At 63.3% G+C, this 112,597-nt stretch carries 107 protein-coding genes, 1 tRNA gene and 3 pseudogenes (2 of these 111 running past the window's edge); 42 read left to right on the top strand and 69 right to left on the bottom strand.

The annotated features are described in order from the left end of the window. Together ispE and AWY79_RS15880 are read right to left on the bottom strand one after the other, a co-directional pair. Positions 1-441, bottom strand: partial view of a 4-(cytidine 5'-diphospho)-2-C-methyl-D-erythritol kinase gene (gene ispE, locus AWY79_RS15885; RefSeq protein WP_066806083.1) — the 5' portion only. 426 nt of this gene lie to the left of the window's left edge; the window shows 441 of its 867 coding nt (coding positions 1-441); the start codon lies at positions 439-441; its stop codon lies beyond the left edge, outside the window. Between the two features lie 52 nt (positions 442-493). Then, positions 494-1,915 carry a Do family serine endopeptidase gene (locus tag AWY79_RS15880; protein WP_066806081.1) on the bottom strand — a complete coding sequence of 474 codons (1,422 nt, stop codon included), beginning with the start codon at positions 1,913-1,915 and terminating at the stop codon, positions 494-496. Between the two features lie 243 nt (positions 1,916-2,158). Between AWY79_RS15880 and AWY79_RS15875 the strand changes: the two genes are divergently transcribed. Next, a tRNA-Arg gene (locus AWY79_RS15875) sits at positions 2,159-2,235 on the top strand. 40 nt (positions 2,236-2,275) lie between these two features. Here AWY79_RS15875 and AWY79_RS15870 read toward each other — a convergent pair. Next, positions 2,276-3,607 carry a tyrosine-type recombinase/integrase gene (locus AWY79_RS15870; protein WP_066806079.1) on the bottom strand — a complete coding sequence of 444 codons (1,332 nt, stop codon included), beginning with the start codon at positions 3,605-3,607 and terminating at the stop codon, positions 2,276-2,278. 258 nt (positions 3,608-3,865) lie between these two features. Here AWY79_RS15870 and AWY79_RS19040 point away from each other — a divergent pair, with 258 nt between their 5' ends. The 5 genes from AWY79_RS19040 to AWY79_RS15850 all read left to right on the top strand — a co-directional run bounded on the left by AWY79_RS19040 (position 3,866) and on the right by AWY79_RS15850 (position 6,876). Beyond that, on the top strand, positions 3,866-4,003 hold the full coding sequence (locus tag AWY79_RS19040) for a hypothetical protein (protein ID WP_158509904.1): 138 nt from the start codon (positions 3,866-3,868) through the stop codon (positions 4,001-4,003). A gap of 344 nt (positions 4,004-4,347) precedes the next feature. Next, positions 4,348-4,620, top strand: a complete 273-nt coding sequence (locus tag AWY79_RS15865; RefSeq protein WP_066806076.1) for a hypothetical protein — start codon at positions 4,348-4,350, stop codon at positions 4,618-4,620. A 409-nt stretch (positions 4,621-5,029) separates the two neighbouring features. Beyond that, positions 5,030-5,446: a hypothetical protein gene (locus AWY79_RS15860; protein WP_066806074.1), complete on the top strand. Its 417-nt coding sequence runs from the start codon at positions 5,030-5,032 to the stop codon at positions 5,444-5,446. Between the two features lie 147 nt (positions 5,447-5,593). Further along, positions 5,594-5,857 carry a hypothetical protein gene (locus tag AWY79_RS15855; RefSeq protein ID WP_066806072.1) on the top strand — a complete coding sequence of 88 codons (264 nt, stop codon included), beginning with the start codon at positions 5,594-5,596 and terminating at the stop codon, positions 5,855-5,857. Positions 5,858-5,868: 11 nt separating this feature from the next. Then, positions 5,869-6,876: a hypothetical protein gene (locus AWY79_RS15850; protein WP_066806070.1), complete on the top strand. Its 1,008-nt coding sequence runs from the start codon at positions 5,869-5,871 to the stop codon at positions 6,874-6,876. Positions 6,877-7,416: 540 nt separating this feature from the next. On the opposite strand, the gene AWY79_RS18875 is transcribed toward AWY79_RS15850, so the two are convergent. Next, positions 7,417-8,106: a hypothetical protein gene (locus tag AWY79_RS18875; protein WP_133987143.1), complete on the bottom strand. Its 690-nt coding sequence runs from the start codon at positions 8,104-8,106 to the stop codon at positions 7,417-7,419. A 113-nt stretch (positions 8,107-8,219) separates the two neighbouring features. Between AWY79_RS18875 and AWY79_RS15845 the strand changes: the two genes are divergently transcribed. The 7 genes from AWY79_RS15845 to AWY79_RS15820 all read left to right on the top strand — a co-directional run bounded on the left by AWY79_RS15845 (position 8,220) and on the right by AWY79_RS15820 (position 12,606). Then, positions 8,220-9,665, top strand: coding sequence for a KAP family P-loop NTPase fold protein (locus tag AWY79_RS15845; RefSeq protein WP_158509903.1), 1,446 nt, complete (start codon positions 8,220-8,222; stop codon positions 9,663-9,665). Between the two features lie 178 nt (positions 9,666-9,843). Continuing rightward, complete coding sequence (locus AWY79_RS15840) at positions 9,844-10,416, top strand: recombinase family protein (protein ID WP_066806066.1); 573 nt, start codon at positions 9,844-9,846, stop codon at positions 10,414-10,416. A gap of 80 nt (positions 10,417-10,496) precedes the next feature. Then, a complete protein-coding gene (locus tag AWY79_RS15835) occupies positions 10,497-10,928 on the top strand; it encodes a hypothetical protein (protein WP_066806064.1) in 432 nt (143 codons plus the stop codon). Then, complete coding sequence (locus tag AWY79_RS15830; protein WP_066806063.1) at positions 10,925-11,176, top strand: hypothetical protein; 252 nt, start codon at positions 10,925-10,927, stop codon at positions 11,174-11,176. Before AWY79_RS15835 ends, AWY79_RS15830 begins: the two co-directional genes overlap by 4 nt. A gap of 142 nt (positions 11,177-11,318) precedes the next feature. Continuing rightward, positions 11,319-11,555 (top strand): hypothetical protein, encoded by a 237-nt coding sequence (locus AWY79_RS15825; RefSeq protein ID WP_066806062.1) that lies wholly within the window; start codon positions 11,319-11,321, stop codon positions 11,553-11,555. Between the two features lie 2 nt (positions 11,556-11,557). After that, entirely contained in the window at positions 11,558-12,298 is a 741-nt protein-coding gene (locus AWY79_RS18445; RefSeq protein ID WP_078063816.1) for an HNH endonuclease, read from the top strand. 5 nt (positions 12,299-12,303) lie between these two features. Continuing rightward, positions 12,304-12,606, top strand: coding sequence for a KilA-N domain-containing protein (locus tag AWY79_RS15820; protein ID WP_066806061.1), 303 nt, complete (start codon positions 12,304-12,306; stop codon positions 12,604-12,606). 165 nt (positions 12,607-12,771) lie between these two features. Here the strand turns inward: AWY79_RS15820 and AWY79_RS15815 are convergent, their stop codons facing one another. The 6 genes from AWY79_RS15815 to AWY79_RS15785 form a co-directional block, all read right to left on the bottom strand. Continuing rightward, complete coding sequence (locus tag AWY79_RS15815) at positions 12,772-13,590, bottom strand: DNA/RNA non-specific endonuclease (protein WP_233490943.1); 819 nt, start codon at positions 13,588-13,590, stop codon at positions 12,772-12,774. Between the two features lie 1,126 nt (positions 13,591-14,716). Beyond that, on the bottom strand, positions 14,717-16,135 hold the full coding sequence (locus AWY79_RS15800) for a hypothetical protein (protein ID WP_066806055.1): 1,419 nt from the start codon (positions 16,133-16,135) through the stop codon (positions 14,717-14,719). Next, a complete protein-coding gene (locus AWY79_RS18440) occupies positions 16,107-16,313 on the bottom strand; it encodes a helix-turn-helix transcriptional regulator (RefSeq protein ID WP_158509902.1) in 207 nt (68 codons plus the stop codon). The genes AWY79_RS15800 and AWY79_RS18440 overlap by 29 nt, the downstream gene beginning before the upstream one ends. A gap of 51 nt (positions 16,314-16,364) precedes the next feature. Next, entirely contained in the window at positions 16,365-16,904 is a 540-nt protein-coding gene (locus AWY79_RS15795; protein ID WP_066806053.1) for a MerR family transcriptional regulator, read from the bottom strand. Between the two features lie 369 nt (positions 16,905-17,273). Beyond that, positions 17,274-18,152 (bottom strand): type I methionyl aminopeptidase, encoded by an 879-nt coding sequence (gene map, locus AWY79_RS15790; RefSeq protein WP_066806051.1) that lies wholly within the window; start codon positions 18,150-18,152, stop codon positions 17,274-17,276. Positions 18,153-18,333: 181 nt separating this feature from the next. Then, entirely contained in the window at positions 18,334-19,179 is an 846-nt protein-coding gene (locus AWY79_RS15785) for a DUF169 domain-containing protein (RefSeq protein ID WP_066806048.1), read from the bottom strand. A gap of 136 nt (positions 19,180-19,315) precedes the next feature. Here AWY79_RS15785 and AWY79_RS15780 point away from each other — a divergent pair, with 136 nt between their 5' ends. After that, positions 19,316-20,200 carry a LysR family transcriptional regulator gene (locus AWY79_RS15780; RefSeq protein WP_066806046.1) on the top strand — a complete coding sequence of 295 codons (885 nt, stop codon included), beginning with the start codon at positions 19,316-19,318 and terminating at the stop codon, positions 20,198-20,200. A gap of 144 nt (positions 20,201-20,344) precedes the next feature. Here the strand turns inward: AWY79_RS15780 and AWY79_RS15775 are convergent, their stop codons facing one another. After that, positions 20,345-21,478, bottom strand: coding sequence for a DUF362 domain-containing protein (locus AWY79_RS15775; RefSeq protein WP_066806044.1), 1,134 nt, complete (start codon positions 21,476-21,478; stop codon positions 20,345-20,347). Positions 21,479-21,864: 386 nt separating this feature from the next. Here AWY79_RS15775 and AWY79_RS15770 point away from each other — a divergent pair, with 386 nt between their 5' ends. Next, entirely contained in the window at positions 21,865-23,622 is a 1,758-nt protein-coding gene (locus AWY79_RS15770) for a bacteriohemerythrin (RefSeq protein WP_233490942.1), read from the top strand. A 65-nt stretch (positions 23,623-23,687) separates the two neighbouring features. On the opposite strand, the gene AWY79_RS15765 is transcribed toward AWY79_RS15770, so the two are convergent. The 7 genes from AWY79_RS15765 to AWY79_RS15735 form a co-directional block, all read right to left on the bottom strand. Beyond that, on the bottom strand, positions 23,688-25,946 hold the full coding sequence (locus AWY79_RS15765) for a PAS domain S-box protein (RefSeq protein WP_066806039.1): 2,259 nt from the start codon (positions 25,944-25,946) through the stop codon (positions 23,688-23,690). 94 nt (positions 25,947-26,040) lie between these two features. Further along, positions 26,041-27,699, bottom strand: coding sequence for a DEAD/DEAH box helicase (locus tag AWY79_RS15760; RefSeq protein WP_066806038.1), 1,659 nt, complete (start codon positions 27,697-27,699; stop codon positions 26,041-26,043). Between the two features lie 197 nt (positions 27,700-27,896). Further along, positions 27,897-28,115 (bottom strand): translation initiation factor IF-1, encoded by a 219-nt coding sequence (gene infA, locus AWY79_RS15755; protein WP_066806036.1) that lies wholly within the window; start codon positions 28,113-28,115, stop codon positions 27,897-27,899. A 94-nt stretch (positions 28,116-28,209) separates the two neighbouring features. Beyond that, positions 28,210-28,473 carry an RNA recognition motif domain-containing protein gene (locus AWY79_RS15750; protein WP_066806034.1) on the bottom strand — a complete coding sequence of 88 codons (264 nt, stop codon included), beginning with the start codon at positions 28,471-28,473 and terminating at the stop codon, positions 28,210-28,212. Between the two features lie 238 nt (positions 28,474-28,711). Next, positions 28,712-29,011: a hypothetical protein gene (locus tag AWY79_RS15745; protein WP_066806032.1), complete on the bottom strand. Its 300-nt coding sequence runs from the start codon at positions 29,009-29,011 to the stop codon at positions 28,712-28,714. A gap of 3 nt (positions 29,012-29,014) precedes the next feature. Beyond that, on the bottom strand, positions 29,015-30,556 hold the full coding sequence (locus AWY79_RS15740; protein WP_066806031.1) for a sialidase family protein: 1,542 nt from the start codon (positions 30,554-30,556) through the stop codon (positions 29,015-29,017). A gap of 12 nt (positions 30,557-30,568) precedes the next feature. Further along, entirely contained in the window at positions 30,569-31,858 is a 1,290-nt protein-coding gene (locus AWY79_RS15735; protein ID WP_066806029.1) for a phenylacetate--CoA ligase family protein, read from the bottom strand. Between the two features lie 133 nt (positions 31,859-31,991). On the opposite strand from AWY79_RS15735, the gene AWY79_RS15730 reads away from it, so the two are divergent. Beyond that, a complete protein-coding gene (locus AWY79_RS15730; RefSeq protein ID WP_066806027.1) occupies positions 31,992-32,774 on the top strand; it encodes a prepilin peptidase in 783 nt (260 codons plus the stop codon). Positions 32,775-32,869: 95 nt separating this feature from the next. On the opposite strand, the gene AWY79_RS15725 is transcribed toward AWY79_RS15730, so the two are convergent. The 14 genes and pseudogenes from AWY79_RS15725 to AWY79_RS15660 form a co-directional block, all read right to left on the bottom strand. After that, entirely contained in the window at positions 32,870-33,610 is a 741-nt protein-coding gene (locus AWY79_RS15725) for a BON domain-containing protein (protein ID WP_233490941.1), read from the bottom strand. 292 nt (positions 33,611-33,902) lie between these two features. Then, positions 33,903-35,489: an ArnT family glycosyltransferase gene (locus tag AWY79_RS15720; RefSeq protein WP_066806020.1), complete on the bottom strand. Its 1,587-nt coding sequence runs from the start codon at positions 35,487-35,489 to the stop codon at positions 33,903-33,905. 512 nt (positions 35,490-36,001) lie between these two features. Further along, on the bottom strand, positions 36,002-36,763 hold the full coding sequence (trpA, locus tag AWY79_RS15715) for a tryptophan synthase subunit alpha (RefSeq protein ID WP_066806018.1): 762 nt from the start codon (positions 36,761-36,763) through the stop codon (positions 36,002-36,004). Positions 36,764-36,870: 107 nt separating this feature from the next. Next, entirely contained in the window at positions 36,871-38,034 is a 1,164-nt protein-coding gene (trpB, locus tag AWY79_RS15710; protein ID WP_066806017.1) for a tryptophan synthase subunit beta, read from the bottom strand. A 9-nt stretch (positions 38,035-38,043) separates the two neighbouring features. After that, on the bottom strand, positions 38,044-38,670 hold the full coding sequence (locus AWY79_RS15705; RefSeq protein WP_078063814.1) for a phosphoribosylanthranilate isomerase: 627 nt from the start codon (positions 38,668-38,670) through the stop codon (positions 38,044-38,046). 3 nt (positions 38,671-38,673) lie between these two features. Continuing rightward, entirely contained in the window at positions 38,674-39,441 is a 768-nt protein-coding gene (locus AWY79_RS15700; RefSeq protein WP_066806015.1) for an indole-3-glycerol phosphate synthase TrpC, read from the bottom strand. Continuing rightward, positions 39,431-40,442 (bottom strand): annotated as a pseudogene (trpD, locus tag AWY79_RS15695) (anthranilate phosphoribosyltransferase). Before trpD ends, AWY79_RS15700 begins: the two are co-directional and overlap by 11 nt. 4 nt (positions 40,443-40,446) lie before the next feature. Next, positions 40,447-41,019, bottom strand: coding sequence for an anthranilate synthase component II (locus AWY79_RS15690; RefSeq protein WP_066807312.1), 573 nt, complete (start codon positions 41,017-41,019; stop codon positions 40,447-40,449). Beyond that, on the bottom strand, positions 41,000-42,469 hold the full coding sequence (locus tag AWY79_RS15685) for an anthranilate synthase component I family protein (protein ID WP_066806014.1): 1,470 nt from the start codon (positions 42,467-42,469) through the stop codon (positions 41,000-41,002). Before AWY79_RS15685 ends, AWY79_RS15690 begins: the two co-directional genes overlap by 20 nt. A gap of 245 nt (positions 42,470-42,714) precedes the next feature. Continuing rightward, positions 42,715-43,485, bottom strand: coding sequence for a prephenate dehydrogenase/arogenate dehydrogenase family protein (locus AWY79_RS15680; protein ID WP_066806012.1), 771 nt, complete (start codon positions 43,483-43,485; stop codon positions 42,715-42,717). 15 nt (positions 43,486-43,500) lie between these two features. After that, complete coding sequence (aroA, locus tag AWY79_RS15675) at positions 43,501-44,841, bottom strand: 3-phosphoshikimate 1-carboxyvinyltransferase (protein WP_066806010.1); 1,341 nt, start codon at positions 44,839-44,841, stop codon at positions 43,501-43,503. Beyond that, positions 44,838-45,950 (bottom strand): prephenate dehydratase, encoded by a 1,113-nt coding sequence (gene pheA, locus AWY79_RS15670; protein ID WP_066806008.1) that lies wholly within the window; start codon positions 45,948-45,950, stop codon positions 44,838-44,840. The genes aroA and pheA overlap by 4 nt, the downstream gene beginning before the upstream one ends. Before the next feature lie 22 nt (positions 45,951-45,972). Beyond that, positions 45,973-46,956 carry a 3-dehydroquinate synthase II family protein gene (locus AWY79_RS15665; protein WP_066806006.1) on the bottom strand — a complete coding sequence of 328 codons (984 nt, stop codon included), beginning with the start codon at positions 46,954-46,956 and terminating at the stop codon, positions 45,973-45,975. A 9-nt stretch (positions 46,957-46,965) separates the two neighbouring features. Beyond that, positions 46,966-47,763 carry a 2-amino-3,7-dideoxy-D-threo-hept-6-ulosonate synthase gene (locus AWY79_RS15660; protein ID WP_066806005.1) on the bottom strand — a complete coding sequence of 266 codons (798 nt, stop codon included), beginning with the start codon at positions 47,761-47,763 and terminating at the stop codon, positions 46,966-46,968. A 550-nt stretch (positions 47,764-48,313) separates the two neighbouring features. On the opposite strand from AWY79_RS15660, the gene AWY79_RS15655 reads away from it, so the two are divergent. The 3 genes from AWY79_RS15655 to AWY79_RS15645 all read left to right on the top strand — a co-directional run bounded on the left by AWY79_RS15655 (position 48,314) and on the right by AWY79_RS15645 (position 51,414). Beyond that, positions 48,314-49,672, top strand: a complete 1,359-nt coding sequence (locus AWY79_RS15655) for an ammonium transporter (protein WP_066806003.1) — start codon at positions 48,314-48,316, stop codon at positions 49,670-49,672. 40 nt (positions 49,673-49,712) lie between these two features. Beyond that, complete coding sequence (locus tag AWY79_RS15650; protein ID WP_066806001.1) at positions 49,713-50,045, top strand: P-II family nitrogen regulator; 333 nt, start codon at positions 49,713-49,715, stop codon at positions 50,043-50,045. A 136-nt stretch (positions 50,046-50,181) separates the two neighbouring features. Continuing rightward, the gene (locus AWY79_RS15645) at positions 50,182-51,414 is read left to right on the top strand and encodes an EAL domain-containing protein (RefSeq protein WP_233490939.1); all 1,233 of its coding nucleotides are present in this window, start codon (positions 50,182-50,184) and stop codon (positions 51,412-51,414) included. An 81-nt stretch (positions 51,415-51,495) separates the two neighbouring features. Here the strand turns inward: AWY79_RS15645 and AWY79_RS15640 are convergent, their stop codons facing one another. The 4 genes from AWY79_RS15640 to panC form a co-directional block, all read right to left on the bottom strand. After that, positions 51,496-53,124, bottom strand: coding sequence for a glutamate synthase-related protein (locus tag AWY79_RS15640; protein ID WP_066805996.1), 1,629 nt, complete (start codon positions 53,122-53,124; stop codon positions 51,496-51,498). Positions 53,125-53,380: 256 nt separating this feature from the next. After that, complete coding sequence (gene metK / locus AWY79_RS15635) at positions 53,381-54,550, bottom strand: methionine adenosyltransferase (protein WP_066805993.1); 1,170 nt, start codon at positions 54,548-54,550, stop codon at positions 53,381-53,383. Positions 54,551-54,584: 34 nt separating this feature from the next. Next, positions 54,585-54,962 carry an aspartate 1-decarboxylase gene (gene panD / locus AWY79_RS15630; protein ID WP_066805991.1) on the bottom strand — a complete coding sequence of 126 codons (378 nt, stop codon included), beginning with the start codon at positions 54,960-54,962 and terminating at the stop codon, positions 54,585-54,587. Between the two features lie 5 nt (positions 54,963-54,967). After that, positions 54,968-55,816, bottom strand: coding sequence for a pantoate--beta-alanine ligase (gene panC, locus AWY79_RS15625; RefSeq protein WP_066805990.1), 849 nt, complete (start codon positions 55,814-55,816; stop codon positions 54,968-54,970). 203 nt (positions 55,817-56,019) lie between these two features. Here panC and AWY79_RS15620 point away from each other — a divergent pair, with 203 nt between their 5' ends. Further along, a complete protein-coding gene (locus AWY79_RS15620; RefSeq protein WP_066805989.1) occupies positions 56,020-58,443 on the top strand; it encodes a tetratricopeptide repeat-containing diguanylate cyclase in 2,424 nt (807 codons plus the stop codon). A 66-nt stretch (positions 58,444-58,509) separates the two neighbouring features. Here AWY79_RS15620 and AWY79_RS15615 read toward each other — a convergent pair whose 3' ends face one another. Then, entirely contained in the window at positions 58,510-60,321 is a 1,812-nt protein-coding gene (locus AWY79_RS15615) for a bacteriohemerythrin (protein WP_066805988.1), read from the bottom strand. A gap of 166 nt (positions 60,322-60,487) precedes the next feature. Continuing rightward, complete coding sequence (locus AWY79_RS15610; protein ID WP_066805987.1) at positions 60,488-60,982, bottom strand: cyclic nucleotide-binding domain-containing protein; 495 nt, start codon at positions 60,980-60,982, stop codon at positions 60,488-60,490. Positions 60,983-61,427: 445 nt separating this feature from the next. Between AWY79_RS15610 and AWY79_RS15605 the strand changes: the two genes are divergently transcribed. Beyond that, complete coding sequence (locus AWY79_RS15605) at positions 61,428-63,224, top strand: methyl-accepting chemotaxis protein (RefSeq protein ID WP_148651035.1); 1,797 nt, start codon at positions 61,428-61,430, stop codon at positions 63,222-63,224. A 36-nt stretch (positions 63,225-63,260) separates the two neighbouring features. Here the strand turns inward: AWY79_RS15605 and AWY79_RS15600 are convergent, their stop codons facing one another. Then, complete coding sequence (locus tag AWY79_RS15600; RefSeq protein ID WP_066805985.1) at positions 63,261-64,514, bottom strand: M48 family metallopeptidase; 1,254 nt, start codon at positions 64,512-64,514, stop codon at positions 63,261-63,263. A 203-nt stretch (positions 64,515-64,717) separates the two neighbouring features. On the opposite strand from AWY79_RS15600, the gene AWY79_RS15595 reads away from it, so the two are divergent. Next, entirely contained in the window at positions 64,718-65,581 is an 864-nt protein-coding gene (locus AWY79_RS15595; protein ID WP_066805983.1) for a tetratricopeptide repeat protein, read from the top strand. Here the strand turns inward: AWY79_RS15595 and AWY79_RS15590 are convergent. Beyond that, entirely contained in the window at positions 65,578-66,159 is a 582-nt protein-coding gene (locus tag AWY79_RS15590) for a hypothetical protein (protein WP_066805981.1), read from the bottom strand. The genes AWY79_RS15595 and AWY79_RS15590 overlap by 4 nt on opposite strands. 131 nt (positions 66,160-66,290) lie before the next feature. Continuing rightward, complete coding sequence (locus AWY79_RS15585) at positions 66,291-66,713, bottom strand: SMP-30/gluconolactonase/LRE family protein (RefSeq protein ID WP_158509901.1); 423 nt, start codon at positions 66,711-66,713, stop codon at positions 66,291-66,293. A gap of 123 nt (positions 66,714-66,836) precedes the next feature. Between AWY79_RS15585 and AWY79_RS15580 the strand changes: the two genes are divergently transcribed. Beyond that, positions 66,837-67,727 carry a LysR substrate-binding domain-containing protein gene (locus tag AWY79_RS15580; protein ID WP_066805977.1) on the top strand — a complete coding sequence of 297 codons (891 nt, stop codon included), beginning with the start codon at positions 66,837-66,839 and terminating at the stop codon, positions 67,725-67,727. Between the two features lie 188 nt (positions 67,728-67,915). Here AWY79_RS15580 and AWY79_RS15575 read toward each other — a convergent pair whose 3' ends face one another. The 4 genes from AWY79_RS15575 to AWY79_RS15560 all read right to left on the bottom strand — a co-directional run bounded on the left by AWY79_RS15575 (position 67,916) and on the right by AWY79_RS15560 (position 71,137). Then, complete coding sequence (locus tag AWY79_RS15575) at positions 67,916-68,368, bottom strand: hypothetical protein (RefSeq protein WP_066805975.1); 453 nt, start codon at positions 68,366-68,368, stop codon at positions 67,916-67,918. A 164-nt stretch (positions 68,369-68,532) separates the two neighbouring features. Beyond that, positions 68,533-70,185, bottom strand: coding sequence for a chaperonin GroEL (groL, locus tag AWY79_RS15570; protein WP_066805973.1), 1,653 nt, complete (start codon positions 70,183-70,185; stop codon positions 68,533-68,535). 58 nt (positions 70,186-70,243) lie between these two features. Continuing rightward, a complete protein-coding gene (gene groES, locus AWY79_RS15565; protein WP_066805971.1) occupies positions 70,244-70,531 on the bottom strand; it encodes a co-chaperone GroES in 288 nt (95 codons plus the stop codon). Between the two features lie 171 nt (positions 70,532-70,702). Further along, positions 70,703-71,137, bottom strand: coding sequence for a bacteriohemerythrin (locus AWY79_RS15560; protein ID WP_066805969.1), 435 nt, complete (start codon positions 71,135-71,137; stop codon positions 70,703-70,705). A gap of 99 nt (positions 71,138-71,236) precedes the next feature. On the opposite strand from AWY79_RS15560, the pseudogene AWY79_RS19455 reads away from it, so the two are divergent. From AWY79_RS19455 to AWY79_RS15550, 3 genes and pseudogenes are all read left to right on the top strand, one after another. Beyond that, a pseudogene (locus tag AWY79_RS19455) lies at positions 71,237-72,148 on the top strand (lysophospholipid acyltransferase family protein); the annotation flags it as partial. A gap of 262 nt (positions 72,149-72,410) precedes the next feature. After that, the gene (locus tag AWY79_RS19450; RefSeq protein ID WP_233491059.1) at positions 72,411-73,316 is read left to right on the top strand and encodes a GNAT family N-acetyltransferase; all 906 of its coding nucleotides are present in this window, start codon (positions 72,411-72,413) and stop codon (positions 73,314-73,316) included. Further along, a complete protein-coding gene (locus AWY79_RS15550; protein ID WP_066805967.1) occupies positions 73,271-73,993 on the top strand; it encodes a DsbA family protein in 723 nt (240 codons plus the stop codon). The genes AWY79_RS19450 and AWY79_RS15550 overlap by 46 nt, the downstream gene beginning before the upstream one ends. 117 nt (positions 73,994-74,110) lie before the next feature. Here AWY79_RS15550 and AWY79_RS15545 read toward each other — a convergent pair whose 3' ends face one another. From AWY79_RS15545 to AWY79_RS15525, 5 genes are all read right to left on the bottom strand, one after another. Continuing rightward, the gene (locus AWY79_RS15545) at positions 74,111-74,854 is read right to left on the bottom strand and encodes a hypothetical protein (RefSeq protein WP_066805965.1); all 744 of its coding nucleotides are present in this window, start codon (positions 74,852-74,854) and stop codon (positions 74,111-74,113) included. A gap of 86 nt (positions 74,855-74,940) precedes the next feature. Then, complete coding sequence (locus AWY79_RS15540; protein WP_066805963.1) at positions 74,941-75,525, bottom strand: LOG family protein; 585 nt, start codon at positions 75,523-75,525, stop codon at positions 74,941-74,943. Next, positions 75,522-76,562 carry a threonine aldolase family protein gene (locus AWY79_RS15535; RefSeq protein WP_066805962.1) on the bottom strand — a complete coding sequence of 347 codons (1,041 nt, stop codon included), beginning with the start codon at positions 76,560-76,562 and terminating at the stop codon, positions 75,522-75,524. Before AWY79_RS15535 ends, AWY79_RS15540 begins: the two co-directional genes overlap by 4 nt. Position 76,563: 1 nt before the next feature. Next, positions 76,564-77,145, bottom strand: coding sequence for a GDSL-type esterase/lipase family protein (locus AWY79_RS15530; RefSeq protein ID WP_066805960.1), 582 nt, complete (start codon positions 77,143-77,145; stop codon positions 76,564-76,566). Between the two features lie 7 nt (positions 77,146-77,152). Beyond that, entirely contained in the window at positions 77,153-77,602 is a 450-nt protein-coding gene (locus AWY79_RS15525) for a pyridoxamine 5'-phosphate oxidase family protein (RefSeq protein WP_066805958.1), read from the bottom strand. A 49-nt stretch (positions 77,603-77,651) separates the two neighbouring features. Between AWY79_RS15525 and AWY79_RS15520 the strand changes: the two genes are divergently transcribed. Further along, a complete protein-coding gene (locus tag AWY79_RS15520; protein WP_066805956.1) occupies positions 77,652-79,055 on the top strand; it encodes a TIGR04283 family arsenosugar biosynthesis glycosyltransferase in 1,404 nt (467 codons plus the stop codon). Here AWY79_RS15520 and AWY79_RS15515 read toward each other — a convergent pair. Continuing rightward, the gene (locus AWY79_RS15515; RefSeq protein ID WP_066805954.1) at positions 79,027-80,679 is read right to left on the bottom strand and encodes a PocR ligand-binding domain-containing protein; all 1,653 of its coding nucleotides are present in this window, start codon (positions 80,677-80,679) and stop codon (positions 79,027-79,029) included. The two genes, AWY79_RS15520 and AWY79_RS15515, sit on opposite strands and share 29 nt — an antisense overlap. Positions 80,680-80,859: 180 nt before the next feature. On the opposite strand from AWY79_RS15515, the gene nhaA reads away from it, so the two are divergent. After that, positions 80,860-82,233 carry a Na+/H+ antiporter NhaA gene (nhaA, locus tag AWY79_RS15510; RefSeq protein WP_066805952.1) on the top strand — a complete coding sequence of 458 codons (1,374 nt, stop codon included), beginning with the start codon at positions 80,860-80,862 and terminating at the stop codon, positions 82,231-82,233. Between the two features lie 256 nt (positions 82,234-82,489). Here the strand turns inward: nhaA and AWY79_RS19445 are convergent. From AWY79_RS19445 to rpmH, 8 genes and pseudogenes are all read right to left on the bottom strand, one after another. Further along, positions 82,490-83,788, bottom strand: a pseudogene (locus AWY79_RS19445) (choice-of-anchor I family protein); the annotation flags it as partial. Between the two features lie 141 nt (positions 83,789-83,929). After that, a complete protein-coding gene (locus AWY79_RS15505; protein WP_066805950.1) occupies positions 83,930-84,226 on the bottom strand; it encodes a hypothetical protein in 297 nt (98 codons plus the stop codon). Between the two features lies 1 nt (position 84,227). After that, a complete protein-coding gene (gene mnmE / locus AWY79_RS15500) occupies positions 84,228-85,619 on the bottom strand; it encodes a tRNA uridine-5-carboxymethylaminomethyl(34) synthesis GTPase MnmE (RefSeq protein WP_066805948.1) in 1,392 nt (463 codons plus the stop codon). 113 nt (positions 85,620-85,732) lie between these two features. Next, a complete protein-coding gene (locus AWY79_RS15495) occupies positions 85,733-86,839 on the bottom strand; it encodes a Jag family protein (RefSeq protein ID WP_066805946.1) in 1,107 nt (368 codons plus the stop codon). Between the two features lie 46 nt (positions 86,840-86,885). Beyond that, complete coding sequence (gene yidC / locus AWY79_RS15490) at positions 86,886-88,553, bottom strand: membrane protein insertase YidC (protein ID WP_066805944.1); 1,668 nt, start codon at positions 88,551-88,553, stop codon at positions 86,886-86,888. Further along, complete coding sequence (gene yidD, locus AWY79_RS18435) at positions 88,523-88,801, bottom strand: membrane protein insertion efficiency factor YidD (RefSeq protein ID WP_208322050.1); 279 nt, start codon at positions 88,799-88,801, stop codon at positions 88,523-88,525. The genes yidC and yidD overlap by 31 nt, the downstream gene beginning before the upstream one ends. Before the next feature lie 10 nt (positions 88,802-88,811). Further along, positions 88,812-89,183: a ribonuclease P protein component gene (gene rnpA, locus AWY79_RS18430; protein WP_078063810.1), complete on the bottom strand. Its 372-nt coding sequence runs from the start codon at positions 89,181-89,183 to the stop codon at positions 88,812-88,814. Continuing rightward, positions 89,171-89,305, bottom strand: a complete 135-nt coding sequence (gene rpmH / locus AWY79_RS18425; RefSeq protein WP_071546398.1) for a 50S ribosomal protein L34 — start codon at positions 89,303-89,305, stop codon at positions 89,171-89,173. Before rpmH ends, rnpA begins: the two co-directional genes overlap by 13 nt. Positions 89,306-89,524: 219 nt before the next feature. On the opposite strand from rpmH, the gene AWY79_RS15480 reads away from it, so the two are divergent. Further along, entirely contained in the window at positions 89,525-90,178 is a 654-nt protein-coding gene (locus AWY79_RS15480) for a lactate utilization protein (protein ID WP_066805940.1), read from the top strand. Positions 90,179-90,353: 175 nt separating this feature from the next. Next, complete coding sequence (locus AWY79_RS15475; protein ID WP_066805938.1) at positions 90,354-91,100, top strand: UPF0280 family protein; 747 nt, start codon at positions 90,354-90,356, stop codon at positions 91,098-91,100. Here the strand turns inward: AWY79_RS15475 and AWY79_RS15470 are convergent. From AWY79_RS15470 to AWY79_RS15460, 3 genes are all read right to left on the bottom strand, one after another. Further along, a complete protein-coding gene (locus tag AWY79_RS15470) occupies positions 91,097-91,660 on the bottom strand; it encodes a GNAT family N-acetyltransferase (protein WP_158509900.1) in 564 nt (187 codons plus the stop codon). The genes AWY79_RS15475 and AWY79_RS15470 overlap by 4 nt on opposite strands. Before the next feature lie 5 nt (positions 91,661-91,665). Beyond that, positions 91,666-92,319, bottom strand: coding sequence for a Crp/Fnr family transcriptional regulator (locus AWY79_RS15465; RefSeq protein ID WP_066805936.1), 654 nt, complete (start codon positions 92,317-92,319; stop codon positions 91,666-91,668). 74 nt (positions 92,320-92,393) lie between these two features. Then, positions 92,394-94,352, bottom strand: coding sequence for a diguanylate cyclase (locus tag AWY79_RS15460; RefSeq protein ID WP_066805934.1), 1,959 nt, complete (start codon positions 94,350-94,352; stop codon positions 92,394-92,396). Between the two features lie 633 nt (positions 94,353-94,985). Between AWY79_RS15460 and AWY79_RS15455 the strand changes: the two genes are divergently transcribed. The 3 genes from AWY79_RS15455 to AWY79_RS15445 all read left to right on the top strand — a co-directional run bounded on the left by AWY79_RS15455 (position 94,986) and on the right by AWY79_RS15445 (position 98,818). Then, positions 94,986-95,972 (top strand): hydrogenase small subunit, encoded by a 987-nt coding sequence (locus AWY79_RS15455; RefSeq protein WP_066805932.1) that lies wholly within the window; start codon positions 94,986-94,988, stop codon positions 95,970-95,972. A 67-nt stretch (positions 95,973-96,039) separates the two neighbouring features. Further along, the gene (locus AWY79_RS15450) at positions 96,040-97,758 is read left to right on the top strand and encodes a nickel-dependent hydrogenase large subunit (RefSeq protein WP_066805930.1); all 1,719 of its coding nucleotides are present in this window, start codon (positions 96,040-96,042) and stop codon (positions 97,756-97,758) included. A 565-nt stretch (positions 97,759-98,323) separates the two neighbouring features. After that, positions 98,324-98,818: an RNA-binding protein gene (locus tag AWY79_RS15445; RefSeq protein WP_233491057.1), complete on the top strand. Its 495-nt coding sequence runs from the start codon at positions 98,324-98,326 to the stop codon at positions 98,816-98,818. A 366-nt stretch (positions 98,819-99,184) separates the two neighbouring features. On the opposite strand, the gene AWY79_RS15440 is transcribed toward AWY79_RS15445, so the two are convergent. From AWY79_RS15440 to icd, 4 genes are all read right to left on the bottom strand, one after another. Continuing rightward, positions 99,185-99,442: a HypC/HybG/HupF family hydrogenase formation chaperone gene (locus AWY79_RS15440; RefSeq protein ID WP_066805926.1), complete on the bottom strand. Its 258-nt coding sequence runs from the start codon at positions 99,440-99,442 to the stop codon at positions 99,185-99,187. Continuing rightward, entirely contained in the window at positions 99,411-99,965 is a 555-nt protein-coding gene (locus AWY79_RS15435) for a HyaD/HybD family hydrogenase maturation endopeptidase (protein WP_066805924.1), read from the bottom strand. The genes AWY79_RS15440 and AWY79_RS15435 overlap by 32 nt, the downstream gene beginning before the upstream one ends. A gap of 86 nt (positions 99,966-100,051) precedes the next feature. Further along, complete coding sequence (locus AWY79_RS15430) at positions 100,052-100,381, bottom strand: hypothetical protein (RefSeq protein ID WP_066805922.1); 330 nt, start codon at positions 100,379-100,381, stop codon at positions 100,052-100,054. 174 nt (positions 100,382-100,555) lie between these two features. Beyond that, a complete protein-coding gene (gene icd, locus AWY79_RS15425) occupies positions 100,556-101,698 on the bottom strand; it encodes an NADP-dependent isocitrate dehydrogenase (protein ID WP_199533825.1) in 1,143 nt (380 codons plus the stop codon). A 156-nt stretch (positions 101,699-101,854) separates the two neighbouring features. On the opposite strand from icd, the gene AWY79_RS15420 reads away from it, so the two are divergent. From AWY79_RS15420 to AWY79_RS15410, 3 genes are all read left to right on the top strand, one after another. Further along, positions 101,855-102,586 carry an SIR2 family NAD-dependent protein deacylase gene (locus AWY79_RS15420; protein WP_199533824.1) on the top strand — a complete coding sequence of 244 codons (732 nt, stop codon included), beginning with the start codon at positions 101,855-101,857 and terminating at the stop codon, positions 102,584-102,586. Positions 102,587-102,885: 299 nt separating this feature from the next. After that, positions 102,886-104,232, top strand: coding sequence for a TrpB-like pyridoxal phosphate-dependent enzyme (locus AWY79_RS15415; protein ID WP_066805912.1), 1,347 nt, complete (start codon positions 102,886-102,888; stop codon positions 104,230-104,232). A gap of 128 nt (positions 104,233-104,360) precedes the next feature. Next, on the top strand, positions 104,361-104,822 hold the full coding sequence (locus AWY79_RS15410; RefSeq protein WP_066805910.1) for an META domain-containing protein: 462 nt from the start codon (positions 104,361-104,363) through the stop codon (positions 104,820-104,822). Positions 104,823-104,876: 54 nt separating this feature from the next. On the opposite strand, the gene AWY79_RS15405 is transcribed toward AWY79_RS15410, so the two are convergent. Then, entirely contained in the window at positions 104,877-105,965 is a 1,089-nt protein-coding gene (locus AWY79_RS15405; RefSeq protein WP_066805909.1) for a glycoside hydrolase family 3 protein, read from the bottom strand. 113 nt (positions 105,966-106,078) lie between these two features. Between AWY79_RS15405 and AWY79_RS15400 the strand changes: the two genes are divergently transcribed. The 5 genes from AWY79_RS15400 to AWY79_RS15380 all read left to right on the top strand — a co-directional run bounded on the left by AWY79_RS15400 (position 106,079) and on the right by AWY79_RS15380 (position 109,691). Beyond that, positions 106,079-107,098 carry a rhomboid family intramembrane serine protease gene (locus AWY79_RS15400; RefSeq protein WP_066805907.1) on the top strand — a complete coding sequence of 340 codons (1,020 nt, stop codon included), beginning with the start codon at positions 106,079-106,081 and terminating at the stop codon, positions 107,096-107,098. Positions 107,099-107,168: 70 nt separating this feature from the next. Next, positions 107,169-107,972 carry a metal ABC transporter ATP-binding protein gene (locus tag AWY79_RS15395; protein WP_066805905.1) on the top strand — a complete coding sequence of 268 codons (804 nt, stop codon included), beginning with the start codon at positions 107,169-107,171 and terminating at the stop codon, positions 107,970-107,972. Beyond that, positions 107,973-108,776: a metal ABC transporter permease gene (locus AWY79_RS15390; protein WP_066805903.1), complete on the top strand. Its 804-nt coding sequence runs from the start codon at positions 107,973-107,975 to the stop codon at positions 108,774-108,776. 96 nt (positions 108,777-108,872) lie between these two features. Then, on the top strand, positions 108,873-109,085 hold the full coding sequence (locus AWY79_RS15385) for a DNA-binding protein (RefSeq protein ID WP_078063808.1): 213 nt from the start codon (positions 108,873-108,875) through the stop codon (positions 109,083-109,085). Between the two features lie 18 nt (positions 109,086-109,103). Then, positions 109,104-109,691 (top strand): hypothetical protein, encoded by a 588-nt coding sequence (locus AWY79_RS15380; protein ID WP_066805901.1) that lies wholly within the window; start codon positions 109,104-109,106, stop codon positions 109,689-109,691. Positions 109,692-109,749: 58 nt separating this feature from the next. Here AWY79_RS15380 and AWY79_RS15375 read toward each other — a convergent pair whose 3' ends face one another. Next, entirely contained in the window at positions 109,750-110,061 is a 312-nt protein-coding gene (locus AWY79_RS15375) for a zinc-ribbon domain-containing protein (RefSeq protein WP_078063897.1), read from the bottom strand. A 146-nt stretch (positions 110,062-110,207) separates the two neighbouring features. Between AWY79_RS15375 and AWY79_RS15370 the strand changes: the two genes are divergently transcribed. Continuing rightward, positions 110,208-111,746 carry a hypothetical protein gene (locus AWY79_RS15370; protein ID WP_066805899.1) on the top strand — a complete coding sequence of 513 codons (1,539 nt, stop codon included), beginning with the start codon at positions 110,208-110,210 and terminating at the stop codon, positions 111,744-111,746. Positions 111,747-111,989: 243 nt separating this feature from the next. Here AWY79_RS15370 and purU read toward each other — a convergent pair whose 3' ends face one another. Then, positions 111,990-112,597 carry the 3' portion of a formyltetrahydrofolate deformylase gene (gene purU / locus AWY79_RS15365; protein ID WP_066805897.1) on the bottom strand. 274 nt of this gene lie beyond the right edge of the window, so the window shows 608 of its 882 coding nt (coding positions 275-882); the start codon falls outside the window, past its right edge — the gene reads right to left on this strand; it ends in the stop codon at positions 111,990-111,992.

Raw genomic sequence — 112,597 nt, 5'->3', positions numbered from 1 at the left:
GCCGTCCTGGAGAAAAAAGGGAACGTCCGCGCCGAGTCCGGCTGCCAGCGCGTTCAGGGCGTCTTCGTCGAGGGCCTTGTCGCCCGCCTCGCGGTTGAGGAAGCGGAGCAGGGCCGCCGCGTCGGAGCTGCCCCCGCCGAGCCCCCCGCCCATGGGGATGCGCTTGGTCAGGGTGATGCGCAGGCCGGGGCGAAAACCGGTGGCCTCGCCAAAGGCCAGCCACGCCTTGCGGATCAGGTTGGAGTCGGTCTCCAGCTCGGGGTTGCCCGGACATTGCAGTTCGAACCCGCCGTCCGGGGCGGGCTCGATCTCCAGCAGGTCGCACGGCTCGGCCACGGGGTGGAACAAGGTCTCCAGCTCGTGGTAGCCGTCGTCCCGCAGGCCGACGATGCGCAGGTGCAGGTTGATCTTGGCCGGGGCAATGAGGGTGGCGCGTTCCATGGTTGTCCAAAGAAAAAGGGGGGCTCCTTGCGGAGTCCCCCCGTTGTGGTTGCTACTTGTCGTCCAGGGGCAGGGCCACGAAGCTGTTCTGTCCCTGGCGCTTGACCAGGAGCATGACCGCGCCGCGTTCCTTGTCGCGCTTGATCACCCCTTCCAGGTCGGCCACGGAGTTTACGTCCTTCTGGTTGGCCTGCAGGATGACGTCGCCCTGGCGGATGCCTTCCTCGCCGGCGGGGGCGTTGGGGTCGACGTTGACCACGAGCAGCCCCAGGGGCTTGTCCATGCCCAGCGCCTTGGCCTCCTGGCCGGTCAGCGGCTTGAGGGCCATGCCGAGCACGGTCGCGGCCTGGGCCTGGTCCTTCTGCTGGGGCGTCATGGCGGCCAGCGCCTTTTCACTGCGCGCGCCCAGGGTGACGGTCCGCGTCACCTTCTCGCCGTTGCGCCAGAGCACGAGGCGGGCCTTGTCGCCGGGAGCGAGTCCCGCGATCTTCTTGAGCAGGTCCGCGTTGTCCTGGACCTTCTGGCTGTTGACCTCGAGGATCACGTCGCCCTGCTTGACGCCGGCCTTGTCGGCGGGGGCGTCCTTGCCGACCATGGCCACGAGCGCGCCCGTGGGTTCGGGCAGGCCCAGCGCCTTGGCCTGGGTCTCGCTGACCTGCTGGATGGTCACGCCGAGCCAGCCGCGCTGCGGGGTCTTGCCCTCCTTGAGCAGGGCGATGACCTTGGCGGCCTGGGTCGAGGGGATGGCGAAGCCGATGTTCTCGGCGGCCGCGTTGATGGCGGTGTTGATGCCGATGACCTCGCCCTTCATGTTCAGCAGCGGGCCGCCGGAGTTGCCGGGGTTGATGGACGCGTCGGTCTGCAGGAAGTTGTCGAACGGCCCGGCGCCGATGATCCGGTGCTTGGCCGAGATGATGCCCGCGGTGACCGTGTTGTCCAGGCCGAACGGGTTGCCGATGGCCAGCACCCACTCGCCCACCTGGATGGCGTCGGAGTCGCCGAACTTCAGGATCGGCAGGGGATGGTCGGCCTTGATGCGGATGACGGCCAGGTCGGTTTCCTGGTCCGCGCCCACGACCTCGGCGGGGTATTCCTTCTTGTCGTCCTGAAAACGCACGGTCACCTTGTCCGCGCCGTTGATGACGTGGTTGTTGGTGACGATGACGCCGTCGGGAGAGATGACGAAGCCGGAACCCTGGCCGAGCTGCTTGCGGGGCTGCTGCCCCTGCTGCGGGCCGAAGAACTGGTCGAACCGCTCGAAGAATTCACGGAACGGATGCCCCTCGGGGATCTGCTGCCGGAACTGCTCCATGGAGCCGGCCTGAGCGGTTTTTTCCGTGGAGATGAACACCACGGCCTTGCCCGCCTGAGCGGCCAGCTCCGTGAACACGGGCAGCCCGTTCGCCTGTGCAACCATCGGCATACACAGGGCGAGGGTCAGGACAAGGGTGAGAAGTTGAGCCTTTCGAATCATATTGCCTCCATACTGGATGCGGAAAACAGGATAGCGGTTTTCACCGCGCGTCCCCGTATAGTAGGCCTTTTTTTGTCATTGTAAATAGTGTGCCCGAAATTGCACCGCCGCCTCTGCGCACCGCGCGGAAATCCGCCCCGGCAAAGCCCGGCCCGCCGCAGGGAGGCCTCCGCGAAACGACGAAACACTTGCCTTTTCGCCCCCGGTCGGCTAGGAACTTCTCCCCGGCACCTGCCGGAACGTGCCCCCATAGCTCAGGTGGATAGAGCACAGGATTCCTAATCCTGGTGCCGCGTGTTCGAATCGCGCTGGGGGCACCAAAGAAATCAAGGGCTTAGTCGTTAAGGCTAGGCCCTTTTTCTATGCCTGGTTACTGCTTTGGTCACGAATCTGTAATTGAAGGTCAAGCCAATCGGTATATTCCGTCATGGCTTGGGTGAGGTCGGAATCACTCGGCACGAGGTAATGAACGTCCATGCCTTCAAGGCTGTGACCGAGGATCGTATCTCTCAGTTCCTTCGAAACTCCAGCCCTGAGCATGTTCGTTTTCACGGTCCGCCGAAAGTCATGGAAAGTCAGGCCGTTTTCTACTTTTCTGCCGTACGGGATTTCGGCGCGTTTGCAGGCAGCGCCAAGGGATTTCTTGAATCCGGATGGGCTGAGCAACGGCTCGCCCTTGTACATAAAAACATAGTCATGTGAGATGGACCGAACCACCTTCGCAAGCACCGTTTCAACGTGGCGATTGATTGGTATGGACTTTGGGGACTTTTCTTTTACGTCCTCGCTGCCAAGGCGGATGAACCCGGCTTCACGGTCGATCTGAGACCACCGAAGCTCTCGGACTTCGGCGGCCCTCATGCCGGTCATCATTCCGACCACGATTATGGGGCGTAGGTGGGGGGAGGCGTGGGCGAGTAGGGCCTTGTATTCAGCAAACGAAACGATACGCTTTCTCGCGTTGCTCCCCTTCTTGAGGGCCCGCTTGAGGCGGCGGAATGGTTTGAGAGCCTGTCCGTCGAGCTTGTCGTTGTCGAAGCCCTTTGTAACCATCGTCTTGGTGACTGAGATTTCATAATCGACGGTTGCGGGAGCCCGACCAAGATCAAGACGTTTGCCCTGGTACTCTTCGAGGTCGACCTGTTTGAGGTCTGCTATGATCGTTTCACCAAACACATCACAAAAGTTGCCGGTGGCGGTGCACACCCGGTCATATGAGGCGAGTCCCTTGACTGATTTGAGCTTGATGTACCAGCCACGCAATTCGTTGAAGGTAAGGTTTGATTCCGGGAGGATGTCAAAGAGGCGGTTTTCCCGCTTCAGTGAACTGTGTTTTCCGTCCGCGTCTCTGGCCTCTTGGATGGAGTAGCCAACCGGCTTTCTGATCTGCCTATACTTGTTCTTACCTTCCGCAGTCTTCTCATTGGTGGGGATGCTTGTGCTCACCCAATACTGAATCTTGCGACTTCGCTTCAGCTTATCGAGGTCTTCGCCACACCCCTTGCAGTGTTTGTTCTTCACAGACTGCATGACTCGGCAGAATGGGCAACGTGCGAGAATAGCCATGTGCCAACCTAACCCCTTGGCGGCAAAAAGGCAAAATCCATGCTGAAATTTGAGGTTTTGTCCGCTCAGTATAAGATGGTGAGAAGGCTGTTCCAGACTTCTCAGCGCCCGGCCCAGGGCGTTCATTATCCCCTTCCGTCTAAACCATAATCCATCACAGGAGGCCCACATGATGTGTGCATCTTTGGAGCGGTACAGGCCGGTCAAGTCGCCTTGGCATGCTCGTTTCCGTGAATGGCAAATCCCCTACCACGTCGTAGGTCGATTTTGCGGCGTATCCCCTGGTCGCATTGCACAGATTGTAAATGGCTTCACGGGGACCCCAGATCATATTGAGGCTAAATTTCGGGAGTTGGAAAAGTTAGTTGAGCAGGAGGTAATACAATGAAAACAATCAAAACAGTCAGTGGCTACATCCTTGAACCAGAAGCCCCAAGCGAAGAACTAGTCCTCGAAAAATTCATTGAGGGTCTTCCTCGTGGACTCGTGGAACCCGTCAGCTGCATGTTGAAAGGTGATTAGAAAGCCAATCAATCACGCCCTTGTCATGATAACCCCAATACGGCTTATGCATGGGGATTACAAGAAGCCTGTCGTTCTTATCAATTAGGGGCTCGAGTCCATCATATATACTCTTAGCAGATATTGTGGAAAGTACCGCATATGAGGATTCCGATAAGCGCCTCCAGTCACCAAAGGACTTTATTTTTTCAAGCACCTTCGCGTGGTTCTGCCCCGGCGAGTTTAGATCGTAGGTCACTAGATAAACAGGCATAAAAACTCCTTTTAGTATCAAGTCTGCGGAAGATACATTTCAGTATCACATCACGGCATAAAATAAAACAATTAGATAAAGGCGATATGGTATGAGCAAGAAGCCCATGACAGAAGTAGCAATGCATGCCGTCAAAGGCGGTATGCCCATGAAGGACGCAGCCGAGGCCGCCGGAGTCCACCGGACAACCTTATGGCGAGCGCTTCAGAAGGCCAAAACCGCCACAGAACAGCTTGAGCGTGTTCGGGGCGACAGGAAAAGGGAAGCGCTCGAAATGCTCCTCTCGAAGCAAATGGAGCTGATTTACAACGCATTGGAAAGACTCCCCCAGAAGAGCTGGACAAGCAAGGCGCGTCGTTCCTGAAAGACCTCGCAAGGACTGGAACCGTCAACCTCGGCATCCTGATTGATAAGATCGCCAAGGGAGAAGAGGCGGGCGAGAGCGGTATCACAGTCAATATTGTGCTGCCTGAAGAACAGGCCAAACCCACCAAAGCCAATGACCAGCCCGTCGAGGACCAAGTCTCGCAGGACGGGCCAAGCGTCGAAGTTAAAATCTAACCGCCTTTTACCCAGCTCCGCGCATTTTCGCGCAGGAGTCCCAGCCTCTCAGAAAAACACCTCGTCAGAGCCACCGATCGAACACCTCCACCGGCCCCTTTTGCTGCGGCTTGGGGAGAGTCGGCTAGGTTTAGATACGTGGATCGGGCGGGGACACTTCCGAGACACCCCACCCAGCACACAGACCCCCACCCCCACCCATAGGAGAAACAATGAGCAAGACCAAGCTAGACCCCGGCAGGACCATTGAGCTTGCCGCCAGTGGATTGAACAACGCGGAGATCGCCAGAGTGCAAGGCGTTCACAAGGCAACCGTGGGCCGCTTCCTCGACAAGCACCAAGAGGAGCTGGCCGCAGCCGAGTACTTCAAGCAAAACCACGCGAGTTTCCTCACGGCCCTGCAATCGAGTGCGGCTTCCCTTCGCTTCGATATCCTCGCCGAACTCCGCAAGCGCGGCGTTGAGGGCATGACCGCCCATGAACTCAAGAGCCTGTATCACTCCCTCTCGGTCTGCCAGGGCGTGGACTTCGACAAGGAGCGCCTACTCACTGGGCAGTCTACAGCCAACGTCTACCACCTCTTTGACCAAGCCAACGAACAGGCCAACCGAGCCCTTGGCATCAACTAAGCCTTTTTGAAATTTGGTCCGGGGAAAAGACGGGTAGCGTAGAAGTTTGCCTGCAAGCACCGGATATCCCCCCCTCCTCCCCCGCCTATTCATACACACTCTAGCCCGTAGCCACGGAAGGCAGCGGTAACAAACGGAGCATACACAATGCTTGTCTACGAAATCGTTTATGCAGCCCCTCTCAACGAAGAGATTTCTACCCACCTTGATAAGGTTGTCGTTCTCGCTAACGACTACGAACAGATGGGAGCCTACCGGAACTTGGTCAGGGGCCGGGAGGTCTCGGTCACTTTACTGGCCTCGGATCAGTCAGACCACCTCCCCCGGCTTGTATGGCTGGATGCATTGGAGGCTCAAAAGGCCGAGCGTAAAGAACCGGGCGAAGCCTGTACCCCAGCCCCGAAACAGTAGGAGGGTTGATCATGGCATACGGAAAACGTGTCATTCCCGAGTGCGCGAATTGTTGGACTTCCGACCCCGGCATGGACGCCGACAACGGTTGGGGCAACGGTACTGGCTTGGGTCACGAGACGGGTGGCAACAGCTCTGGATTGAGCGATCCTCGTGTAAATCGGTTCACGGAGGCCCAACAGCGCGGCATCCTGGGCAGCGGCCTAGGGTTCTCCATGATGGGCACGGCTGCCGACGACGTGGAAGCCTATTACAAGCAGTTGGACTACACAGCCAGGCAGAACGCGATACGCGAAAGGGCTGCCCAAAAGCGGGCGGCTGAGATTGCCGACCTTCAAAGCCTGGCCGATGCATATTCACGCGGGAAATTGTCCGAGTTCGATCGGATACAGGGGGTCAAGGCCCTAAACCGTGGCGCTTTGGGTGAGCTTGAGGGCTACCTAGGGAAGCCTTCCTCGATGCGCCAGACTCACAATATCGGCGGGATATGGGGCGGGATGTTCGACACCAAGAGCGACGACGTTCAGACCTCCTATGAAGACCGCGCCGACCTCCAGGCAAGTGGCCACATGGACAAACAAGGAAACACCATTGGATGGGGGCCGATGAATCCGGTGGGCTTTCTGTCCTCGATCACAGCCGCCCCGGTGTCCCAGATGGCGGCCAAGAAAGCCTACGACTACACCGGGAGTATTCCGGCGGCGCTGACCGTTGGTGGCGTCACCGGAGCATCAATGTGGAAGGGCGGAAGGACCGCGCAGCCTGACTATTTTTCAGAGATAGCCAGCGGATACACTGGTACGAGTCCAACCGGCCTTTTGTCAGCCGTTCCGTCTGCTGCACTTTCTATCGCTACGGGCGCACCTGTTGGATTGGTTGGGCAAGCCCTCGGTTCGGTAAACACTGCGGCAAAGCTGAACAGCTTGGGAATAACGGCGCGTAAAGAGGCCCCAACCAGTGACAATTACGGGAGCGACGGGGTGCCATGGTGGTGGCCCGTAAGCATGGGGAGGGCGTAATTGCTGGCGAGTAAGCAAGTCGGCTTATCATACTTGCCGACGCCCTGGAGGAAGCCGGAGAGGGCTGCCTCATACCTCAAGCCATCGACAGGACGTTGATGGATCGTACAAGGAAGTACACCCTGAAGAAATTAACTCCCCTGCGAGCCGTACGGCTTCACTGTCTCAGTTGCACCAATGGCGATGTGACTTACGTCCGCAAATGCTCGTCATCGAGCTGTGACGTTCACCCAATCCGTTTTGGCAGGAATGATGGCAAGATCAGGAGCGTTCTAAGGGCAATTCGGCGTAGATGCCTGGACTGTTGCGGCGATGAGCGGAAGCGCGTTGCCGAGTGTGAGCTGAAAGACTGCTCCCTCTACCCGTTCCGCATGGGAACCAACCCAAACAGAAAGGGGGCGACCATCCCCAAGGCCGAGCGTTCCCAGGATCAATAGAAACACCCCCTTCACGGGTTGTTTCTGACCCTATGGACGAGAGACAGGGTCTCTAATGACAGATTACAAGGCGGGCCATCGACAGCGTGTCGGGGGTCCGCTTTTATTTGAATTTTGCAGAACTAACGATGGTGTTAAAATCGTCCACGTATTTGGCCTCGTATCGCGCTGGGGTGTCGGAATAATATGTAAGCCCATCAACTAGTGTAAATTGGACTTCATACTTATCAATAAAAAAATGCGCCTTATTGAGGTACACTTCTGAAGTTACCTCTCTGTATCTTGGTATTCCAAGATATTGCATCTTAAGTTGTTCATATGTGGACAGTCCATTGTACATGTACTCTTGATGTTGAATTTTGTAGTCAGCGCTCCATGTGAAAATATTATTCTCTTTTGAGTATTCCATGCTTGTTAAATTGTATTTATTAATCCCCATACTGTGTAGCAAGTCATCAATATTACTTTTGACAGCCACCTGCTCTTGAATTGTATTCTTGCTTAATATCGTTTTTATATTATCAGAGCGTATAACAATAATAGGAGTTTCGGCCTTTTCGCTGTCGGCCCTAATTATGACGTAATGTGCTCCGCCAGTTATTCTTCTATAGTAGCCTTCTCGTGATCCTCTGACCAGTTTCCACCCATTTGGCAGCTCGAAGCCAAGAGTATTCTTATAAATCCAACAATAATCGTTACCTCGCCCTTTAGCTGCCGATTCCTCGGGGGTAATCGTTTTTTCGACGCATCCGCAAAGAAATACCACGAGAAGTATCGTTATCGTATTTTTCATCGTCACTCCTCTATTGTTCATTTTGTTGAATGACTATATTAAAAACTGAGCCTTGAAAAGGATGGCTATAGCTTGTTTGACCATAAATGAGGCTGCAAAATACGGGGATGAATATGCTCAAACGAAATATTGAATTAAATTTTTCAAGCGACGAACTTAAAAAACGTGAGAGGGATGGGGAGACTAATCCATGGTTTGCTTCAGACCAACTGGATAGAGGGGCACACGTCAACGCTATCACAGACCTTATGTTGACCACTGAGGGTAGCTTTGTTCTCACTCTGAGCTCTCCGTGGGGGACCGGTAAGACGACCTTTATGCGGATGTGGAAGGCCTATCTAGAATATCGAGGCCGAACTTGCATCCTATTTAACGCGTGGCAAAACGACTACGCAGACAACCCGTTTTTGACCTTCATTGCCGAGATGTGCGAGCAACTGGAGGCATTAAATAAGCGGGATACCAGGGCACTTAGGACCGCTCTTGATGGAGTTAAGAAAATAGGCAAGAAGCTTTTCCCTCGGCTCTTATCTATTGGCGTCAAGACGGGCCTGGGCATCTCTGTGGATTTCGAAAAGTTGGGGAAAGAGCTTTTTGGAGGAGACGGTAAGGCGGCTAAAGACATCTGCGCCGCACTGACGCAGCTCGCGGGAGACTCCCTAGAGGGGTATGCCAGCGAGGTTTTGGAAGGGCACTCGAGTACAAAGAAGCTGGTTCAGGATTTTCGGCAACAGCTCGAAGCTGTTGTGAGCGCGCTGGGCGACCATGGTCCTCTGTTCTTTTTCGTGGATGAACTGGACCGCTGTAAACCGACTTATGCGGTGGAATTGCTGGAGGCAGTGAAGCATCTCTTCGAGACAAGCGGCATCATCTTTGTCCTTTCTCTAGACCGGGAACAACTTGGTCATTCCGTTAAGGCCGCGTACGGTGACGGGATCGATGCCGATGGTTATCTCAGACGATTCATCGATCTCGAGTACCGTATACCTGATCCTGATAAAGTCCGGTTTATACAACATCTAGCTCACTCCTACGGCTTTCAAGATTATCCAGTGTTTAGTAGTTCATATTCGCGTCATGGGGCACAGACATTCATCAATGAATTCAGCATGATTGCTCAATACTACTCATTGCGAACCATTGAAAAAGCTTTCTTACGCGGTTCGATACTGATGGGGGGGATTGAGCCATACCAATGCTTTGGAGACTGTACCTTTTGGCCCCACTTTATTTTTATGCGAGAACTGAGTGCTGATTATTTCAAGCAAATTGTTGAAAACGGAGATATCCCAGAGAAGCTACCTTTGGAGTTTTCAGCTAACTTTCCTGGATTGAATCCTAGCGCGATGCACCTCTGGGGCAGATTGAAGCATAAGTACGAGCAGGGGGATTACGATATGAATGCGACTGTCGGTAGACACAGTGCGTTCGAGGATGATGTTCGCCTAGCAGTGTACTTTTTTAAGCAACGAGGCGTCCACCTTATAGACAATGTGGTGCGGTTGCTCGACCTTTCTGAAAGGCTTGTTCCTATCGTCCCCCCGGAGAGTCACGGGTGATCACCCAGGACGGACCTTCCGTTAATCCCTGTTGTGCATAAATAGGCTACACCCCATCCAGACACCCGAAATGACAGCGAAAAGCGTCTGTTTTGGGTGTCTTTTTTATTTTCTTGACAGATTGTCTGCATATCTCATAGAGTCTATTCGTCGCGAACGACTAGCGGAGGATAGTTTCATGGCCGGTGAGCACATAGGATACATCAGAGTCAGCACGCTCTACCAAAATACGGAGCGGCAGCTTGATGGGGTGCAGCTCGACAAGATTTTTACGGACAAGGTCAGTGCAAAAGACACCAAGCGCCCCGCTTTGGGTGAGTGCCTCGACTACCTGCGAGCCGGGGATACCCTCCATATCCATTCCATAGATCGGCTGGCTCGAAACCTGAGAGACCTTCAAGACATTGTTTCTGGCCTGGTGGAAAAGGGCGTTCACGTCCGATTCGAGAAGGAGGGACTCGATCTCAAGGCGAATGGCAAGACCAACCCCATGACGAAGCTCATGCTTCACATGATGGGAGCGTTTGCCGAGTTTGAGCGAGAGTTGATCCTAGAGCGGCAACGTGAGGGGATTGAGCTTGCGAAGAAGGCCGGGAAGTACAAGGGCCGGAAACGGTCGTTGGACGATGCTCAAGGCAAGGCTCTTGTCGAGCGGGCCTTGGCTGGGGAGTCGAAGGCAGCCCTTGCCCGCGAGTTCGGGGTAAGTAGACAGGTCGTTTACGACTATATGCGGAGGGAACAGCAAGAGTAGCTGTGACTCATAGAAACGGCCCGTCAAGGTGGTGGAGCACTGTGACGGGCCTAACCACAAACGTACACAGGAGGTACGAAATGGCTGAACAGACTGTAGCAAATGGCACGGAAAAAGTAATCCCCGTTAAAGTGACCCAGGAAGCCAAGGAAGTTGTTTGCAGGGCGCAAGTCATCTATGGCGACATCCGGTGCGCCCTCGGCAAGATGGAAGAGTTTCTTGCCTTGGCCGAAGAGTACGGGCTGGAACAAATCCTCCGGTCCCTGGGTCACGAAATGGAAGGGGCAGCCGAGGATCTGGAAGAAGCGGAACGGCTCCTTACTCTGAAATCGACAACCCCGCCGATCCCGAACACCCCGCCTCAGGAGATCACGGACAACGACACCATGGGAATGGTCCAGCGCGTCCTCACTGCGGGCGGGTACCATGCAGATCAACTCAAGAGCATGGTTGAGTTGCAACACCACTTCTCACAGCTTGCCCCCGAGCAGACCGGAGGGGGCGCACAATGACCGAGGAAAGAAGCGTTGCCCGGCAGTTGATGGAAGAATCCCTGGACCCGTTCCGCATCCTCTTGGGCTTGCTGGAGTGGATGCCCTCAGACCAGCAGATCCCCCTTTGTGCGTTCGTTGATAACCTTACCACGGCCATTGAAGCCGCCGAAAGGAGGGTGGTAGTCGGTGCCGACTTCATAGACCATGCCGCGCTTGCCATGGGCATAAACAACCAGGGCAAGGCGGAAGCGCCCACGGAGCAGTAACCACACATAACTCGGCAACAATCAAAGGCGGGGGCTTCGGCTCCCGCTTTTTGTTGCAGCCCGCTAAGCGAATATAGCCTATTGCCACAATTATGTTGTTTTCCTATGTTTCGGATTCTAAATCACCATAGGAGACTATGTTATGGCACTAAACAAACTGTCCGACCTCAACAACCATCTGTTTGCCCAACTCGAGCGCCTAAGTGATGAAGACCTGAAAGGAGAGGCCTTAGCCGAGGAGATACATCGATCTTGGGCCGTGACTAGGGTTGCCGAGCAGATAATCCGAAATGCTAGCCTTGTGCTTCAGGCCAACATCGCGGTTGAACGGGATATGTTGGGGAATGCGAAGTTGCCGAGAATGTTGGAGGGGGAATAGTCGTGGCAAGGGATTATTCGGATGAGCAGCTTGCGTTTTTGCGGGACAACTTCAAAACAATGACCGTACCTCAGCTTACGAAGGCATTTAATATTAAATACAAGCTACGTAAAAGCGAGATGAGTATTCACAGCTTACTCAATTATTATAGGTTCACAGGAAAGGGAAGAGTCGATCCCTCTAAGTATTTGAGGTGTAGTCGGTACACAAAAGAGCAAAAAGAGTTTCTCCGTGAAGGGTATCGGTCGATGGACTTTCACACGCTCACAGCTGCTTTTAACGATCAATTTGGGGAGAATCGTTCCGAACTCGCGATTCAAGGGGCCGTTAAATCGCATGGTCTTTACGGCGAAAGAGAGCCCGGAATGCGGTTAAATTGGACAAAAGAGATCGGGGCAGAGCGTATTTGTCCCACCACGGGATTCGTAGTTTTGAAGGTTTCTCAACCCAATCCATACAGAGGTGGGCAGACGATGCAGCGTCACAAGCATAGAGCCATTTGGGAGGATGCTAATGGCCCGGTGCCTGAGGGGTATTGCCTACGTTTCCTTGATGGTGACAAATTAAACTGCACCCTCGAAAATATAGATCTATTCACGCGTACAGAGAGTTTATTTATGAGCCTGCTTAAGCACGACAGCGCGCCCCCAGAATTGAGAAGAACAATACGGCTGACAGCCAAACTCAAAGCGAAGGCGTCAGCGAGAAAAAGGGAGTTGCTTGAAGAGGCCGGGGAATCATAGTCATCATGGGCCACGACATTCGGCTCCACGACGATGAGATGATTTGTCTCACGGATATGTGGAAGGCGACCGGAAGTAACGCCAAGAAGGCTCCCGCGCAGTGGCTGAGGACGGACAACGCAAAAGAGTTGATGGCGGGCCTGTCCATCAAATGTGCAAAAATGCATGTTTTGGAACAGCGTCGCGGTCAGCACGGCGGCACTTGGGCACACTGGCAGATCGCCTTGGGCGTGAGCTTCTATGAATTACTCTTCATCGGGCCGAGCAAGCAAACAATCTCGTCAGCATCAACGCTTTCAAATTTCTGATAGAATTCATCCCTTTCCCGGCAGAACAATCTTTCGCTTTTGACCGGGCGATACAGAACCATTTCTTGATCGTCCTGGGCGTTGGTCGCGTTTGTCACGGTGTCCAGGGCGAAATATAAATTGCCGTTCTTCTTGTTTCTGAAAAGAGCCACGTTTAACCTCCTATTACTGCCAGACATTAGGCGAAATAGAGCTTTCAACTACGGACTCTATGTCATCCGGCAGCGTCCAAAAGAAATCTAAGCCAGCACGCCGTTCAACCTCATCCACCGTTACGACATGTTCTGTGATTGTGGATTTCCGCCCCGTCGCTTGGTCGAAGATGTAGGCGGTCACGAGGAGGGGGAACTCCCCATGGTTTTGAACAGCAACAATTTTCCAGTATCCAGAGGGCACCCTATGCGGCTCGTCTGCTCCCGGAAGGGCTTCCATCTCACGTTCGTAGAGAGGGCCGGTCACGACGTACACAGGTTGTTTCAGCGCCAACTCTCGCACCTGGTCCTCAACAGCCTTCCATGCCCCTTGGTTCAGGTCCTTCTTCTGTGGGGTGATATTGGAGAGATAATTGGTCATATACCAATAGTCGGTCCCCTTAAATGAAGCCAGCGGCGCTTGGTGGCCACGATCCGTATTGAGCTTGTCGCTTGCCCCCCGGTAATCATCCGGCTCAAGTGTTTCGTCTTCGGCCAGGTCTGGATCGGCCTTCCAATTCCTTTTCGTGACCGAATTCCCCGACACGGTTTGAGCGTCCACCCTGTAAGCCACCCAATCAGCAAACTTGGTTTCTCGATTGTTGGACAGGCAGTAAATGGGGCGGGCTATAAGAGTGTTTGTCTCGGGAGTGCCGATGGGTAGCCCGTAAATGGTATGGAATTGGACCAAGGCAACGCCCTGGGTGTCAACGATGACTCCCGTGCCTTCCCACGCGATTGCTGGGGCAACAGCCAGAGCCAGGCACATGAAAATGGAAATTAGTCGAGGCATGACTTCCAATATTCCATGGGGCGCATTTTACGCAAGCCGACGATTGGAAGAGATTCACTGAAGAGGAAAGCGTCTGGGGTCCCTAGGCTCTGGCTTAACCCGCACTTTATTTCAGGGTGTCCTTGGCGGAAGGGCATGGGTGCTCACTCAGTAAGCACCCCCTGCTCACTCAGTAAGCATGAACCAAACAGTAACCAATGCAGCCGTGGTGTCTTTTTTATACCGTTCAAGTTGCGCTAGGTTCGTGGTTTCATCAGTCGCCTTCCATTAGTGCCGTGGCAATAAGGACACTCGCCACGCCGCACAGTTAGAGGGAACCAGGACCAACTCCACTCAACCCCACAGTCATGGCACTGGGACGAATATGTAGCTGGTTTCTTCGAGGGGGGCACGATTTCATGCTCAGAGACAAAGCCTTGATCGTCGAGTTCGTCCACGAGCTCCTGGCGGTAGTCTTGGGCCGCGTTCTGGCACGCTGAATAGAAATAGGTCCTGAGGCACGCGGGCTTGTCCTGCCCGCCCTTGAGAAAACCGGGGACGAACATGCGGAGTACATCCGGGATTAGCGCATTAAACCGCGAGAGGAGTTCCTCGTACTCGACCCCATAAAACCTCTGAGCGCGAAGAATCTTGAAGTGTCGTTTAGCGTACCTGTGGGAGTACGCAGTCAACATCTTCAAGTTGTCTCGTGTCTCATTCAGGTGAGTATTGTCCCGGCGAAGATGGTGCCGACGAATGAACCGGCTCACGGTCTTGGGATTACACCCGTAACAGGTAGCGATGTAACCATGAAGTTGGCCGCGATTGAGACGGTCTTGGATGTCGCGGACGTGGGAGTCCCGCAAGATCTCTGGCCTTCCGGTTTTATTCATGACTGCCTCCGAATCACTTGACCGATGTATCTGCGGAGTTCGGCCTCGGCGGCATGAAAGTGTGTCTTGCTCAACGGGCACGCCCAGAGCCGCCCGCCAAGAATGTCGGCGGCAGCGGTGCCGGGTGTTTCATTTGTTAACTTGGAAATTTCCAACAAGGTGAACACCTGCCTAGACAATACAACCTCCAGTCTCAAACTCAGACCCAATACGGAACCCTAAGACCACACCACCAGCACCCGCCCCCTCCATTACTAGAGATAGTTAGTGCTTATATCCAATGAAGACTGCATGTTGGGAGAGTGAAAAGGCTTGTTTTCGGGGTACTTCAATTCTGTGCGGATTGGGATACCCGCATGTCGGATTGAGGACTCCCGCATGGCTGTCGAGAGTTCACACTCATGGATATTCTGGACGATGAAAGAGTCGTGTATCGGGATGGCGAGGATGTCCTGTTCCATGAGATCCAGCATGATCGTCTCCGCCATGTCAGAGTCGATACGCTGAAGGCGGGAGCCGGCCCCCGAGGCGATATGCTCGGCTATCGGGAGATGGTAATTTTTGAGTGCGTGCAGGGCTTCATATAACCACTTGTCGGTCAGGCAGTCTCGGAATGACGAAAGCAGTTTGACTGAATCCCTTATCGATTTTCGCGTTGCCTGAATGGCCTTCTCGTCATTCTCTGCGTTGATTGCTACGAGCAGGAGCAACTTGAAGAGGGGGCGATATGCACGTCCATACCCGGGGAGAACATACGGGTCGAAGTCCAATCTAGTTCCGGTCGCTGCGTATAGCAAACTGGGGTGGAGGCTCTCGTAGTCAATCTCTTGGACGGGGACGCCGTTTATCCGAATGTGCCGCCTCAATGCCTTGGGGATGTTCTGGACCCAGGTCCCATAAAATCTTCCCCCGCACTCGAACGTGACGTTGAAGACTCGATGGAGTTTTACGGCCAAGGGGTTTGGAGGCGAACAAGGCTTTTTCTTGTGCTCTGGGCAGTTAATGAAATGCTCGATAAATGACTCTTCGTCGATGAACAGCCGCAAATGGTGTTTGACGATAAACTCATTGAGCTTGTGGAGCGGTTCCCGGAAAACCTTCGCCTGCTTTGCGAGACAGCCTCGGGAGATGTCGATGACTTGGCCCTTGTCCGAGGACTCCTTCTTGGCCCGCAGTTCGACTACATCTCCACGTTCGATGGAGAAATCGATGAGGCGCAATCTGTTTGTGATGAAGATGTCGATAAGCTCAGTGGTGGCCCTTATACGGGTGCAGCGGGAGATGTTTTGGAACTGGACGCCAGGGTGATGTTCGACCAATCCAGACATTCGAAGTTGCTCGATTCCCCAAGCCATCGGTGCGCGTCTAAGGTGTAGGGAGTGGAGGCGAGTCCCTTTTGCGTAGTACTTCTCCCCGAGGATGACTGCCACAAAGGGGTTGCCCTTGGTTTTCCAGGCTACGAAGAGGTTTGCCAGTAGGACTGCGAGATGCCTTCGGTGTGTCTGTCTGTCTCGTTTGCCCACGTCTCCTTCGACAAGGCTCCACACGTCTTCAATGGCACCACCAACGCCCGAGTTTTGCTCTAGGCGGTATACATCGAGTTTCACGGAGTATTCGAGATTCTCGTGGTCGCGCCCAACCCTGTCAGTGGTGGTGATCGCTCCTATTTGCACGGCTATTCCCCATGAATTCTTCCACGTCACGGCGATCAAAGCGCACGAGTCGCCCGATACGTTTAGACGGGATCGGGAAGGGGTTTTCAGCACCACGGGCACAGCGGTGGTAGATGGTTGATCTTGAGATGCCGAGGAGGTCGGCAAGTTCCGGAACCGATAAGAATCGTTTTTCCATGTCATGCATCCTTATAATGTATACGTTGTACATTAGATGTGCCAAAAAAAATTATATCCGCTGGGCTAGCCCGAGGACGATTGGGGTAGCATCAATTGAGTACATCTCAACGGGGTGGGGGTGCGGATGATTCTCTTCACTGAGGTCATTCTCAAGGGCTTTAAGCAAAATGGCTATCGCGTTAGAATAATGCTCGGCTACTGTGCAAAATGAGACCACCAAGCTTCGACCGAGATATTTTAAATATACCAGGTTGAAGCGATAACCTTCAGTGTGTTGGGTAACAGCCCGATGTTGCTCTTCCGCTGAGTCGTGCCAGGTGATGTCGGCTTTGTCTGGGAATAAGCCAAGAGATGCATAACATCTCGGTGAGTTGAGTACCCTTGATGCGGCCTCTCGTTTCCATCCAGTAGCAACCATCATTTGAAAAGTTTGTATGCGGACGAGATCTGCGAAGGACCACACGTTCTTAGTGCCATGCCCGCTAGCCTTTTGGACGGACGGCCCAATGTAGCCCTCTCTCATCCACTGGTAGAGGCGGTTGCGGTCTATCTCGCAAAGTCGTTCGATGTCGGTAATGGTGAATTCCACTTTTGCATTCCATGCTTAAAATGTACAAGTTGTACATACTGATTGCAGCCGAGAAAAGCAAGACTTTTATTGAGGTCGCGAGGGGGACGCCTTTGGTCACGAATTGGATACGAATCAGTAAGAACAATGTACTGGCCTGCGGGATTTTGCAATGAGTGGCAACAGGCAGTAAAAGTATTTTAAATAGGTATTTTGATCGACTTGCACGTAGTTTTCTTGGTTGAGTCTAATGGTAGCAATTTGCAATAAAAAAGGATTCCTAATCCTGGTGCCGCGTGTTCGAATCGCGCTGGGGGCACCAGAGAGATCAAGGCCTTGGAGTTGCAGGACTCCAAGGCCTTTTGTCTGTTTGCAGGGAGAGGCGGGCGGTTAGAGTTCGAACGGAGTCAGGCTCTCGTAGCCGTGGTCGGTGATGACGATGGTCTGCTCGAACTGGGCGGACAGGGAGCCGTCGCGGGTGACGGCGGTCCAGTCGTCGTCGAGCACGTCCACTTCCTTGGCCCCGAGGTTGATCATGGGCTCGACGGTCAGGACCATGCCCGGCGCAAGGGGAACATTGCCCAGCCGGGAGCGGAAGTGCGGGACGTGGGGCGGCTCGTGGAAGTCGAGGCCCACGCCGTGGCCCATGTATTCGCGCACCACGGAGCAGCCCTGGCCTTCGGCGTAATCCTGGATGGCCCCGGCCACGTCGTTCAGGGTATTGCCCGGACGGGCCTGCTCCAGCCCCAGGCGCAGGCATTCGCGGGTCACGGCCACGATCTTGGCCGCGTCCGGGGACGGTTTGCCCACGAAGAAGGTCTGGTTGCAGTCCGCGTAGTAGCCGTCCAGGACGCTGGTGATGTCCACGTTGACGATGTCGCCGCTTTTCAGGGCGTTCGGGCCCGGAATGCCGTGGCACACGACCTCGTTGGGCGAGACGCAGACGCTCTTCGGAAACCCGTTGTAATGCAGGGGCGCGGGCCGCGCGCCGTTCGCCACCGTGAAGTCGTGCACCGCCCGGTTGATTTCCTCGGTGACCGTGCCGGGGCGGATCAGGTCCTGGATGGCGTCGAAGGTGCGCATGACCAGTTCGCCGCAGCGGCGTATGCCCTCGATCTGCTCCGGGGTCTTGATGCGGATGCCGTACCGCTTGAGATAGGCCTGGGGCAGCAGCATGCGCGCGCCTTCGGGCTTGCCCATGCAGCATTTCTTGAATTTCTTGCCGCTCCCGCAGGGACAGGGGTCGTTGCGGCCGATGTCGGTATTCATCAATAATCTCCTCTGCCCGCATTGTGCCGGGCAAGGGGAGTGTCCCCCATGCAGGCCGGTTTTTCAATGACCGATTGCACTGTTCATCCGCCCCCGGACGGCAGGCGGGCCGCCTGACACCGTCCGGCGGCCCGCGCAAGGTGCTTGAACCGTGTTCGGGAAGAAGGGGGCTTGATCCCGGCTAGTCCGCCTCGCCCCACGCCTTGGCGCTGCGCGCGACCTTCTTGCGCACTCCCTTCCAGTCCGTCTCGTGGGTGAACATGGATTCCGGCAGGGCGGCCAGCATCTTTTCGTAGAGGTCCAGGGAGACCGTGAAGGTCAGCTCGTCGGTCTTCATGAACTTCCGGGCCGAGGGATCGAAGCCGCCGATGACGGCCTTCTCCAGCCCCTTGCCCTTGTAGTACAGGGGCCAGCTGACCATATTGGTGCAGCCCGCGCCGAAGGGGGAGACCACGCAATCCATGTCCCCGGTGGCGAACACCGCCTGGGTGAACAGGCCGGACAGCACCTCGGGCCGGGCGAAGAAGATGACGAATTCCGGCTTGGTCTCGTCGGTGAACAGGGAGAGAGGCTTGAAGATGCAGTACTTGCCGGGGGCCTCGCGGGGGTTCACCTCTTCCATGAATGCGCGCATGGCGTCGGGATCGGGCATGTACCGCTCGCCGTGCAGGGGCGTGCCCTCGTACCCGGTGGACACGTAGTGCTCGATGAAGCGCAGGTGGGGCTTCATCATGGAGCAGTAGTACGCGCCGCCGACGCAGCCGTACTCCTCGGACGAGATGTACGCCGCGCCGCCCTTTTTCCGCGCCAGCCAGACGTTGCCCATGACGCAGGAGAAGGTCTTCATGACTTCCTGCATGTCCAGCGCCCGCGCATCCTCCAGCTCGCGCGAGATGGGCGCGCCTTTTTTCGGGCCGTAGGCGTTCTCCGGCAGGGTATCGGAATAGTGGACGCCGAAGGGGGCTTCTCCCAGGCCGAGGTGGTCCAGAAAGGTGGCGGTGCCGTCGAGTAGGGATTGCATGGTCATGTCGTTCTCCTTTGAGGGGTCAGCGTTTTCCCGCTTGGAAGACGGGCGGGTTGCCTTTGGACTTGCCTTTTCATACCATGCCCATGGACAAAATAAACCACGGTAAACGGAAAACTCTTTTCCATGGGTGGGCATAATGGTGCAGGAATTCTTGAATGACGTCCCCCTGCTGGTGGAGGTGGCTCGGCGAAAGAGCTTCACCAAGGCTGCGGAGTCGTTGGGGATCGGCGTCTCGACCCTGTCGCGGCGCATCAAGCTGCTGGAAGAGCGGATGGGAGTACTGCTCTTTTACCGGGACACCCGGAACGTCGAGTTGACGGACAACGGCGCGTATCTTCTGGACCGCTGCGGGTTCATCCTGGACGAGACCCGGAAGGCCTACGACTCGGTGGTCGGGAACATGCAGAAGCCGTCCGGGCTGATCCGGGTCTGCATGTTCCGCGACCTCTACGAGCGGCTGCTGAAGGACGCGATCCTCGATTTCGCGGCGACCTGGCCGGACATCCAGATGGAACTGACCTTTGTGGAGCATCCCGTGGACATGCGCACGGACCCGTACGACGTGGCTTTCCTCATCGGCTCGAACATCGCCCCGTCGCTGGTCGCCCGGAAACTGACGACCATAGAACCGCATCTCTACGCCGCGCCGTCGCTGCTGGAGCAATACCCCCTGCCCAGGGAGCCGGGCGACCTCCGCGGGCTGCCGTGCATCGTCCTGCAACGGTTCGGCTGTCGCTGGCCCATGCACAACGGCGAGCGGCAGGTGCTCGTCGAGGTCCAGCCGCAATACAGCTTCAGCTCGGTCGGGGTCTGCCTGGATTTCACCCTGGCCGGACACGGCGTGGGCATGATCCGGGGCAGGGATGCGGAATCGGCGGAACAATCCGGGCGGCTGGTGCGCGTGCTGCCGGACTGGAGCGGCGGGTTCGTGCACGACGTGAGCATGGTCACCGGCTCCAGCCAGCTGCCCCGGAGGGTCCGGCTGTTCATGGACCACATCCTGGACCACGCCCCGGCCTGACGGCCTCTGCCCGGGAGGCGCGCTCGAAGCGGTGCTCGCGGCGCGCAGCCAGCGGCCCCGCTCCGCAACGGAAGAGCCGACCGGACGTCCGTCCGGTCGGCTTTTTTGTTGGCTATAAAGAGGAAGGGGGGTGTTGGCCTGCGGCTATTTGACCACGACCAGTTCGTACTCCCTGGTGCCCAGCCCGATCTTCTCGGCGTGCTCCAGGCAGGTCTTCCACTCGGATTCAGGGGTGGAATTGCAGAAGTGGTCGTTCAGGTCCCTGAAGCCCGGCTGGGCGAGGTTGTCGGCCAACTGGCTGCCGGGCAGGGGCTTGGCCGCGAGGCAGGCGTCCGCGCAGGCCTGGTCCAGGGCCAGGGGATCGAAGGAGGCGAACATGCCGAGGTTGGGCAGGATGGGCACGTCGTTCTCGCCGTGGCAGTCACAGTTGGGGGAGACGTCCACGACCAGGGAGATGTGGAAGTTGGGACGACCGTCCAGGACGGCCTTGGCGTACTCGGCCATGCGGCAGTTCAGGGATTTTACCGCGGCGTCGAACCCGAAGGAGATGGCGTCGAAGTTGCACGAGCCGAGGCAGCGACCGCAGCCCACGCAGTTGTCCTGGTTGACGCTCATCATCTTGGCCTCTTCGTCGAACTCCAGGGCGTTGTTGGCGCACTCCTTGTAACAGGTGCGGCAACCCTTGCACAGCTCCGGGTCGATGGTCGCCTTGCTGTCGCTGTGCTGTTCGGCCTTGCCCGCGCGGGATCCGCAGCCCATGCCGATGTTCTTGATGGTGCCGCCGAAGCCGGTGATTTCGTGACCCTTGAAGTGGGTAAGGCTGATGAACACGTCGGCGTCCATGACGGCCCGTCCGATCTTGGCCTCCTTCACGTACTCGCCGCCCTGTACCGGGACCAACACGTCGTCGGTCCCCTTGAGGCCGTCGCCGATGAGGATGGGACAGCCCACGGTCAGCGGCGTGAAGCCGTTTTCCCAGGCGCATTCGAGGTGTTCGAGGGCGTTCTTGCGCTTGCCGGGATACAAGGTGTTGCAATCGGTCAGAAACGGCTTGCCGCCCAGCTCCCTGATCACGTCCGCAACGGCCTTGGCGTAGTTGGGACGCAGGTAGCTGATGTTGCCCAACTCACCGAAATGGAGCTTGATGGCGGCGAATCTGCCATCCAACTCGATCTCGCCGATTCCGGCCTTCTTGATCATCTTCTTCAATTTGCTGGGAAGACCGTCGCCGAAGGCTTTGGTCCTGAAATCCGTAAAAAAGACTGTTGCCTTTTCCATGCTGTTCCCTCTTTCTTGGATGGTAGTTGGCTAGTTTCGTTTGTCGTATCCATACCGACGCTCGCCGTACGGCGGGTCGCCCCCGCAGGAATCGTTCGCATGCGAGGGGGTGAGCGCAACAGCGGCCGAAGGGCCCATGGTCGCGGAAGGACCCGCTGCCGCAAGGGTTGATCCTACACCCAGAAGCGGGGATGTTCAAACCGAAGATTGCGCTACGGCGAAGAATACTCCGGGTCAGTTTTTCGCGCAGGGGGGGTAAGAATTGATATTTAATATAATATCGATCGTAAATTTCAATATCAAAACCAATTATCAGTGTGATAAAAGGAGAGAGTCTTCTCCGGAGTCCATTCCTGCAACCATCCAGAATCGGTAGGCTTCCCATTATGTCCAGTTCAATTCGCAGCGTCCTGATACTGCGTATTTCCGCTCTTGGCGCGTGCCTTCTTGCTGTGGGCGTCGCCTTTTACGTCTACCGGGCCGGACAGGTCGGGAGCGGGCCGGCCGGCGTTGAGCAGGCGCTCTCCACGGCGCGCATCCTCCTGATCTTCATGGCGGCGGGGTTCCTGCTCGTGGGCGCGGTCGTGGCGGCCGGGCTGAGCAGCCTCCTGCTGGCCCCCATGCGCCGGTTGGCGGAATCCGTCCGCCGGGAAGCGGAAGGAAAGGACGGCCAGCCCTTCGCGGAAGAGGGGCGGTTTGAACTGGCGGCGCTGTCCGAGTCCGTCGCGGCCCTGGTCGCGGCCCAGGCGGAGCGGACCGGCGAGGCCGAGGCGCGGGCGCGCAAGGCCGAGAAGCAGCGGGCCGAGGCCCAGTCCGCCCTGCATGAGGCAGGGGAGAACCAGAAGCGGCTGTCGGACCTGCTGGAGTCGGCCCAGCGCACCTCCCACCGGGCCGAGGATATTTCCCGCAAGGTGCTGGCCGCCGTGGGCGACCTGTCCCGCGAGGTGGACCAGGTCACCGGCGGCGTCGAGATTCAGCGCGAGCGCATGGCCGAGACGGCCACGGCCATGGAGGAGATGACCGCCACCGTGGCCGAGGTGGCCAGAAACGCCTCACACGCGGCGGTCAACGCCACCGAGTCCAAGGAAAAGGCGATCATCGGTGCCGAGGGCGTGAAGGACGCCGTGGCCTCCATCGGCGGCATCGAGAAGCGGATTCACCTGCTCAAGGAGACCATGGGCCGCCTGGGCGACCAGGCCGCCTCCATCGGCGCGGTCCTGAACGTCATCTCCGACATCGCGGACCAGACCAACCTGCTGGCCCTGAACGCGGCCATCGAGGCGGCGCGCGCGGGCGAGGCGGGCCGGGGGTTTGCCGTGGTCGCGGACGAGGTCCGCAAGCTCGCCGAAAAGACCATGTCCGCCACCAAGGAGGTGGAGGACGCCATCCGGTCCATCCAGGTGGCGGCCAAGGAGAACGTGGCCGCCGTCGAGGAGGCCGCGAAGGATATTTCCCACAGCACCCAGGCGTCCAACGAAGCCGGGCGGTTTATGGAGGAGATCGTGGCCATCGTCGAGGAGACCTCGGGCCAGGTGGACTCCATCGCCACCGCCTCGGAGGAGCAGTCCGCCACCTCCGAGGAGATCAACCGCGCCGTGACCGACGTCAACCGGGTGGCCTCGGAGACGGCCGAAGGCATGTTGCGGTCCGCCTCCAACCTGGCCAGCATATCCGGGCTGATCGACCAGCTGGACAGCATGATCAAGCAGCTGGCCGCGGGCGAAGTGGCCGACGGGAGCGTGCTCATCCCCTGGTCGAGCAAGTATGCCCTGGGCATCGGGTCCATCGACTCGCAGCACCGCAGGCTGGTGGACCTGATCAACGAGCTGCACCAGGCCATGGTCAGCCACAGGTCCGGCAACACCATGCTCAAGATCGTCCAGGGGCTGGAGGAGTACGTGGGCACGCACTTCGCCTTCGAGGAGAAGCTCTTTGCCCAGCACCGCTATCCCGACGCCCAGGCGCACAAGGCGGTGCACCGCGAGTTCGTGGCCCAGGTGACCGAATTCAAGGACGCCCTGCGCCGGGGCAAGGCCACGGTCTCCATGGACGTCATGCAGTTCCTCAAGAACTGGCTCCTGGAGCACATTCTGGGGACGGACGCGGAGTACGTGTCCTGCTTCAAGAAGGCGGGCGTGCGCTAGGCGCAGCGGTCATATCAAGGGGATCAGGGCCCGCTCTCGTTCGAGGGCGGGCCTTTTTCGCGGGGTCAGGAGCAGGCGTTCTCGGTGCCGGGGACGGCGGGCAGGGAGAAGTGGAAGGAGCTGCCCTGGCCCAGGGTGGACTCCACCCAGATGGAGCCGCCGTAGTGCTCGACGATCTCCCTGCAGATGGCCAGCCCCAGGCCGGTGCCCTTCTGCTCGGTGCAGATGGTGTCGCCCAGGCTGGACTTGTGGAATTTCTCGAAGATGTACCCCAGGTCCGCGGCCGGGATGCCCGGGCCGGTGTCGGATACGGACACGGTCAGGATGTCGTCGTTGTCCCGGAGGGAGACCGTGACCTTGCCCTGGCGCGTGAACTTGCAGGCGTTGTTCAGGAGATTGATGAGCACCTGCTGGATCTTGTCCGGGTCGGCGTGGATCAGCCGCGAGCTGGACGGCAGGTCCAGGAGCAGCTCCACCCCCCGGCGCGACTGGAAGCCGCCCCGGGCCGCGGCCACGGCATTGCGGATCGCCTCGCACGGGTTGAGGAAGTTGTCGTTCCAGCACGCCTTGCCCGACTCGATGCGGTTGATGTCCAGAAAGTCGTTGATCAGCCGGGTCAGCCGCTCGCCCTCGGTGTCGATGATCCCCAGGTTGCCCCGGATGCGCTCGGCCTTCTTGTCCAGCAGTTCGCTGGCCGCCAGGGGTTGGAAGTAGCGGGCGAAGTCCTTGGCGCAGAGCTTGGCGAACCCTCGGATGGAGGTCAGTGGGGTGCGCAGCTCGTGCGACACGGACGAGACCATGGCGGACTTGATCTCGTCGAGTTTGGTCAGCCGCCGGTTGGCCTCTTCCAGCTCCGCCTTGCGGGCCTCGATCTCGGCCGTTCGCAGCTCGACCTTGTGCTCCAGCTCCTCGTTGAGCCGGGTCAGCGCCTCTTCGATGGTCTTGCGTTCGATGGCCATGGCCACCTGCTCGGACACTGCGGACAGGAAGGAGATGGCCTGGTCGGAGTAGAGGGTCGGGTTTTTATAGTCCTGCACGGCCATGGCGCCCACCACGCGACCGCCCAGGCGGAGCGGGATGCCCAGCCAGACCGCCGGGGGGGTGCCGATGACGCCGATGGCTTCGAGCTTCGCGTCCACGTCGGGGTCGGCCTGGGACAGGAACAGGGGAGCGCCCGTGCGGAAGACGTGGATGGACAGGCTCGACTGGCCGGGATCGCTGATGTTGGGGATGTCGAAGTAGTCGTCCATCTCGTCCTGGAAATAGACGAAACGGAGCATGTCGGCTTCCTCGTCCAGCATGGCGATGAAGAAATTCTTGGCCTCGATGACCTCGTCGATGATCGAGTGGATGGTCTGGTACAGGTCCTGGAGGTTCCGGGTGGTGCTGACCGCCGTGGAGATGGCGTACAGGGCCTGGGTGGTCCGTTCGTTGAACTTGCGGGCGGTGATGTCCGTGTGGGAGCCCGACATGCGGTAGACCCGCCCGTTCTCATCCTTGGAGCTGCCGCCGCGACCGAGTATCCAGCGGGTGGAGCCGTCCTTGTGGAACTGGCGGAACTCCACCTGAAACTGGTCCACCTTGCCCTCGATGCACTCCCTGTTGGCGGCCAGGACCCGGTCGCGATCGTCGGGGTGGAGGCTGTCCAGCCAGGCGTCGGCGGTGTTCGGAAATTCATCCTCGGCGTAGCCGAGAATTTCACGGTACCGGGGCGAGTAGAAGACCTGGTTGGTCTCCAGGTCCCAATCCCACAGGCCGTCGTTGGCGCCGCGCGCCATGAGCTGGTAGCGTTCCTCGCTCTCGCGCAGGGCTCTGAGGGCCTCGTACCGTTCGGTCTCGTCGATGAGGGAGCAGACCCGGTCCTCGGTGCCGGGCAGGAGCCGGACGAAGACGTGGATGCGCTTCAGGGTGCCGTCCTTGCGCCGGAAGGTGAATTCGTAGTCCCGGGGGCTGGTCCGCTCGCCCTTGGTGCGGCCTTCGTGGTAGCGGGTCATTCGCTCCAGTTCTTCCGGGACCACGAAGTCGGCCCAGCCGAGCTTGCCGTTGATGTCCTCGCGGGCGCAGCCGGAAAGGATGGTGAACTGGGAGTTGCAGCTCTTGATGATCCCGTCCGGATTGAGCAGGACCATGGCCGTGCCCGTGGTCTCGAACAGGGTGCGGTAATGACTCTCGCTGGAGCGCAGGGCCTCCTCGACCTTGCGCATCTCGGCGCTGTCGCATTCGGCCCCGCCGTCGGCGTCCTTCCGCAAACCGTCAAGCTCGGACCGGAGCCGGTCCAATTCGTCTATCAGTTGATTCTTGGTCTTGCGATGGTCGCCTTGCATGCTTTCTCCTGAGGGCAGGAAGCAAAGTACAAACGCGGGGCAAAAGAATCAATGATAAAACACCGTCGAACCGGCTGCTGATCCAAGATGGGTGCTAGCCCTCGCCGCGCGGCTTGAAGGTTTTTCTGCGCGGCGGCTTGCCGTAGGGACGGTTCGCCTTCTTGGGGAAGCTCCGGCCGCCCGGTTTCTGTCCGGTGGGCTGGCCGCGCATGACAAGGGCCTCGCCCTGGCGGCTGTTGATGCTGTTCATGACCCGCTCGGCCTCGGCTGCCGGGACCGTGAAGGTGGTCCGGTCGCCCATGACCCGGACGTGCTGGATGGCCCACGGCTTGAGGTGCGCGGCCGAGGCCACGAAGTCCACGAATTTGGGCGGGGTCATGCCGTGGGTCCTGCCCAGGGCGCAGACCAGGTCGGCGCGGCCCCGGTTTTCCGGTCCTACGGGCGCGATCTTGCGGTAGCCGGATTCCACCAGCTCGTCGCCGAAGGCGTTGCGCAGCAGGGCCGCGACCACCTCGACGGCGTCCTTGTCCTCCAGCAGCTCACCGGCCATGGCGAGGTAGCCGCTGTGGTCGCCGCCGTCCAGGATGGCTTCGAGCTCCGCCGTGACCTTGCGCTTCTTGGAGTGGATGACGTCCTCGATGCGCGGCAGGGGCTCCTTGGCGATCTCGATGCCGGAGCTTTTGGAGATGTACATGAGCTTGCGGAATTCGCCGGGCGCGATGAGGGTGATGGCCACGCCCTGCTTGCCCGCGCGGCCCGTGCGCCCGGTGCGGTGCACGAAGGTCTGCGGGTCCTGGGGCAGGGCGAAGTTGACCACGTGGGTCAGGTCCGGGACGTCGATGCCGCGTGCGGCCACGTCCGTGGCCACCAGGATGGTCGCCCTCCGGTCGCGGAACGAGGCCAGGATCTTCTCGCGCTGGGGCTGGTTCAAGTCGCCGTGGATCGGCTCGGAGGGATAGCCCCGCTGGCCCAGGCGCGCGGCCACGAGGTCGGCGTCGGCGCGGGTGCGCACGAAGACCAGGCCGTAGAAGTCGGCGTGGGCGTCGATGACCCGGCACAGGGCCTCGAAGCGGTCGGAATCGGCCATCTCGTGGAAGATGTGGCGGGTCAGGGGGACGTCGGAGGTCTCGGGCTTGACGGTCAGGACTTCGTAGTCGCCCATGAACTCGCGGGCGATGGCCAGGACCTCGCGGTCCATGGTGGCCGAGAACATGAGCGTGCGGCGGTCCTGATTGGCCGAGGCCAGGATGGCCCGGACGTCGTCCACGAACCCCATGTTGCACATCTCGTCCGCCTCGTCGAGGATGAAGAAGGACAGCTCGTCGATGCGCAGGGAGCCGCGCTCCAGGTGGTCCATGATCCGGCCCGGCGTGCCCACGACCACGTCCGCGCCCTGTCTGAGGGCCTTGAGCTGCATGTGGATGGCCTGGCCGCCGTATACGGGCAGCACGCGGATGCGCTTGCCGCCCTTGAGGGAGTCCAGCTCCTCGGCCACCTGGATGGCGAGTTCGCGGGTCGGGGTCAGGATGAGCGACTGCACGCGGCGTGCGCCCTCCTTGGCCGCCTCGATGACCGGCAGGCCGAAGGCGGCGGTTTTGCCGGTGCCGGTCTGGGCCTGGCCCACGATGTCCTTGTCCCCGGACAGCAGCCGGGGAATGGTCAGGGCCTGGATGGGAGTGGGGTCGATGAACCCCTTGGTCTTCAGGGCGTCCAGAGTGGGTCCGGAGAGCCCCAGTTCCTGGAAAGTGGTCATGTATGTATGCCTTGTGTGAAAAGTTGCCCGGCGGCCGGAATCGGCGTCACGCAAGGGCGTGCGCGGGCGGTGCGGCCCCGTGGGATGGGGAAAGCAATAGTGAACGGGCCGGCCGCTGGCAGCCGTCACGAAGCGGGGCTGCGACGCCCCGGCGCGGACCTTCATGCCCGCGCCTCTATCAGTAACCGGTGGCTGGCCTACCTGGGACGGAAGGTGATGCGGCCGCGGGTGAGATCGTAGGGGGAGAGTTCCACGGTCACGGTGTCGCCGGGCATCACGCGGATGCGGAACTTGCGCATCTTGCCGGAAATGTGGGCGAGCACGGTGTGGCCGTTTTCAAGTTCAACGCGGAACATGGCGTTGGGCAGGGCCTCTTCAACGACGCCCTGGACGACAATTCCTTCTTCTTTAGCCATTTATTACTTTACCTCCTGTTACAGGCGACGGGAAAAGCCCGCCCCTGATGAGGGCGGGCTGGATCAATGCTTCTTATGTTCGAGACAGCCTGCGCTACCAGCGCGGGCGCTCGGGACGGGGGCGGGCCTCGTTGACCTTGAGGTTGCGGCCGCCGAAGTCGGTGCCGTCCAGGCTTTCGATGGCGGCGAGCGCCCCCTGATCTTCCATTTCGACGAAACCGAAGCCGCGCGGACGATTGGTCTCGCGGTCGTTGATCAGCTTGACGGAGATGACTTCACCGTAGGTCTCGAATGCTGCTCGTACTTCCTCTTCCGTGGCGCTCCAGGGCAGGTTGCCCACATAGATGTTCTTAGCCATTTCGAATAAAACTCCAAAAAAAATAGTGAAAAAAACGGCGATAAACGCCTGGTGAAACAAGATCGAGGAAACGGAGAGCGCAAGCCTTCGGAATCGTAGAGCCATTCCACCGTTCGCCGACGATACCGGCCGGGGGCCGGGCGCATCCCCGTGGACGCCGCCGACTACTGTAGTAGAGGCCCTTACTTGGGGAGAGGGGCTTACGTCAAGGAAAAAATCATTCAGGCAGGAATGTCTCCTAGATAACAAACTCCATTTCGCCGAAGAACCGGTCCTCGTCGTAGAGTCCGGGGTGGGATGCTTCCAGGTCCTTGGCCGCCTTGAAGAATTCGTCCCAGCCCGAGACCTCCGCGACCTTCTTCTTGTCCACGAATATCTTGAAGATGGTCCCGCGCGGGCACTTGGTCATGTTGATCTCCAAGGTCCCCTTGTCGGACACGTCGGCCCAGAAGGCGGACCAGGAGGTGCGGTCGCCCTCGGTCTTCTTGTACTTCTCGAAAAAGGTCTCGAAAATCCGTTCGATGTCGGCGCGTTCCATGGATCACCTCCGGTTGAAGTCGTTCAGCGAGAAAAAGGTGCCCGCCACATGGGCGGTCATCAGCGGTTCGTAGCCCGGCTCCGCGCCGCCGCCGTGGTGGTAGGCGCAGAAGAAGCGGTCGCCGCCCAGGGGTGCCCAGCCGGAATATCCGAAGTCCGGGGCCGCCGCATGGCGGTCGTTGCGCAGCTCCAGGACGTTGTCGCGGACCCAGCGGTCCGGCATGCCGTCCGCCGAGGTCCAGTTCCAAGCATACACGCGGTCGAAGGCGGGTTCAAGGACCCGCAGGGAAACGGACCGCCAGGTGCAGTCCACCGCGTTGTCTTCAAAGGGGTAGGGCGCGCCGAACAGGATGGGACGGGTGTCCGCATGGTCCGGGTCCACCGCGATGGAGGCGCGCTCCCCGCCGTTGACGAACGGCCTGACGCGTCCGTCTGCGTAGGTCAGGCGCAGCCGGTTGAACCGGCCCGGTTCGAGCGGGATGGGGGCAGCGCCCTCAACGTCCGGGACCATGCGGTCCGGGTACAGCCGCCACCACACGCCCACGCGCACCGCGCACCCGTTCTTCCCGGCCTCGTCCACCCGGACCTCGGTTTCGAGCGTGGCCGAGGCCGTGCGCGGGTCGGTCATGGGGCGCAGGGCGAAGCGGACCACGGAACCGTTGCCGGCTCCGTTTCGCACGCGCATGCCCTCGGGCGTGAAGACCGGATTGGCCTGGTCGGCGGCCCGCCCGTGGACGCGGAACCCGGAGCACAGCTCCTCCGGGGTTCCCACCCAGGCGCAGGTTCCCCAGTCCGGGCCGGTGTTGCGGTAGGTGACCAGCAGCCGCCCGTCGGGCAGCAGCCCCATGGTCGGGCGGTGGCCCATGAGCGGCGTGGGGACCGGGGCGGCCCAGGTCGCGCCGTCGTCGTCGCTGCGGCAGCAGTACATGGGCTCGAACACGAAGCTGTTCTCGCGCAGCAGGGCGAGGATGCGCCCGTTGGGGAGCCGGGTCATGGACGCCTCGCACAGCACCAGGTTGCGCAGGGCGGCCATGGTGGCGATGCGCTCCCAGGACCGGCCCCGGTCGCCGGACCGGAACACGGCCTGCTCGGCGGGGGGCTGGCGGATGGCCGGATGCTCCTCGCCCACGTGGCGGTGCCCGGCGGTCAGCCAGGCCCCGTCGGGCAGGACCAGGATTCGGTCGTGCATGTCGTGGGTCAGCCCCTCGGCGCGGAAGGGGAGGAAAGTGTGCCCGTCATCCGGGCTCTCGAAAAAGACGCGGGAGCTGTCCGAGACGAGCAGGGTGCCGTCGGCCAGCTCTTGCAGGCGCGGGCTGTGGCTCGCTGCCGAGTCCGGGTAGGACGGCGCGGACCAGGTCCTGCCCCCGTCCGTGCTGCGGCTGGCGACGATGACCCGCCGCGTGGGCCGGACATGGCGGTCCGCTTCGTTGTAGACGACCACCAGGGAACCGTCCTTGGCCCGGATCACGTCCGGGAAGGCGAGGTAGACCCCGTCCCGTCGGTCGATGACCACGTGGCGGTCTTCAAGGCCGGACAGGCTTGGCAAGGGGACCCCCGGCTACTCTTCCCCGCGCGAGTCTTCCACCCGCTTGGTCTTGGAGAAGCTGCGCGGCAGCTCGCCGGGGCCGAGGATGGTCACCTCGCCGCGCACCAGGATGTGCTTGCGGATCTCCGCGGCCAGGGCGCGGGCCAGGTCCGCGTCGGAGCTCGCCTGCGCGCCGGGTGCGCGCTCCACGTGCACGGCCATGTGGTCCAGGCCGTCCTTGCGGCTGAGGAAGATGCGGTATTCGGCGGACAGCTCCTTGAAATGTTCGAGCACCGAGCCGATCTGGCCGGGGTAGATGTTCACGCCCCGGAAGATGAACATGTCGTCCGAGCGGCCCATGATCTTGTCGAGGCGGGGCAGGTTCACGCCGCAACCGCATCGGCCGGGGATGAACCGGGTCAGGTCGTGGGTCCGGTAGCGGATGAGCGGCGACGCCTCCTTGCGCAGGGAGGTCACGACCATCTCGCCCACCTCGCCGGGGGCCACGGGTTGCAGCGTCTCCGGGTCGATGATCTCGGTGATGTAGTAGTCGGCCCAGTAGTGGATGCCGTCGTGCGCCTCGCATTCGAGGCCCGTGCCGGGGCCGTACAGCTCGGTCATGCCGATGATGTCGAAGCTGTCCTCCAGGCCCAGGGCCTGCTCGAACTGGCGGCGCATCTTGGGGGTGTGGGTCTCGGAGCCGAAGATCGCCTTGCGCAGCCGGATCTTGTCCGCGAGGCCCTGTTTCTGGACCTCCTCGCCCATGAGCAGGGCCATGGAGGCGGTGGAGCAGATGCAGGTGGACTTGAGGTCCGTGAGCATCTGGAGCTGGATTTCCAGCAGGCCGGGGCCCACGGGCAGGGCCATGGCCCCGAACCGCTCGCAGCCGAGCTGGAAACCGCTGCCCGCGGTCCACAGTCCGTAGCCCACGCAGATCTGGACCCGGTCCTCGACGGTCAGCCCGGCCATCTCGTAGCAGCGGGCGAACATGTCCTTCCAGTCGTCGATGTCCTTCTGGGTGTAGGACAGGATCTTGCGCTTGCCGGTGGTGCCGCTGGAGCCGTGGATGCGGACCACGTCCCGTTCGGGCACGGAGAGCAGGGGCAGGGGATAGCCGTCCTTGAGGTCTTCCGCCGTGGTGAAGGGGAGCTTCCGGAGGTCGTCGAGGGTCTTGACGTCGCCGGGCTCCAAGCCCGCGTCCCTGAACCGCTCCTGGTAGAAGGGGCTGTTGGCGTGGACGTGGCCCACGGTCCATCGCAGCCCTTTGAGCTGGATGTCGGCGATCTGTTCCTCGGTCAAATTCGGTATGAAACGGTGGTCCATCTGCGGCTCCCTTGATGCGTGTGGCGGGGCGCGTCCCTTGTGCCGGAAGGTGAAATCCGGTAGCGTCCACGGATGCTGCGCCCAGCGGTATTCATGCAGCAAAAGTAGCGAATCTTCAAGCGCAAGGTTATTTATGGACGCCATCCCCACCTGGGCCTTCTACCTCGCCGCCGCCGTGCTCGGCCTGGAGCTGGGCGGCCTGGCCACCATCTTCATCCAGCGCTGGATCGACGAGCAGCCCATCCTCAAGCCATCCGGCTCGCGCTGCCCGTCCTGCGGGAAATCGCTCGGCTGGCGGGACACCGTCCCGCTCCTGAGCTTCCTGCTGCTGCGGGGGCGGTGCCGCCATTGCGGGGAGCGCATCGGCGCGCAGTACCTGCTGGTGGAGCTGTCCTGCATGGCCTGGTCCCTGGCCGCGGCCCACGCCTACGGGCTGTCGCCGGAGTGGCCGGTGTACCTGGTCCTGGGCGTCATGCTCATCGCCGGGAGCGTCATCGATTTCGAGACCTTCCTGCTGCCCGACCGGATCACCCTGGGCGGCGCGGGGCTGGCCCTGGCCGCCTCCTTCGTGCTCGAGGAAGGGCCGGGCTGGCAGGACGCCCTGCTCGGCGCGGCCGTGGGCGCGCTCCTGTTCTGGATATTGCAGCAGCTCTACCGGCTGTGGCGCGGCCAGGAGGGGCTCGGCACCGGGGACATCAAGCTGATGGCCATGATCGGGGCCATGACCGGCCTGGCCGGGCTGCCCCTGACCATCCTGGTCAGCTCCCTGACCGGGGCCGTGGGGGCCGTGATCTATACGGTCCGCCCCGGCAAGGGCGGCGTCCGGGGGCGTATCCCCTACGGCCCGTTTCTCAGCCTGGGCTGCCTGATCTATCTGCTTTACGGCCAGCAGATCATGCGCTGGTGGAACTCCTAGCCCGCGTCCGATTCCGCACTTCTCCCAGCAAAGAAAAACCGCCCGCAGGGGCGGGCGGCTTCTCGGGACAGGCCTTTGGTCCGGCGTTCGGCGGATTATCTACCCCGGTCCGGGTTGGAGACGGCCAGCACCGGCTGCTCCGTCCGCCTGGTCTTGGCCTCGACCTTGGGCCGTGACTTTTTGCTTATGGGCTTGGTCTTGGGCGGGGGCGGAATCTCCACGGTCGGCACGGGCGGCGGGGCCAGCTCGGCGGTCATGATCTGCGGCTCCGGCCCGGCGTTTTCCTGGTGATAGAGGTAGGAGACCACCCGGTTCGCGCCCTCCAGGCTCATGGCGTGGGCGATCACCCGGTCGCGCTCCTCCTTGTCGTGGACCACGCCCAGGAGGATGATGTCGCCCTGGACGATCTCTACCTCGATGGGCGAGCTGACGACCTCGAAGTCGGCCATGAGCTGCGTCTGCAACTCGGCGTATTGCGCCTGCTCGCTGAAGAAATCGCTGTCTTCCTGTTCTTCGTGGAGATAGAGGCGGCTGATCACCGCCCGCTTGCCCTCGACCTTGTCCACGCACTCGTAAATGGTCCGCAACTGCTCCTGCGAGTCGTATTCGCCCACGAGATACAGCTTGCCGAAATAGCAGTGCGTGGTGATCTGGTCCGGACGGATGTCCTTGTTCTTATAGAGTTCGGCTTGCGCGTGGCCCGCGATGATCGCGTCGAGCATCTGCTGCTCGGTGGTCCGTTCATCCATGGCCGTGGCGTAGATGGACTGACTGCCGCCGATGATCGACGAGAAGTAGGCCGGTGCGCCGGGGATGAGCCCGATGCCGAACGGCACCGCGGCACACCCCGGCAATAGGAAGATAACCGATACTATGACAACCAATTTCAACTTCATCATTTTTGCCTTCCCCCCCAGGTGATGGTTCCGGCTCCACCCTGCGCGGGATAGAGCAAGAAGCCTGCCACAATCGGGGGAAACGGGCGGGAGCCCCGGCAGCCCTTGGGGGCCGAAGGATGCGCAAAATCACCACCTTGCCGCATGGCGGGAGGGTGTCTACAAAATGTGGATTATCCGGCCACGGTCAGGTCGTCTGAATCCATCAATCGTGGATTTCGAAGAAGGGAGTCTAGAATTCCCCGAGTCCGCGTTTGGGCCAGTACCCGGTGAACCCCTTGCAGAGGATCAGGGTGAACCTGCGCCCTTCGCCGCCGTGGAAGGAGGACTCGTAGAAGATCGGCTCGGACACGGATTCGAACATCTTGTCCAGCTCCGGCACCGGGGAGTTGCGGAACCGCTTGCGGACCATGATCGCGTCCCAGCCGAGCTTGCCGTCCACCGGGGTGGGCCAGAGGTCGTACTGGTTCATGCGCCGGTCCTCGGTCCAGGTGCAGAAGGTGATGGGCTGGCCGGGGATGTAGAAGGCCAGCTCCGAGGTGAAGCCGTAGTTGTCGGACATGGCGAAGACCCTGGACGGGTCGTCGAACTCCGAGCGCATCAGCTCGTCGACCTTAACGCCCAGGTCGGCCCAGCCCTTGAGACGCATGGTCGGGTTCAGGTTGCCCGGCAGGGGCAGCAGGGGGGAGACGTAGATGGCCAGGGTGAGGAACAGGGCGGTTCCGGCCAGGATGGCGCGGCCCCGGGTGCGCCGTTTGGGCGCGTCCCACCAGTTTTTGAGGGCCATGCCCGCGAGGATGGCGCCCGCCATGAACGCGGCGGCGGTCCAGTTGGCCTCCACCTTGGAGAAGAGCGCCTTGGCCGTGATCAGTCCCCACAGGGGCCAGAAGTAGAGCAGGGTCATGAGGTCGCGTCGGTAGCCCGCGTCGAACCGGCCCACCGGCCCGATCCACGCCTTGCGCAGGGCCGCGCCCGTGCCGACCAGGATGAACGCGAGCCACCAGGGGGCGAGCAGGCCGATCTGCGCGCCGAGCATCTCGAAAAACGGGCCGGGGCGCAGGGCGAATCCGGTCCCGTTGCCCACGCCGGCGGAGAGCTTGGCCACGTGCTTGTAGGCCACCCAGCCGTTGTCCGTGTTCCAGAGCACGATGGGGGCCAGGCCGAGGGCAGAGCCAGCCACGGACGCCAGCAGGAAGCGGGACCAGAACCGTTCCGGGAGCTGTCCCCGGCATTGCAGGATGATCGCGTGGATCAGGGCCAGGCCGAAGAAGGCGAGCATCATGTACTTGGCCAGGATGCCGAAGGCCATGCACGCGCCGAGGACCACGAAGGGCCACTTCGTGACGGCCCGGTCCGGTTCGTTGCGCGTGGCCGCGGCCAGGGCGAAGAAGGCCACGGTCCAGAAGAAGATCAGCGGGCAGTCCGTGGTGGCCAGGATGCCCAGCCCGTTCAGGAGCGGCATGGTCGCCGCCGCAAAGAGCACGAAGACGGCCATCCGGTATTCGCGCCAGACCCGCGACACCCCGACGTAGAGCGCGGCCAGAATGCCGGTCATGCCGAGCACCGACCCGAACCGCACGCCCAGCTCGGTGTTCCCGAAGACCTGCGTCCACAACGTGATGACCCAGGCGATGAGCGGCCCCTTGGAATAATAGGAAAGCTGCGGCCTGCGAATCCAATCCCAATACTGCGCCTCGTCCTGCACCAGGTTCAGCTGGCCCGAGGCCACGAACCAGTAGCGCAGGCCAAAGGACGCCAGGATGATGAAAAGGGCTACCAGATCGTAGCGGGGTGAGTAGGTGTCGCGGGGCATGGTCATAACCGGAATGAAGTATATTATTCGGGGGAGGTGGCAAGCGGGCGGGGGGCGGCTTCCGATAGCGGGCCATCCGCACATTTTTTCCGGGGGGCTTTCATCCTCACGTAGACAGCTACGCTGCGGTGCAAGCCCCCGGAAGTACCTAAGGCATAAGATTTTGTACGGCTCGAAGACTCGCCTACAATCCACTAAAAAATGCACTGCTGCCCCACTCTCGGCAAATCCGCAGGACAGCGGATTTGGACGTTGCGGTCTTTCCGCAACGCCCCGAAGGGGTGAGCCCCGGGACGGGGCGAATCAAAGCCTATTCCGAGGGCGGGGGAGAGAGCCGCTGTTCGAGGCTGCGCCTCAAAGGCGCTCCAGAAAATGAGACAGTAGCGCTATCGACGGTCCCCGCCGAAGGCGGCACCAAAAAGTTTGGGAAAAGAGGGGGATGGGGGTCCGGGGGAAGGGGGAGAAAGAACCCTTTTCAAAGGGTTTTTCTCCCCCTTCCCCCGGCCGCCGGAGGCAACCTACTTCCAGGGCTCCATGAAGGAGGCGCTGGAGTTGCCGGATTGGATGTGGGAGATGAGGGCGGAGCCGAACACGGCGGCGTCCATGAGTCCTTCGAACTCGGCGAGTTGGTCGGGGTGTTTGATGCCGAAGCCCAGCGCGACGGGGATGTCGAAGACTTCCTTGGCCTCGGCCAGTTTTTCCTTGATGCGCGCGGGCAGGGATTCGCGCTGGCCGGTGGTGCCGAGCACGGACACGAAGTAGCAGAACCCCTGCGCGCCGTCGGCGTAGAGCTTCATGCGTTCCTTGGTGGTGTTCAGGCCGATGAGCGGGACCAGGGCGACGTTGTGCGGGGCGATGGCGTCCTTGACGAACTGCGACTCCTCAAGGGGCATGTCCGCGATGATCAGGCCGGACACGCCCGCCTCGGCGCAGTCCTTGCCGAATTTGTCCAGGCCGTACTGGTAGACCGGGTTGAGGTAGCCCATGAGCAGCAGGGCGGCCTTGAACTGCCCCTTGCGCTTCTTGAGCTCGGTCAGAATCCAGGCCAGGTTGATGCCGTCGGCCAGGCATTTGAGGGACGCTTTCTCCACCACCGGGCCGTCGGCCACGGGGTCGGAGAACGGCATGCCGATCTCGATGACGGACGCGCCCGCCGCGTCGAGCTCCGCGAGTTCGGTCCAGAACTGTTCCCGGTCCGGGAACCCTGCGGGCAGGAAGGGTATCAACCCGACCTTTCCTTTGGCCTTTGCCTCTTCTATCTTTATCTGCATCGGATTCATTTCTATCACCTTTTCATGCGCCCCCTTGCGCGAAGCGCACATAAAAAGTTTTGGAGATTTTTAAGAACCTTTTTCAAAAGGTTCTTAAGCCGCCGGAGGCATATCTCTTATAATATCTGGTCCAGTATCCCCAGGTCCTTGTCGCCGCGCCCGGACAGGCAGACGAGCACGGATTTGCCTTGGAGCCTGTCCTTGTTCTCGATGGCGTAGGCCACGGCGTGGGACGATTCCAGGGCCGGGATGATGCCTTCGCGCCGGGACAGGACCTTGAAGGCATTGATGGCCTGTTCGTCGTTGATGGTCACGTAGTGGCCGCGCCCGGTGGCGTGCAGGTGCGCGTGTTCCGGGCCGACGCCGGGATAGTCCAGGCCTGGGGCCACGGAGTGGGACGGTTCGATCTGGCCGTCAACGGTCTGGAGCAGCTTGGTGAGCATGCCGTGCAGCACGCCGTCGGTGCCGTGGTCCAGCGGCGCGGAGCTGTAGCAGCCCGGCTCGCCGGTGCCCGCGGCCTCGACGCCGACCAGCTCCACGGACTCGTCGGGCACGAAGTTGTGGAACATGCCGATGGCGTTGGAGCCGCCGCCCACGCAGGCCACGACCACGTCGGGCAGCCTGCCCGCGTTGCGGTCCATGAACTGCTGGCGCGCTTCCTTGGAGATGATCTGCTGGAACTCGCGGACCAGGGTGGGGAAGGGGTGCGGCCCGGCGGCGGTGCCGAAGCAGTAGTGGGTGGTCTCCTGGTCGGACAGCCAGCGGCGCAGGGCCTCGTTGATGGCGTCCTTGAGGGTCTTGGTGCCTGACTCGACGGGCACGATCTCCGCGCCCATGAGGCGCATGCGGTTCACGTTGGGGGCCTGGCGCACCACGTCGGTGGCGCCCATGTAGATGACGGCCTTCATGTCGAGCATGGCGGCGGCGACCGTGGTGGCCACGCCGTGCATGCCCGCGCCGGTCTCGGCCAGGAGCACGTCCTTGCCCATCATCTTGGCCAGCAGTCCCTGGCCCAGGGTGTTGTTGATCTTGTGCGCCCCGGAGTGGTTGAGGTCCTCGCGCTTGAGCCAGAGGTCCAGGCCGAGGTCCTTGGACAGGTTGGGGCAGTAGGTGATGGCCGAGGGGCGGCCCACGTTTTCCTTGAGCATGTTCGTGAAGCGGGTCTGGAACTCCTCGGTGGGCAGGATGGTGGCCATGGCTTCTTCGAGCTCTATGAGCGGCGGCATGAGCAGCTCGGGGATGAACTGCCCGCCGAAATCGCCGAAGTATCCTTTTTTCATGATTGTTCCTTATTCCATTTCCGCGAGAATCCGAAAGACTTCCCGCAGCTTGGCTGGGTCCTTGATGCCGGGCGCGCTCTCCACGCCGGAATTGAAGTCCAGACCGGACGGATTGACGGCCAGGGCCTGCCTGACGTTGTCCGGTCCGAGACCCCCTGCAAGGAACCAAGGTGTTTGTATTTCAATATCTTGCAGTATCTTTAAATTAATGGACTTGCCGGTGCCGCCCTGGCCCTTGGTCCCCGCGTCGAGCAGGAAATGGCCGCAGACCTCGGCGTAGTCCTCCAGGTCGCGCACGAGGGCGCCGGGGGAGCCGTAGGTGTCGGGCCAGAAGACGCGGATGACCCGGTCCGGGCCGATCTTCCAGCAGTAGACCGAGTCCTGGCCGCCGTGCAGCTGGGCCGCGTGCAGTCCGCAGCGGTCCATGATCTCGATGACCTCGTCGGCGGTCTGGTCGACGAACACGCCGACCTTGGTGACCTTGCCGGTCTTGACCGAGGCGACGAAATCCGGGTCCGCGTTGCGCGGGCTCCTCGGATGGAAGATGAAGCCCAAGAGGTCCACGCCGAGATCGACGCAGAGCTTGACGTCTTCCATGCGGGTCATGCCGCAGACTTTGACCAGGGGGCGTTGCATGGATCAGGCTCCCGTGAGTTCGGCCAGCTTGGCTCCGGGGTCATCGGCCTCCATGAGGCAGGTGCCGATGAGCACGGCGTCGAAGCCGAGTCCGGCCATTTCCTCCACCTGGGCGCGTTCGGACACGCCGCTGGCGCAGATCCAGAGCTCGCCGTCCCGCTTCTGTTTGATGAACTTGCGGCCCTGGTCCAGGGTGGTGGTCAGGGTGTCCAGGTCGCGGTTGTTGACCTGGATGATGTCCGCCCCGGCGTGGCGCGCCAGGTCCAGGTCCGCCTGGTCGAATATCTCGACCACCGGGGCCAGGCCCGGCATGCGGGCGATGTCGATGAGTTGCTTGAGGTGCCCTGCGTCGTCGCACATGCGGGCGATGAGCAGTACGGCCGAGGCCGGGCTGGACGCGGTCATGGCCACCTGGAGCGGGTCGAAGATGAAGTCCTTCCTGAGCAGGGGCAGCCCGGTTCCGTTCATCATGAACAGGAAGTCCGGGGTCCCCTTGAAGTACTTGTGTTCGGTGAGCACGGAGATGGCCGCCGCGCCGTTTTTGGCGTAGGCGTCCGCGTAGTCCAGGGGGTTCAGGTTCTCGCGCAGCACGCCCTTGCTCGGGCTGGCGGGCTTGAACTCGGCGATGATCGCGCCCGGCCCCTTGGCCTTGATGGCCTCGGTGAAGGACGGGCGTTCGCCCTGGTACACGGCGGGGATGCGCCCCTCCATGAAGTCTTTTCGCAGGGACTCGATTTCGAGCTGCTTGGCCTCTCTGAATTTATCCAGCATAGGGAATTCCTTTGGTCAGGCCCGCGTGAACCACGTCTCGGGCGATGTCGGCGCATTCGGCCATGGTCCCCTTGTCCAGGAGATGGAGGCACCCTGCCAGATTCAGCGCCACCATGTCCATCATGGGTTCCGGCCCCTTGCCGTCGAGGATGGTGCGCAGGGTGGCGATGGCGTCTTCCTTGCCGGAGACGCGCACCTGGTCCGGGCTGTGCCGGGGGAAGCCCAGGGTGGCCGCATCGACCACGGTCTTCTCCATGCGCCCGTCGGTCAGGACGTAGCCCCGGTTCACGCCCCAGGTGGTCAGTTCGTCGAAGCCGCCCCCGCCCGCGAAGATCAGCGCGCGTTTGACGCCGGTCAGGAGCAGGGTCTCGCCCATGAGGAAGAGGCGGTCCGGGTCGCCCACGCCGATGAGCTGGTGGGAGGGACGGACCGGGTTGAGCAGCGGGCCCATGAAGTTGAACAGGGTGCGGATGCCGAGCTGCTTGCGCACGGGCATGATGAACTTGAAGGCGGGGTGGTAGGCCGGGGCGAACAGGAAGGCGAAGTGGTATTTCTCAAGCCCGTCGCGGGCCTCTTCCGGGGTCTGCTCCAGGGGGATGCCCAGCCCTTCCAGCGCGTCCGCCGAGCCGCAGGAGGAGGACAGGGCGCGGTTGCCGTGCTTGGCCACGGTGTAGCCCATGTCCGCCAGGAACAGGGACACGGCGGTGGAGTTGTTGAAGGAGTGCTGGCCGTCGCCGCCGGTGCCCACGGTGTCGAAGATCGGGTTGTCCGGGGTGGCCTTGATGCCGGGGATGGTCCGGGCGTGGGCCAGGCAGGCAGGCGCGCACGCCCGCGGCCAGGTCGGTGGAGTCCTCGCCCTTGGCCCGCAGCCCCATGAGGAACGCCCCGGCCTGGGCCTCGCTCAGGTTGCCGGTCATCAGCTCTTCGAACATGAAGTCCGCCTGTTCGTCGGACAGGGGTTTCTTCTGGGCCAGTATTTCGAGTATTTCGGGTATCGTCATGGCGTTATCCTTTGATGTTCAGGAAGTTCTGGAGGAGTTTCGGTCCTTCGGGGGTGAGGATGGATTCCGGGTGGAACTGCACTCCGTGCCAGGGGCGGTCCTTGTACTGGAGCCCCATGACCTCGCCCTCGGCGGTGCGGGCCGTGACCTCGATCCTGTCCGCAGCCTTTTCGGCCGGGACGATCAGGGAGTGGTAGCGGCAGACCGTGAACGGGGAGGGGAGTCCCGCGAACACGCTCCGGCCCTCGTGGACCACCTCCGAGACCTTGCCGTGCATGATGCGGGCCGCGCGCTCCACGGGCGCGCCCGCGAAGTGGCCCAGGGTCTGGTGGCCCAGGCAGACGCCGAGCACCGGGATCTCCTTGGGCAGCCGGGCCAGGAACTCCAGGCAGTAGCCCGCGTTCTGCGGGTTGCTGGGGCCGGGGGAGAGGCAGACCCGGGTGAGTTCGCCGCCGCTTGCGAGGTCGAGCAGCGACTCGCGGTCGTTGCGGATGACCACCGGATCGGCCCCGAGCTGCTGGAACGCCTGCACCAGATTGAAGGTGAAGGAGTCGAAGTTATCTATCAGCAAAAACATCGGTGCCTCCCTTGCCGGTGATGACTTCGAGGATCACGCGGGCCTTGTTGTTGCACTCGTTCCATTCGGCCTCGGGGTCGGAGTCGTAGACGATGCCCGCGCCCGCCTGCCAGTGGCAGATTCCATCCCTGATCCACATGGACCGGATGGTGATGCCGGTGTCCAGGCTGACCACGCCGTCGTCCAGTCCCATCCAACCGATGCAGCCGCCGTAGGGGCCGCGCTCCTGGGGTTCCAGGTCGGCGATGATCTCCATGGCCCGGATCTTGGGCGCGCCGGACAGGGTGCCCGCCGGGAAGGTGGCCTGGAGCACGTCCACGCCGTCCAACCCGTCCTTGAGTTCGCCCTCCACGTAGGAGGTCAGGTGCATGACGTGGGAGAACCGCTCGACGTTCATGAATTTCTCCACGGTCACGGTGCCGGGCTTGGAGATGCGGCCCAGGTCGTTGCGGCCGAGGTCCACGAGCATGACGTGCTCGGCGCGCTCCTTGGGATCGGCCAGCAGCTCCTCTTCGAGACGGATGTCCTCCTTTTCGGTGGCCCCGCGCCACCGGGTGCCCGCGATGGGGCGCACTTCCAGGCTGCCTGCGGCGGACCGGACCATCATCTCGGGCGAGGAGCCGAGCAGGGTGGTGCCGCAGGTCTTGCCCATGGACGGGCAGTCGGGAAATTTCATGTAGAACATGAACGGGGAGGGGTTGGCCTGCCGAAGCCGCCGGTAGATCTTGAACGGCTCGTCGGGCAGGGGCACGGTGAACCGGGTGGACAGGACCACCTGGATGCACTCGCCCTCGGCGATCAGTTCCTTGCACCGTGCGACCCCGGCCATGTACTCCTCCTTGCCGGGGTGAACCTTGGGGGTCCCGGCCTCGGGCGCGGTGAGGTCGGCGCCCCACTGGATGGGAGCGGGCATGGGGGTGGCTCCCTCGTCCAGGGAGAGATAGCAGCAGGAGTGGCGCAGGTGGTCGAAGAGGACCATCTGGCCGGGCAGCACCAGGCACGCCTCGGCGTCCTCGGGCCTGCACACGTCCTTGAGCTTGCGCTCGAACATGCCCGCCACGCCGTAGCCGAAATAGCCGTACAGGCCGCGCGTCAGGCCGGGCAGGCCGTCGCGCCCGATGGTCGTCGAATTGCCGCCCGTGGCCTCCTGTTCGATGGACAGGTTGGCGACCACTTCCTTGATTCCGGTGAGATAGTCCAGTCCCTCGAATTCCTTGAGGGGTTTCAGCCGCTCGTCCGGGGTCTCGACCACCAGCCTGCCGTCCACGGGGTGGAGCATGAGCCGGTAGTCGAAGGCGATGAGGGAGTAGCGGCCGAGCCGCCCGTCCACCTCTGCCGATTCCAGCAGGATGCCGGGCTGGTCGCCCACCAGTCCCATGTAGAGGGAGATGGTGGTTTGCACGTCCGCAGGCAGCCATGTGCCGTGCTGCGTGAGAGTTATCTTCTGCATGTTTGAGTCCTTGCGGGCCGGAGCCTGGCGCGTCCGCGCCGGGCGCAACGGTCCGTTACGTTGCGGGTGTGGTTAATGATAGGGTCTTGGAATGACCTGCCATCCCTTCAGTTTCTTGCGGTTTTCCGATTTCTTTCACGTTCCGTTCATCACTGGGTCTCCTGAATGTAATAAAGCCGCACCCTTGGGTGGGGTGCGGCTTTGGTTGCGAGAAATGTCGCGTGCCGGGCCAAAGGCCGCACCCATTAATATGCCGTCTCGTCGCGCCACCACCACTGGGCCCTGTCGGCCAGGAGCTCCAGGTCGCCGCCGGCGGCCAGGCTCAGGTAGGACAGGAACTTGCGGTTCACTTCCTGGAGAAACGGGTTGGCCTCGGAGATGACCTCGAACAGCTCGGTGTCCTGGGTCAGCATCTTGGCGGCCGAATCGAGCCTGCGCTGGAAGGAGGGGGTCACGAAATTCTCGATTCCCTCCAGGTCGCGGGCCGCGGCCAGGAAAGCCACGGTGGAGGTGAAGTTCAGCCCCTGGATGTAGGCCATGGCGCGGTCGTGCTCCTGGGGCGTGGACGCGAAGGACCGGTAGCCGCACCGCTTGAGCAGCCCGGCCACGTCGGCGGCGGCGTCCACGTCGTCCTCGTGGCCCGGCATGACCGCCACCCTGGGCGTGAATCCCTCGGGGATCACCGGTCCGAACAGCGGGTGGGTGCCGACCACCGGGCCGGGATAGCGGTCCGTCATGGCCTTGAGCGGCAGGACCTTCACCGAGCCGACGTCGCACAGGATGGTCGGCGGCGCGAGATGGGGCAGGACCCGGTCCAGGACCGCTTCCATGGCGGTCACCGGGACGCTGAGCATGAGCAGATGGCAGCCGTCCAGGGCCGAGCGGACGTCATCCTCCGAGGAGGCGCGATCCAGCTCGGCGACCTTCAGGCCGAGACGGCGGAAGTCCGCCGTGAAGCGGCTCCCCATCTGGCCCTGGGCGCCCATTACGGCGACTCTGTAGATTCCTGCTGCCATGGTTCCGCCGATCCCCTATCCGGTGATTTTCTTCCACTCGTCCCAGAAGCCCGGGAATGATTTGCCGACGCAGGCGGGGTTGTCAAGGGTGACGTCCAGGCCCGCCAGCTGGAACAGCGACATGGACATGGCCATGCGGTGGTCGTTGTAGGTCTTGAAGGACACGGCGTGCCCCCTGGGCAACCGGGCGGGGCGGACGATCAGCGAGTCGCTGGTGGTCTCGGTCTCGCACTGGGTGCGGGCCACCTCGGTGGCGCAGGCCGCCAGCCGGTCCGTCTCCTTGAGGCGCAGATGGGCCACGTTGCCGATGGTCGTGGGCGTGGACGCGAAGGCGGCCACTGCGGCCACGGTGGGGACCAGGTCCGGGCAGCGGCCCATGTCCACCTGGATGCCGCGCAACCGGCTCGGCTCCACCAGGATGCCCTCGAAGGTCACCTTGATGGACGCCCCCATCTGGCTGAGGATGTCCATGATGGCGCGGTCGCCCTGGAGCGAGTCCGCGGCCAGGCCCTTGATCAGCACCGGCCGCTTGCCCACGGCACCGGCGGCCAGGAAATAGCTCGCGTTGGACCAGTCGCCCTCCACCCGGTAGCCCGTGGCGTCGTAGCCCGTGGGCTTGACGATGAACCGGATCTTGCCGGGGGTGGCGTTCTTCACCGAGCGCCAGGGGACCGTTTTCCAGACGCGTCCTTCCTTGACCTCGACCTCGAATTCGGCCTTGAAATCCTCCATGATCCGCAGGGTCAGGGCCACGTAGGGCCAGGACACGGCCTTCTTGCCGGTCACGCTGATGGTGATCTCGTGGTCGGCCAGCGGCGCACCCAGGAGCAGGCCGGACAGGTACTGGCTGCTCTCCTCCAGGGTGATCTCGGCACTCTTCTTCCTGTAGCCGTTTGCGGTCATGACAAAGGGCAGGAACCCTTCCTTGCCCTCGAAGGCGAACTTGGTCCCCAGCCCGGACAGGGCCGAGACCAGCTCGGCCATGGGGCGCTCGTGCATGCGCTCCGCGCCGTGCACCCGGAAAGTTCCCTTGCCCGCCGCGGCCACGCCGGTCATCAGCCGGCAGGTGGTGCCGGACTCGTGCATGAACAGCTCGTGGGGCGCTTCGTCCTTGTGCTTGCCGTCCGCATTGCCGCCCTTGGGTCCGTCCTCCATGCCGGTGACCACCAGCAGGTCGCCCTTTTCCTCTATGGATGCTCCGCAGGCCGTGAGGCAGTCGCGGGTGCGGGTGATGTCGTCGGAACGCAGGGCCGAGGATATCTCGGACACGCCGTTCGCCAGCGCGGCGGCGATGAGGGTGCGGTGAGAGAGGGATTTGCTGGCCGGAGCGTTGATGATGATCGGGTCCTGGGTCATTGCAGTTCCTCCTGGGTCGGGTAGGTGCCCAGCACGCGCAGCGTATGGCACTGGTTGCGGATGTCCGCGAGGACGTCCTCGTACCGTCCGCCGCTCAGGTCGCAGCCCAAGTCGGCGAAAAAGACGTATTTCCATTTCTCGCCCCGGAAGGGACGGGATTCGAGCTTGGTCACGTTGATCCCCTGGTGCGCCAGGGTGGTCAGCACCCGGGCCAGGGCCCCGGGGCGGTTGGGCGTGGTGAACAAAATTGAGGTTTTGTCGCGGCGGTCCTCCTGGGACGGGGCCGCGCCGATGATCAGGAACCGGGTCCAGTTGTCCGGCATGTCCTCGATGGATTCGGCCAGGACGTTCATGCCGTGCATGTCCGCCAGCCTGACGTGACCCACCACGGCGGCGGCTTTCTTGCCCGCCACCACCTCCGCGGCCTCGGCCGTGGACTCCATGGGGATGGTCGGCACGTCGCGCAGGTGGGTGCGCAGCCAGTCCCGGCACTGGCCCAGGGGCTGCGGGTGGGAGTAGATGACCTCCACGTCCTCGACCTTGGCGGCGTGGGAGATGAGGCAATGGCTGATGCGGCTGAAGACCTCGGCCTGGATGTAGACCTTGTACTTCATGAACAGGTCCACCACCTGGCCCACGGTCCCCTCGATGGAGTTCTCCAGGGGGATGACGCCCAGCTCCGCGCCTTCCTCGGCCACGGCCCGGAAAATCTCCTCGAAGTTGGACTTGGGGGTCAGGGCGGCGGAAGAACCCATGTGCTCGATGGCCGCAAAGTAGGAGAAGGTTCCCTCCGGGCCGAGATAGACCACCCGCTCGGGCCGCTGCAAATGCCGCGACGAGCTCATGATCTCGCGGTAGATGGTCCGCAGGTGCTTGTCCGGCAGGGGGCCGGGGCTCGATTCCGCGATCTTGTCCATGACTTCCTGCTCGCGGAACGGCTTGTAGATGGGCTCGCCCTTGGCGGCCTTGTAGCGGCCCACGCTCAGGGAGAGCTTGGCCCGCTCGTTGAGCAGGTCCACGATCCTCGTGTCCAGCGCGTCGATGGCTTCGCGCAGCTCGCCGAGGTCGGGGATGTCGGTTGCGTCTGGGGCGTCGGTCTTGTCGGCCATGGTCTTGCTCCGATGGAGGGGGTTAGCCCTCCTTGATGTCCTCTTTGATGCGCATGCCGAAGTGGCGGCCCGCCTCGTCGGTCCTGACCAGGATCTTGTCGCCGACCTTCAGGGTGACCACGGACACAGGTTCGCCCTTGTCCGAGACCACGCGGATGGTTTCGGCGTTCTGGAGGAAGACCTGGCCGGTCTTGGTCCCGCCTGCGGTCTTCACCTCGGCGGTGATCAGCAGCATGGGCCGGACCTCCACCTTGACCCTGCCCACGGTGGCCAGGGAGGTGGCCCCGTCGGCCCCGACGATGAGCACGTCCGTGCCCGCCGCCAGCTCGTCCAGGTAGGTGGTCTTGTCGCCGGGCATCTGGGCATAGGCGTGAACCGCGCCCGCGTTGACCCGGAACGGCCGGGCCGCGACGTAGGGGTTGGATTCGGTCTCGGCGTGGACCAGGAAGGAGAAGGCGCTGGAATTGCCGATGAGCATGCCCTGGCCGCGCTTGAGTACGGAGATGGTGTCCACGCAGACGCGGTGGCCCAGCCCGGCGGGCTCGATGGCGGTGACGGTGGCGGTTTGCAGTTCCATGGTTCCCTGGGAGAGTTTGAGTTCGGCGACGATCTGCTTCAGGTCCGCGCCCCCTTCGGGCAGGACCACGACCGTATCGCAGCCGCGCTCCAGGATGCCCGCGGCCAGGACCGCGCGGTCCAGACTTTCGCATTCCAGGGCCAGGGTGTCCACCTGCGCCAGGATGTTTTCCACGGGGATGATCTCCCAGCCCTTTTTGAGGACCACGTCCTTGCCCGCCTTGATCGCCTTGACCGCGACTTCCTCGTCGGCCTTCTTGGTCAGCTCGACCACGGGCATGTCCTCGGGGGTGATGACCTTGACCCGGCCCAGCGCCCGGACGTCCGCGACCTTGTCCTTCTCGACCATCACCGCGTCCACGCCGGATTCCAGCGCCAGGGTGACCAGGACCTTGTCAAAGGGGACGGATTTGAAAATGACTTTCTTCATGGCTCTCTTCTATCCGTTGAGATGGTTCAGGGCGGCCTCGACGGTCTCGTCGTTGTGGACGATCATGTTCAGGGCCTCCACCAGTCGGGTGGGGTTCTCGTGCTGGAAGACGTTGCGTCCCACGGACAATCCGGCGCCTCCGGCCTCCAGGGAATCATGCACCATCTGAAGGAATGCCTCGGTGCTGTCAAGTTTCGGCCCCCCGGCGATGACCACGGGCACGCAGCAGGAGTCGGTGACGTGGGTGAAGGACTTGATGTCGCCGGTGTAGTTGACCTTGACCACGTCCGCGCCCAGCTCGGTGCCCACGCGGGCGCAGTGGGCCACGATCTCCGGGGCGTATTCGTTCTTCACCTTGGGACCGCGCGCGTAGACCATGGCCAGCAGCGGGATGCCCCAGTTGGCGGCCTCGGAGGAGACTTTGCCGAAATCGTTCAGCATGGACGCCTCGGTTTCGTCGCCGAGGTTGCAGTGGATGGACACGGCGTCCGCGCCCAACCGGATGGCGTCCTCCACGGAGGCGACCAGGGATTTGGCGTTGGGGAAGGGGGACAGGGAGGTGGAGGCGGACAGGTGGACGATGAGCCCGATGTCCTTGCCTTCGGCGCGGTGGCCGCAGCGGACCAGCCCCTTGTGCTCGATGACGGCGTTTGCCCCGCCGTCCACGACCCGGCCCACGGCCTCGCGCATGTCGACAAGTCCGTCAATGGGGCCGACGGTCACGCCGTGGTCCATGGGGACCACGATGGTCCGGCCGGTGTTTCGGTTGAAGATCCGCTCCAGCCTGATGGCTTTACCGATGTGCATGTTCTCTCTCCTTTGAAGGTTTTCCCCCAAGGAGCCGGGCCGAAGTCCGGCGGCCGTAAAAGGCAAGGGCCGCCGGCTTTCGCCCGCGGCCCTTGAAGAAGTTTTTTTCAGCTTGTGTGAACCACCACCTGGTTACACTGCACCTCTTCCAAGCCCGCGAGCGTGGTTATACCAATACCAAAAGTAAAAGTTGGAAAAGTATGCGGTGGAAACAGTGGTGGAGTTCATGGGGAATAGAGCTACACCGGGAGGGTGTTTATGTCAACAAAAAGATTCTATTATATTTCATATAGATAGGCAAAAACGGAGAAAAACCTGCGACCGGCGGTCACTTTTTGGCGTATTTGACAATTTTTTACATTTTGACAATTTTGAGGTAATTATTAGGCTGCAAAATTGTACTTTATCACAAAAATGAAAAAAAGCGCAATGTCTACATGGGCTGGAGGTGGCGGTTTTACGCCATTTGCAATGAAAACCGGGTTTGGCACGACTCTTGATAAGAGGAGGGCAGGTTAGAAACGCATTCCATTCAAAGAGGAGTATTGCAATGTTTTCGAGAAAGTCCCCGACCCATGTTTCCAAGAGGCTCGCCATAGGCGCGGCCGCTTTGGTAGCAGCCCTTGCCCCCACCTTTGCCTTTGCTCAGGATGTGGAGTACCTCACCCAGTCCAATGCGAACCTCCTTTGGACTCTGATCGCCGCCTGCCTGGTCATGATCATGCAGGCCGGATTCGCCTGCGTCGAGGCCGGTTTCACCCGCGCCAAATCCGCCGGCAACATCATGATGAAGAACTTCCTGGATTTCGCAGCGGGTTCCATCGTCTTCTTCCTGTTCGGCTTCGCCGTCATGTTCGGCCTGGACGCCGGCGGCTTCATCGGCACTTCCGGCTACGCGCTGTCCGGCGTGGCCGAGGGTGACATGATGTGGACCTACACCTTCTGGTTCTTCCAGTCCGTGTTCGCCGCCACCGCCGCCACCATCGTCTCCGGCGGCATGGCCGAGCGCACCAAGTTCGGCAGCTACGTCCTGGTCTCCATCGTTATTTCCGGTCTTATCTACCCCATCTCCGGCCACTGGGCCTGGGGTTCCCTGTGGCTGGGCGACGACGGCGCCGGTTGGCTGGAAGCCCTCGGCTTCTGTGACTTCGCCGGTTCCTCCGTCGTTCACTCCGTCGGCGGCTGGATCGCCCTGGCCGGCGCCCTGGTTCTCGGCCCGCGCCTCGGCAAGTACTCCGAGGACGGAAAGGCCAAGGCCATCCCGGGCCACAACATCCCGCTGGCCGGTCTGGGCGTCTTCATCCTGTGGTTCGGCTGGTTCGGCTTCAACCCCGGTTCCACCACCACCGCCGACGACACCATCGGCCTGATCGCCATGAACACCTCCCTGGCCGCCTGCGGCGGTACCCTCGCCGCCATGGTCTTCTCCTGGTTCCGCTTCGGCAAGCCGGACATCTCCATGACCATGAACGGCGCCTTGGCCGGCCTGGTCGGCATCACCGCGCCCTGCGCCACCGTCACCCCCGGCCCCTCCATCCTGATCGGTCTGGTCGCCGGCGTGCTGGTCGTCCTGTCCATCGAATTCATCGACAAGGTCCTGAAGATCGACGATCCGGTCGGTGCCGCCTCCGTCCACGGCGTCTGCGGTGCCTGGGGCACCATCGCCTGCGGCCTGTTCAACACCGACGGCGGCCTGTTCTTCGGCGGCGGCATGGGCCAGCTCGGCGTGCAGCTGATCGGCGTGGGCGTGTTCTTCGTCTGGGCCTTCGGCGCCGGTTTCATCCTGATGTCCATCATCAAGGGCGTCTTCGGCATCCGCGTCACCAAGGAAGAGGAGCTCAAGGGTCTGGATATCGCCGAGCACGGTTCCGAGTCCTACAACGGCTTCCAGCTCTTCAGCAACGAGTAGTCGAAGCGCAGCAACCAGAGATCATTAAGGAGAATATACAATGAAGCTCATCATAGCATACATCAGGCCCGAAAAGCTGAACGACGTGAAGCAGGCGCTTTACTCCAAGGAGATATACTCCCTGTCCGTGACCAACGTCCTCGGCTCCGGCCGCCAGAAGGGATTCACCGAGACCTACCGCGGCGTGCAGATGGAGGTGAACCTCCTGAAGAAAGTCCGCCTCGAGATCGGCGTGAACGACGACTTCGAAGCCAAAGCCATCGATGCCATCCTGTCTTCCGGCCAGACCGGCTCCGAAGGTGACGGCGTGATCTTCGTCACCGAGCTGAACAAGGCCCTGCGGATCAGGACCGGCGAGGACGGCATCCTCTAGACGGATTGCGACAAGCATATAAGCGCCGGGGCGGCGCGACCGCACCGCCCCGGCCTTATGTCGCAGGACTGGCAGGCACTGGGTTGAAAAGCAAAACGGCCATCGGGCAGTCCAAGGTATTTCCGTGTTGACCACAGTGCCAGACATACAAGAGATCATTGAAAACCGTTTTCTGGTCACGCACTTCCAGCCGCAGGTTTCCCTCAAGAGGAAGGCCGTGGTGGGGCTGGAGGCGCTGAGCAGAGGATTCGACCCCAAAAGCGGAGAAATCATACCTCCAACCCTGCTGTTCGCGCAGGCCCGGGACAAGGCATCCCGGCTCGCCCTGGACCGGGCCTGCCGAACAAACGCAGCGGAATCCTTCGCCGCCCTGCACAGAAAAGACAAGAGCCTGATGCTCTCCATGAACATCGACGCCTCCTGCATCAACGAGGAGACGCGCGGCTCCAATCACCTGCTCAACCTGGTCAACCGCTGCGGCATCAGCCCCAGCAACGTGATCATCGAGATCATCGAGTCCCGGTGCGAGGACACGGACGCGCTCATGTCCTTCGTCAACTTCTACCGGCAGAACGACTTCCTCATCGCCCTGGACGACGTGGGAGCGGGGTTCTCCAACCTCGACCGCATCCCGCTCATCAAGCCGGACGTCATCAAGCTGGACCGCGGGCTGATCAAGGGCGTGAACGAGCAATTCCACAAGCTGGAGGTGGTCCGCAGCTTCGTGCAGATGTCCAACCGCCTCGGCTGCCTGGTGCTGGCCGAGGGCGTGGAGACCGCCGAGGAGGCCATGTGCCTGCTCAGCAACGGCGTGGACGTCTTCCAGGGGTTCTATTTCGCCCGGCCCGCGCCGGGGCTGGACGCGGTCCCGGGCATGGCCACCAAGGTGGACGCCCTGGCCGAACGGCACCGCGAGAACCGCACCCAGCAGATCGCGGACGACAAGCGGCTCTATTCCAGCTACGACCTGACCGTGCTGACCATGTGCCAGGGTCTGGCCGAGACTCAGGCCAAGGATATGGGCCAGGCCCTGTCCGCCTTCGTGGAAAGCTACGAAGGCGTGGAGTGCCTCTACGTCCTGGACATGCGCGGCACCCAGATTTCCGACACGGTCTGCGATCCCGGTCGGCTCAAGACCAGCAAGCGGTTTCTGTACGAACCCGCGACCATCGGGGCGGACCACTCGCTCAAGGAATATTTCCTGCCCATCCAGGCGGGGCTGGAGAAGTTCACCACCCGCCCGTACATCTCGCTGGCCTCGGGCAACCTGTGCATCACCATCTCGCACGTCTTCTACCACAAGAGCAGCGGCAGGCACCGCATCCTGTGCGTGGACATGTCGCGCGAGATCGACGGGGGATGCCTCTAGCGGTTCCGGATTCGGGCCTTGCGCACAAAAAAGGGAGGACCAAGCGGTCCTCCCTCTGTTTTTTCGGGGCCGAAGGCGGCCTTAGCTGTCGAGAATCCGTTTGGCGGTCTCGTCCATGATGTCGGTGATGAACCGGATGCCGGTCTCCCGCTCGGTCTCGCGGTTGCCCGAGGCGATGTCCTCGCGGGCCACGTCCCGGAGCCGGAACTTGCGCGCGCCGCACATGAGCTGCTGCAACCCCGCGGACAGCTTGTCCACCAGGCTCCAGATGCCCACCGCGCCCAAGGGGATGTGCTTCATCTCCGCCGCGCCCACGTGCTTGGCCACGTCCTGGTAGCAGGCGAATATCTCCTCCGGGACCTGACCGTACCGGGTCACGGCGGCCGGGAGCTTGTCCCAATTGCCGCTGACGGTCGCGCGCCGCTCGGGGAAGAGGGCGCCCTCGATGTTCGCGCCCAGGAAGCCGGGGATCATCATGGCGCGGCCCATGCAGATCATCTTGGCGAAGGGAGCGCCCAGGGCCAGGGCCTTGAAGATGTTGCTGCCCTTGGCGAAGCCGCCCGCGAAGGACATGTCCACCACGCGCTTGCCGCGCGCGGCCAGCCGTGAGGCGTATTCGTGCGCCTTGGCGTGAAGCAGGATGGAGGGCACGCCCCAGCTTTCCATCATGTTCCAGGGGCTCATGCCGGTGCCGCCGCCCGAGCCGTCCATGGTCAGCAGGTCGAGTTCCGCCTCGGAGGCGAACTTGATGGCCATGGCCAGGGCCTCCATGCCGTAGGAGCCGGTCTTCAGGGAGATGCGCTTGAAGCCCAGCTCGCGCAGGTACTTGACCGAGTTCATGAATTCGTCGCGGACCTGATCGTAGGTGGACAGGTTGGTGTAGCCGAGGCGGCTGTGCCGGGCGAAATGCTTGACCGACCCCTTGGCGTATCCCTCCTTGACCTCTTCCCGGTCCGGGTCGGGGTCCACGAGGTAGCCGCGCTTCTTCAGGAACTGGGCGTACTCGATGCTGGAGACCTCGATCTCGCCGCCGATGTTCTTGGCGCCCTGTCCCCACTTGAGCTCGATGATGACCTTGTCGCCGTATTTCTCGGCCACGTATTCGGCCACGCCGTTGCGGGTGTCCTCGACGTTGAGCTGGACGATGATCGCGCCGAAGCCGTCGTAGTAGCGCATATAGGTCTCGATGCGCCGCTCCAGTTCGGGGGCCTTGCAGACGCGGCCGTTTTTGAATTCGGCCTCGCGGTCCACGCCGACCACGTTTTCGCCGACCACGATGGGCGCGCCCACCAGGGCGCAGCCCACGGCGAAGGAGTCCCAGTATTTGGCGGCGATGAAGGTGGAGCCGAGCGCGCCGGTCATGAACGGAACCTTGCACTTGGTGATTTCGCGCGCGCCGAAGGAGGTTTCCAGGCTGACGTCGGTGAACAGGAGGTCCGCGTTGGTGTCGGCGGCTCCCATGGCTCCGTAGTTCAGCCCCTGGATGCGCAGGGAGTTGTAGGAAACGCCCACATGGCAGGTGTTGCCGCTGCCCGCTGTGACCAGGCCGAAGTCGCGGGGGTAGAGGATTTCACGGCCGCGCAGGGAGGAGAGCCAGGTCTCGCACTTGCCCTGACAGTCCGCCCGGCACAGGGTGCACAGGCCCGATTCGATGGCGTTCCCCCGGTTGACGCTGCCGATTACGTCGTTGCTTTTAGCGTATGTGTTCATGCGATCTCCAGAAAAGGTGAAGGTAGGTTGAAATTGAGGATGTATGCAGCAAAGGTGGAACCCGTAGCAGGAAAGGGTTGGAAAGTCACCAAAGAATGCCATTTTTGATAACAATCATGCTACAAAAACGTAATTACGGGATGGGCGGGACGAACCGGAGAGGGGCCGGGGATTGCCGCGCTGTGCGGCCGGAGGGTAAGAAAAAAGGGGCGGAAGCAGCCGCTTCCACCCCTTGTCGAGACTGTTGCTGTCGCGTCTAGATCTTGCAGGCGGTGCGCAGGTCTTCCACGGCGTCGGTCTGCTCCCAGGTGAACTCGGGCAGCTCGCGGCCGAAGTGACCGTAGTTGGTGGTCTTCTGGAAGATGGGGCGGCGCAGCTTGAGGCGCTCCTGGATGAAGTAGGGGCGCATGTCGAAGACTTCGGTGACGGCCTTGGTCAGCTGCTCGTCGGACACCTGGCCGGTGCCGCGCGAGCTGACGACCACGGAGACCGGCTCGGCCACGCCGATGGCGTAGGCGATCTGGACTTCGCAGATGTCGGCCAGGCCTGCGGCGACCACGTTCTTGGCCACATAGCGGGCCATGTACGCGCCGGAGCGGTCCACCTTGGACGGGTCCTTGCCGGAGAACGCGCCGCCGCCGTGGGCGCCCGCGCCGCCATAGGTGTCGTTGATGATCTTGCGGCCGGTCAGGCCGCAGTCGCCGACCGGGCCGCCGATGACGAAGCGCCCGGTGGGGTTGATGTAGGTCTTCAGGCTCTCGTCGATCAGGTCCTCGGGCAGGGTGTGCATGATGACTTCCTTGAGGATCGCCTCCTTCAGGTCGGAGTAGGCGATGTTCTCGTCATGCTGGGACGAGACGACCACGTTGTCGATGCGCACGGGCTTGCCGTTGTCGAACTGCACGCAGACCTGGGTCTTGCCGTCGGGGCGCAGGAAATCGAGGATGCCTTCCTTGCGCACGTAGGTCAGGCGGCGGGACAGCTTGTGGGCGTAGTAGATGGGGGTGGGCATCAGGGTCGGGGTCTCGTTGGTGGCGAAACCGAACATCATGCCCTGGTCGCCCGCGCCCTGGTCCTCGGGCTTCACGCGGTCAACGCCCTGGGCGATGTCCGGGGACTGCTTGTCGATGGACGAGATGACCGCGCAGGTCTGCCAGTCGAAGCCCATGGTGTCGGAGCTGTTGTACCCGATGTCCTTGATGGTGGCGCGGACGATTTCCGGGAAATCGGCGAACGCGGTGGTGGAAATCTCGCCGGCGATGAAGGCCATGCCGGTGGTGACCAGGGTTTCGCAGGCCACCCGGGCATTCTCGTCCTGGCCGATGATGGCGTCGAGAATGGCGTCGGAAATCTGGTCGGCCACCTTGTCGGGGTGGCCTTCGGTCACGGACTCGGAAGTGAAAAGGTATTTGCCTTCAATCTGCATCGGACCCTCCTTCAGGGATGCTTCAAAATGTCGTCTAGAAATCAGAGATCAGGTCGCACTCAATGATTTCGTCGACGGAGTTGTTGCTGTCGGCGACCACGACTCGCGGTTTGCGGGTCTTGGCCTCGTTCTCGTCAAGCCACATGTAGGCGGCGATGATCACGCGCTGTCCCACCGATCCCTTGTGCGCGGCGGCGCCGTTGAGGCATATCTCGCCGGGGCCGCCGGGGATGGCGTAAGTGGTCAGCCGTTCTCCGTTGTCAAGGTTGTAGACATCCACCTGCTCGTAGGGGAGCAGTCCCACCGTCTTCATCAGCTTGGTGTCGATGGATATGCTGCCCCGGTATTCCAGGTTCGCGCAGGTGATGGTCGCGCCGTGAATCTTGGCGCTCAAAAAACATCTTTGGGCCACTAGGGTTACACCTCTATCAATATATTGTCTATGAGCCGGGCCTTTCCCATGCGCACGGCCACGGCCGCCAGGGCCGGTCCGTCGATGGCGTCGAGCGGCTCAATCTCGTCGGGGTGGACTATCTCGATGTAGTCCGGTTCGCCCATGGGCAGCTCGGCCGCATACTCGGCGGCCAGGAACCGCTTCAGCGCCGCGCAGTCGCGTTCTCCGGCCCGGGCCTTTTCGGCCAGCTTGACCAGTCCCCGGCGGATGGCCGGGGCCGCCGCGCGCTCCTCCTCCGAGAGATAGGCGTTGCGGGAGCTGAGCGCCAGGCCGTCGGACTCGCGGACGATGGGGTGGCCGATGAGCTTCACCGGGATGTTCAGGTCGCGGACCATGCGCCGGAGGATGGCCAGCTGCTGCCAGTCCTTCTCTCCGAACACGGCCACGTCCGCCTGGCTGAGCATGAACAGTTTGGTGACCACCGTGCACACGCCCCGGAAGTGGATGGGCCGGGTGGCCCCGCACAGATGGACGCCGAGCCTCGGCGCTTCCACCCAGGTGGCGTGGTTGTCCGCGTACATGGTCCCCGGCTCCGGGGCGAAGAGCAGGTCCGCGCCGTGGCTTTCGGCCGTGGCGGCGTCGCCCTCGGGGTTGCGCGGATAGGTGGACAGATCTTCGTTCTCCCCGAACTGGGTCGGGTTGACGAAGAGGGTGACCACGAGGCGGTCGCATTCCGGACGGGCGCGGTCCATGAGCGCGGCGTGGCCGGCGTGAAGATAGCCCATGGTCGGGACAAGGCCGATGGTAAGGCCCTGCCGCCGCCAGGCCAGGCATTGGCGTTGCAGTTCTGCTGGTTCGGTGATGATTTTCATTGTTCGCCTCGAAAGCTAGGTTGAACACCTGACAGATTTGACCAGTGGAGTCAAACAAAATGTTTATATCTGGATGTATTGATATAGTGCGCCCGGCGCGGTGCGGCGGGCGACCGCCGGGGAGAGGAAAACCGGTGTTGTCCCGGCCCATTACTCAAACTTTTATTTGAGAAAAAACAATGCCCGTTGTACCGTGCCGCATTATGAGGACAAACAAGGACATCTTCTCGGACGGGGCCGCTTCGCTCACTCCCCAGGAGCTGATCGATTTCGAGCACACCATCAAGGACTGCATGGCGGAGTTCGTTCCCTTCACCTCCTACAGCCTGTTCTTTCCCAGGGAGAAGACGGCGGTGATCCCGGAGCCGGAGTTCCGGCCCGAGGACAACGAGCTGATCCTGCCGCTGGTCTTCAAGGGCGAGATGATGTGCTACTTCATCGCCAAGGGCGTGCGGCTCAAGGCCCCGTCCACCGCGCCGAAGTATCTCATGGCCCTGGCCGGTTCCGTGCTCGAGAAGCTGGCCCTGTACAAGAAGGCGGTCACCGATCCCCTGACCGGCCTGTATTCGCGCAATTTCTTCTTCGACGAGCTGGAGCAGGCCATCGACCAGGTCCAGGGCTGCCTGGCTGCGGGCAACTGCCGCCCCGGCGGCGACGGCCGCGAGCCGGAGGTCAGCTTTTCCGGCACCTTCGGGGTCATCTTCCTCGACCTCGATACCTTCCAGCCCATCAACGAGCGGTACGGGTATCTCAAGGGCGACGACATCCTGAGCGAGGTCGGTCGGCTGCTCTCCCTGGTCTGCCCCAAGTACACCACGGTCTCCCGCTTCGCCAACGACAAGTTCGCCATCCTCGTGCCCGACGCCAAGCCGCGCGCCTGTTTCCAGCTGTCCGAGGTCATCCGGTCCGGGCTGAGCAAGCTCTCCTACACCGACGACATCACCAACGACACCATCACCGTCACCGGCAGCCTCGGCTACGTCTGCTATCCGCAGGGGCTGGAGGGCGCGCAGTTCCGCCGCACCCCGTCCGAACAGGCGCGGATGCTCGTGCGCAAGGCGCGCAAGGGCGTGGCCGTGGCCAAGGACCAGGGGCGCAACCGGGTGTTCGGCTACGCCGACATCCTGTCCAAGGGCGGCCGGGTGCTCGAGACCCTGCCCATGAACCGCATGGTCGTGTCCCTGGGCGAGGCGTCCGGGGCCAAGGTGGGCCAGCGGTTCCTGGTCCGTTCGCCCAAGTCCGGCGGCATGGCCTCCGCGACCCTGACCGAGGACGAGCGCATCTCCGGCCGCTATCCGGCCATGTACAAGGGAGAGGTGGTCCTGGTCGAGGTCCAGGACGATATCGCCTTTGCCGAGGCCCTGCACCTGGGCGACGCGGCCTGGTCCGTGGAGCCGGGCGACCGCCTCAACCTCATCGAGGGCGACGAGAGCCTGTTCTCCGAGGCGCAGGAAATAAAGGACGATTCCATGCCCAGCCACGACGGCGCGACCCAGCTTCTCCGCTACGGCGAATTCGTTACCTGGTTCTCCAAGGCCCGGCTCAAGCCGGAATCCTTCGGCCTCTCCCTGGTCCGCATCCTGGACCAGCCCGACGAGAGCGACCGCTACCAGGACGGCATGGACCACATGGCCCGCGACGTGGCCCGGCTGGCGCGCGGCGTGTTCGGCGAAAACGCCACCGGCGGCCGGTTCGGCCTCAACGGCATGATCATCTTTTCCGAAGGCGTGGACCGCCAGACCCTCATGGACCGTTCCCTGGAACTGGAGCGCATGGCCTCCGAGACCCTGGACATCAAGATTTCCGTCGGCTCCTCGCGCTACCCCTTCCTCAATTTCGACCGCGCCGACATGCTCGACAACTGCCGCAAGGCGCTGGAGCACGCCATGCTCCTGCCCGAGCCGCGCGTGGCCGTGTTCGACTCCATCTCCCTGAACCTGTCCGCCGACCGCCGGTTCATGGACGGCGACATCTACGGGGCCATCGAGGAGTTCAAGCTCGCCCTGCTCGACGACGACAACAACCTCCTGGCCCGCAACTCGCTCGGCATCTGCTACGCTCAGCTCGGCCGTTTCCAGGAGGCGCGCCACGAGTTCGAGCGGGTGGTGGAGCTGGACAGGAAGGACGTCCTCGCCCTCTACAACCTGGGCTGGGCCAACCACCGGCTGGGCGACCTCAAGGCCGCCGAGAAGTCCTACCGCCAATGCCTCAAGGCCGAGCCCGGCCACGTCTATTCCCTCATGCGCCTCGGCTCCATCGAGGAGAAGGCCAACCACCTGAAGAAAGCGGCGAATCTCTACAAGAAGGCCGCCGATCAGCCCGGCGGCGAACGCATGGTCCTGCGCCCCCTGGCGCGCGTGGCCTACCGCCGGGGCGACATCGAGGCGACCCGCGAATACCTGCACCTGGCCCTCAACGCCGACCACAACGACCACCAGGCCATGCACATGCTCGCCAAGCTCTATCTCGACCAGGGCGAAGACCCGCAGATCGCCGAGGTCCTGGCCCGCCAGTCCTCGGCCCTGTCTCCGGGCGTGGACGCCTACTGGGATACCCTCGTCGAGGCCCTCGAAGCCCAGGGCAAGGGTGAGGAAGCCGCCAAGGTCGCGGCCCGCGCGGCGGGCTAGGCCGGGGCCCCTGATGCTCCTATGATGAAGCCCCCGGTGACGGGGGCTTTTTCGTGTCGTCGCCGGTCAGTGGACGCCTGCGCCGTGCATGTGCTTGACGTAGGCCTTGTCGACCTTCTTGATGTGGTTCTGCAACCAGTCCCGGAGGAAGGTCATCAGCTCCCGGGTGATGGTCGCCTCGCCGCTTTTGAACTTCTGTTCGAACTCCAGGACCGTGTTCACCAGGTCCCGGTGGATTTCCTCGTGTCCTTCGGCCCCCTTGTAGCCGGTTTTGCGGAAAAGCTCCTCCTCGGTGCCGAAGTGGTTCACGGTGTAATCCTTGAGTTGCTCCAGCAGCTCGCCGAGAGAGTCGTGGCCGCGTCCCTCCTGCATGGCGTGGTACAGGGAGTTGACCAGGTCCACCAGGGTATGGTGCTGGTTGTCTATCTCCTCGATGCCGAGGATGAAGGACTGGTCCCAGGCCACCAGGTCCTTGTGCTGTGCGCCCGAGGTGCCTGCGGGTCTGGCCGGGGGCGGCCCGGAGGAAGCGGGTCGGGAAGGAGCGGGTTTGGCGGGCAGGGGTTTGGCCGGAGGCCGGACCACCTTGGGCGCGGGTCGGGCAGGGGCGGGGCGGGGAGCGGGCTGGTGGAACGGTTCGGCTTCGGCCCGCACCCGGGTGGTGCGGAAATAGCCGATGGCCCGCTGCAATTCCACGGCCTGGGCCGAAAGCTCCTCGGCGGTGGAGGCCAACTCCTCCGAGGCCGCCGCGTTTTGCTGGACCACGGTGTCCATCTGGCTGATGGCGTGGGAGATGAGGTCGGTGCCGCTGCGCTGTTCGTCGCTGGAGGCCGAGATTTCCTGAAGCTGGTCGGAGGTCGCCGTGATGTCCGGGACCATCCGTTCGAGGATTTCCCCGGCGCTGGTGGCGATGGCCTGGCTGTCCGCGGAGACTTCGCCGATCTCGGCGGCGGCCTGGCCCGATTTTTCGGCCAGCTTGCGCACCTCGGCAGCGACCACGGCGAATCCCTTGCCGTGCTTCCCGGCCCGGGCCGCTTCGATGGCCGCGTTCAGGGCCAGCAGGTTCGTCTGTCGGGCGATCTCCTCGATGATGGTGATCTTGTTGGCGATGACGTGCATGGCCTCGACCATGCGGGCTACGGACCGGCCGCCCTCGGAGGCTTCGGCGGCCGCCTTTGCGGCCACGTCCGAGGTCCGCTTGGCGTTGTCGGCCGTATGCACGATGTTGGCGGTCATCTGTTCCATGGAGGCCATGGTCTCCTCGACGCTGGCCGCCTGCTCCACGGCGCCCTGGCTCATGGTCTCTGCCGAGGTGGACAGCTCGAGGCTGCCCGCGGCCACGCCTGCGGCCGAGGTCTGGATATCGCCCACCAGGGTGCGCAGCCGGTCGGCCATGGTGTTGAGGACCGAGCCGAGCTCCTCGAACTCGTCGTTCACGGCGTGCTTGTAGATTTTGCAGTCCCGGCAATCCAATCCCTGGACGGCCTTGGGACATTGTGGATCGGCGTTGAAGGATCCGGCCTCGACCCAGCAGTGGGAGTCCTTGCCGTAGGAGCGGCAATCGGGGTTGTTGCAGCCGACCTTGTCACCGCAGTCCACGGCCTTGCCCATGGGGATATGCTCCACGTCGAGGTTGCCCAGGTTGAGCTGTTTGAGGACTTCGGCCACGCGCATGACCGCCGCGGTGATGGCATTTCCCAGCCCGAGCCCGGCCAGAATCGCCGCGGCCAGCCAGCCGACGCCCAGGCACCAGCCCCAGATCCGCAACTCGGCCTCCTGGCCGGGTGCGGCCGTCTTCCAGTAGATGACGGAGATGAAGCTCGCGGCACAGGCGGAAGCGATGATGCCTCCCAAAGTCGTCACTTTGTATTTGACGCGCATCGGATTCCCTCCCCCTCCGGATTGAGCGGATGCTTCCGGAGAATACCGGGAAGCATAGCCCCTGTGGCTCCCTGAGGTAATTATTATTCGGGACGGCCACGGTTCCTGTCGGACGGCGAGACCGGTGAGGGCCCGCCGTTGGAGGGGAGGGGAAAGACGGATCCGGCTACTTCCCCCGCAACTTGCAGAGTTCGTCTTCAAGACGGATGATGGCGCAGTTGGCTTCTCGCAGGCGCACGGCCAGGACTTCGGCGAAGATCCGGTACATGACGGCCTGGGTGAAGATCTTGCTGGTGTCGCCCAGCTTGCCGATGGCCTTCTTGTCCAGGCTGATGACCAGGGACGTCCGCTCGGCGCTGATGGTGGCCGAGCGCGGGCTGTCGTCGATGATGCCCATTTCCCCGAACACGTCGCCGAGCCGTTGCAGGGTTCCCACCTGCACGTCGCCCGCCTGGATGGCGAGCTTGCCGAAGATGAGAAAGAAGACCTGTTCGTCGTATTCCCCTTCGCTGATGATTGTTTCTCCGGCCTCGTAGCGCCGGATGGATGCGGCGCGCATGGCCTCGCGGATATGGCTTTCGGGCAGGCTGTCGAAGACGGGCACGTTCCGGAGCCGCTGCATGAGGTCGTCGTTTTCCGGATCGAAGGGCACTTCTCGCATGGTGTCGCTCGCTGTTGGAGTTGGGGACCTTGCCCCACATTGCCATAGGGTTCGGGAAAAAGGAACGGTTTGCGGAATGTCCGCCGGGAGCCGATTTCGGCCCGGCCCGGTGCTCGAACAGGAAAACCCCACTGGTGCCGGGGCGATCTCAGGCGGTTCGGAGTTCGCGTATTGCCTGAGTGTTTTTTGTGGCGGTTATTCTATAACATGCTGTCATGTTAGACAATATAATGGACAGAGAATTTTGAGGGAAGCACAGTTTCGACTACTCATCGGTATGTTTGAATGATCAATCAATACTCACCTAATCATAGGTTTTGAGGAGTCTCGCATGTTGAATTGGATCACGAAAAGCCTCTCAAGAGCCATCTTGTTGCCGTGCACGCTGACCATCGCCCTCGGAGTCGGCGCACTCGTATATTACGTCAATAACTCTTCCTACAGCATGACGCTGGAGAGCGAGACGGCATCGGCATCGGCCCAGGCGGAGGGGATCACGGACGCCCTGCACCTGTTCATCGAGGACAACCTCGTCTCCACCCTGGCCTTGAGCAGCCGGTCGGAGATAGTGAACGCGCTTCAAAACGGCGATGCCGGTCCGGCTCACGACTTCATCCTCGACTATGCCGGGAAGAATGCAACCCTTCAGGGCGGCGGCGTGTTCGACCTGAGCGGAAAGATCATTGCCGGCGGCAGCGCGGACGGCAAGTCCATGATCGGCGCGGATTTGTCCTCGCGAAAGTACGTCCGGGGCGTCCTCAGCGGGGAGTACGACAGCTACGTGTCCCAGTCGGTCTTCAAGGTGAAGGGCGGAGAGGATTTGGTGTTCGCCATTTGCGTCCCGGTTCACGGGCCGGATGGGGCGCTGCTCGGCGGCTTGGCGGTCTTTTGCGACTGGAACCGGTTCTGCGGCAACTTTATCGATTCGCTGGTGCTCGGCAAGGAGGGGTACGGCTTCATCATCGATGGCGCGGGCCGGATCGGCTATCACCCCAAGGACAAGTCCCTGATCCTGTCGGACGTGAGCAACAGCCCCTACTACAGGGATGTCACCGCGACGAAGCAGGGAATCACGCATGTGGAAGAGGGCGGAAACGACAGGATCATGATCTTCGAAAGGGAGGATCTGACCGGCTGGATCGTGGTCGTGACCGCCTACACCAGCGACCTGGCCGCCGGGGCCATCCACCAGGCCTACGTGCTCTCCGGCATCGGAGCGGCCATCCTTGTCCTGGTCATCGGCATCGTGGTCGTTTTTCTCCGTCGCCTGGTGGTCAATCCGGTGGGCGAGGGCATGGGGCTGGCCGAGGGCATGGCCCGGGGCGATCTGCTCAGGGACATCTCCAGCGAGGCGCCCAATGAACTGGGCCGGATGATGCGCTCCCTCGGGAGCATGGTAGTGTCCCTGCGGAAAGTGGTGCACGAGGTCATGAACGGTGCGACCAACGTGTCCACGGGCAGCACGGAGATCGCCTCCTCCGCCGCGCAGTTGAGCGAGAGCGCGACCGAGCAGGCCTCGGCCGTGGCCGAGATCACCGCGTCCATGGAACTGATGGCCGGGCGCATCCGCGAGAACATGGAAAAGGCGCAGGAGACCGGCAGGATCGCGGTCAAGACGGCCAAGGATGCGGAGCAGGGCGGCGAGGCCGTCCAAAAGACCCTGCAGGCCATGCGCGACATTGCCGAGCGCACGGGCATCATCGAGGAAATCGCCCGCCAGACCAACCTGCTGGCCCTGAACGCGGCCATCGAGGCGGCGCGCGCGGGCGAGCACGGCAAGGGGTTCGCCGTGGTGGCCGCCGAGGTCCGCAAGCTGGCCGAGCGGTCGGGAATCGCGGCCTCGGAGATCAGCGACCTGACCGGCAGCAGCCTGGAGGTGGCCGAACTGGCCGGGAACATGCTCACCCGGGTGGTCGAAGACATCCGGGTCAACGAGAGGCTGGCCCTGGAGGTCGCCGAGGCGAACAAGGAGCAGTACGCCTCTGCCGAGGAGGTTTCCTCGGCCGTACAGCAACTGGAAGTCGTCACCCAGCGCAGCGCCTCCTTTTCCGAGGAGCTGGCCGCCACGTCCCAGGAGATGTCGGCCCAGGCCACTCAGCTCCAGCGGGCGGTGAGCTTCTTTCGGGTGGCCGAGCGATCGGAAAGCGGGAAGGCCCGGCCCTCGGCCCGGGGTGTGTCGGACTCTCCGCAGGTCGGGGGGCGTCTGCCGAGAGGCTCGGCAGAAGAGTTCGAACGGTTCTAGTCCATGGAACGGGGCGCGTCCCGAGGGGCGCGCCTTTTATTGTGCCGTCGTCCGCCCGGGATCGGCGGACAGGGCGCGCACCCGGTCCAGCACCGGCGGATGGCCGTATTCGAGCCAGACCGTGAGCGGGTGGGGCGTGAGGTTGGACAGGTTGGAGGCCGAGAGCTTCTTGAGGGCGGAGATCATGTCCCCGGCCCGGCCGGTGGTCCGGGCGGCGAAGGCGTCGGCCTGGAATTCGTGCTTGCGCGAGACATGGTTGGCCGCGACCGACAAGACCAGGGAGAGCGGCGTGTAGAGCAGGACGAAGAAGACCAGCCCCGCGTAGATGGAATGGTGCTCCATGCCGAAGGCGGCGAACAGGGGGGCGGAATCCAGGAACAGGGACATGAGCCAGAAGATGGCCCCGGCCTTGAGGATGCCCGTGACCAGCCGCTTGCGGATGTGGCCGAGCCTGGCGTGGCCGACCTCGTGGGCCAGCACGGCGGTGATCTCGTCCGGGGTCATGTCGCGGATGAGCGTGTCGAACAGGGCGATGCGCCGCCGCCTGCCGAACCCGGTGAAGAAGGCGTTGCCCTTGGTGGACCGTTTGGAACCGTCCATGACGAAGATGCCGGACAGCTCGAACCCTTCGCGGGCCGCGTACCGTTCCAGCTTGTCGCGCAGCTCGCCCGGCTCCAGCGGGGTGAATTTGTTGAACAGGGGCAGTATCCAGGTGGGGGCCACGTAGGTCAGGGCCAGGGACACGACCACGGAGAACCCCCAGCACAGGAGCCAGGCGTAGGGTCCGGCCTCGCGCAGGAAGAGCAGGATGGCGGCCACCAGCACGGTGCCGATGAGCGCGGTCAGTCCCATGCCCTTGACCCGGTCCAGGACAAAGGTGGCGGGGGTGGTGGTGTTGAAGCCGAACCGCTTTTCCAGGACAAAGGTGTGGTAGGCCTCGAAGGGCAGGGAGAGGGTGCCGGAGATCAGGCCGAGCGCGCCGATGTAGAGCAGCCCGGTGGCCAGCGGACCGAATCCGGCGCCGCGCACGATGTTGTCCAGGAGGTTGAACCCCCCGGCCAGCACCACGGTGATGGTCACCACGGTGTTGAAGGTGTCGGCCACGGAGGAAAAAATCATTGATTCCCTGGTGTATGCCTGCGATTTTGCGTAGGTCTCCGCGTCGAAGGAGTCGGCCAGCTCCGCGGGCGGTTCGGGCCGCATGGCGCGTGCGTTGAGCAGGTCGGACAGGACGCCGAGCAGCCAGGCCGCGAGCAGGGAACCGATGATGACGGCGAGATAGACGTTCAAGGGGCTCTCCGGGATGAGGTGAGACGGGACCGCAATGGTCGGCTACGCTATACGGTATCCGATGCGCACGTCAACCGGGGGCCGGAAAAGTCGTTGCTAGTGGCTCGAAAAAGCGGGACAAACGGGCTCGTACTTGCCAAATTTGCGGGCCTGTATTAGTGAGTGGATGAAGTTTTAGTGTTTTTTTAGACCCGGGAAGGACCATGCCAGCCACCCCCATGACCGCCAAGGACATTCGCGAAGATATCGCCCGGGCGCGCGCCTACGCCAAAAAGAACGATTATCTGCGGACGCTCAAGAGTCTGGCCAGCGCCATTCGGGGCATGGTCACGAGCCAGGTTTTCGGGGCGGAGAAGTTCGAGATCCAGGCGCATCTGGACGAGGCCCTGCGGGACCTGAACAAGATGAAGATGATCCGCAAGCTCTTCCCGGACGGGCTGAAGTACCAGAAGGGCAGGGAGAAGGCGTTCTTCCAGACCCTCATGCGCCTCCACGCCAAGCTCGGCGAGGCCATGGAGAAGGCGCGGGTGGCCAGGCTGCGCAAGCGGCTGGGCGTGCTGGACGACAACCTGATCAAGGCCGCCCAGCTGATCAAGGCGGGCAATCCCCTGGAGGCGCGCAAGCTCTACTCCAAGATCGCCGAATATTTCCAGGATATCGAGGGCATCCAGTCCGACATCGGCAACCGGCTGACCACCTTCGGCCTGTTCCAGGAGGCCGTGCCGTATCTTCAGAAGGCGCTGGAGACCCAGAACACCGACGTGCGCGCCCACAACGCGCTCATCCTCTGCTATGAGGGGCTGCACGAGTCGGGAAAGGCCATGGCCGCCATCAAGGACGCCATGCGCTGGCTCGGCCCCAGCGAGAACCTCTACCTGCGCATGGCCAAGCTGCACCTGGAAAAGCGCGAGTGGGGGGAGGTGTTCAACAACGCCAAGGCCGCCTACGACCGCAACCCCCTCAATGCAGAGGCTGCCAAGCTCATGAAGCAGGCCGAGCCCAAGATCTTCAGCTCCGCCAAGGCCAAGCCCGGCGCAGCCAAGAAATCACACGACCTCAGTTTCTAGCCGTTTCCGGCCGAGGCCTCGCCGCCGATGGTCATGGTGTACGGGTCGTCCGGAATGTCGTCGAACAGAGAGGCGAAGCGGGCCACGGCCGCATCGGGGTCTATCTCGTAGGCGCGGGCAAACTCCGTGTGCCGTTTCCCGGCCTCCTGGATGGAGGTCTGGGCCGAGACCTGCCGGAAGTCGTTGGACAATTCCTCGTCCTCGGCCAGCGCCTGCTCTATCCGTTCCTTGTTGGGATGGTTGCCCTTGACCCGGACCGCCCCCGCCGAATCCACGTAGAGCTCGGCAGGAGGGCTGGTGGGGATGTCGTTTTCCAGCAGCAGGGCCGTGATGCGGCCGGAGACGTCCTCGGTCAGATTTTCAAGCTCATCGGCATTCAGAAGAGGCATCTCGTTCTGGAGCAGGCCCAGCCCTTCGGACGATCGGTCCGAGGCGGCGGCGCTCATGGCCCGCGCCTCCTCGGAGATGGTCACCTTGTCGCCGCCCGCGCCTAAGCGCGTTTCGGCTCCCTGCGGGGCGGACTTCGTGGTCTGCGGAATCGTTTGTATGCCGTAGCCTTGGGCGACCGGATTGATCATCGTTCCTCCTTGCCGGAATATTCTGCCGGTCCCGGATTCCTGCAAGGCGCATGCCTTGGCGGAAATCCCCCGGAGGTAAGGCGGGCCGGGCCTTGGCGGGCGGCAGGACGTTCCGCCCGGCTGCGGCTGGCTCAGTCTTCCCAGCGGAAATCCTCGCGCGCTATGCGGACGATCATTCCGTCGGCCGTGGCCGCCACCAGGTTGCCGTCCCGGTCCAGGGTCAGCCCGGTCAGGCCGGTGCGGCAGCGGTGGATTCGGTCGGCAACCCCGTCCGGCGTGATGGCGAAGATGTCCCCGGACGCCGTGCCCACGAACACTGTGCGCAGCCGGTCCACGGTCAGGCAGGTGGGCGCATCCACCCGGGCGAACGCCACGGGCTCCCCTTCCGGCGGCACGCACCAGACCACCCCGTCGCCCCGGCAGATCGTGTAGACGTTGCCCCGGTTGTCCATGACCAGGCCGTCCGGTTCGGCCAGCCCGGAGCAGAGCCGCGCCGAGTCGCCCGCCCAGGCCTGCCCGGCCAGCAGTAAAGACAATATAAAGATCAACAACATTATTCTTGCGCGATAACAACCCTGCATGATTACGTCTCCTTGTGTTGGAGACAGGGTAGAAATCGGCCATCAATATGTCCAATACATATTTACACGAAGATTAATATGTATTAGCTCTGAATAATGGAACTGAGACAGATCACCTATTTCATCGCCGTGGCTGAGGAGCTGCATTTCGGTCGCGCGGCAGAGCGGTGCCATATCGCCCAGCCGCCGTTGTCGCAGCAGATCAAGCGTCTTGAGGACGAGTTGGGGGTCACGCTCCTGGAGCGGACCAGCCGCCGGGTGGCCCTGACGCCGGAGGGCAAGGAGTTTCTCCGCCGCTGCCGGGATATCCGCGACCGGCTGCACGCGGCCATCGTGCATGTGCAGGACATGTCCAAGGGGCTGGAGGGCATGCTCTGCGTGGGCTTCATCGGCCCGGCGTCGCTGTCCAAGCTGCCCCAGGCCATTCGCGCCTTCCGCGAGCGCAATCCGAACATCCGGCTCGACTTCTCGGCCCAGTCCACCTCGGAGCAGCTCCCGCTGCTGCGCGGCGACCGGCTGGACATCGCTTTCGTGCGTCTGTTCGGGCACGACACGTCGGGCTTCAATTCCATGACCTTCCTGCGCGAGCCGTATGTCCTGGCCCTGCCCGAAGGGCACCCGTTGGCCGAGCGGGAAGTGGTGGACATCACCGACCTGGAAAACGTGCCGTTGATCTTCAATCAGCGCATCGCCCAGCCCGCCCTGTACCGTTCCCTGGTCGGTTCCTTCCACAAGGCCGGGTTCATGCCCAACATCGTCCAGGAAGTGAACACCGAGCAGTCCACCGTGGCCCTGGTCGCCACCGGCCTGGGCTGCGCCCTGGTCCCGGCCTCCAGCGCCACGGACAGCCGCGCCGGGGTAGCCTTCCGTCCGCTCACGGGCGACCTGCCACAGTGGGAGATCACCGCGCTGTGGAAGAAGAACAAGAAGTGCGCGTCGCTCTACAAATTCATCGACGTGGTCCGGGAGTTCCGCGAAGTGAATTAAGGGAAGAATGCCTCCGAACCCCCATCCTCTCCTTTTCCCAAACTTTTTGGTGCCGCCTTCGGCGGGGTGGGGGAGCGGGATGGAGATGTAGGGCGGGGGCTGTGTGAAAGGCTGACAATCCGAGAAAAACAACCGGCCCCGGTCCTTGCGGATCGGGGCCGGTTTTTTTGTCAGTCCAGAGAGGGGGATCAGTTGGCCGGGGCGTTGTTTTCCACGACCTTGTAGCGGACGCCGAGGTCGTCGCAGATGCGTTCCACGGCGATCAGGCCCCGGTTGCGCTGTTCCTCTTCGTCGCCGGGGCTGACGCCGACCATTATCAGCTGGGTGTTGTTTTCGTCCAGTTGGACCAGGGTCATCTCGAACCACCAGGACTGGTCCAGGGCTTCGGCGCGCAGGAAGGTCCGGGCCGGGTCGGCCTCGACCACGGTGTACTTCTGGCCGCCGTCCTCCTCGGCAATCTTCATGGCCGTTTCGTAAATCTCGTTTGCATTGCGCGGGATCTCCGCCGTGACCGTCACATTGTCGCCGTCCGAGGCCGAAACCAGGTAGACCACCAGCAGGGCCGGGCAGCCGGAAAGCGCGGGCACGGCCACTAGGAGCAGTGCGGCAACAAGCCGTTTCAACTTGTTCGGAATGGGCATGGAATCTCCTTTGCGTTTCGCAGATGAAAAATGGGGATGTATCAATCTGATATGCAATCATCTGTGAACATGCAACGGATTTGACGGGGCGACCCAAAAAAAGAACCGGCCCGCGAAGGTTCGCGGGCCGGTTTGATTTGGCTGAGGCTGGTGGGCCGGGAGGCTTAGTACATGCCGCCCATGCCGCCCATTCCGCCCATGCCGCCCATGCCGCCGGGCATGCCTGCGGGGGCGTCGTTCTTCTCGGGCTTGTCGGCGATGGCGCACTCGGTGGTCAGCAGCAGACCGGCCACGGAAGCGGCGTTCTGCAGCGCGGTGCGGGTGACCTTCTTCGGGTCGATGACGCCGGCCTTGATCAGGTCTTCGTACTTGTCGGTGGCGGCGTTGTAGCCGAAGCCGTCCTTGCCTTCCTTGATCTTCTCGACGACGATGGAGCCTTCGAGACCGGCGTTGCCGGCGATCTGGCGCAGGGGCTCTTCCACGGCGCGGGCGATGATGTTGATGCCGGCCTGCTCGTCGTCATCGGCGGCCTTGACCTTGGCGCAGACCTTGCCGGCGCGGGCCAGGACCACGCCGCCGCCGGGCACGATGCCTTCCTCGACAGCCGCGCGGGTGGCGTTCAGGGCGTCCTCGACGCGGGCCTTCTTCTCCTTCATCTCGGTCTCGGTGGCGGCACCGACGTTGATGACGGCCACGCCGCCCACGATCTTGGCCAGACGCTCCTGGAGCTTCTCGCGGTCGTAGTCGGAGGTGGAGTCGGCGATCTCGGCGCGGATCTGGGCGATGCGGGCCTTGATCTCGGCGGGCTTGCCGGCGCCGTCGACGATGACGGTGTTTTCCTTGTCGACCACGATGCGCTTGCAGGAACCGAGGTCGTTGACGGTCAGGTTCTCGATCTTGATGCCGAGATCCTCGGACACGACCTGGCCGCCGGTCAGGGTGGCGATGTCTTTCAGCATGGCCTTGCGGCGCTCGCCGAAGCCGGGAGCCTTGACGGCGACCACGTTCAGGGTGCCGCGCAGCTTGTTGACCACGAGGGTGGCCAGGGCCTCGCCCTCGATGTCTTCAGCGATGATGACCAGGGGCTTGGACATCTTGGCGCACTGCTCCAGCACGGGCAGCAGTTCCTTCATGTTGGAGACCTTCTTCTCGTTGATGAGGATCAGGGGCTCTTCCATTTCGCAGGTCATGCGCTCGGTGTTGGTCACGAAATAGGGGGACAGGTAGCCGCGGTCGAACTGCATGCCTTCCACGACGTCCAGGGTGGTCTCGAGGCCCTTGGCCTCTTCCACGGTGATGACGCCTTCCTTGCCGACCTTGTTCATGGCCTCGGCGATGATGTTGCCGATGGTGGCGTCGTTGTTGGCGGAGATGGTGCCGACCTGGGCGATTTCCTTCTGGTCGCGGGTGGGCTTGGCCACCTTTTCGAGCTCGGCGACGATGGCTTCGACGGCCTTGTCGATACCGCGCTTGATGGACATGGGGGAGCGGCCGGCGGCGACGAGCTTCACGCCTTCGGTGAAAATGGCCTGGGCCAGGACGGTGGCGGTGGTGGTGCCGTCACCGGCGACGTCGGAGGTCTTGGAAGCGACTTCCTTGACCATCTGGGCGCCCATGTTCTCGAACTTGTCTTCCAGCTCGATTTCCTTGGCGACGGAAACGCCGTCCTTGGTGATGATGGGGGAGCCGAAGGACTTCTCCATCACGACGTTGCGGCCCTTGGGACCGAGGGTGACCTTGACGGCGTTGGCCAGCTTGTCAACACCCGCTTTCAGCTTCTCGCGGGCTTTGGCATCGAAAAGAATCTCTTTCGCCATGGTTGTATTCTCCTTGAATAGAAATGGTTTTTTGGAAAGCGTACCGCAGAGGGTGGAGCTACTCGACGATGGCGAGGATGTCGTCCTCGCGCATGACCAGGTGTTCGTCGCCGTCGATGGAAATTTCGGTTCCGGCGTACTTGGCGAACAGTACCAGGTCGCCCTTCTTGACGGTGGGCTTCACGCGCTTGCCGTCCTCGTCCAGCTTGCCGGGACCGACGGCCACGACTTCGCCCTTCATGGGCTTTTCCTTGGCGGAATCCGGGATGTAGATGCCACCCGCGGTCTTCTCTTCCATTTCCAGACGTTTGACCAGGACGCGGTCGTTCAGCGGTTTCAGATTCATCCTTTATACCTCCGAATGGAATCGTTTGATTGATTTTGCCGGGCGGCTTACACCGTCCGGCTTGCCGTTAAATAAACATGGGTCCTCAGGAGTCAACCCGAAGGGGCAAAAAAAAAATCCTTCCCGAACCGATTTTCGGAGCGGGCGCGGCGGAGCGGGGCGAGGTGCGGGCTACTTTTCGGATTTATTGAGGAATTGCGCCAGCTCGCGGTCCATCTCCCGGACGTGTGCGGCCAACTGATCGGCCAGGTCGGCGTGCAACCGTACCGGCGGCACGGCCGTGCCGTTCATCAGGTCCGCCTCGATGCGCACGAGGTCGTCCAGAAACCGCTCGTGCGCTTCCTGCTGGTCGTCCAGGCCGGGATAATCCCGTTGGTCCATGAGCGTCTCCTCCTGGTCGAAGTGCTGCATGGCGGCGTCCTTCAGATCGGTCATGATGTCGAGCACCGTATTGGTTCCATCGTCATCCAGCTGGCGGTAGGGGTCCCTGGACACGGCCAGGATGCGGTCGAGGACGGCGAAAAGGGTTTTGTGCTGGTCGTCGAGTTCGCGGATTCCCAGGGTGAGATCTTCCGGGAATTCGGCCGGGGCGGGTGTGGCTGGCATGCGTTTCTCCTGTAACGCTGGTTGCATTTTCGACCTCGTATACCGGGAATTTCGCCTTCTGTCACGCGGCCCCGGCGCGGGCCGTCACCGAGCCGCAAGATGCGCGTCACCAAACGGCGCGAAAATGTCATGGAGGCGGCGGGAAGAGGGGCGTCCGTTTCCGTACTGTCGGTCAACCATATCAGGAGGAAGGAAATGGAAGATCGCGCAGCCGGTCCGCTTTTCAATCTGGATTCACCCTTCAACGATCCCGTCCGACAGACCCTCTTTTCCATGGTCAGGCGTCCCCTGGCCAAAGTCCTCAGGCTCGACACCCTCAATTCGCTTTACGCCGACCTGCACCGCAGGGGCGGCGACGGCGCGTTCGTGGACAAGGCGCTCGACCTCCTCGGCGTGCGCTTCTCCGTGGACGGCCAGCCCGTGAGCCGGGTGCCGAAGACCGGGCCGCTGGTGGCCGTGTGCAACCACCCCTTCGGCGTGCTCGAAGGGCTGCTCCTGGTGCGCATCCTTCGCGAGGTGCGCCCGGACATCAAGATCATGGCCAACTTCATGCTCGGCATGATCCCGGAGATGGACGACCTGATCATCCAGGTGGACCCCTTTGGCGGGGCCGACTCCTCGCGCAAGAACATCTCCGGGCTGAAGGCCTGCATGCGCTGGCTGAAGCAGGGCGGCATGCTGGTGGTCTTCCCGGCGGGCGAGGTCTCCAGCCTGAAGGTCAAGAAACGCCGCGTGGGCGATCCCAGCTGGAGCCCCATGATCGGGCGCATCATCCGCAAGACCGGGGCCGCCGCGCTGCCGGTCTTCTTCGACGGGCGCAACTCCGGCCTGTTCCAGACGCTGGGGCTGATCCATCCCCGGCTGCGCACCGTGCTCCTGCCCCACGAGAACCTGCGCCACGCCACCCGAGAGGTCATCGGGGTGCGGCTCGGCACGGTCATCGGCCAGGACAAGCTGGCCGAGTTGGGCGACGACCGCGACGTGGTGGACTACCTGCGCTTCCGCACCTATCTGCTGCGCCGCGACCGCAAGCCGAGGTTCGGGTTCAAGCCGCGCGAGGCCAAGCGGCGCATGGACCCCATCGCCAATTCCCGGGGCAAGCACATCCTGGCCTCCGAGGTGGCCAGCCTGCCCGACGGGAACATCCTGGTGGACAGCGGGGACTTTTTGGTCTTCCACGCCGACGCCTTTATGATCCCCGGCTGCTGCGCGCGAGATCGGCATCCGGCGCGAGGAGACCTTCCGCCAGGTGGGCGAAGGTACGGGACGGGCCATGGACATCGACGAATTCGACGACACCTACCGTCATCTGGTGCTCTGGAACCGCAAGGAGCGCGAGGTGGCCGGGGCGTACCGCTTCGGCCTGACCGACGAGATCCTGGCCGCCAAGGGACCGTCCGGCCTGTACACCTCCACCCTGTTCGATTACCGCGAGGGGTTCCTGGAGGGGCTGGGACCGGCGCTCGAGATGGGCCGCTCGTTCATCGTCCCCAAGTACCAGCGCAGCTACCAGCCGCTGCTCTTCCTCTGGAAGGGGCTGGCCGAGTTCGTGGTCCGCAATCCGAAATACACCCGGCTCTTCGGCTGCGTGTCCATTTCCAGCGAGTATTCCATGGTCGCCCGCGAGCTGATCGTCGGGTTCATGGAGCGCCACTGCTCCCTGCCGGAGATGGCGGGTATGGCCCTGCCCAAGCGGCCGCCCAAGGTGAAGCGGCTGAACAAGGTGGACTTCTCCTGCCCGAGGCCGCCTTCCGCGACCCCGAGGACGTGGCCGACTTCGTCCGCGACGTGGAGGACGGGCGGTCCATCCCGGTGCTGCTCAAGCAGTACCTCAAGCTCGGCGGCAAGATCATCGGCTTCAACATGGACCCGGATTTCGGCAACTGCATGGACGGGCTCATCCTGGTGGACCTGCTCAAGTCCGACCCCAAGGTCCTGTCCCGGTTCATGGGCACCAGGGGCGTGGAGCGATTCCTGGCCGCCAACCGCCGGGAGCGCGCGGAGCCGGTCCGCATCGGCCCCGTGGCCGCCTGATTTTCGGCGCGCCCCCCATCGCGCCGACCTGCCGGGTCCGGTCCGCAGTTTGCGGGCCGGGCCTTGGCTTTCCCGCGCAATGCGTTTATGTTGTCAGCCATGCGAAAACTCACGATCCTCCTCACCCTGCTGGCAGCGTTTCTGATCCTGGCCTCCGGTTGCGAACGGATAGGCGATCTTCCTCCGGGCAAGGCCCACGCCGAGTCCCCCGGGGCGGCCGAGACGCACGCCGCGCCCCCGGCAGCGGAGAACCCCGCCGAACCCAACGGCTGCGGCCCGGCCTTCCGCGCCCTCTACGACCACGCCGTGGTCGAGCTCGAAGGCGAGGGGGAGGGCGAAGTGCTGGTGGTCACCGACCCGCTCTGCTGGCACTGTCGGCTGGGCCACAAGCTCCTGGCCGAGTATCCGAAGCTCTGGGGCAAGCTGCGCTACTCCTTTTTCCCGCGCAGCAGCTTCATCGGCTCGGACATGGCCGCCTGGGTCCTGGAGGACGCGGCGGGCACCGACCGGCTGCACGCCCTCACGGACTACGCCTATACCGACCTCAAGCAGCCCAAGACAGACGACCTCATGACCGCGCGGATGATCGTCCTGGTCCAGTTCACCCAGGCGTTCCCGGACCTCCTTGAGGGCACTTCCTTGGAGGCGCTGTTCGTCCGGCTCCAGAAGGACCATGAGGCGCACGTGCTGGAGTCGGCCCAGATGGCCCGCGCGGCCGATCTCCCCGGCACCCCGATCCTGGCGGCCGGAAAACGCGTGGTCCTGGGCTTCGGCCCCGGCCCTTGGCTCAAGGTCCTGGAAGAGGCCGAGGTCTGCCCCTAGCCGTCCGCCGGACGGCCTGAGACCGGTGCCGGGACATCCGCTTCAACCCGGATCTTCCCCTGTGGACAATGTTCGTAAAAAAGGCCTCGATTCGAGGCCTTTTGCTGTCGGGTGGTCTTAGACCATGAGGTCTATGGATGGCTGGGCGGGTGCCTGCGGGTCCGGTTCGGAGACCGCTTCGGGGGTGGGTTCTTGGGCCGCGTCGGCGGACTGCGCCGCAGGGGTCTCGGACTGGGCCGCAGGGGCGGCAGCCGGTGCGGCAGCGGCAGCCGCTTGTTCCGGGGCCGTCGGGTCCACGTCCTCCAGGCTTTCCTCCAGGGCTTCCTGGGCCGAAACATCGTCCTCCAGAACCTTCTCGCTTTCCGGAGCCACGGCCTCGTCCGCCTGTTCCTCGATCTCGTCCCGCATCTCCTCGAGCTTCTCGGCCTGGGTGTCCGAAACCTCGTCGTCGATGACCGTCTTGATGTCATCGGCGGCCTTCTGGCCGATCAGGACCATTTCGGCGTAGGGCACTTCCTCGCCGTTACGGGCCGCCAGTTCGCTCATCAATCCCAGGACGTTTCTCGCGCCCGCGACCACGGACTGCATCTGGGTCAGGAAGTTGGCCTGGTCGTGCAGCTTCGCCTTGACGCCGGAAATGTACCGCGAGTCGGTCCGCTCGCCGGAGCGCACGAAATTCCCGGCCAGCAGGTTGACCTTGCGCGCGGGCGTCGGACGCGTTTCGGGCGCGCCGGGTGCCGCCTCGGGCGATGCGGCCCCGTTGGAAACGGCGTCGGGCGATGCGGCGTCGGCCCGGGCGGGCTGGGACTGCCGGAAGAGCGCGGTGGACTGTTGTGAGAAATCAATGCCGAATATGTTCATGGTGTCATCCCGGATATATGTTTCCCTGTTCATATATCGGGTGTCGGCACCGTTTCTTTAGGCTTCGCCCATGAAAAAAGGCCCCGTCAGAGGCCCTTTTTCAATTCAATCCATTTGTTCACCTGCGGCGGGACGTAGTCCGCGAACAGGTCGATGAGTTCGCCGGGGTCCGGGCTGGTCAGGACCATGCGCCGGTGCTCGGACACCAGGAACCCTTCGCGGACCATGCGGTCCATGTGGTCCGCCAGGCAGGCGTAGTAGCCGTTCACGTCCAGCAGCCCGCACGGCTTGGCGTGATACCCCAACTGGTTCCAGGTCAGGACCTCGAAGAATTCCTCCAGCGTGCCGAGGCCGCCGGGCAGGGCGATGAACGCGTCCGAGAGGTCGGCCATGAGCTGCTTGCGCTCGTGCATGGAGTTGACCACGTGGGACTCGGTCAGCCCCTTGTGGGCGATCTCCTTTTCCACCAGCAGCTTGGGGATGACCCCGATGACCTCGCCGCCCGCCTTGAGGCAGGTGTCGGCCAGCCGTCCCATCAGGCCGGTGGAGGACCCGCCGTAGACCAGTCCCAGGCCGCGCGCGGCCAGCTCGCGGCCCAGGGCCTCGGTGGCCAGCCCGTAGGCCGGGTTGTTGCCGGGGTTGGACCCCAGGTAGACGCAGATGCGCTTCACGAGACCGCCTTCACGGCCTTGCGCAGGTCGTCCACGAACTCGTCCACCATGTCCTCGGTGGTGGCCCAGGAGGTCATCCAGCGCACGGTGTGGTCGTGCTCGTCCCAGACGTAGAAATAGTACTTCTTGAGCAGGATGTCCGTGGCCGCGGGCGGGATGTGGGCGAACAGGGCGTTGCAGTCCACGGTCCCCTTGATCTCCACGCCTTCGATGGCCCCGGCCTTTTCGGCCAGCCGCCTGGCCATGGCGTTGGCGTTCTGGGCATTCCTGAGCCACAGGTCGTCTTTCAGGTAGGCCTCCAGCTGGGCCGAGACGAAGCGCATCTTGGAGACGAGCTGCATGGCCTGCTTGCGCAGGTACGGGAACCCCTCGCCGATGTCCGGGTTGAGGAAGATCACGGCCTCGCCCATGAGGCAGCCGTTCTTGGTCCCGCCGAAGGAGATGAAGTCCACGTCGAGCGCGGTGGTCATGTCGAAGAAGGAGCAGTTGAGCGCCGCGCAGGCGTTGGCCAGCCGCGCGCCGTCCAGGTGCACCAGCAGGTCGCGGTCGTGGGCGAACTCCACCAGGTTCTCGATCTCCTTGAGGGTGTAGAGCTTGCCCAGCTCCGTGGGCTGGGTGATGGAGACGACCTTGGGCTGGGAGGCGTGGACGAACCCCATGTGGCCGAGGTAGGGCGCGATCATGCCGGGCGTGAGCTTGCCGTCCGTGGACGGGATGGGCACCAGCTTGATGCCGCCGAACGCCTCGGGCGCGCCGCACTCGTCGTTGTTGATGTGGGCCTGCTCGGCGCAGAGCACGGAGTTGTAGGTGTGGGTCACGGAACGCAGGCCGAGCACGTTGGCCGCCGTGCCGGTGGTCACGTAGTGGATGCGCGCCTGGGACCCGAAGAACTCCTTGAACACCTCGTCGGTGTGGATGGAGATCTCGTCGTCGCCGTAGGACTTCAGGTGTCCCCGGTTGGCCTGGACAACGGCCTCCATGATCGCCGGGTGGGCGCCGGAGTTGTTGTCGCTGGCAAAGGATTTCAATTCGGTCATGTTAAGGCTCCAGTCCGAGGAAATCCCGGACCGCGTTGGTTTTCAAAAGAAGCTCGGCCAGGGTCGCGTACCCCTTTGCCGAGGGATGAACAGTGTCGTTTTCCGCCAGGGCGTCCGCATAGGCCCGCGAGTCGCGCAGCGCGCCGATCACCGGCACATAGGGAACGCCCAGCCGGGTGCAGACGGGACCGTACCCGTCGGAGAGGGCGGCGATGCGCTCGGTCCTGGCCTGGTCGGCCACGGGCATGGGGCCGACCAGCAGGGTGGGGCCCATGGCCGCAGCACCGGTCAGGATGCGCTCCGCGTTGGCCAGGGAATCCGCGAACTCCACGTCGTTGGCCACGTCGGCCACGCCGAAGGAGAAGACCAGCCCGATTTCCTGGCCGGGCAGGATGCGCCGCTCGACCTCTTCGCTCCAACGGGCCAGGATTTTGGCCGTGGTGTTGGCGCGCACCCCCAGGTTGTACCAGGTCAGGTCCGCGCCCGAGGCCATGACCGCCGAGGCCAGGCGGCCCGGCCAGCCCAGCCCGTCGCCGTCGCCGCAGCCCAGGGTCAGGGAGTCGCCGAGAAAGAAGAGAGTCATGGGACCGCTATTCCTTGATCCGCGCGGTCATGTCCGCGGCGTCGATGGCGTAGACGTTGGTGATGGCCAGGACCTTGTCCTTGTAGGGCATCTCGCGTCCCGCGTATTTCAGGGTGATGGCGTCCAGCCCGCGCATCTTCTCGTCGCCGGACAGCGCGCGGGGAACGCCCCTCCCCTGGACCGAGCGGAACAGGTAGCCCAGCTCGCAACCGTTGTCGTCGCTGTCGCGCAGGGTCACGTCCACGGCGCAGGAGAAGGCCAGCGGCGCGCCGGAGTCCAGGCAGGCTGCCTTGCGTCCCTTCATGCCGGAATGGACGTAGATGACCTCGCCTTCGTGGGCGAAATTCACGGGTACGGAGTAGGGACCGTCCTGGTCGTTCAGGGCGAGCCAGAGCACTTCGGCCTTGGCCAGGACGTCGTCCACCACGGATGTTTCATCGGTCACGCCTTTGCGCATGGATTCCTCCGGTCTTTATTAAAACGGACAAACAGTCTAGTAATCCCCCATGACCCCGAAGGCAACCTCCGCCCCCCCCATTTCCGTGATCATCCCGGTCTACGGCGAAGAAACGATCATCGACCAGACCGTGCGCATGGTCCGCGAAACCGCCTGCGGCGTCCCGGTCGAGATCGTGGTCGCGGACGGGGGACCGGGCCACGCCACCCTGGCCGCGCTGACCGAGCCGGATGTGACCGGGGTGCGCTGCCCGCCCGGACGGGGCGTGCAGATGAACGCGGGCGGGGCGGCGGCGCACGGCGAGATTCTGGTCTTCCTGCATGCGGACACCCGGCTGCCGGACGGCTGGCCGGGCCGTGTGGCCCACGCCCTGTCGGGCCGCGCCGTGGCGGGCGCGTTCTCCCTCGGCATCGATTCCCCGCGCCGGTCCCTGGCCCTGGTGGCCGCCGCCGCCAACCTGCGCTCACGCCTGGAGCGCGTCCCCTACGGCGACCAGACGCTTTTTTTCCGGGCCGACGCCTTCCGCGCCCTCGGCGGGTTCGCGCCCGTCCCGATCATGGAGGACGTGGACATCTTCCGGCGGCTGCGGACGCGGGGGGAGCGCATCCACATCCTGCGCGAGCGGGTCCTGACCTCCCCGCGCCGTTGGGAGCGCGACGGGGTGGCCTGGCGGACCCTGTGCAACTGGCTGCTGCGGCTGCGCTACGCCTTCGGCGCCACGCCGGAGCGGCTGGCCGAATCCTACCGTCCCCACGCCGACGCGCCTTCCCGCGACTGTCTGCTCTTCTTCGTCAAGCACCCCGAGCCGGGCGCGGTCAAGACGCGGCTGGCGCGGGCCGCGTCCATGGAAACGGCGGCCCGGTTCTATGCGGCCCTTGTCGAGGACCGCTTGGCCGCGCTGGAGTGCGGTGATTTCGACGTCCTGGTCTGCTTCGCCCCGGCAAGGCGCAGGGAGGAGATCGCGGCGTGGCTCGGTCCCGGGCGGGAGTACCTGGCCCAGCGCGGCGCGGACCTGGGCGAGCGCATGGAGAACGGTTTTCGGGACGCCTTTGCCCGGGGATACGACCGCGTGGTACTGGCGGGCAGCGACATCCCCGGCCTGACCCCGGAGCTGGTCCGGAGCGGCTTGGACGTGCTCACGACCGGGCGGGCGGCCCTGGGGCCGGCGGAGGACGGGGGGTATTATCTGGCGGGTTTCCACCGCGACGGGTTTGTCGGCGCGGCGCTCCACGACCCGGAGTGGTCCACCCACGGCGTCTTCGCCAGGGCGCGGGGCGCGCTGGCCGGGGCCGGGCTGGCGGTGGCCGAGCTGGACCGGCTGCGGGATGCGGACACCCCGGACGACCTGCGCGCGCTGCTGGATGCGGGCGTGTTCGGCGGCCCGGTCAAGCCCCTTGCCCGCGCGTTGCTGGAAGAGGGATCGGCTACCGGGCCAGGGGAAGGCGGACGGTGACCGTGGTCCCGTCCTCTTCGGCGGTGCGCATCTCGATGGTCCCGTTCTGGGCCTCGGCCATGAGTTTGGCCGTGTAGGTCCCAAGCCCCGTGCCTCCGGCCTTGCTGCTGGTGGCGTATTTTTCGAAGAACCTGTCGCGGACGTCGACCGGCACGGTCCCCTGGTTGTGGACGGCGATCACCGCGTCCGCGCCGTCCTCGGCCAGGCGCACGGTCACCGCGCTGCCTTCCGGGGCGGCCTCCACGCTGTTCTTGACCAGGTTGGAGAGCATCACGCAGGACAGCCCCGCGTCGGCCAGGGCCGAGAGCGGCCGGGCGCCGTCGCCCCGGCTCGGGACCTCCACCCGCAGGTCGAGCCGTTTGCGCCGCGCGTCTTCGGTCAGGTCGCGCAGGGCCGTGCGGACCACGGCGGCCAGGTCGGTTTCGGACGGGGAGTACTGGAAGGCGCCGGTCTCGATCTTGTAGAACTCCAGGGAGCGGTTGATCTGGTCGCTCATGCGCAGGCCGGAGTCCAGGATGTCCTGGAGGGCCTCGCGCTGGGTTTCGGTCAGGCCGTCGTCCATCAGCAGGTACTGGGAGAACCCGACGATCCCGTTCAGGGGGACCTTGAGGTCGTGGCGCATGATCCGGTCCACGTCCTCCTTCAGGGCCTCCAGCTCCTTGCGCTCCGAGATGTCGTTGAGCAGCAGGACGACCCCGTCCTCCAGCCGGGCCGGGTTGATGGGGCTGCCGTGGTAGGAGCACCAGATGTGCCTGCCGTCCTTGGTCACCAGCCTGCACTCGTCATGGACCATGCCCCCGCCGCGCAGCATCTCTATGTCCCGCTTCTTGCGCGTTGCGTATTCGTCCCTGTATGGGCTGAGCAGGTGCAGGCTCTGGCCGAGGGCCTCGCCTCGCTCGTAGCCGAAAATGGTCTCGAACCGCTTGTTGACGTTGTAGATGGTGTCCGGTGGTTTGGCCTGGATGATGGCCACGGAGCTGTTGTTGAAGATGGCCTCGAATTCGGCCAGGGCGCGCTTGCGGGCGATTTCCTCGCGTTTGAGCCGAATGGTGCGTTCCTGGACCCGGTTTTCCAGGGTGGCGTTCAGTTCCGCCAGCCGTTTCTGGCTGAGGCCCATCTCGCCGATGAGCTGCGCAAGGCCGGTCATGAAGGTGGCGGCCTGCTCCACCTGCGCTTTGGTGAAGACCGGAATCTCGGCCACGGCGGCCATATACGCGTCCCTGTCGAACCCGTACCGTTCGGCGCGTTCCAGGAAGAACGCCTCGGGCGGGGCGGGTTCGGTGAAGAACTGGCCGATGAACAGGTTCGCCAGGTGGCGTCCGTCGATGACGATGGGCATGGCCACGTCGGTCAGGCCGTTGAGGCAGTCGTAGCAGGCGTAGCCGCTCTCGGCGTCCAGCCGGTCGGCCATCCAGGTGTCGCTCTCGATGCACTGCTTGAGGGTCTCCGGATGGCGGCGGTGGAAGTCGCGGCAGAGGGTCTTGAACCCCACGGTGAGCATCAGATTGCCCTCCGGGTCGGTGATGGACGGCGGAAAACTGGTCAGGGCGTAGAAGTTCTTCATAACCTCGAGAATGGTGTCGAGATCGAATAGATCGGCGAAGGAATAGTGCTTTTCTTCCATTTTACCGCTGTTTTTCCTCTGATTTTGGGAGAAATTCCACTCTAAACCCGTTTTAGCCATAGCACAATCGACTTGGGCAAGGAAGTACGGCGGGACGAAACTCCGTCGGATTATCGGGCGGTTGCCCTTGGCGAAAATGCGGGTATAGTGTCGGCAGTGAGACCGCAACAGGAGAGGCGAATGTCAGTCCCCAAAAGCAGAGATTTTCCCATTCACTACCTGCTCAGTTCCTTTGACAAGTTTTTCAAGATGGAGGCCGCCGGCGGCCTGGCCCTGATGGCCTGCACCATCGCCGCCCTGACCTGGGCCAACTCGCCCTGGGCCGCTTCCTACGACGCGCTGTGGCAGACCAAGCTGACCGTGGGCGCGGGGGGCTGGGTGCTTTCCAAGCCCGCGCTGCTGTGGATCAACGACGGGCTGATGGCCATCTTCTTCTTCGTGGTCGGGCTGGAGATCAAGCGCGAGCTCCTGGTGGGCGGGCTGTCCACCCCCAGCCAGACCATCATGCCCGTGGCCGCCGCCGTGGGCGGCATGGCCGTGCCCGCGCTGATCTACTTCACCCTGAACGCGGGCCAGGAGTCGGCGGCCGGGTGGGGCATCCCCATGGCCACGGACATCGCCTTCGCCCTGGGCATCATGTCGCTGCTGGGGCGGCGGGTTCCGGTGGGCCTCAAGATTTTCCTGACCGCCGTGGCCATCGTGGACGATATCGGCGCCATCCTGGTCATCGCCGTGTTCTACACCACTTCCCTCAACCTCGCGGCTCTGTTCACCGGGCTGGCGGTGCTGGGGCTCATGGCCGTGCTCAACCTGCGCTGGGGCATCCGCCACTCCATCCCGTACCTGGTGCTGGGCGTGGTGGTCTGGTTCGCCTTCCTGCTGTCCGGCATCCACGCCACCATCGCGGGCGTGCTCGCTGCCATGACCATCCCGGCGGGCACGCGCATGAACTGCTCCACCTTCGTGGAGGAGCTGCGCGGCGCGGCCGAGGTCTTCGAGATGGCCATCACCCCGGGCAAGAGCGTGCTGACCAACAAGGAGCAGCAGATGGCCCTGCACTCCCTGGAGCACGCCTACGAGGCGGCCACCACCCCGTTGCAGAACATCGAGCACGCCCTGCACCCGTGGGTCTCCTTCTTCATCATGCCGGTCTTCGCCCTGGCCAACGCGGGCGTTCCGCTCCGGGCGGACGTCTTCGCCGAGCTGCTCACCCCGGTCTCCCTGGGCGTGTTCCTCGGCCTGGTGGTCGGCAAGCAGGTGGGCGTCACCGGCGCGTGCTGGCTGGTCCACAAGCTCGGCCTGGCGGATTTCCCGAGCCGGACCACCCTGGTCCACCTGTGGGGCGCGGCCTGCCTCGCGGGCGTGGGGTTCACCATGTCCATTTTCATCGGCAACCTGGCCTTTTCCGAGGCCCCCGCTCTGATCGCCCTGGCCAAGATCGCCATTCTCTTCGCGTCCCTGGTCTCCGGCCTGCTCGGCTACCTGGTCCTGCGCTGGCTGACTCCGGACGACGGCGATGCAGGACCGCCTTCGGGCGACGCCTGGCCCTCTTGAGCGCGAAGCCCCCGCCGGTCGAGGACCGGCGGGGGCTTTTTCCGTCCGCCACAGAGCGGGCTACCGCACGGTGTAGATGGTGGTCGTCCCGGAGACCTCGTTGCCCACGATGAGCAGATTCGTCCCGGTGTGACTCTCGGCGGCGGGCACGAAGCGGACGCCCTCGGGGCCGAGATCGCCCGCCGAGCCCTTTTTCGGGTCGCCGGAGAAGTCGCGGTCCAGCCGGTAGGTGACGAAGGCGGCGCGCGCGCAGGTCGGTGATGTCGAAGACCATGATCCCGCCCATCCGCTCCAGTCCGACGAAGACGTAGGTCCGGCCGTCGATGACGCCGATCACGGCGGACTCAGGTTCGCATCCCTTGTCGTCCGAGCGGTTGTCGAACTTGTTCTCGTCGCTGGTGGTGTTGAACCAGTCGGCGTGGTAGCGGGCCAGGATGCGCTCGAACATGTCGCCGGAGTCGAAGACCCGGTTGCCGTCCTCGTCCCAGATGGTGAAGGAGCGGCCGCCGAAGGCCACGATGCGGTCGTAGTCGCCGTCGCCGTCCATGTCGGACAGGTCGGGGATGGTCTTCAACCGGCCGAGCGCCTTGTCGTCCTGGAGCCTGTCCGCGCCGGGCAGCGCCTTGGGATCGAGCTTGGCCTTGGCGAAGCGCAGCTCGTCGGAATAGTCGCCGTACTCGCGGGAGTCGCCCTCGTTGGCGGTGATGAAGTAGTTGCGGCCGTCCATGGCGAAGGCGGAGATGCCGTCGGGCATGTAGGCGGAGCGGACCGGCCAGGACTTGAGATTCACTGCCTTGTCCTTGTCGCTGGCGTCCATGACCAGCTTGGACCAGTCCTTGAGGCCCAGGGCCAGGATCTTGGTGACCTCGGCCTTTTCAAGGTCGATGACCGCCACGCTGTTGTTTTCCTGCAGGGCCACGAAGGCCAGCTTGGAGTCCGGGGACACGGCGATGTATTCCGGTTCGATGTCCTGGGCCACGGTGGAGCCGGGGTGGGAAATGCGCACGCCCTGCGCCTTGAGATGGGCCTTGAAGGGGTTGTAGGCGGTGAACTTCACGCTGTGGTTGACCGCCTTGTCCAGGCCGCCGGAGATGTCGATGACGTTGACCGTGCCCTCGGGGTCGTTGGTGTAGTCCTTGTTCGGCTCGCCTTCGCAGGCGGCCAGGATGTACCGGCCGTCGGGCGAGAAGGTGACCATGTCGGGCAGGGCGCCCACGCGGAAGGCGGCCAGGGTCCTGCCGGTGCGGTCCACGACCACCACCGCGCCGGGGTTCTGTTTGGGATCGGCCTCCACGGCTACGGCGATCATGCCGTTGCGGCAGGCCACGGAGTTGGCCCCCTTGCCGTATGCGGAAAAGTCGAAGCTGGTCGTGCGGACCGGCTTGGCCGGGTCGGTCACGTCCAGGACGTCCACCACGTTCTTGTGGGCGTTGATCACGTAGACCTGCTTGCCTTGGGCGTCGTAGTCCACGATCTCGGCGGCGGATTCGTCGAAGATGCCGGAAGCGTAAGTCCCGACCGGGGTCAGTTCAAGGGCGTGGGCGGCGTTGGCCATGACCAGGGTGCACAGGGTGCACAGCGCGCCGAAAAGCAGTCGTCTCATTCCTTCCTCCTGTTGCGGCGTTGGTGCGCCTATTTGGAGGAGGAATATATACCGCGGTGGTGACGGGCCGGTGAACCGGCGGTGACGATCCTGCTAGAAATCCATCAATCCCAGGGGGTCCAGCTCGGACTGCTCCACGCGGACAAAGGTCGCCAGGTCGAAGAAGAGGTCCGAGGTGATCTCCAGCAGCCGCCATTCGCTGCCCGTGCCGAAGGAGTTCCACAGCTCGGTCTGGATGCCCTGGCGGACCTTGAAGGAGACGGTGTCGATCTCCGGCTCGGTGCCGCCGAGGTGGGTCTGCATCAGCGGCACCAGGCCGCAGGTCACGTGCTGGACGTCGATGGGGGCGGTTTCGGTGGTCTCGGCGGATTCGTTGGTCTCGGTCGTCATGCTATTTTCCTATGCAGAAGGAGTCGAAGATGGAGTTGAGAACGTCGGCGGGGGCGATCTCGCCGGTGATGGAGGCCAGGGCGTTGCAGGCGGTTTCCAGCCGGACGCTCAGGAGGTCGTAGGGGACCTGGGCGAGGGCGTCTTCGGCCAGCCCGGCCAGTTCGGCGTCGGCCTCGGCCAGCATGGCGGCCTGCCGGGCGTTGGGCGCGATCACGTCGGTGTCCGGCTGGCCCGCGCCGTGCAGCACCTGCTCGCGGATCATGGCGCAGAGCTGGGGCAGCCCCTGGCCGGTCTTGGCCGAGACCCCGGCGGTCCGAAGGCCCAGCTCGGCGAACGGTTCGCCGTGGGCGAGGCTGAAGCCGGGGAGGTCCGTCTTGTTCAGCACGGCCAGTGTTTTTTTGGGGTCCAGGTCGCGCGCGGTGGCCAGGATCTCGTCGTCGGGCGGGGTGGTGCCGTCGCAGAGCACGACCACCAGGTCCGCCTGGTCCATGAGCTCGCGGCCCTTGGCCAGGCCCGCGGCCTCCACGGCGTCGTCCGTGGCCCGAATGCCCGCGGTGTCGGCCAGCCGGACGGCCAGCCCGTCGAGATTCAGGGTCTCTTCCAGGTAGTCGCGGGTGGTGCCGGGCTGGTCGGTGACGATGGCCCGGTTGCGGCCCAGCAGCCCGTTCATCAGGCTCGACTTGCCCGCGTTGACCCGCCCGGCCAGGACCACCAGCGCGCCTTCGCGCCAGGCCCTGGTGCGGTCCACGGCGCAGAGCAGGAGCTTGATCTCCTTGCGCACCGCGTTCACGGTCTGGATGAGCTCTTCAGGGGAGAGGCATTCCAGCTCCTCCTCCGGGAAGTCCACGGCCACGGCCATCTGGGCGCGCAGCGCCTCAAGGCTGGTGCGCAGGTCCGCGATCTTCAGCCCGAGCAGGCCGGAGAGCTTGACCTGGGCCAGGTGCATGGCCGCGCGGGTGGGGGCGTGGATCATCTCGGCCACGGCCTCGGCCTGGGACAGGTCCAGGCGGCCGTTCATGAAGGCGCGGTAGGTGAATTCGCCGCGCTCGGCCAGGCGCGCGCCGTGGCGCAGGGTCTCCTGGAGCACCGCCGCGAGTACGGCCCGGCCGCCGTGGCAGTTGATCTCGGCCACGTCCTCGCCGGTGTAGGACCGGGGGCCGGGCATGAACGCGCAGAGCACGTCGTCCAGCTCCACGCCGTCCGGGTCCTGGATGTGGCCGTAGTGCAGCCGGTACGGTTCGAAGTCGTCGAAGGCGGGGGAGGCGGCACAGAATACGGCGTGGGCGATGTCGCGCGCGCGGCTGCCGCTGATGCGGATGATGCCCACGCCGCCGTCTCCGGGCGGGGTGGCTATGGCCGCAATGGTGTCCTTGGCTGAACGGGGATCGAGCATGGCTATTTCTTACAGGAGCTTTGGCCGGTTGGCAAAACAGTTTCCCACGAAAAAAGGGCCGCTCGCAGAGCGGCCCTTCTTGAATTCGTCAGGTTTTCGGAAGCCGTCCTCCGCTAGTAGCGGGAGCGACCGCCGTTCTTGCGGCTCTTGGGCACGATGAGCACGCGCTTCATGGGGCCGTCGCCCTTGGAGCGGGTGAACACGGTTTCGTTTTCCTGAAGCGCCAGATGGATGACCCGGCGGTGATAGGAGGACAGGGGCTTGGTGGACTGGGTCCGGCCCAGGCTGTCGGCCTTCTCGGCCAGGTGCCAGGCGATCTGGCGGAGCTTGTCGTCCTGCCGCTCGCGGTAGTCGCCGGTGTCCACCTGGATGCGCACCGAGCCTTCCATCTTGCGGGAGACGAGGCGGTTGACCAGGTACTGGATGGAGGAGAGGGTCTGGCCCTCGCGGCCGATGATCAGGCCGGAGTTCTCCTCGTCGTTGATGAACACCTTGACGCGGTCGGACTCCAGGGTGATCTCCAGGGTGGTCTCGCCCACAATGGGAGTCAGGATGGTGGTCATGACCTCGCTGACGGTGTTCTCGAGCAGGACGGGGTCGAACTCGGACATGTCGGCGCGCGGACGTTCCTCGCGCTCCTCGACGACCTCGCGCGGTTCACGCGGTTCGCGGGGTTTCTTGTCACGGGGCTTGCGCTCGCGGGGCTTCTTTTCGGCCTTGGGCGGGCGGGGCTTCTTGTCGCGGGGCTTGCGGGCGGACTTGGGCGCTTCCTCGGCGGGTTCGGGACGGTCCACGTTGCCGTTGACGTCGTTGTAGACCTCTTCCACGATGAGGTTGCCGTTGGGCTCCTCTTCCGCGGGCGCGTCGTCGAAGGAGGGCTGGCGGTCCAGGTCCTCCTCGTATTCTTCCTCGATCTCGGCCTCTACCGGGGCCGCCGTCGCTTCCTCGACCTTGGGCTTGGATTCGCGCTTGGGCTTCTGCTCGCGCGGCTTGCGGGCGGGCTTCTCCTCCTTGCCGTTGAGGATGTCGGAGGCATTGACCTGGGCGCGGGGACGGGCCTGCACGCGCGCCTTCTTCACGCCCATGATGCCGAAGATGCCGGAGGACCCTCCGGCCAGGATTTCTATTTCCAGGCGGTCGCGCTGCAGATTGAAGTAATCGCAGGCGCTTTCGATGGCTTCGTCCAGGTCTTTGCCCTGGAATTCCTTGAAGTCGTTCATACTCGTGTCCTTTATCGGTCCGGGGCGAAACGCGCCCCCGGCGGCGTTAGTCGTTTGTGGCGGCTGCCTTGGCCTTGGACTTGCGGGCGATCATCAACTGCTGTCCGATGGACAGGAGGTTGTTGAACAGCCAGTAGATGACCAGGCCGGACGGGAACTGCAGGAACATGAAGGTGAAGACCAGGGGCATGATGAGCATGATCTTCTGCTGCGTGGGATCGCCCGCGCTGGGGGTCATCTTCTGCTGCAGGAACATGGACGCGCCCATGATGATCGGCGAGATGTAATAGGGGTCCTTGGCGGACAGGTCGGCCAGCCAGGGCAGGTCGGTGAACGGCAGGTGCGCGATGAACGGCGCGTGCCGCAGCTCGACCGCGCCGAGCAGGGCCTTGTACAGGCCGAAGAAGACGGGGATCTGCACCACCATGGGCAGACAGCCGCCCATGGGATTGACCTTGTACGTCTTGTACAGGGCCATGGTCTCCTGGTTCAGCCGCTGTTTGTCGTCGCCGTACTTCTCGCGCAGCTTGGCGACCATGGGCTGGAGCTTCTTCATCTGTTCCATGGACCCGTAGCTCTTCTGGGACAGGGGCCAGAAGACCAGCTTGATGATGATGGTCAGGATGATGATGGCCACGCCGTAGTTGCCCACGAAGCCGTAGAAGAAGTTCAGGCCCACCAGCAGGGGTTTGGCCAGGAAGTCGAACCAGCCGAAGTTCACGGCATCGGCCAGGTCGTTGGGCATCTTGGCCAGCATTTCGCGGTCGGTGGAACCGATGAAATAGGAGGCGGTCAGGGTCTTGGCCACGTTGGGCAGGAAGGTCGCTTCCTCGCTCACGGCCATGCGGAAGATGTCGTCCTGGACGCCGGCGGACAGGGAGCCGCTCTCGTTGCCGGGCAGGACGGCGAACAGGAAGTAGTTGGATTCGATGGCGCCCCACTTGAGATCGGCGGGGGCGGAGAGGCCTTCCTCCTTCAGGTCGTCGCGGTCGGACATCTCCTCGCGCTTGTCCTTGGTCAGGTAGGCGATCTTGGTCGGGTTGTAGCGGTCGTCCTCGGCGGACATGGACTTGGCCGCCGCGGTGAAGGAGAGCGCGCCTTCCATGCCGGTGCCGGTCTGGTTGGTGACCGTGGCGGACTCCTCTATGAGATAGGAGTCGGAGTGGAAGGTCAGCACCCGCTCGATGCGGAAACCGCCGGACTGGCCGGTGAAGGTCAGGGTCTTGGTTCCGTCGGTCGCGCCCAGGGTGAGATCGGTGCCGGAGAAGGCCCACTCGCCGCGCTTCCAGGTGTGGAACTCCTTGCCGCCCATGGTCAGGATCAGGCCCAGGGGTCCCTTGGGGAAGGCTTTATCGCCCACCAGGTCGACCAGGGGGGAGTCCTTCTCGATGGTCTCGCGGTACTTCTTGAGGACGAAGCTTTCGAGCACGCCGCCCTGGGAATTGAACACGGCGGTGTAAAGCGGGGTGTCCACCGTGACCTTGGTCCCGGCGGTGGGGATGAAATCGGTGGCGGGAGCGGACTCCGCAGCGGCCTGAGCCGCGCTTTCGGCCTGCTGGGTGAGAGCGGCCGTTTTCTGTTCGGCCTCAGCGGCCTTTCGGGCCATTTCAGCCTTTTCTTCCGCCGAGGGGCCCGTGAGATACTGCCATCCGAAGATGACGATAAAGCTCAGGACCAGGGCGATTACAAGGCGGACTTGCTCCTTCTTCTCCATGGAATGATTCTCGCTTTGGTTTGGGGATCGGGCCAAACGGCCGGGACGGGGTCAAAGCCCCCGCGGCAAAGTGGCTGGCAACGAAGGAGACGCCAAAGCGTAAGAAGGCTCCCCTTGAACGCGCCGTGGAGCGTGTAGGCTTCCTTCGCGTACTCCGAGCACGACGGATGGAACCTGCACGCCGACGGCAGCAAGGGGGAGACGAGTTTTTGATAAAACCAAATGAGCGCCAGGAATATTGAGCGCATCATTTCCTCTCTAAGAGGCCGCCGCTTCCTCACGTAAACGGTGGAAAAGCGGGGTGAACTCTTCTGTGGCGAGAGCGAGGGTCAGCTGCTTGGCCTCAAGGTTCCGCTTCGGAACAACGACGACATCCAGAGGCAATTCAAAATCAAATTGATGCAGCCGAAAGAACTCGCGCACCACCCTCTTTATACGGTTGCGCGCCACTGCATGCCCCATCTTCTTACTCACGGTCAGGCCCAGGCGGAGTCCGCCGGACGGGTCGCTGCGCTTGAGGATGAACAGGATGAAACTTCGGGTGAATTGCTTCTTGCCCTGCTCGTAACAAGCTGTGAATTCAGGGCTGTGGAGCAGTCGGCGCTCCTTGTTCCAAGCTAGACGGCTAATCTCTTACGCCCTTTGGCGCGGCGACGTGCGAGCACCTTGCGACCGTTTTTGGTGCGGGAGCGCACCAGGAAACCGTGGGTTCTCTTGCGGCGGCATTTGCTGGGCTGGTAAGTGCGTTTCATATCTAATATCTCCTGAGAGTGAAATTTTGCTAGAAGTTGCGTCGAACGGAAGCATATAACCGCTGTCCCGGCGAGCGTCAAGCGTAAAATGCGGGTGATTCCGCGCATCCCGCTTCCGGCCGGGAGGGTTTTCTGCTACAAGCTTTTTCACCGATTGGCGAGCAAAAAAATCACCATTTTTACGATCGGCATAATACATACATATAGTACGGAGACAACATGGACAAGCCCATTGACAACTATTGGAAGCTCGGCCTGGACGAAGTGGCCGAACGGCTGGCGGACAACGGATTCGACGTGTACCGGGCCGACACCCTGGATCAGGCCCGCGCCATGGTGGCCGACGAGATCCTGCCTGCACTCAAGCCCCGGACCGTGTCCTTCGGCGGGTCCGGCACCCTGGCCGCGTCCGGCGTGGTGGACGACCTGCGCGCCAGCGGCGAGTACGAGGTCCTGGACACCTGGGACGACTCCCTGTCCCCCGAAGCCAAGTACGAGCTGCGCCGCCAGGCCCTGCTCGTGGACTGTTTCTTCGCCGGGACCAACGCGATCACCCGCGACGGCCAACTGGTCAATCTCGACATGTTCGGCAACCGCGGCGGGGCCATCACCTTCGGTCCCCGGAACGTGGTTCTGCTGGTGGGCCGCAACAAGCTCGTGCCCGACCTGCAACGGGCCATGGAGCGGATCAAGGAGTACTGCGCCCCGGTCAACACCATGCGCCTGAACATGAAGACCCCGTGCGTCAAGACCGGCTACTGCATGGACTGCTCCTCGCCCCAGCGCATCTGCAACGTCTGGACGATCACCGAGAAGTCCTTTCCCCAGGGGCGCATCAAGATCATCCTGATCAACGAGGATCTCGGCTTCTAGTTCCCCGCGCGTTTCCTCCACGGGGGTCGGACGCGCCGAGCGCGGGCCTCTGTGGAAGGAAATGTTCGCAACCTGTTCGCAAGATGTTCCAAACCGGAGAGAGTGTGGAAAAGGTGTTCGCAAACGTGTTCCGTATGTGTTCCGAGTTTGGAACATCCGCCGTGGAGGCCCGCTGATGGGCGGGCGGCACCTGTCCGCCGAGCGCGGCTACCGGCGCATGGTCCGGGCGCGCGAGGGCGAGGTCCGGTTCCAGGTGGGGGTGGAGCAGACCGACCTGCTCGTCGTGGCCGAGCTCGACCTGCGCGACGAGGTCGCCGCCTATGTGGCCAGGGTCCGGGGCGAGATCAAGAACTGGATTCTCTTCCACCCGGAGTTCGCCGAGAGCCTGGTCCCGGTCCCGGTTCCGGACACCGCGCCGGACGTGGTCCGGGCCATGGCCGAGGCGGCGGCGAAGTGCGGGGTCGGCCCCATGGCCGCCGTGGCCGGAGCCGTGGCCCAGGCCGTGGGCGATGCGTTCGCGGACCGCAGCCCGAACATCCTGGTGGAGAACGGCGGCGACACCTACCTGCGGTCCACCCGCGAGCGGGTGGTGGCCCTCCTGGCCGATCCCGGCTCCGGGGCGGCCATCGGCCTGCGGCTGGAGGAGAACGCCTTTCCCGTGGCCCTGTGCGCGTCCAGCGGGACCATCGGCCATTCCCTGAGCCTCGGCTCCGGCGACCTGGTGGCCGTGCGCGCCGAGGACGCCCGGTTCGCGGACGCCGCGGCCACGGCCCTGGCCAACCTGCTCGACTCCGAGGCGGACATGGACCGGGTCCTCCGACGCGCCAGGGAGCTGGCCGCCGAGGGGCTGCAAGGAGTCTTTGCCCAGTATGACGCGAAGGTGGCCGCCTGGGGCGACCTGGAGCTGGTGGCCCTGGACTAGTCCAGGGCGGCGGGCCGTTCCGTTTTCAGCACTTGCCCGTATATCCACAGGTCCGTTGTCCGGCCCCATTTCCTGACCACGCCCTTGCGCACGCCCTCCAGGGAGAAGCCGCATTTCTCCAGCACCCGCCGAGACCCCGGGTTCCAGCCGAAGCTGGTGGCGGTGAGCTGTTCGACATCGGTCTCCTCGCGCATGTACCGGACCAGTTCGGCCAAGGCCTCGGAGGCCAGTCCCTTGCCCCAGAACCGGGTGCCCAGCCAGTAGCCCACGTTGGCGGTGTGGGTCTCCACGTCGCTGTTGCGGGTGGTCCCGATGCCGCCCGCCAACTCGCCGCCCGCGACCAGGGCGAACTGCCAGACGTTCACCCCGGCCCCGTCCCGGCTCCATTCGACCATGCGTTGCGCGGCTTTTTCGTCATAGGGGTTGGGGAAGCGGAACGAGGTGTTCCAGGAGATGTCGCGGGTGTCCGCCAGGGGTGGGATCAGGGGGATGTCCGCGTTGCGCCACGGCCGCAGGATGCAGCGCTCGGTGCGCAGCTCGGTGTTGGAAAACCGGTCCAAGGGAATCAGTCCTTTTTCTGCATGACCGCGTTGAGCATGTCCCGCTCGCGGATGCGGATGATGCGAACGTCGCCGGGGTCCCTGCCGATGGCCAGCAGCCCCTGGTCGGCCAGGCCGAGGATGTACTGTTCGATCTTTTCCGGGGTGGTCACGAAGGTCTCGGACAGGGTCTTGACGGTCGGGTCGTATTTCAGCTCCAGCTTGCCGCAGGTGGAAAAGAGATCGAGGATGCGGACCACGCCGAGTCCTATGGAGGGGACGCGCATGGCCTTCCGGGTGGTGGTCTTGAGGCGGCTGACCAGCACGGTGATGATGGAGGCGATGACCTTGGGCGATTCGCGCATGAACTCCTCAAGGTCCTCCTTGGTGACCACGATGACCTTGGAGTCCTCCAGGGCGATGGCCGTGGCGGTGCGCACGCCCTCGTCCAGGAACAGGGCCATCTCGCCGAAGATGGAGATGGGCTTGAGGATGGCGAAGACCTTCTTGTGCCCCTCGATGTTGCCGGAAATCTCGATCTTGCCCTCGGTCAGGATGTAGGCCGCGTCGCCCTTGCTGCCCTCGTTGAAGACCACATTGTGCTTGAGCACGTTGCGCATCAGGTAGTTGCCGCGCGATACCTGCTTCATCTGGACTGTCTGCTGGGTGACGATGGTCATGGCGCTCCTCTCCGGGATTTTCTATGGACGTTTCATACCAGATCGGCGGGGCATGACCAAGAGGGAATCTCCGCTCATGCCTTCCGCACCGTATTGCGCCCGGCCTGCTTGGCCTCGTACAGCCCCATGTCCGCCCGCTTGAGCAGGTCGGCCACGGACTCCTCGCCCTCCAGGCTGGCGATGCCGATGGAGGCGGTCACGATCAGCGGGCCCGATTCGGTGGGGATGGGCTGGGCCAGGGCCAGCTGGCGGATGCGTTCGGCCGCTTCCTCCGCCTGTTCCGCCCCGGTCTCCACCAGCAGGGCGGCGAACTCCTCTCCGCCCAGCCGGGCGAAGATGTCGCTCTGGCGCAGGTCCGCACGGCAGCGCAGGGCGAAGACGCGCAGCACCTCGTCCCCGGTGGCGTGGCCGTAGGTGTCGTTGACCTGCTTGAAGTGGTCGAGGTCGAACATGAGCAGGGCCAGAGGATGGCCGAACCGCCGGGCGCGCTCCACCTCGCGCCGGGACATCTGGAAAAAGGCGTGGCGGTTGTAGGCCCCGGTCAGCTGGTCGCGGGTGGCCATGCGCTCCAGCTTGGCCTCCAGGCGGCGCTTCTCGGTCACGTCGTGGACGATGGAGTAATAGAGCTGGCGGTTGCCCAGGGAGATCGGCCCGGTGAAGACCTCCACGTGCCGCCGGGTGCCGTCCTTCTGGGTGTGGAGGTGCTTGAAATACCCCCGGTGCTCCTCGGCGGCCAGTTTGAGCTCCCGGTAAATCTCCTCGTCGGTCATGCAGTCCAGCTGGCGGATGGTCATGGAGGTCAGCTCTTCGGCGGTGTAGCCGTAAAATTGGCAGGCGGCCGGGTTGACGAACTGGATCGAGGAATCCACGGGATCGTGGAGCAGCATGACCGCCTTGTTCTCCTCGAAGAAGGCCCGGTGCAGCTCGTCGCGCTCCTCCAGCGCGTGCCGGGCCTCCACCAGGTCGGTGACGTCCTGGAGGATGCCGTTAAACGATCCGTCCGCGTTCAGCCTGCCCGAAAGTTCGGCCCAGAACTCGGACCCGTCCACGCGCCGGAGCCGGGTGCGGAAGCGGAAGACCTCGCCCTGGCTGGTCAGGATGGCGCGCAGCCGCTCCATGTCTTTTGGGCGCGCGTAGTGGTTGCGGGCGTTGATCCGGCCCGCCCTTTCCATCGAGGAATAGCCCATGAGCTGGGCCACGGTCTGGTTGGCCTCGGTGACGATGCCGTCGGCGTCCACGTGGTAGATGCCCACCAGGGCGTTGTCGAAGAGATGGCGGTAGCGCCGCTCGCTCTCGGCCAGGTCCTCCTCCTTGGCGCCGAGGAGGTCCAGCATGGCGTTGTGGGCGTGGATGACCTCGCCTATCTCGTCGTCGCTCTCCCAGTCCACCCGCGTCCAGGCGCCGGTCCGGCCGGTCTCGTGGATGGCGGTCAGCAGCTTGCGCAGGGGACGGCTTACGGTCCGGTTGAAGGTGAAGCTGGCGATGCTCAGGATGGTCGCGATGACCCCCAGGATCATCATCGTCTGCATCGCGAAGAGGCTGCGGAACTCCTTGTCGGCGAAGGCGTGGGTGTAGTGGACCTTGAGCGTGCCCATCTCCACCCGCCCGCCGTCGGGCAGCCTCCGGTAGATGTCGCGCGTCACGGTGAGCAGCCCGGGAATGCGGTCTTCGGGGGTGATGCCGTAGGAGATGAAGAGCTTCCCCTTCTCGGTGAATATTTCGGCTCCGAGCAGGGCGGAATTGGCCGAGATCGCCCCCAGGGCGCTGACCATCTCCTCGGTCTGGAGATTCCACATCAATCCGTCCACCACCCGGCTTATGGAGGAGGCAAAGGCCTCGACGTCGTTGTCTATGCCGTCCATCATATCCGTGCGGGTGAAGTGGCCGATGGCCAGGAGCAGGATGAGGATGCAGGTGAGCAGGGGGGCCAGCAGCCGGATGAGAAACTTGGCGACCACCGATTTGGTGTCGAGAAGCCTGGCCAGCAAGGGGGTGCCGACGGATCCGTCTTTCGGTTCGGGGCGGCCGCTCACGACGCGCTCCGTGCTGCCCGCCGTGCGCCGGGCTGGAGGGAGGTCCCGCGACCCGGTTCGTTGCGTGCGTCGAAGATGCGATGCATTGTTGCCACCTGAAAGTGCGTTATCCCCGATCTGTCGGCGGCCCGCGCCGCGCCTCGGACTTTTTCCGGCCTTCCGCGCGAAAGGGGAGCGCGGACCATTTTCAGTCTAATTCGATACACGCTTGATGGGGAGCGAATCAATTATTTATGTGGTTCTTTGGGCGGCATCCGCATCCGGCCCGGCGGCGTCCGGGCCGGGCCCGGTTCCGCAAAACCCCGCCCGGCCCCGACAGGGCCGAAAAGGGGCGCGACGGCATAGGCGCTTTTTTTCACTTGTTCTCGGCAAGGCGCCTAGTTTGCCGATTCGCTTGAAAGTTTTTTAAAGTTGCCTATTGATTTTGTTTGTAAAGCGCGCTACGACGTTGTTAATTAATTTTTCCGGGGGTTATAGCACGAACTCGGAAAAAGAATGTTAATCGTGTCACGCTTTTATTATTCGTGACAAGGAGACGGTTTAGGTCCGAGTTCGGGCGTGTGCCCGACGGTTATGCTGAGGATAACGGTGTTCTCAAGTCATAACAGACTCATTTTATTACGGAGGTGTTCTATGAAATTTTCCGTAGGTCATGGCAAGGAAGGAGCCGTGGAACGGCTGGAAAAACGCGGCGTGTCCCGTCGTGATTTCATGAAGTTCTGCGGAACCGTGGCCGCAGTGATGGGCATGGGTCCGGCTTTCGCTCCGAAAGTCGCCGAAGCCCTCACCGATGACAAGAGGCCCGATGTCGTGTGGCTGCACAACGCAGAGTGTACGGGTTGTTCCGAGTCCATCCTGAGGACGGTCGAGCCTTACATCGATGCGCTCATCCTGGACTACATCTCGCTGAACTACCATGAGACCATCATGGCAGCAGCGGGTCATGCCGCAGAGAAGGCTCTGTGGGATACCGTCAACGCCGGCAATTTCGTTGCCGTCATCGAAGGTGGCGTCCCCACTGCTCCGGCCGGTACCGCCAACGAGCCCGGCGCGTACGGCAAGGTCGGCGGCCACACCATGCTCGACACCACCACCAAGGTTGTCAACGCCGCTGCCGCGACCATCACGTACGGCACCTGCGCTTCCTACGGTGGCGTCCAGAAGGCCGCACCGAACCCGACCGCTGCCAAGGGCATCGGCGAACTGTTCCCCGGCAAGGCGATCATCAACGTGCCCGGCTGCCCGCCGAACCCGTTCTCTCTGGTCGGCACCATCGTGCACTTCCTCACCAAGGGCCTCCCCGAGCTCGACGATGTCGGCCGTCCGGTTCCCTTCTACGGCGAGACCGTGCACGACAACTGCCCGAGGCAGAAGCACTTCGACATGGACGAATTCGCTCCTTCCTTCGGTTCCGAAGAAGCTCGCAAGGGCTGGTGTCTGCGTAAGCTCGGTTGTCGTGGTCCCGAGACCTTCAACAACTGCCCCACTGTCAAGTTCAACCAGTACAACTGGCCCGTCCAGGCCGGTCATCCCTGCATCGGCTGCTCGCAGCCCGATTTCTGGGATGGTGCTGATTGGGATGGCGAAACCTACATGTACGCCGACCTCACCAGCCTCTAGCAGGCGGTCGCTACAGGTTTCGTACAACTAACGCAGACAGAATCAGAATTCTCAAGGAGGATACAATATGTCCGGTTGCTCCCCTAAAGCCGCCCCGATGGCGCACGGGAAACACGACGTCGTAGTTGATCCGGTCACCAGGATCGAAGGTCACCTGCGCATTGAGGCTGTGGTCGAAGATGGCAAAATCGTTGACGTCCGCAGCAGCTCCCAGCTGTTCCGCGGTCTGGAGATCATCCTGAAAGGCCGTGATCCCCGCGATGCCCAGCACTTCACCCAGCGCTCCTGCGGCGTCTGCACCTACGTGCACGCGCTCGCTTCCATCCGCTGCGTCGACAATGCCGTCGGCGTGGACAAGGAACTGCCCCACAACGCCACCATCATCCGTAACTTGGTGATGGCCGCGCAGTTCATGCATGACCATATCGTGCACTTCTATCACCTGCACGCTCTGGACTTCGTCGATGTCTCCGCCTGCCTGTCCGCCGATGTCAGCAAGACCGCTGAAATCGCCCAGGCCGTGGCCAAGACCGTCCGCCAGGATCCGAAGATCGTTTCCACCAAGGAAGAGCTTCAGAAGACCAAGGACACCGTCAAGGGCATCGTCGACTCCGGTCGTCTCGGCATCTTCACCAACGCGTACTTCCTCGGCGGCCATCCGGCTTACGTCCTGCCGCCCGAAGTGAACCTGTTGGCCACCAACCACTACCTGAACGCCCTGCACCTGCAGGTCAAAGCCGCCCGCGCCATGGCCGTCTGGGGTGCGAAAAACCCGCACACCCAGTTCACCGTCATGGGCGGCGTGACCTGCTACGAAGGCCTCACCGACAAGTACATCAACGACTTCCTGGGCCTGTACGCCGAAATCAAGGACTTCATCCTTGATTGCTACATCCCGGACCTGATCGCCGTTGCCAGCTACTACAAGGATTGGGCCTCCATCGGCGGCACCACCAACTTCATGAGCTTCGGCGAATACCCCGCCCCGGGCGGCGAAGCCGACCTGAACTCCCGCTACATCAAGCCCGGTGTCATCTTCAACCGTGACATCAAGAACGTTCAGGCCTTCGACCCGACCAAGATCGAAGAGCACGTGAAGCACTCCTGGTACAAGGATGATTCCCCGAAACATCCCTACGCCGGCGTCACCGATCCCATGTACACCTCCCTGGACGACAAGACCAAGTACTCCTGGATGAAGGCTCCCCGCTACGACGGCAAAGCCACCGAGGTCGGCCCCCTGGCCACCTGCCTGGTGAACTACGGCCTGGGCCAGCCCGAGTTCGTGAAGTACGTCAACTTCGTCCTCGGCAAGCTGGAAGTGGGCCCCGAGGCCCTGTTCTCCACCCTGGGCCGCACCGGCGCCCGCGGTATCGAGTGCCTGATCACCTGCCTGAAAACGGAAGAGATGGTCAACGACCTCAAGGAAAACATCGCCAAGGGCGACCTCGACATCTGCAAGGATTGGGACATGCCCGCCGAAGCACAGGGTGTCGGTTTCGTCAACGCTCCTCGCGGCGGCCTGAGCCACTGGATGAGCATCAAGGGCGGCAAGATCGACAACTTCCAGCTGGTCGTTCCGTCCACCTGGAACCTCGGCCCGCGCTGCGACAACAACGTCCCCGGCCCGACCGAAGAGGCGCTGCTCGACAACACCCCGATCGCCGATCCGGAACGCCCGGTCGAGATCCTGCGTACCGTTCACTCCTATGACCCCTGCATCGCCTGCGGCGTGCACGTCATCGACAACAAGACCGGTAACGTCAAGAAGTTCCGCGTCCTGTAATCGCACAGGCGCGAACGCGCAAAAAACTGAGGCCCGGCTTATGCCGGGCCTCTTTTTTTGCGCTTGCGCCTGTGGTGTCGGCTTCGGATAGCGGGCCATCCGCACATTTCCCGAGGGGGGCTTTGATCCTCACGTACCGGGTGTACGCTGCGGTCAAAGCCCCCCTCGGCAAATGCACGGCTGACCCACTCTGCGAAGCCTCGCTGCGTGCGTGCGCGAGGGGGTGGCGGTGGCGGGGAGTCGGGCCGCTGTACCGGGGGAGGGGGTTGCCCGCTGTTGGATGGCGGTGCCATCCAAGGCGCTTGCGGTGGCCGGTAGAGGGCGGTTGTTGGGGGTAGATGTGCCGGTCGCGGGGCCGCTGTCCTATGGCTTTGCCATCCGAGGCGCTTGCGGCGTCGGGTGGGGCGGTAGTTCGGGGTGAACACGCAGGGCGCGGGGCCGCTGTTGGATGGCTGCGCCGTTCAAGGCGTTTGGAGGCTCGGCCCGTGGGGCGTCGCGTTCTTTGCGGCGGAGGGAATGTTTGACCTGGCGGGGGATGGTGGGCTACGGGGGGAGCATGCATGTGATGGAACAAGGCGGGATGATGCGCGGGGCCGTGCGCTATGTGAAGGCCGCGCCGTGGCCGTACATGACCGGGACGGCATCGCTGCTGCTGGCCTTCGGACTCAAGGGGGCCGGGGTCGCCCAGTGGTCGGCGGGCAACGCGGCCCAGGCCGCCGCCCTCGGCTGGTGGGGGCTGTGCTGGCTCGTGGTCGCCTTCTTCGCCATGGCCGACGGCGTGTCCCGGCACCGCGAATACCGGCGCATCCGGTCCATGTTCCTCAAATACGGATTCAGCGAACGCATCCTCAAGCCCCTGGCCCGCTCCCGCTGCCAACGCGACGCCGCCCTGCACGCCGCCCGGGAAACCGGCCACCTCGATCAGGCCCGCGCCTACTTCCGCAGCCTCGGCTACCGCTGGTACCACATCCTCCCCGACCTCGTGGTCAGAAACCCCTTCGCCTTCGCCAGCCCCAGCTTCCTCCGCACCTCCTTCCTGCCCGGCAAGAAACAACGATAACCGACCGGAAGCCTCCGGCGGCCGGGGCGCTGCCCCGGACCCCGCCAGGGAACCCTTTGGAAAGGGATCCCTGGACCCTCCCAAACTTTTTGGGTGTCTTCGGCAGGTGTGTGCGGACGCGGGGGCTAGTGTCGGGGGATGGAGGCTGGGGGGGAGGAAACCGTTTACCCTTGTCAGTCCCAACCTCGCGCAGCGACCCAAAAAGTTTGGGAGGGAGAGAGGGGATAGGGGGTCCAGGGGGAAAGGGGAGAGGGGGAACCCTTTCCAAAGGGTTCCCCCTCTCCCCTTTCCCCCTGGCCGCCGGAGGCAACAAAGGCCGGGACGCATGGCGTCCCGGCCTTTGTTGATTCATCCAAGCGGGGCGGGTTAGAGCATTTCGTGCTGGTAGTTTTCGCCGCCCAGCAGTTCGACCATGTCGCGCAGGATCTTGAGGGTTTCCTGTGCTTCCTTGGGGTCGAGTTTGCGCAGGGCGAATCCGGCGTGGATGATGATGTAGTCGCCGATGGCGACCTCTTCGTCCATGAGCATGATGGACGCCTGGACGGTGGTATTGCCTTCGCCGACCTTGCAGGTGGCGACGCCGTCGGTGATCTCAAGAATTTCGGCAGGTATCGCGAGGCACATAGATTCTCTCCGTTGCGGGGTTCTCGTCGGTCCTGGGGGAGTAGGTGCCGCCTGCTGCGGTCACTTCCTCGAGGATCAGTTTCTCCATCTCCGGCAGCCGGGCTTCGAGCTCCGGAGACAGGGCGGCGGACATGTCCTTGTAGTTGATCGGCTCGATGCCGTAGAGGATCACGTCGTCCGGCACGTTTCCGATGATGCTGCACTGGGCGAGGGTGTCGAGCAGGTCGGTCTGGTGCATGGAGTTCTTGAAGGCGCACGCCTTGTTGAGGTCCTCGCCCAGGAGGCGGAAGATCTCGCCCGGCGTGCCTTCGTTGAGCACGATGTCCACGATGATCAGGTAGTCGGACTCCATTATCGGCCCCATGAGCTTGAGGCCCAAGGTGCCGCCGTCGAGCACGGTGACGTTGTCGGAGAACACGTATTTCTGCTCAAGTTCCTCGGCCACGCGGACGCCGAATCCCTCGTCGGTGAACAGGATGTTGCCGACGCCCAGTACGAGAATGCGTTTATCTTGTTCAGGCATGGCTTTCATTTAGTAGAGAGTCGCGGTTTTCGCAAGGCATAAAACCGGATTGGGACGTCTATTCGGGCAAAAACGGGGAGGCAGGCTCAGGCCAGGGCGGGGGCGGCACCCTCCAGGTCGCGCACGCAGGCGCGCCTGGCGGAGGGGGCGGACTCCAGGAGCACGAAGGTCGAGTTCCACAAGGGCGTCCGGTCGTGGTCGAGGGGCACTTCGTCTTCCAGGGCCAGGGTTAGGTCGTCGGCGTGGCCGACGTGCAGGGGATTGGCCTGCCAGCCGGCCAGGTGGCCGCGCGGATGGGTATAGGCCAGAATGTAGACGCCCGGAGCGCTGGGCAGCTTTTCGCTTTTGGGGTGGATTCCGAAACGGTATTGCTTGCCGGAGGTCCCCGTGAAAGACCATTCCCTTTGCCTGAACATGACGGACCGTCCCGGTTGGAGTTGCTACTTGATGCCGCCGTCCACGGGGAGGAGGGGGCCGTCCCTCTTCGGTTACGGCATTTTTACGGAATGATCAAAGTGCGCCGGGAGCCGTAAGAAAGGCGGGCCGTGATCGGATGATCGCGGCCCGCCGGGGATGGTTTGCTGTGCGGCCTAGAGGTTGGCGAGCAGGAGTTCGCCGAACTCCTGGCAGCCCACGCGGGTGGAGCCGTTGATCTGGGCGGCCAGGTCCACGGTGACCTTCTTGGCGGCCAGGGTCTTTTCCACGGAGGCGTGGATCAGGGCGGCGGCCTCGTGCCAGCCGATGTGTTCGAGCATCATGGCCCCGGACAGGACCAGGGAGCCGGGGTTGGCCATGTCCTTGCCCGCGATGGTCGGGGCGGTGCCGTGGGTCGGCTCGAAGAAGGCGAGCTTGTCGCCCATGTTCACGCCGGGGGCCAGGCCGAGTCCGCCCACCTGCGCGGCCAGGGCGTCGGAGATGTAGTCGCCGTTCAGGTTGGTGGTGGCGATGACCGAGTACTGTTCCGGGTACATGAGCACGTTCTGGAACATGGCGTCGGCGATGCGGTCCTTGATGATCACGCCGGACCCGTCCTCGCCCTCGCGCACGACCTTGCCCGCGTATTCCTGCTCGGCCAGCTCGTAGCCCCAGGCGCGGAAGCCGCCCTCGGTGGTCTTCATGATGTTGCCCTTGTGGACCAGGGTCACGGACGGCCTGCCCTCGGCTATGGCGAAGTCGATGGCCTTCTTGACCAGCCGCTTGGAGCCCGCCGGGGTGATGGGCTTGATGCCCACGGAGGCCGTGGGGTCGAGGTTCGCGCCCAGCTCGTCCACGAGAAACTCGATTAATTTCTTGGCTTCCGGGGAGCCGGACTGGTATTCAATACCGGCGTAGACGTCCTCGGTGTTCTCGCGGAACACGACCATGTCCACGAGGTCCGGGCGCTTGACCGGGGATTCGATCCCCTTGAAATATTTGATGGGACGGATGCAGGCGTAGAGGTCGAAGACCTGGCGCAGGGTGACGTTCAGGCTGCGGAACCCCTTGCCCACCGGCGTGTTGAGGGGGCCTTTCATGGCCAGGTCGGCCCCGGCCAGGGCTTCCATGGTCGCCTTGGGCAGGTGTTCGCCGGTCTCGGCGAATCCCTTTTCACCGGCCAGCAGTTCCTGCCAGTCGAGCGTATTGGCCCCGTTGTAGGCCATCTCGACGGCCTTGTTCAAAACGGGGCGACCGGCCTTCCAGACTTCGGGGCCGATGCCGTCACCTTCGATGTAGTATACAGTTCTCGTAGCCAATGGATCCTCCTCGGGCATGTGGTCGGGGCTGTGTGTAATGAAGTAGCGGACTATGACGTTTATTCTGCCGGATTGCAAGGGCGCGCCCGGGGCAAAGGCGGCCCGGGACCTGAGGCTGCGGCGGAGCGGCAATAATTTCGAAGAACGGGAGATGCGGTGATAGGCGATCTGGAGATGGTCAAGGCGATGCTAGGCGGCGATCGCCGGGTGGTGGTGCTGACGGGGGCGGGCGTGTCTGCCGAGAGCGGGGTGCCGACCTTTCGGGGCCGCGACGGGCTGTGGCGGACCCACCGGCCCGAGGACCTGGCCCGGCCGGACGCCTTTGCCGCGCACCCGGAGTTGGTCTGGGAGTTCTACAACTGGCGGCGCGAGCTGGTCCGCAAATGCGAGCCGAATCCCGCCCACCTGGCCCTGGCCGCCCTGGAACGCGCCATTCCGAATTTTCTTCTGATCACCCAGAACGTGGACGGGCTGCACGTTCGCGCGGGCAGCCGCAAGATTCTGGAGATGCACGGCTCCCTGTGGCAGGTGCGGTGCACGGTCTGCTCCCACGCGCGCGAGGACCACGGCGACCTGCCGGAGATGCCGGAATGCCCGGTCTGCGGCCACCTGCTCCGGCCCGGCGTGGTCTGGTTCGGGGAGCCTCTGGTTCCCGGCGTCCTCCGGTTGGCCATCGAGGCCGTGGGCAAGGCGGACGTGTTCCTGTCCGTTGGCACGTCGAGCCTGGTCCAGCCCGCCGCGTCCTTCTACCAGCTGGCCAAGGACCACGGCGCGGTGACGGTGGAGATCAACCTGGAGCCGACCCCGTCCACCGGGTTCATGGACTTCGCCCTGCACGGCATGGCCGGGGACATCCTGCCCGAGCTCATCGCCGGTCTTTCCGACTAGGATTCCTTGACTCTTCAACTGGTTCGGGAGTAACCATGTCCCTTATGAACACACCCATCTCATACAATTACTTTTGTGGACGCGGGTGGCGCAACGTCAAGCGGCCCGATTCCTAGGCGCGTGCTGAAGAAACCGTCACCGGTCCTGGTGGCGGGTGCAGCCACGCGCAGTTGGGAAATCGGAGAAAGCCGCTGGATTGAACGCCAGTGGTTTTTTTTGTCAACCAGCCGGGGCCGGGGCGGGAGCCGGGAAGCTCTCCACCGTGCCGGTCCGCAAGCTCAACTGTTCGGAGGAACACCATGTCCGTTAAGAAAATCTTTTTGCCCCAGGACCAGATGCCGACCCAGTGGTACAATCCCATGCCGGATCTGCCCACTCCCCTGGCTCCCCCGCTGAATCCCGCGACCATGGAGCCGCTCACCCCGGACATGCTGTCCCCCATCTTTCCCGATTCCCTGATCGCCCAGGAGATGAGCCAGGAGCGGTTCATCGACATCCCGGAGGAGGTCCTGGAGGTCTACAAGATCTGGCGTCCGTCCCCGCTGGTGCGGGCCGACCGGCTGGAAAAGGCCATCGGCGCGAAGTGCAAGATCTACTACAAGGACGAGTCGGTCTCCCCGGCCGGTTCCCACAAGCCCAACACCTCGGTGCCCCAGGCCTACTACAACAAGATGGAAGGCGTGAAACGGCTGGCCACCGAGACCGGCGCGGGCCAGTGGGGCACGGCCCTGTCCTTCGCCTGCGCCCAGTACGACATGGAGTGCGTGGTCTACATGGTCAAGGTCAGCTACGAACAGAAGCCGTACCGCAAGATGATCATCAACACCTACGGCGGGACCATCCACGCCTCGCCGTCCGACCAGACCCGCACCGGCCGCGAGATGCTGGCCCGCGACCCGGAGTGCAAGGGCTCGCTGGGGCTGGCCATTTCCGAGGCCGTGGAGGACGCGGCCACCCATGACGACACCAAGTACGCCCTGGGCTCGGTGCTCAACCACGTGCTCATCCACCAGACCATCACCGGCCTGGAGGTCCAGAAGCAGCTGGAGATGGTCGGCGAAAAGGCCACCCATCTGGTGGGCTGCGTGGGCGGCGGGTCCAACTTCGGCGGCCTGGTGCTCCCGTTCCTGCCGCAGAAGCTCGCAGGCGACCCTGTCAAGTTCGTGGCCGTGGAGCCCAAGGCGTGCCCGACCCTGACGCGCGGCGAATACCGCTATGATTTCGGCGATATGGCCCGGCTGACCCCGCTGGTCAAGATGCACACGCTGGGCCACGACTTCATGCCCGCGCCCATCCATGCGGGCGGGCTGCGCTATCACGGCGATGCGCCCATCGTCTGCAACATCGTGGCCGAGGGGCTGTGCGACCCGGTGGCCTATTTCCAGACCGAGTGCTTCGAGGCGGCCAAGCTGTTCATGCAGACCGAAGGGTTCCTGCCCGCCCCGGAAACCTCCCACGCCATCAAGGGGGCCATCGAGGTGGCCAAGAACGCCGGTCCCGACGACGTGGTCGTGTTCCTGTACTCCGGCCACGGCATGCTCGACCTGGCCTCCTACGACGCCTTCAACCAGGGGCTTCTGACCAACTTCGAGCTGCCCCAGCGCGACATCGAGGAGGCCCTGAAGGCCTGCCCGGTCATCGACTAGCCCGGTTCACCCGAGCGGCGCTTCCGCCCCCGTCCCGAATGATCGGGGCGGGGGCTTTTCGTGCGCCTTGCAACGGCGGCCCGGTCTTGCTATTCAGTATGTTGAATTCATTGATCTAGGAGACGAACATGATTCATTGGAAAAAGATATGGTGCGCCGTCCTGCTGCTGGCGGCCCTGACCGGGCTGGCCGCGTGCGGCTCCCACGAACCCGCTCCGGCCATGAGCGCAGACGCCTTCCGGCAGGCCCTGGTGGGCAAGACCTGGACCCTGGAGCGGATCGTCAACCGCGAGTTCGACGTGGACCCGCCCATGACCCTCCAGTTCACGGCGGACGACAAGGTGGCCGGTTTCGGCGGCTGCAACAATTTTACCGGCACCTACACCCTGGATGGCCGGGAGATCGCCTTCGGCCCCATGGCCTCCACGCGCAAATCCTGCGGACCGGCCCAGGACGAGCGCGAGTATACCTTCCTGACCTTCCTGGCCAAGGTCCGTTCGGCGGAGATCGAGGAGGACGAGCTTAAGCTGTCCACCGAGGGCATGAACTCCATGACGCTCACCTCCGGCTCTTCCGGGCTGCTCTGGTAGCCTTTTCCCCCTGACGGAATCGCGCCGCCTGCCCGCAAGGGTGGGCGGCTTTTTTTATTGGAGTCTTTCCTTGAGGCGCATGATCCGGTCAAAGGATTTTCTGATGCGCGCTTCGGGGATGGTCCCGTCGTCCACCAGGGAGCGGATGAGGGCGTGGGTCTTGGCGACCACGTCCGGGTCGTAGGCGAGATTGTTGCCGTAGAGCAGGATGTCCGCGCCCGCCTCGATGGCCAGGCGCACGGCCTCGCGCGGGCCGTACTCGTCGGCGATGGCCCCCATGTTCATGTCGTCGGTGATGACCACGCCGTCGAAGCCGAGCTTGTCGCGCAGGAGGCCGGTGACGACCTTTTCGGACAGGGTGGCCGGATGGTCCGGGTCCAGGCGGGCGTTGAAGATGTGGGCGGTCATGATCATCTCCGCCTTGCCCGCTTTGATGAGCTCCCGGTAGGGGACCAGTTCGGCTTCGGTCCAGGTCTCGGTCACGTCGGTCACGCCCTTGTGGGAGTCGGTTCCGGCGGACCCGTGGCCGGGGAAGTGCTTGAGGCAGGAGAGCACCTGGTTGCGCTCAAGTTCTTCCATGAAGATTCCGGCGCAGCGCGTGACCCGCTCCGGGTCGGAGGAGAAGCTGCGCTCCAGCCTGCCGATGGCCGGGGAGTCGGGGTTGACGTCCACGTCCGCCACCGGGGCGAAATCGAGGTTGAACCCCCCGGCGGAAAGGGTGGCCCCCACCGTGAACCCGGCCACCCGGACCTTGAAGTCGCCGTCCGCGCAGATGGCCTTGGCCGACGGGGTCTCGCGAAAGCCGTACTTGTCCTTGAGCCGCTGGACCTTGCCGCCCTCCTGGTCCACGCCGATGAACAGCGGGATCTCGGCAAAGGACTGCAGGGCGCGGTTCAGTTCCTTCACCTGGTCCGGGCTTTCGATGTTCCGTTTGGCCTTGCCGAGGGCCACGTCAAAGTCGAACAGGACCACGCCGCCCAGGTGTCGTTCGCGGATGTCGCGCACGATGGGGCTGTCCGCATCCACCACATAGCCCCGGAATCCGGCCATGAGCATCTGGCCGATCATGGTATCGAGGTTCGCCGCGTGCGCGGGGACGGGCAGGCAGAGGGCGAGGAGGAGCAGGAGGGCGGTCAGTCGCATGGCGGCCTCGTTGGCGGGTTGGGGTTGCGTATTCCCGGGAGCATAGGGTGCGGAGCGGACCGGCGCAAGGGGGAAACTGCTTGCGCCCGGCCGTTTTTGCTCTACAGTGGGGCATGGTCGATCGCACCGGACACCCTGGCTTTTTTCGCCGCGTCCTGCGCCACGCCTGGATGGACATGGTCCCCCTGGTGCGCGGCGAGGACTCCCCGCCCCTGACCCGCAAGGAGGCACAGGACTGGTCCCTGGTCCTGTCCGCGCGCCACGTCCCGCACCGGCTGCGCAGGCCGGACAACGGGCCGGGCTGGTCGGTCCTGGTCCAGGAGTGGTTCGCCCCTCGGGCCGTGGAGGAGATCAACCTCTACTTCGAGGAGAACCGGCCCGTTCCGGGGAGCGTGAGCCTGCCGGACCTGCGCCCCGTGAGCGGGCTGGAGCCGACCCTGTTCGGCCTGGCCGTGCTGGTCCTCTTCTACTGGGCCTATACCCGGACCTATCCCGCCCTGCGCCTCTATCCCGAGCTGTGGGTGGAGCTGGGCAGCGCCGATGCCGGGGCCATCCTGTCCGGCCAGTGGTGGCGGTTGTGCACGGCCCTGACCCTGCACGCGGACGGCCCGCACGTGGCGGGCAACGCGGTCATCGGCGGGGTGTTCATCTGGCTGGCGGCCCGGCGCATCGGGTCCGGCCTGACCTGGTTCCTGACCATCCTGGCCGGGGTGCTCGGCAACCTGTTCAACTCCCTGGCGCTCGGCGTGCACCACGACTCCATCGGCTTTTCCACGGCCACCTTCGGCGCGGCCGGGGTGCTGGCGGCCATCAGCCCGTTCGCCGTGGGCGGCGGGCTGCACGGCCTGGGGTCCGGTTCCCTGGCCGGGCGGGCCGCCCGGTTCGTGCGCACGGCGCTCATTCCCTTCGGCGCGGGGCTGGGGCTGCTGGCCATGCTCGGCGCGGGGGACGGCGAGGGCAACATCGACCTGGGCGCCCATCTCTTCGGGTTCGCGTCCGGCCTGGCCCTGGGCGGGCTGACCGGGTTCCTGGCCACCCGGCTCGGGCTGCCGGGCAAGTCCGCGGACTTTCGGCTCTATGTCGCGGCCCTGTGCCTGCCAGCGGCGGCCTGGGCCTGGGGGTGGCTCGCGTGACGGGGCTTGCGCTGGACGGGCGGCCCCGGTATGGAGGGGAATCCAAACCGTGACAATTCAGGAGTTTTCAGTGTCCGATCCCATTGTGGACATACGGGACGTGACCTACGCGCCCGGCGGCATGACCGTGCTGGAAAAGGTCAACCTGCGCATCGAGCGGGGTGACTACCTGGCCGTGCTCGGCCCCAACGGCGGCGGCAAGTCCACCCTGCTCAAGCTCATGCTCGGCCTGCTCAAGCCGGACGGCGGGACCATCCGCGTGCTCGGCGCGCCTCCGGGCGAGGCGGGCGGGCGCATCGGCTACCTGCCGCAGCACACCCACGTGGCCGGATCGTTTCCGGTCACCGTGCTGGAGGCGGTCTGCATGGGCATGGTCCGGCCCGGGTTCGGGTCCATTTCGGGGCGGGCGCACGCCAGGGTCGACCACGGCAAGGCGAGGCTGGCCCTGGAACGCGTGGATATGCTGCCCCTCGAGGGGCGCGCCCTGTCCCAGCTCTCGGGCGGCCAGAAGCAGCGCGTGTTCATCGCCCGCGCCCTGGTGGACAACCCGGAGCTGCTGCTCCTGGACGAACCCACGGCCAGCGTGGACTCTGCCACCCGCACCGCCCTGTTCACCCTGCTGGGCGAGCTGAACAGGGAGATGACCGTGATCATGGTCAGCCACGACATCTCCTCCCTGGCCTCCGGGGTGAAGTCCGTGGCCTGCGTCAACCGGACCCTCCACTTCCACAAGGCACCGGAGATCACCGATCAAATGTTCACCATGGCCTACGGCGGGTCCGGCGACCAGTGCTGCCCCGTGGAGCTGGTCACCCACGGCCACGTGCCGCACCGGGTGCTCGCGCCGCACGACGGCGAGGGGGAAGGGAAGTAGATGCTCGACGTCCTCGGCTACGATTTCATGCAGAACGCCCTGGCCGCAGGGCTGCTCGCCAGCCTCATCTGCGGGGTCATCGGCTCCCTGGTGGTGGTCAACCGCATCGTCTTCATCTCCGGCGGCATCGCCCACGCCTCCTACGGCGGGGTGGGGCTGGCCTTCCTGCTCGGCCTGCCGGTCCTGCCCGTGACCACCGGGTTCACGGTGTGCATGGCCCTGATCATGGCCCTGGTCACCCTGCGCGCCCGCGAGCGGGTGGACACGGTCATCGGCGTCATCTGGGCGTCGGGCATGGCCATGGGCATCATCCTCCTGGACTTCACGCCGGGCTACAACGTGGACCTGATGAGCTATCTGTTCGGCTCCATCCTGGCCGTGCCGCGCTCGGACCTGTGGCTCATGGCGGGCATGGCCGTGCTGGTGGTCGTCCTGGTCGCGGTCTTCTACCGGGGGTTCCTGGTCATGAGCTTCGACGAGGAGTTCGCCCGCGCGCGCGGCGTGCCGGTGGATTTCCTCTATTGCCTGCTCATCGTCCTGGTCGGGTTGTGCGTGGTCATGATCATCCGCGTGGTCGGCCTGATCCTGGTCATCGCGCTGCTGACCATCCCGCCGTTCATCGCCGAGCGCCGCGCCCGCTCCCTGAAGGTCATGATGACCGTGTCCACGGTCCTCTCGGCCGTCTTCACGGTGGCCGGGCTGCTGCTCTCCTACGCCCTGGACATCACCTCCGGGGCGGCGATCATCGCCGTGGCCGCGGCGGGGTTCTTCGTTTCCCTGCTCTTTCCGCACAAAACCGCCTAGCCGCAAGGGGTTGAATTTTCCATGGAATGGCTTTTGCAAAACAGCTCAAGCGGGTGTACATCTTTTCCTGGCCGAGAGGCGTAAACGGATTTCAAAATGACCATGACGCACAAGGAAGAGCTGAAAAAGAAAGGATACACCCGGTACCGGGGCGCCGTAGACGCCTCGGTGTACGAGTATTTCAACTGCGACCGTTCGTGGAAGGCCGAATGGTACCTCAAGAAGGGGCATTACCGCTGCTGCGGGTGCAAGGAGCGGTGTGAAACCCGCGACCCCGAGGGGTTCCAGCTCTTCCTCGACCTAGGATAAGGCAACCAAGGAAGGACCATGCGACGCATCCTCTTCGCCCTGTGCGCGACCCTCGTCATGACCCTGTCGGCAACGGCCGCCAAGGCCTCCGAGTACACGGACATGGACATCTGCATGGGCAGGCAGCTGCTCGCCCGCGTCCTGTGCAAGGACCCCATGGAGATCAACTTCGTGGCCAAGGTGAAGGACTCCATCTACCTCTTCTCGGTCTTCTACGCGCGCCAGGAGGCCCGGTTCGTGGTCGGCATCTCCTCGGATACCGTCAGAATTCAGGGCAAGGAATTTCTCAAGCTCACCCGGACCATCTCCTATACCTTCGACAAGACGAGCAAGTGCGGAGTGGCCAACTACTCCAACTCGGAGTGCATCAACAGGGAACCGGTGGTCTGCTGCTCGGAGAAGACCGAGGAGGAGAAGATGGACCAGAAGTTCTGGGATCGCCCGATTCCCGACCTGCTGGAGGAGGACCTGCGCAAGGCGCTGGACTCCCTGCCTCCCGAGGACGCGCCGCCGTCCCCCGACCGCAACGACAATCAGGGAGGAGACGGGCAGGACGGGACCGGCCAGGACGGGAACGCCCGGCAGAACGACGTCATGTTCAACTAGCCCCGGCGGGGATGAACGGGAAAAGGCCTTCGCGGAGAGCGGAGGCCTTTTTTTCGGGCTAGATCCGGCGCAGCCGGATGAGCAGGCCGAGCAGGGCCACGGCGGGGTAGAGGGGCCACCAGACCTCGTAGAAGGCGCAGCCCGCAGCCACGGTGCCGAGGAGCAGCAGGTAGACCCAGGCCTCGGCCATGCGCTTCAGGGCGCGCAAGAGGTCCGGGGACAATCCCTGGTGGGCGAACGGCTCAAGCGGTTCCTCCGGGGGCGGCGCGTCCGGCCCAGCCTTCCGGGAGGACTGGAGCTTGTTGCCGCACCGGGCGCAGAACCGGGTGTCGTCGGAGTTCTTGCCTCCGCATTTGGTGCAGGTGATCACGCTGTGGTTATTGCCGCCCACGCCCGGAAGGTCAAGGGGCGGCTGAAAATCCGTCCCGACTTCGTCAGTGATAATCCTTTTGCAAAAAAAGGGGAGATGGCCTAGGGTTACGGCAATATCAAGCGTTATCGAGGACAGTTGAGCGAATGACAGACGCACCATCCAAGGGCGGGACCCGACCGGGCAAGGAAGAACGCCTCGCCGCCTACCAGAAAAAGCTGCGCGCCCTCAAGGAGCGATCTTCCCTGCGTGAGGTCATGGAGCGCGAGATGCTGCTCGAGGTCCTCAAGACCAACAGCCCGGCCATCAACGAGTATCCCATGCTCGACGCGCAGCAGAACAGCGTGGTCGAGCTCCTCTGCGGCCGCACCGGCCACCCCGGCTACGAGTTCATCCATGAGCGGGTGGGCGGCCTGATCAACGAGCTGGCCCATTACGAGAAGGCGGTCAAGACCAAGGACGACGCGCGCCGGGCCGAGCTGGAAGCGTCGCTGCTCAACTCCGAGGCCGTGCTCATCAAGTGCGCCCAGGGCATCGTCTACGCCATGGCGTTGATCACCGACAATTTCGAGGAGTTGGTCCTGCGCTACTTCGGCAAGCAGGCACTGGACCAGTACGGCGCGCTCATCGAGAAGCACCAGCTCGACCAGGCCTTCTGGAACGCCTTCGTGGAGGAGTTCGTGGCCAGCCGGGTGGAGGAAGCACATCGGGAGATCCTGGAGGGCGAGAAGTACGAACTTTCGCGGGAGCGGGCGTTTTTGGTCATCCGCTTCCTGTTCGACGACATCCTGTCCAAGCTCAACCCCACGGACCAGGAGATCAGCAAGACGCGTATCCAGAACGGCTACATCGCCACCCGCGAGCAGCCGGAGATGAAGGAGCGGGCCAAGCTGGTCCAGGCCATGCTGGCCAGGGGGCTGTCCGATCTTCCGCAGTTCGGCGCGCTGACCCCGGGCGAGCTGCTCCAGGCCGCGCGAGTGGCCTGCGTGGACTCCGTCTCCGAGGAATTCGAGACCCAGTACAGGGCTCGGATGGCCGAGGCCAAGTCCACGGACGGGCCGGTCAAGAGCCGGGAGGAGAAGCTCAAGGAGCAGGCGTGGTTCAAATTCGTCCTGGACCAGCTCCTGGGCGCGGGCGTGGGCGCGGCCATCGCCATCGGCGTGACCAGCGAGCATTTCTACAAGGCGCTGGAGTCCTTTGTCCCGGACCAGATCAAGGGCATCCTGCCGCTGAAGAAGGACTTCAGCATGCCCGTGCTGGAGAATATCCTCTTTTTCCTTCTGGAGAATCACACCATCCAGATCCTCAAGGAATGCGGCCGCGAGGAGGGGAGCAAGATCCAGGTGCGCAGCGGTCGTGCCAGGCGCGTCTCGGCCCAGGCCGTGGACGGGCTGAGGGGTATGTCCAAGATCCGCAAGAAGCAGCTCTTCGGCAACGACGTGACCCGCGCCAACACCCTGCTGTTCAAGCCCAAGAACGCCCAGCAGCTGACCGAGACCATGTCCATGCTTTCGCTTGAGCCTGAGTTGCAGCGCGGTCTTGCGGAGCTGTGGAAGAAGGCGGTCTTCCGGGTGGACATCATGGTCCTCGTGAACCTGGAACTGGTCGCCAGGACCACCACCAATACCACGGCCAAGCTGGCCGAGATCCTGAACAAATACGGCGTGACGAAGACGGCCCTGTAGGGGCTGTGGAAAGGCGGCGGTCTGCGGCGCTCAGTGAATTGTGGGCGATTCATGGAGCCGCACAAGGCCTCATGACTTTGTTCTGCTGCAAAAAGAGCAAGGCCGAAGCGTACGGAGAGTTCGCTTCGGCCTTGCTCTTTTTGGGCGCCTTTCCCCGCTGTCCGCGTCCATAAGACTTGCAGAGGATTGAGGCGACCCCCATTGCGGAGTCGCGGTTGGCCGGGGATGCGGGTATCTGAAGGATCAGCGGCGGAAGACGATGGTCTTGTTGCCGTCCACGATGACGCGGTCCTCAAGGTGCCATTTCACGGCCCTGGCCAGGACGTGGCGCTCGATGTCGCCGCCCAGCCGCTTGAGGTCGTCCACGGTGTGGCTGTGGGTGACGCGGATGACGTCCTGCTCGATGATCGGCCCTTCGTCCAGCTTTTCGGTGACGTAGTGGGCCGTGGCCCCGATGAGCTTGACCCCGCGCTCGTGCGCGCGGCGGTAAGGGTCCGCACCCACGAAAGCGGGCAGGAAGGAGTGGTGGATGTTGATGATCCTGCGCTCGTACCGCTTGACGAAGTCCGAGGTCAGAATCTGCATGTAGCGCGCCAGGACGATGAGGTCCGCGTTGCCCTCCATGAGCTCGATCATGGCGTCCTCGGCAGTGACCTTGTCGCGCAGGGTCGGGCCGACCGGCACATGGTGGAAGGGCACGTCGAAATTCTCCACCTCTCGGCGCAGGGTGGGGTGGTTGGAGATGACCATGGACACCTCGGTCTCCAGGTCGCCGCGTTTGGAGCGCCAGAGCAGCTCCATGAGGGCGTGGTCCACCTTGGAACAGAGGATCGCCATCTTCTTGGGAATCC

The sequence above is a fragment of the Pseudodesulfovibrio indicus genome, assembly GCF_001563225.1.
In the GTDB taxonomy this organism is placed as follows: Bacteria; Desulfobacterota; Desulfovibrionia; order Desulfovibrionales; family Desulfovibrionaceae; genus Pseudodesulfovibrio; species Pseudodesulfovibrio indicus.
This window is presented reverse-complemented; position numbering and strand designations above follow the sequence as displayed.

Coding starts and splice junctions, on each gene's coding strand:
- AWY79_RS15880 (WP_066806081.1), bottom strand. CDS start 1,915: ATGATTCGAAAGGCTCAACTTCTCACCCTTGTCCTGACCCTCGCCCTG.
- AWY79_RS15870 (WP_066806079.1), bottom strand. CDS start 3,607: ATGAACGCCCTGGGCCGGGCGCTGAGAAGTCTGGAACAGCCTTCTCAC.
- AWY79_RS19040 (WP_158509904.1), top strand. CDS start 3,866: ATGAAAACAATCAAAACAGTCAGTGGCTACATCCTTGAACCAGAAGCC.
- AWY79_RS15865 (WP_066806076.1), top strand. CDS start 4,348: ATGAGCAAGAAGCCCATGACAGAAGTAGCAATGCATGCCGTCAAAGGC.
- AWY79_RS15860 (WP_066806074.1), top strand. CDS start 5,030: ATGAGCAAGACCAAGCTAGACCCCGGCAGGACCATTGAGCTTGCCGCC.
- AWY79_RS15855 (WP_066806072.1), top strand. CDS start 5,594: ATGCTTGTCTACGAAATCGTTTATGCAGCCCCTCTCAACGAAGAGATT.
- AWY79_RS15850 (WP_066806070.1), top strand. CDS start 5,869: ATGGCATACGGAAAACGTGTCATTCCCGAGTGCGCGAATTGTTGGACT.
- AWY79_RS18875 (WP_133987143.1), bottom strand. CDS start 8,106: ATGAAAAATACGATAACGATACTTCTCGTGGTATTTCTTTGCGGATGC.
- AWY79_RS15845 (WP_158509903.1), top strand. CDS start 8,220: ATGCTCAAACGAAATATTGAATTAAATTTTTCAAGCGACGAACTTAAA.
- AWY79_RS15840 (WP_066806066.1), top strand. CDS start 9,844: ATGGCCGGTGAGCACATAGGATACATCAGAGTCAGCACGCTCTACCAA.
- AWY79_RS15835 (WP_066806064.1), top strand. CDS start 10,497: ATGGCTGAACAGACTGTAGCAAATGGCACGGAAAAAGTAATCCCCGTT.
- AWY79_RS15830 (WP_066806063.1), top strand. CDS start 10,925: ATGACCGAGGAAAGAAGCGTTGCCCGGCAGTTGATGGAAGAATCCCTG.
- AWY79_RS15825 (WP_066806062.1), top strand. CDS start 11,319: ATGGCACTAAACAAACTGTCCGACCTCAACAACCATCTGTTTGCCCAA.
- AWY79_RS15820 (WP_066806061.1), top strand. CDS start 12,304: ATGGGCCACGACATTCGGCTCCACGACGATGAGATGATTTGTCTCACG.
- AWY79_RS15815 (WP_233490943.1), bottom strand. CDS start 13,590: ATGCCTCGACTAATTTCCATTTTCATGTGCCTGGCTCTGGCTGTTGCC.
- AWY79_RS18440 (WP_158509902.1), bottom strand. CDS start 16,313: ATGGAAAAACGATTCTTATCGGTTCCGGAACTTGCCGACCTCCTCGGC.
- map (WP_066806051.1), bottom strand. CDS start 18,152: ATGAATACCGACATCGGCCGCAACGACCCCTGTCCCTGCGGGAGCGGC.
- AWY79_RS15785 (WP_066806048.1), bottom strand. CDS start 19,179: ATGACCATGCAATCCCTACTCGACGGCACCGCCACCTTTCTGGACCAC.
- AWY79_RS15780 (WP_066806046.1), top strand. CDS start 19,316: ATGGTGCAGGAATTCTTGAATGACGTCCCCCTGCTGGTGGAGGTGGCT.
- AWY79_RS15775 (WP_066806044.1), bottom strand. CDS start 21,478: ATGGAAAAGGCAACAGTCTTTTTTACGGATTTCAGGACCAAAGCCTTC.
- AWY79_RS15770 (WP_233490942.1), top strand. CDS start 21,865: ATGTCCAGTTCAATTCGCAGCGTCCTGATACTGCGTATTTCCGCTCTT.
- AWY79_RS15765 (WP_066806039.1), bottom strand. CDS start 25,946: ATGCAAGGCGACCATCGCAAGACCAAGAATCAACTGATAGACGAATTG.
- AWY79_RS15760 (WP_066806038.1), bottom strand. CDS start 27,699: ATGACCACTTTCCAGGAACTGGGGCTCTCCGGACCCACTCTGGACGCC.
- infA (WP_066806036.1), bottom strand. CDS start 28,115: ATGGCTAAAGAAGAAGGAATTGTCGTCCAGGGCGTCGTTGAAGAGGCC.
- AWY79_RS15750 (WP_066806034.1), bottom strand. CDS start 28,473: ATGGCTAAGAACATCTATGTGGGCAACCTGCCCTGGAGCGCCACGGAA.
- AWY79_RS15745 (WP_066806032.1), bottom strand. CDS start 29,011: ATGGAACGCGCCGACATCGAACGGATTTTCGAGACCTTTTTCGAGAAG.
- AWY79_RS15735 (WP_066806029.1), bottom strand. CDS start 31,858: ATGGACCACCGTTTCATACCGAATTTGACCGAGGAACAGATCGCCGAC.
- AWY79_RS15730 (WP_066806027.1), top strand. CDS start 31,992: ATGGACGCCATCCCCACCTGGGCCTTCTACCTCGCCGCCGCCGTGCTC.
- AWY79_RS15720 (WP_066806020.1), bottom strand. CDS start 35,489: ATGACCATGCCCCGCGACACCTACTCACCCCGCTACGATCTGGTAGCC.
- trpA (WP_066806018.1), bottom strand. CDS start 36,763: ATGAATCCGATGCAGATAAAGATAGAAGAGGCAAAGGCCAAAGGAAAG.
- trpB (WP_066806017.1), bottom strand. CDS start 38,034: ATGAAAAAAGGATACTTCGGCGATTTCGGCGGGCAGTTCATCCCCGAG.
- AWY79_RS15705 (WP_078063814.1), bottom strand. CDS start 38,670: ATGCAACGCCCCCTGGTCAAAGTCTGCGGCATGACCCGCATGGAAGAC.
- AWY79_RS15700 (WP_066806015.1), bottom strand. CDS start 39,441: ATGCTGGATAAATTCAGAGAGGCCAAGCAGCTCGAAATCGAGTCCCTG.
- AWY79_RS15690 (WP_066807312.1), bottom strand. CDS start 41,019: ATGTTTTTGCTGATAGATAACTTCGACTCCTTCACCTTCAATCTGGTG.
- AWY79_RS15685 (WP_066806014.1), bottom strand. CDS start 42,469: ATGCAGAAGATAACTCTCACGCAGCACGGCACATGGCTGCCTGCGGAC.
- AWY79_RS15680 (WP_066806012.1), bottom strand. CDS start 43,485: ATGGCAGCAGGAATCTACAGAGTCGCCGTAATGGGCGCCCAGGGCCAG.
- aroA (WP_066806010.1), bottom strand. CDS start 44,841: ATGACCCAGGACCCGATCATCATCAACGCTCCGGCCAGCAAATCCCTC.
- pheA (WP_066806008.1), bottom strand. CDS start 45,950: ATGGCCGACAAGACCGACGCCCCAGACGCAACCGACATCCCCGACCTC.
- AWY79_RS15665 (WP_066806006.1), bottom strand. CDS start 46,956: ATGAAGAAAGTCATTTTCAAATCCGTCCCCTTTGACAAGGTCCTGGTC.
- AWY79_RS15660 (WP_066806005.1), bottom strand. CDS start 47,763: ATGCACATCGGTAAAGCCATCAGGCTGGAGCGGATCTTCAACCGAAAC.
- AWY79_RS15655 (WP_066806003.1), top strand. CDS start 48,314: ATGTTTTCGAGAAAGTCCCCGACCCATGTTTCCAAGAGGCTCGCCATA.
- AWY79_RS15650 (WP_066806001.1), top strand. CDS start 49,713: ATGAAGCTCATCATAGCATACATCAGGCCCGAAAAGCTGAACGACGTG.
- AWY79_RS15640 (WP_066805996.1), bottom strand. CDS start 53,124: ATGAACACATACGCTAAAAGCAACGACGTAATCGGCAGCGTCAACCGG.
- metK (WP_066805993.1), bottom strand. CDS start 54,550: ATGCAGATTGAAGGCAAATACCTTTTCACTTCCGAGTCCGTGACCGAA.
- panC (WP_066805990.1), bottom strand. CDS start 55,816: ATGAAAATCATCACCGAACCAGCAGAACTGCAACGCCAATGCCTGGCC.
- AWY79_RS15620 (WP_066805989.1), top strand. CDS start 56,020: ATGAGGACAAACAAGGACATCTTCTCGGACGGGGCCGCTTCGCTCACT.
- AWY79_RS15615 (WP_066805988.1), bottom strand. CDS start 60,321: ATGCGCGTCAAATACAAAGTGACGACTTTGGGAGGCATCATCGCTTCC.
- AWY79_RS15610 (WP_066805987.1), bottom strand. CDS start 60,982: ATGCGAGAAGTGCCCTTCGATCCGGAAAACGACGACCTCATGCAGCGG.
- AWY79_RS15605 (WP_148651035.1), top strand. CDS start 61,428: ATGACGCTGGAGAGCGAGACGGCATCGGCATCGGCCCAGGCGGAGGGG.
- AWY79_RS15595 (WP_066805983.1), top strand. CDS start 64,718: ATGCCAGCCACCCCCATGACCGCCAAGGACATTCGCGAAGATATCGCC.
- AWY79_RS15590 (WP_066805981.1), bottom strand. CDS start 66,159: ATGATCAATCCGGTCGCCCAAGGCTACGGCATACAAACGATTCCGCAG.
- AWY79_RS15585 (WP_158509901.1), bottom strand. CDS start 66,713: ATGTTGTTGATCTTTATATTGTCTTTACTGCTGGCCGGGCAGGCCTGG.
- AWY79_RS15580 (WP_066805977.1), top strand. CDS start 66,837: ATGGAACTGAGACAGATCACCTATTTCATCGCCGTGGCTGAGGAGCTG.
- AWY79_RS15575 (WP_066805975.1), bottom strand. CDS start 68,368: ATGCCCATTCCGAACAAGTTGAAACGGCTTGTTGCCGCACTGCTCCTA.
- groL (WP_066805973.1), bottom strand. CDS start 70,185: ATGGCGAAAGAGATTCTTTTCGATGCCAAAGCCCGCGAGAAGCTGAAA.
- groES (WP_066805971.1), bottom strand. CDS start 70,531: ATGAATCTGAAACCGCTGAACGACCGCGTCCTGGTCAAACGTCTGGAA.
- AWY79_RS15560 (WP_066805969.1), bottom strand. CDS start 71,137: ATGCCAGCCACACCCGCCCCGGCCGAATTCCCGGAAGATCTCACCCTG.
- AWY79_RS19450 (WP_233491059.1), top strand. CDS start 72,411: ATGGACATCGACGAATTCGACGACACCTACCGTCATCTGGTGCTCTGG.
- AWY79_RS15550 (WP_066805967.1), top strand. CDS start 73,271: ATGCGAAAACTCACGATCCTCCTCACCCTGCTGGCAGCGTTTCTGATC.
- AWY79_RS15545 (WP_066805965.1), bottom strand. CDS start 74,854: ATGAACATATTCGGCATTGATTTCTCACAACAGTCCACCGCGCTCTTC.
- AWY79_RS15535 (WP_066805962.1), bottom strand. CDS start 76,562: ATGACCGAATTGAAATCCTTTGCCAGCGACAACAACTCCGGCGCCCAC.
- AWY79_RS15530 (WP_066805960.1), bottom strand. CDS start 77,145: ATGACTCTCTTCTTTCTCGGCGACTCCCTGACCCTGGGCTGCGGCGAC.
- AWY79_RS15525 (WP_066805958.1), bottom strand. CDS start 77,602: ATGCGCAAAGGCGTGACCGATGAAACATCCGTGGTGGACGACGTCCTG.
- AWY79_RS15520 (WP_066805956.1), top strand. CDS start 77,652: ATGACCCCGAAGGCAACCTCCGCCCCCCCCATTTCCGTGATCATCCCG.
- AWY79_RS15515 (WP_066805954.1), bottom strand. CDS start 80,679: ATGGAAGAAAAGCACTATTCCTTCGCCGATCTATTCGATCTCGACACC.
- nhaA (WP_066805952.1), top strand. CDS start 80,860: ATGTCAGTCCCCAAAAGCAGAGATTTTCCCATTCACTACCTGCTCAGT.
- AWY79_RS15505 (WP_066805950.1), bottom strand. CDS start 84,226: ATGACGACCGAGACCAACGAATCCGCCGAGACCACCGAAACCGCCCCC.
- mnmE (WP_066805948.1), bottom strand. CDS start 85,619: ATGCTCGATCCCCGTTCAGCCAAGGACACCATTGCGGCCATAGCCACC.
- AWY79_RS15495 (WP_066805946.1), bottom strand. CDS start 86,839: ATGAACGACTTCAAGGAATTCCAGGGCAAAGACCTGGACGAAGCCATC.
- yidC (WP_066805944.1), bottom strand. CDS start 88,553: ATGGAGAAGAAGGAGCAAGTCCGCCTTGTAATCGCCCTGGTCCTGAGC.
- yidD (WP_208322050.1), bottom strand. CDS start 88,801: ATGCGCTCAATATTCCTGGCGCTCATTTGGTTTTATCAAAAACTCGTC.
- rpmH (WP_071546398.1), bottom strand. CDS start 89,305: ATGAAACGCACTTACCAGCCCAGCAAATGCCGCCGCAAGAGAACCCAC.
- AWY79_RS15480 (WP_066805940.1), top strand. CDS start 89,525: ATGGACAAGCCCATTGACAACTATTGGAAGCTCGGCCTGGACGAAGTG.
- AWY79_RS15475 (WP_066805938.1), top strand. CDS start 90,354: ATGGGCGGGCGGCACCTGTCCGCCGAGCGCGGCTACCGGCGCATGGTC.
- AWY79_RS15465 (WP_066805936.1), bottom strand. CDS start 92,319: ATGACCATCGTCACCCAGCAGACAGTCCAGATGAAGCAGGTATCGCGC.
- AWY79_RS15455 (WP_066805932.1), top strand. CDS start 94,986: ATGAAATTTTCCGTAGGTCATGGCAAGGAAGGAGCCGTGGAACGGCTG.
- AWY79_RS15450 (WP_066805930.1), top strand. CDS start 96,040: ATGTCCGGTTGCTCCCCTAAAGCCGCCCCGATGGCGCACGGGAAACAC.
- AWY79_RS15445 (WP_233491057.1), top strand. CDS start 98,324: ATGGAACAAGGCGGGATGATGCGCGGGGCCGTGCGCTATGTGAAGGCC.
- AWY79_RS15440 (WP_066805926.1), bottom strand. CDS start 99,442: ATGTGCCTCGCGATACCTGCCGAAATTCTTGAGATCACCGACGGCGTC.
- AWY79_RS15435 (WP_066805924.1), bottom strand. CDS start 99,965: ATGCCTGAACAAGATAAACGCATTCTCGTACTGGGCGTCGGCAACATC.
- AWY79_RS15430 (WP_066805922.1), bottom strand. CDS start 100,381: ATGTTCAGGCAAAGGGAATGGTCTTTCACGGGGACCTCCGGCAAGCAA.
- AWY79_RS15415 (WP_066805912.1), top strand. CDS start 102,886: ATGTCCGTTAAGAAAATCTTTTTGCCCCAGGACCAGATGCCGACCCAG.
- AWY79_RS15410 (WP_066805910.1), top strand. CDS start 104,361: ATGATTCATTGGAAAAAGATATGGTGCGCCGTCCTGCTGCTGGCGGCC.
- AWY79_RS15405 (WP_066805909.1), bottom strand. CDS start 105,965: ATGCGACTGACCGCCCTCCTGCTCCTCCTCGCCCTCTGCCTGCCCGTC.
- AWY79_RS15400 (WP_066805907.1), top strand. CDS start 106,079: ATGGTCGATCGCACCGGACACCCTGGCTTTTTTCGCCGCGTCCTGCGC.
- AWY79_RS15390 (WP_066805903.1), top strand. CDS start 107,973: ATGCTCGACGTCCTCGGCTACGATTTCATGCAGAACGCCCTGGCCGCA.
- AWY79_RS15385 (WP_078063808.1), top strand. CDS start 108,873: ATGACCATGACGCACAAGGAAGAGCTGAAAAAGAAAGGATACACCCGG.
- AWY79_RS15380 (WP_066805901.1), top strand. CDS start 109,104: ATGCGACGCATCCTCTTCGCCCTGTGCGCGACCCTCGTCATGACCCTG.
- AWY79_RS15370 (WP_066805899.1), top strand. CDS start 110,208: ATGACAGACGCACCATCCAAGGGCGGGACCCGACCGGGCAAGGAAGAA.